This is a genomic window from Bariatricus massiliensis, from assembly GCF_900086725.1.
GTDB lineage: Bacteria > Bacillota > Clostridia > Lachnospirales > Lachnospiraceae > Allocoprococcus > Allocoprococcus massiliensis.
On record NZ_LT574836.1, the window covers coordinates 501,048 to 616,390 of the forward strand.

The 115,343-nt window shown below is 47.1% G+C and carries 94 protein-coding genes, 1 tRNA gene and 1 pseudogene (2 of these 96 cut by a window edge); 85 read left to right on the forward strand and 11 right to left on the reverse strand.

The features are described 5' to 3' along the window. The 8 genes from BN6465_RS04010 to BN6465_RS04045 form a co-directional block, all read left to right on the forward strand. Window positions 1–512, forward strand: the end of a protein-coding gene (locus BN6465_RS04010) for an oxidoreductase (protein ID WP_066731912.1). 1,543 nt of this gene lie to the left of the window's left edge; 512 of the gene's 2,055 nt are visible here — the last part of the coding sequence; its start codon lies beyond the left edge, outside the window; its stop codon occupies window positions 510–512. Window positions 513–536: 24 nt separating this feature from the next. After that, window positions 537–1,823, forward strand: a complete 1,287-nt coding sequence (locus tag BN6465_RS04015) for an aconitase X (RefSeq protein WP_066731913.1) — start codon at window positions 537–539, stop codon at window positions 1,821–1,823. Continuing rightward, window positions 1,823–2,269, forward strand: a complete 447-nt coding sequence (locus BN6465_RS04020; RefSeq protein WP_066731915.1) for an aconitase X swivel domain-containing protein — start codon at window positions 1,823–1,825, stop codon at window positions 2,267–2,269. The genes BN6465_RS04015 and BN6465_RS04020 overlap by 1 nt, the downstream gene beginning before the upstream one ends. 143 nt (window positions 2,270–2,412) lie before the next feature. Continuing rightward, window positions 2,413–3,081, forward strand: coding sequence for a response regulator transcription factor (locus tag BN6465_RS04025; RefSeq protein WP_066731917.1), 669 nt, complete (start codon window positions 2,413–2,415; stop codon window positions 3,079–3,081). After that, window positions 3,069–4,013 carry a sensor histidine kinase gene (locus BN6465_RS04030; RefSeq protein ID WP_066731919.1) on the forward strand — a complete coding sequence of 315 codons (945 nt, stop codon included), beginning with the start codon at window positions 3,069–3,071 and terminating at the stop codon, window positions 4,011–4,013. The genes BN6465_RS04025 and BN6465_RS04030 overlap by 13 nt, the downstream gene beginning before the upstream one ends. After that, window positions 4,014–4,709, forward strand: coding sequence for an ABC transporter ATP-binding protein (locus BN6465_RS04035; protein ID WP_066731921.1), 696 nt, complete (start codon window positions 4,014–4,016; stop codon window positions 4,707–4,709). Beyond that, window positions 4,696–7,182, forward strand: a complete 2,487-nt coding sequence (locus tag BN6465_RS04040; RefSeq protein ID WP_066731923.1) for an ABC transporter permease — start codon at window positions 4,696–4,698, stop codon at window positions 7,180–7,182. The genes BN6465_RS04035 and BN6465_RS04040 overlap by 14 nt, the downstream gene beginning before the upstream one ends. A 106-nt stretch (window positions 7,183–7,288) precedes the next feature. Further along, window positions 7,289–19,024 carry a SpaA isopeptide-forming pilin-related protein gene (locus tag BN6465_RS04045; protein ID WP_066731924.1) on the forward strand — a complete coding sequence of 3,912 codons (11,736 nt, stop codon included), beginning with the start codon at window positions 7,289–7,291 and terminating at the stop codon, window positions 19,022–19,024. A gap of 54 nt (window positions 19,025–19,078) precedes the next feature. Here the strand turns inward: BN6465_RS04045 and rbr are convergent, their stop codons facing one another. Next, window positions 19,079–19,684 carry a rubrerythrin gene (gene rbr, locus BN6465_RS04050; protein ID WP_066731925.1) on the reverse strand — a complete coding sequence of 202 codons (606 nt, stop codon included), beginning with the start codon at window positions 19,682–19,684 and terminating at the stop codon, window positions 19,079–19,081. 127 nt (window positions 19,685–19,811) lie between these two features. On the opposite strand from rbr, the gene BN6465_RS04055 reads away from it, so the two are divergent. The 13 genes from BN6465_RS04055 (at window position 19,812) to BN6465_RS04115 (ending at window position 31,319) form a co-directional block, all read left to right on the forward strand. Beyond that, entirely contained in the window at window positions 19,812–20,753 is a 942-nt protein-coding gene (locus BN6465_RS04055) for a tRNA dihydrouridine synthase (RefSeq protein WP_066731926.1), read from the forward strand. Between the two features lie 11 nt (window positions 20,754–20,764). Beyond that, window positions 20,765–21,400, forward strand: a complete 636-nt coding sequence (locus BN6465_RS04060) for a lysoplasmalogenase (RefSeq protein ID WP_066731927.1) — start codon at window positions 20,765–20,767, stop codon at window positions 21,398–21,400. 179 nt (window positions 21,401–21,579) lie between these two features. Next, window positions 21,580–22,095: a CarD family transcriptional regulator gene (locus BN6465_RS04065; protein WP_066732770.1), complete on the forward strand. Its 516-nt coding sequence runs from the start codon at window positions 21,580–21,582 to the stop codon at window positions 22,093–22,095. Between the two features lie 136 nt (window positions 22,096–22,231). Beyond that, on the forward strand, window positions 22,232–23,926 hold the full coding sequence (locus BN6465_RS04070) for a GGDEF domain-containing protein (protein WP_066731928.1): 1,695 nt from the start codon (window positions 22,232–22,234) through the stop codon (window positions 23,924–23,926). 10 nt (window positions 23,927–23,936) lie between these two features. Beyond that, window positions 23,937–24,668 (forward strand): amino acid kinase family protein, encoded by a 732-nt coding sequence (locus BN6465_RS04075; protein WP_066731929.1) that lies wholly within the window; start codon window positions 23,937–23,939, stop codon window positions 24,666–24,668. A gap of 37 nt (window positions 24,669–24,705) precedes the next feature. After that, complete coding sequence (locus BN6465_RS04080; RefSeq protein ID WP_066732772.1) at window positions 24,706–25,632, forward strand: DMT family transporter; 927 nt, start codon at window positions 24,706–24,708, stop codon at window positions 25,630–25,632. Window positions 25,633–25,703: 71 nt separating this feature from the next. Continuing rightward, complete coding sequence (gene pyrH, locus BN6465_RS04085) at window positions 25,704–26,399, forward strand: UMP kinase (protein ID WP_066731930.1); 696 nt, start codon at window positions 25,704–25,706, stop codon at window positions 26,397–26,399. Between the two features lie 33 nt (window positions 26,400–26,432). Beyond that, window positions 26,433–26,984 (forward strand): ribosome recycling factor, encoded by a 552-nt coding sequence (gene frr / locus BN6465_RS04090; RefSeq protein WP_066731931.1) that lies wholly within the window; start codon window positions 26,433–26,435, stop codon window positions 26,982–26,984. An 84-nt stretch (window positions 26,985–27,068) separates the two neighbouring features. Then, entirely contained in the window at window positions 27,069–27,776 is a 708-nt protein-coding gene (locus BN6465_RS04095; RefSeq protein WP_066731932.1) for an isoprenyl transferase, read from the forward strand. 3 nt (window positions 27,777–27,779) lie between these two features. Then, on the forward strand, window positions 27,780–28,577 hold the full coding sequence (locus tag BN6465_RS04100; protein ID WP_066731934.1) for a phosphatidate cytidylyltransferase: 798 nt from the start codon (window positions 27,780–27,782) through the stop codon (window positions 28,575–28,577). Between the two features lie 12 nt (window positions 28,578–28,589). Continuing rightward, window positions 28,590–29,732 (forward strand): 1-deoxy-D-xylulose-5-phosphate reductoisomerase, encoded by a 1,143-nt coding sequence (dxr, locus tag BN6465_RS04105; RefSeq protein ID WP_066731935.1) that lies wholly within the window; start codon window positions 28,590–28,592, stop codon window positions 29,730–29,732. 3 nt (window positions 29,733–29,735) lie between these two features. Further along, window positions 29,736–30,764, forward strand: coding sequence for an RIP metalloprotease RseP (rseP, locus tag BN6465_RS04110; RefSeq protein WP_066731936.1), 1,029 nt, complete (start codon window positions 29,736–29,738; stop codon window positions 30,762–30,764). Window positions 30,765–30,815: 51 nt separating this feature from the next. Beyond that, window positions 30,816–31,319, forward strand: a complete 504-nt coding sequence (locus BN6465_RS04115) for a GreA/GreB family elongation factor (RefSeq protein ID WP_066731937.1) — start codon at window positions 30,816–30,818, stop codon at window positions 31,317–31,319. Here the strand turns inward: BN6465_RS04115 and BN6465_RS04120 are convergent. Further along, entirely contained in the window at window positions 31,316–32,023 is a 708-nt protein-coding gene (locus BN6465_RS04120; protein ID WP_456297797.1) for a TMEM164 family acyltransferase, read from the reverse strand. The genes BN6465_RS04115 and BN6465_RS04120 overlap by 4 nt on opposite strands. A gap of 146 nt (window positions 32,024–32,169) precedes the next feature. Here BN6465_RS04120 and BN6465_RS04125 point away from each other — a divergent pair, with 146 nt between their 5' ends. Further along, the gene (locus tag BN6465_RS04125) at window positions 32,170–33,114 is read left to right on the forward strand and encodes a ThiF family adenylyltransferase (RefSeq protein ID WP_066731939.1); all 945 of its coding nucleotides are present in this window, start codon (window positions 32,170–32,172) and stop codon (window positions 33,112–33,114) included. A gap of 14 nt (window positions 33,115–33,128) precedes the next feature. Here BN6465_RS04125 and BN6465_RS04130 read toward each other — a convergent pair whose 3' ends face one another. Next, window positions 33,129–33,965: a PocR ligand-binding domain-containing protein gene (locus tag BN6465_RS04130; protein WP_066731940.1), complete on the reverse strand. Its 837-nt coding sequence runs from the start codon at window positions 33,963–33,965 to the stop codon at window positions 33,129–33,131. Window positions 33,966–34,113: 148 nt separating this feature from the next. Between BN6465_RS04130 and BN6465_RS04135 the strand changes: the two genes are divergently transcribed. Genes BN6465_RS04135 through BN6465_RS04145 form a run of 3 tightly spaced genes read left to right on the forward strand, consistent with a single transcriptional unit; the run spans window position 34,114 to window position 37,899 of the window. After that, window positions 34,114–34,986, forward strand: coding sequence for a class II fructose-bisphosphate aldolase (locus tag BN6465_RS04135; RefSeq protein WP_066731941.1), 873 nt, complete (start codon window positions 34,114–34,116; stop codon window positions 34,984–34,986). 1 nt (window position 34,987) lies between these two features. After that, window positions 34,988–36,391, forward strand: coding sequence for an L-fucose/L-arabinose isomerase family protein (locus BN6465_RS04140; RefSeq protein WP_066731942.1), 1,404 nt, complete (start codon window positions 34,988–34,990; stop codon window positions 36,389–36,391). 20 nt (window positions 36,392–36,411) lie between these two features. Then, entirely contained in the window at window positions 36,412–37,899 is a 1,488-nt protein-coding gene (locus tag BN6465_RS04145; RefSeq protein WP_066731943.1) for an FGGY-family carbohydrate kinase, read from the forward strand. A gap of 79 nt (window positions 37,900–37,978) precedes the next feature. Here the strand turns inward: BN6465_RS04145 and BN6465_RS04150 are convergent, their stop codons facing one another. Next, window positions 37,979–38,539, reverse strand: coding sequence for a TetR/AcrR family transcriptional regulator (locus BN6465_RS04150; protein WP_066731945.1), 561 nt, complete (start codon window positions 38,537–38,539; stop codon window positions 37,979–37,981). A gap of 169 nt (window positions 38,540–38,708) precedes the next feature. On the opposite strand from BN6465_RS04150, the gene BN6465_RS04155 reads away from it, so the two are divergent. Genes BN6465_RS04155 through BN6465_RS04175 form a run of 5 tightly spaced genes read left to right on the forward strand, consistent with a single transcriptional unit; the run spans window position 38,709 to window position 45,433 of the window. Beyond that, on the forward strand, window positions 38,709–40,433 hold the full coding sequence (locus BN6465_RS04155; RefSeq protein WP_066731947.1) for an NAD(P)/FAD-dependent oxidoreductase: 1,725 nt from the start codon (window positions 38,709–38,711) through the stop codon (window positions 40,431–40,433). Beyond that, the gene (locus tag BN6465_RS04160) at window positions 40,433–41,713 is read left to right on the forward strand and encodes an NAD(P)/FAD-dependent oxidoreductase (RefSeq protein ID WP_066731948.1); all 1,281 of its coding nucleotides are present in this window, start codon (window positions 40,433–40,435) and stop codon (window positions 41,711–41,713) included. The genes BN6465_RS04155 and BN6465_RS04160 overlap by 1 nt, the downstream gene beginning before the upstream one ends. A gap of 1 nt (window position 41,714) precedes the next feature. Next, a complete protein-coding gene (locus tag BN6465_RS04165) occupies window positions 41,715–42,083 on the forward strand; it encodes a DUF1667 domain-containing protein (RefSeq protein ID WP_066731950.1) in 369 nt (122 codons plus the stop codon). Between the two features lie 22 nt (window positions 42,084–42,105). Continuing rightward, window positions 42,106–43,845 carry an FAD-binding oxidoreductase gene (locus tag BN6465_RS04170; protein WP_154670183.1) on the forward strand — a complete coding sequence of 580 codons (1,740 nt, stop codon included), beginning with the start codon at window positions 42,106–42,108 and terminating at the stop codon, window positions 43,843–43,845. 13 nt (window positions 43,846–43,858) lie between these two features. Beyond that, complete coding sequence (locus BN6465_RS04175) at window positions 43,859–45,433, forward strand: FGGY-family carbohydrate kinase (RefSeq protein WP_227183211.1); 1,575 nt, start codon at window positions 43,859–43,861, stop codon at window positions 45,431–45,433. A gap of 94 nt (window positions 45,434–45,527) precedes the next feature. On the opposite strand, the gene BN6465_RS04180 is transcribed toward BN6465_RS04175, so the two are convergent. Both BN6465_RS04180 and BN6465_RS04185 read right to left on the reverse strand, forming a co-directional pair. After that, window positions 45,528–46,325, reverse strand: a complete 798-nt coding sequence (locus tag BN6465_RS04180; RefSeq protein WP_066731957.1) for an ABC transporter permease — start codon at window positions 46,323–46,325, stop codon at window positions 45,528–45,530. Continuing rightward, on the reverse strand, window positions 46,318–47,085 hold the full coding sequence (locus BN6465_RS04185; RefSeq protein WP_066731958.1) for an ABC transporter ATP-binding protein: 768 nt from the start codon (window positions 47,083–47,085) through the stop codon (window positions 46,318–46,320). Before BN6465_RS04185 ends, BN6465_RS04180 begins: the two co-directional genes overlap by 8 nt. A 171-nt stretch (window positions 47,086–47,256) precedes the next feature. On the opposite strand from BN6465_RS04185, the gene BN6465_RS04190 reads away from it, so the two are divergent. The 7 genes from BN6465_RS04190 to BN6465_RS04220 all read left to right on the forward strand — a co-directional run bounded on the left by BN6465_RS04190 (window position 47,257) and on the right by BN6465_RS04220 (window position 56,580). After that, on the forward strand, window positions 47,257–47,916 hold the full coding sequence (locus tag BN6465_RS04190) for an epoxyqueuosine reductase QueH (protein WP_066731964.1): 660 nt from the start codon (window positions 47,257–47,259) through the stop codon (window positions 47,914–47,916). 67 nt (window positions 47,917–47,983) lie between these two features. Continuing rightward, complete coding sequence (gene argH, locus BN6465_RS04195) at window positions 47,984–49,363, forward strand: argininosuccinate lyase (protein ID WP_066731965.1); 1,380 nt, start codon at window positions 47,984–47,986, stop codon at window positions 49,361–49,363. Window positions 49,364–49,473: 110 nt separating this feature from the next. Next, the gene (gene asd / locus BN6465_RS04200) at window positions 49,474–50,559 is read left to right on the forward strand and encodes an aspartate-semialdehyde dehydrogenase (RefSeq protein WP_066732776.1); all 1,086 of its coding nucleotides are present in this window, start codon (window positions 49,474–49,476) and stop codon (window positions 50,557–50,559) included. Between the two features lie 180 nt (window positions 50,560–50,739). Continuing rightward, a complete protein-coding gene (ppk1, locus tag BN6465_RS04205; RefSeq protein WP_066731966.1) occupies window positions 50,740–52,845 on the forward strand; it encodes a polyphosphate kinase 1 in 2,106 nt (701 codons plus the stop codon). A gap of 150 nt (window positions 52,846–52,995) precedes the next feature. After that, window positions 52,996–55,041, forward strand: coding sequence for a DNA topoisomerase (locus tag BN6465_RS04210; RefSeq protein WP_066731967.1), 2,046 nt, complete (start codon window positions 52,996–52,998; stop codon window positions 55,039–55,041). Continuing rightward, entirely contained in the window at window positions 55,038–55,703 is a 666-nt protein-coding gene (locus tag BN6465_RS04215; protein ID WP_066731969.1) for an acyltransferase, read from the forward strand. Before BN6465_RS04210 ends, BN6465_RS04215 begins: the two co-directional genes overlap by 4 nt. Before the next feature lie 16 nt (window positions 55,704–55,719). Next, window positions 55,720–56,580 (forward strand): NAD(P)-dependent oxidoreductase, encoded by an 861-nt coding sequence (locus BN6465_RS04220; RefSeq protein ID WP_066731971.1) that lies wholly within the window; start codon window positions 55,720–55,722, stop codon window positions 56,578–56,580. 263 nt (window positions 56,581–56,843) lie between these two features. Here the strand turns inward: BN6465_RS04220 and BN6465_RS21555 are convergent. After that, window positions 56,844–57,000: pseudogene (locus BN6465_RS21555) on the reverse strand (type II toxin-antitoxin system Phd/YefM family antitoxin); the annotation flags it as partial. Between the two features lie 177 nt (window positions 57,001–57,177). On the opposite strand from BN6465_RS21555, the gene BN6465_RS04230 reads away from it, so the two are divergent. From BN6465_RS04230 to BN6465_RS04355, 26 genes are all read left to right on the forward strand, one after another. Further along, window positions 57,178–57,873: an ABC transporter ATP-binding protein gene (locus tag BN6465_RS04230; RefSeq protein ID WP_066731975.1), complete on the forward strand. Its 696-nt coding sequence runs from the start codon at window positions 57,178–57,180 to the stop codon at window positions 57,871–57,873. After that, a complete protein-coding gene (locus BN6465_RS04235; RefSeq protein WP_066731980.1) occupies window positions 57,873–59,429 on the forward strand; it encodes a putative ABC exporter domain-containing protein in 1,557 nt (518 codons plus the stop codon). The genes BN6465_RS04230 and BN6465_RS04235 overlap by 1 nt, the downstream gene beginning before the upstream one ends. Before the next feature lie 30 nt (window positions 59,430–59,459). Continuing rightward, on the forward strand, window positions 59,460–59,936 hold the full coding sequence (locus BN6465_RS04240; protein ID WP_066731982.1) for a methylglyoxal synthase: 477 nt from the start codon (window positions 59,460–59,462) through the stop codon (window positions 59,934–59,936). A 153-nt stretch (window positions 59,937–60,089) separates the two neighbouring features. Next, the gene (locus tag BN6465_RS04245) at window positions 60,090–61,619 is read left to right on the forward strand and encodes a sodium:solute symporter family transporter (RefSeq protein WP_066731984.1); all 1,530 of its coding nucleotides are present in this window, start codon (window positions 60,090–60,092) and stop codon (window positions 61,617–61,619) included. Window positions 61,620–61,905: 286 nt separating this feature from the next. Further along, the gene (gene recA / locus BN6465_RS04250; RefSeq protein WP_066731986.1) at window positions 61,906–62,976 is read left to right on the forward strand and encodes a recombinase RecA; all 1,071 of its coding nucleotides are present in this window, start codon (window positions 61,906–61,908) and stop codon (window positions 62,974–62,976) included. A 17-nt stretch (window positions 62,977–62,993) separates the two neighbouring features. Continuing rightward, a complete protein-coding gene (locus BN6465_RS04255; protein ID WP_066731988.1) occupies window positions 62,994–63,608 on the forward strand; it encodes a regulatory protein RecX in 615 nt (204 codons plus the stop codon). 72 nt (window positions 63,609–63,680) lie between these two features. After that, complete coding sequence (rny, locus tag BN6465_RS04260) at window positions 63,681–65,231, forward strand: ribonuclease Y (RefSeq protein WP_066731991.1); 1,551 nt, start codon at window positions 63,681–63,683, stop codon at window positions 65,229–65,231. 167 nt (window positions 65,232–65,398) lie between these two features. Beyond that, complete coding sequence (locus BN6465_RS04265) at window positions 65,399–66,112, forward strand: LytR/AlgR family response regulator transcription factor (protein ID WP_066731993.1); 714 nt, start codon at window positions 65,399–65,401, stop codon at window positions 66,110–66,112. Window positions 66,113–66,239: 127 nt separating this feature from the next. After that, a complete protein-coding gene (locus BN6465_RS04270; protein ID WP_066731995.1) occupies window positions 66,240–66,695 on the forward strand; it encodes an ATP-binding protein in 456 nt (151 codons plus the stop codon). 28 nt (window positions 66,696–66,723) lie between these two features. Further along, window positions 66,724–71,559, forward strand: a complete 4,836-nt coding sequence (locus BN6465_RS04275; RefSeq protein WP_066731996.1) for a prepilin-type N-terminal cleavage/methylation domain-containing protein — start codon at window positions 66,724–66,726, stop codon at window positions 71,557–71,559. A 12-nt stretch (window positions 71,560–71,571) separates the two neighbouring features. Next, window positions 71,572–72,150: a hypothetical protein gene (locus tag BN6465_RS04280; protein ID WP_066731998.1), complete on the forward strand. Its 579-nt coding sequence runs from the start codon at window positions 71,572–71,574 to the stop codon at window positions 72,148–72,150. Continuing rightward, window positions 72,150–72,512 carry a type IV pilus modification PilV family protein gene (locus BN6465_RS04285; protein ID WP_066732001.1) on the forward strand — a complete coding sequence of 121 codons (363 nt, stop codon included), beginning with the start codon at window positions 72,150–72,152 and terminating at the stop codon, window positions 72,510–72,512. The genes BN6465_RS04280 and BN6465_RS04285 overlap by 1 nt, the downstream gene beginning before the upstream one ends. 5 nt (window positions 72,513–72,517) lie before the next feature. Beyond that, a complete protein-coding gene (locus tag BN6465_RS04290) occupies window positions 72,518–73,072 on the forward strand; it encodes a PilW family protein (protein ID WP_227183272.1) in 555 nt (184 codons plus the stop codon). Between the two features lie 133 nt (window positions 73,073–73,205). Beyond that, window positions 73,206–73,637 (forward strand): type IV pilin protein, encoded by a 432-nt coding sequence (locus tag BN6465_RS04295; protein WP_066732005.1) that lies wholly within the window; start codon window positions 73,206–73,208, stop codon window positions 73,635–73,637. A gap of 42 nt (window positions 73,638–73,679) precedes the next feature. After that, window positions 73,680–74,111, forward strand: coding sequence for a hypothetical protein (locus BN6465_RS04300; protein ID WP_066732007.1), 432 nt, complete (start codon window positions 73,680–73,682; stop codon window positions 74,109–74,111). A gap of 125 nt (window positions 74,112–74,236) precedes the next feature. After that, on the forward strand, window positions 74,237–75,034 hold the full coding sequence (locus tag BN6465_RS04305; RefSeq protein WP_066732010.1) for a prepilin peptidase: 798 nt from the start codon (window positions 74,237–74,239) through the stop codon (window positions 75,032–75,034). Window positions 75,035–75,091: 57 nt separating this feature from the next. Further along, entirely contained in the window at window positions 75,092–76,174 is a 1,083-nt protein-coding gene (locus BN6465_RS04310) for a type II secretion system F family protein (protein ID WP_066732012.1), read from the forward strand. An 11-nt stretch (window positions 76,175–76,185) separates the two neighbouring features. Then, window positions 76,186–77,679 carry a type IV pilus biogenesis protein PilM gene (pilM, locus tag BN6465_RS04315; protein WP_066732014.1) on the forward strand — a complete coding sequence of 498 codons (1,494 nt, stop codon included), beginning with the start codon at window positions 76,186–76,188 and terminating at the stop codon, window positions 77,677–77,679. 12 nt (window positions 77,680–77,691) lie between these two features. Next, complete coding sequence (locus BN6465_RS04320) at window positions 77,692–78,390, forward strand: hypothetical protein (RefSeq protein ID WP_066732016.1); 699 nt, start codon at window positions 77,692–77,694, stop codon at window positions 78,388–78,390. A gap of 24 nt (window positions 78,391–78,414) precedes the next feature. Further along, window positions 78,415–80,097: a GspE/PulE family protein gene (locus tag BN6465_RS04325; protein WP_066732018.1), complete on the forward strand. Its 1,683-nt coding sequence runs from the start codon at window positions 78,415–78,417 to the stop codon at window positions 80,095–80,097. 31 nt (window positions 80,098–80,128) lie between these two features. Next, window positions 80,129–81,175: a type IV pilus twitching motility protein PilT gene (locus tag BN6465_RS04330; protein WP_066732024.1), complete on the forward strand. Its 1,047-nt coding sequence runs from the start codon at window positions 80,129–80,131 to the stop codon at window positions 81,173–81,175. A gap of 18 nt (window positions 81,176–81,193) precedes the next feature. Beyond that, entirely contained in the window at window positions 81,194–82,030 is an 837-nt protein-coding gene (locus BN6465_RS04335) for a type II secretion system protein (RefSeq protein ID WP_066732026.1), read from the forward strand. Between the two features lie 36 nt (window positions 82,031–82,066). Next, on the forward strand, window positions 82,067–82,606 hold the full coding sequence (locus BN6465_RS04340) for an NUDIX hydrolase (protein ID WP_066732028.1): 540 nt from the start codon (window positions 82,067–82,069) through the stop codon (window positions 82,604–82,606). Between the two features lie 111 nt (window positions 82,607–82,717). Further along, a complete protein-coding gene (locus tag BN6465_RS04345; protein ID WP_066732030.1) occupies window positions 82,718–83,260 on the forward strand; it encodes a hypothetical protein in 543 nt (180 codons plus the stop codon). A gap of 130 nt (window positions 83,261–83,390) precedes the next feature. Then, window positions 83,391–84,182, forward strand: coding sequence for an NYN domain-containing protein (locus BN6465_RS04350; RefSeq protein ID WP_066732033.1), 792 nt, complete (start codon window positions 83,391–83,393; stop codon window positions 84,180–84,182). Window positions 84,183–84,614: 432 nt separating this feature from the next. Beyond that, a complete protein-coding gene (locus BN6465_RS04355) occupies window positions 84,615–85,607 on the forward strand; it encodes a hypothetical protein (RefSeq protein ID WP_066732035.1) in 993 nt (330 codons plus the stop codon). Between the two features lie 110 nt (window positions 85,608–85,717). Here BN6465_RS04355 and BN6465_RS04360 read toward each other — a convergent pair whose 3' ends face one another. Then, entirely contained in the window at window positions 85,718–86,236 is a 519-nt protein-coding gene (locus BN6465_RS04360) for a GNAT family N-acetyltransferase (protein WP_066732036.1), read from the reverse strand. 134 nt (window positions 86,237–86,370) lie between these two features. Here BN6465_RS04360 and murI point away from each other — a divergent pair, with 134 nt between their 5' ends. After that, window positions 86,371–87,198 (forward strand): glutamate racemase, encoded by an 828-nt coding sequence (murI, locus tag BN6465_RS04365; RefSeq protein WP_066732038.1) that lies wholly within the window; start codon window positions 86,371–86,373, stop codon window positions 87,196–87,198. Between the two features lie 188 nt (window positions 87,199–87,386). Here the strand turns inward: murI and BN6465_RS04370 are convergent, their stop codons facing one another. Next, on the reverse strand, window positions 87,387–88,697 hold the full coding sequence (locus BN6465_RS04370; protein WP_066732040.1) for a polysaccharide biosynthesis protein: 1,311 nt from the start codon (window positions 88,695–88,697) through the stop codon (window positions 87,387–87,389). A 125-nt stretch (window positions 88,698–88,822) separates the two neighbouring features. On the opposite strand from BN6465_RS04370, the gene BN6465_RS04375 reads away from it, so the two are divergent. From BN6465_RS04375 to BN6465_RS04415, 9 genes are all read left to right on the forward strand, one after another. Then, complete coding sequence (locus tag BN6465_RS04375; protein WP_066732042.1) at window positions 88,823–89,266, forward strand: RrF2 family transcriptional regulator; 444 nt, start codon at window positions 88,823–88,825, stop codon at window positions 89,264–89,266. Continuing rightward, window positions 89,259–90,443: a cysteine desulfurase NifS gene (gene nifS / locus BN6465_RS04380; protein WP_066732044.1), complete on the forward strand. Its 1,185-nt coding sequence runs from the start codon at window positions 89,259–89,261 to the stop codon at window positions 90,441–90,443. Before BN6465_RS04375 ends, nifS begins: the two co-directional genes overlap by 8 nt. A gap of 29 nt (window positions 90,444–90,472) precedes the next feature. Then, window positions 90,473–90,916, forward strand: a complete 444-nt coding sequence (gene nifU / locus BN6465_RS04385) for a Fe-S cluster assembly scaffold protein NifU (protein ID WP_066732046.1) — start codon at window positions 90,473–90,475, stop codon at window positions 90,914–90,916. A gap of 18 nt (window positions 90,917–90,934) precedes the next feature. Next, complete coding sequence (gene mnmA, locus BN6465_RS04390) at window positions 90,935–92,011, forward strand: tRNA 2-thiouridine(34) synthase MnmA (RefSeq protein WP_066732048.1); 1,077 nt, start codon at window positions 90,935–90,937, stop codon at window positions 92,009–92,011. Window positions 92,012–92,021: 10 nt separating this feature from the next. Then, window positions 92,022–92,825 (forward strand): histidinol-phosphatase HisJ family protein, encoded by an 804-nt coding sequence (locus BN6465_RS04395; protein ID WP_066732050.1) that lies wholly within the window; start codon window positions 92,022–92,024, stop codon window positions 92,823–92,825. 119 nt (window positions 92,826–92,944) lie between these two features. Beyond that, complete coding sequence (gap, locus tag BN6465_RS04400) at window positions 92,945–93,958, forward strand: type I glyceraldehyde-3-phosphate dehydrogenase (protein WP_066732052.1); 1,014 nt, start codon at window positions 92,945–92,947, stop codon at window positions 93,956–93,958. An 86-nt stretch (window positions 93,959–94,044) separates the two neighbouring features. Beyond that, entirely contained in the window at window positions 94,045–95,238 is a 1,194-nt protein-coding gene (locus tag BN6465_RS04405; protein WP_066732054.1) for a phosphoglycerate kinase, read from the forward strand. Window positions 95,239–95,568: 330 nt separating this feature from the next. Then, window positions 95,569–96,318, forward strand: coding sequence for a triose-phosphate isomerase (gene tpiA / locus BN6465_RS04410; protein ID WP_066732061.1), 750 nt, complete (start codon window positions 95,569–95,571; stop codon window positions 96,316–96,318). Between the two features lie 95 nt (window positions 96,319–96,413). Continuing rightward, complete coding sequence (locus BN6465_RS04415; protein ID WP_066732063.1) at window positions 96,414–97,241, forward strand: Cof-type HAD-IIB family hydrolase; 828 nt, start codon at window positions 96,414–96,416, stop codon at window positions 97,239–97,241. An 84-nt stretch (window positions 97,242–97,325) separates the two neighbouring features. On the opposite strand, the gene BN6465_RS04420 is transcribed toward BN6465_RS04415, so the two are convergent. Further along, window positions 97,326–97,970 (reverse strand): flavin reductase, encoded by a 645-nt coding sequence (locus BN6465_RS04420; protein WP_066732065.1) that lies wholly within the window; start codon window positions 97,968–97,970, stop codon window positions 97,326–97,328. A gap of 224 nt (window positions 97,971–98,194) precedes the next feature. Between BN6465_RS04420 and gpmI the strand changes: the two genes are divergently transcribed. The 5 genes from gpmI (at window position 98,195) to BN6465_RS04445 (ending at window position 103,627) form a co-directional block, all read left to right on the forward strand. Then, on the forward strand, window positions 98,195–99,733 hold the full coding sequence (gene gpmI, locus BN6465_RS04425) for a 2,3-bisphosphoglycerate-independent phosphoglycerate mutase (RefSeq protein ID WP_066732067.1): 1,539 nt from the start codon (window positions 98,195–98,197) through the stop codon (window positions 99,731–99,733). Window positions 99,734–99,986: 253 nt separating this feature from the next. Continuing rightward, the gene (locus BN6465_RS04430; protein WP_066732069.1) at window positions 99,987–101,276 is read left to right on the forward strand and encodes an aminotransferase class I/II-fold pyridoxal phosphate-dependent enzyme; all 1,290 of its coding nucleotides are present in this window, start codon (window positions 99,987–99,989) and stop codon (window positions 101,274–101,276) included. A 233-nt stretch (window positions 101,277–101,509) separates the two neighbouring features. Continuing rightward, window positions 101,510–102,739 carry a cation:proton antiporter gene (locus tag BN6465_RS04435; RefSeq protein WP_066732071.1) on the forward strand — a complete coding sequence of 410 codons (1,230 nt, stop codon included), beginning with the start codon at window positions 101,510–101,512 and terminating at the stop codon, window positions 102,737–102,739. Further along, window positions 102,732–103,139 (forward strand): SRPBCC family protein, encoded by a 408-nt coding sequence (locus tag BN6465_RS04440; RefSeq protein WP_066732073.1) that lies wholly within the window; start codon window positions 102,732–102,734, stop codon window positions 103,137–103,139. The genes BN6465_RS04435 and BN6465_RS04440 overlap by 8 nt, the downstream gene beginning before the upstream one ends. 5 nt (window positions 103,140–103,144) lie before the next feature. Beyond that, the gene (locus BN6465_RS04445) at window positions 103,145–103,627 is read left to right on the forward strand and encodes a helix-turn-helix domain-containing protein (protein ID WP_066732075.1); all 483 of its coding nucleotides are present in this window, start codon (window positions 103,145–103,147) and stop codon (window positions 103,625–103,627) included. Window positions 103,628–103,682: 55 nt separating this feature from the next. On the opposite strand, the gene BN6465_RS04450 is transcribed toward BN6465_RS04445, so the two are convergent. Then, entirely contained in the window at window positions 103,683–107,960 is a 4,278-nt protein-coding gene (locus BN6465_RS04450) for a 2-hydroxyacyl-CoA dehydratase (protein WP_066732077.1), read from the reverse strand. A 272-nt stretch (window positions 107,961–108,232) separates the two neighbouring features. Here BN6465_RS04450 and BN6465_RS04455 point away from each other — a divergent pair, with 272 nt between their 5' ends. The 7 genes from BN6465_RS04455 to BN6465_RS04485 all read left to right on the forward strand — a co-directional run. After that, window positions 108,233–109,063, forward strand: a complete 831-nt coding sequence (locus BN6465_RS04455; RefSeq protein WP_066732078.1) for a hypothetical protein — start codon at window positions 108,233–108,235, stop codon at window positions 109,061–109,063. 31 nt (window positions 109,064–109,094) lie between these two features. Further along, window positions 109,095–110,531, forward strand: coding sequence for a pyruvate kinase (gene pyk / locus BN6465_RS04460; protein WP_066732080.1), 1,437 nt, complete (start codon window positions 109,095–109,097; stop codon window positions 110,529–110,531). A gap of 16 nt (window positions 110,532–110,547) precedes the next feature. Next, complete coding sequence (locus tag BN6465_RS04465; RefSeq protein ID WP_066732081.1) at window positions 110,548–111,840, forward strand: diaminopimelate decarboxylase; 1,293 nt, start codon at window positions 110,548–110,550, stop codon at window positions 111,838–111,840. Window positions 111,841–111,910: 70 nt separating this feature from the next. After that, window positions 111,911–111,993 (forward strand) — tRNA-Leu (locus BN6465_RS04470). Window positions 111,994–112,099: 106 nt separating this feature from the next. Beyond that, window positions 112,100–114,718 carry a DNA polymerase I gene (gene polA, locus BN6465_RS04475; protein ID WP_066732083.1) on the forward strand — a complete coding sequence of 873 codons (2,619 nt, stop codon included), beginning with the start codon at window positions 112,100–112,102 and terminating at the stop codon, window positions 114,716–114,718. A 1-nt stretch (window position 114,719) separates the two neighbouring features. Beyond that, window positions 114,720–115,337, forward strand: a complete 618-nt coding sequence (gene coaE, locus BN6465_RS04480) for a dephospho-CoA kinase (protein WP_308013027.1) — start codon at window positions 114,720–114,722, stop codon at window positions 115,335–115,337. Further along, window positions 115,334–115,343 carry the 5' portion of an MBL fold metallo-hydrolase gene (locus tag BN6465_RS04485; protein ID WP_066732087.1) on the forward strand. It continues 788 nt past the right edge of the window, so 10 of the gene's 798 nt are visible here — the first part of the coding sequence; it begins with the start codon at window positions 115,334–115,336; its stop codon lies off the right edge, out of view. The genes coaE and BN6465_RS04485 overlap by 4 nt, the downstream gene beginning before the upstream one ends.

Sequence of the window (115,343 nt, forward strand, 5' to 3'; positions counted from 1 at the left end):
CGATTATCGTTGCAACGGGAGCCGTCCCCAGAATCTTGAAAAAGGTACCGGGGCATGAGCGGATGATCGAGGCGTGTGAGTATTTGAACGGCGCTGAGGTGGGCGAGGTAGTCGCCGTCATCGGCGGAGGATTGACCGGGTGTGAGATTGCGTATGAATTGGCGCTGAAGGGGAAGAAGCCGGTCATCGTGGAGATGAAGGACGATTTAATCTCACAGAAGGGAGTGTGCCTTGCCAACAGCTCTTATCTGCGGGAATGGTTTGCCCTCCACCAAGTGCCGGTTTATCTGGAGACGACGCTGAAGGAAGTGAAGGAAGATGCCGTCATCTGCCGTGCGAAGGATGGAAAGGACGTGGAGATCGCATGCGATTCTGTCATCAGCTCTGCGGGTTATATTTCTGCTCCGTTGACAGAAATAGGAAGAAATGCATATCTGGTGGGCGACTGCCTTCAGGTAGGGAACCTGCGCTCCGTAATTTGGAGCGCCTATGAAGCAGCGATGAAGATTTGACCTTCGGAATTGAGGTGGAAGAAGATGAAATATAAGATGAAGCTGGACGCACAGCAGGAAGCCATTTTAAAGGGAGAAAAAGGCGATGTCATGGCAAAGGTGATGGAGACGATGGTTCGTTATGGCGAACTGTTCGGAGCCGATTCCATGGTTCCTATCACAAGCAGGTACAATCACCTTGTCACATCCTTTGGGCTGAAAGCACTGGGTCCGGTCTATGATTTGATGGAAAAACTGATTGATGCGGGATGCCTGTCGCAGCAGAAATTCACGGCAGACCCCCGTCCGCTGGACAAAAAGGTGCCCAGCTCCTTCATACAGAATATTGTGTTTCAACATTTTATGTACAGCAAACAGGAGTATTATGAGAATCAGTTACAGCAGCTGGGGCTGTTGGAGAAGGATGCGTTTACGTGCACCTGCTATATGGATGAGGTGGGAAATACGCCCCGGCAGGGGGAGGTTCTTTCTTGGTCGGAGTCTTCTGCGGTTGTGTATGCCAACTCCGTTCTTGGAGCCAGATGTAACCGTAATTCCGGAATCATTGATTTGATGGGGGCGGTGGTAGGATATGTGCCGTATTTTGGACTGCTGACGGACGAAGGGCGCAAGGCGGACTGGGTCGTGGAAATCAAGACAACGAAAAAGCCGGAAGCACAGCTTCTAGGTTCGGCCATAGGCATGAAAGTGATGGAAGATGTGCCTTATATTGTCGGTCTGGATAAGTGGCTCGGCACACTGGACGATGATGCCAAAACATATCTGAAAGATTTTGGCGCGGCGACGGCGTCCAATGGCGCGGTAGGCCTGTACCATGTGGAAGGAATCACGCCAGAGGCTGTTTCGCAGGGGCGGGCTCTGGTAAGAGAAGACGCTAAGGTGTATGTGGTGGACGATGCGGAGCTTAAGCGGATATACGACGGCTATCCGGTTATTTGGAAAAACAAGGACGCCCGTCCGAAGCTCTGCTTTATGGGATGCCCCCATATGAGCTTGAACCAGCTGGTGAGCTGGACCGAGAAGGTGGAGCAGTCCTTGAAGGAGGCGGGAAATGCCAAGGTGGTCATTCCTACCGTATTTACGGCCGCGCCGGCAGTTCTGAGGAAATTCAAAGAGACAGATTATGCCGGAAGATTGGAGAAAACCGGAATCATTGTCTCGGATATCTGTCCGCTGATGTATATGAACAATCCGCTGAGTACAAGTATGCCGGTCATTACATCGAGCAATAAGCTGCGCACCTATACAAGTGCTAGATATTATACGGACGATGAGATTCTGCAGCAGATTACAAAAGGAGGGAATGTGTGATGAAGAGTTTTCAAGGAAGAGTTGTCACTCCGGGAGAAATTACCGCTCAGGCACTGGTGTCCCACGGCGGTTTGAATACACTTGCCTCATTCCAAAAAGCGCTCCAGTTCGGGGACAAAAAGGCGACCTGCGGAGATCAGAATAACGCGGACTTGTACGGAAAACAGATGGCAGGAAAGGCACTCTGCCTGCCGAGGACCATAGGCTCGACGACGGGTGGTCTGGTACTGTATTGTGCCTGCTCCATGAAACGGCAGCCGGCTTGCATGCTGTTCTCGGAACCGATAGATTCTCTGGCCGCGGCGGGAGCGGTTCTGGCGGATGTCTGGCTTGAGGATGTGTCCATGCCGGTGATAGATTCGCTGGGGGAGGAATTTTTAGATTATGTCAAGGATGAGATGACCATTGTTATTAAAGAAAACGGCATGGTAGAAATCAGTGATTAATATAGATAAGGGAAGCGTCCTTGGCGCTTCCCTTATTTAATCTCATCCTGCTTTTCATTGTCACAATATCGTGATAATTCTGTAATTGTGGGATAAAATAGGATATAATTACAGGAAAGAGAAGACTTGATGTGAGGGAGATTATGCAGAAGATATTAGTAGTGGAAGATGACAGAGAGCTGAATCAAGGCATCTGTTACGCTTTGAGTAAGGAAGAATATACAACATTATCCGCAAATTCTATCAAGGAGGCAAGGGAGATTTTTGTGAAAGAAGATGTTGATTTGGTGCTTTTGGACGTGAATCTGCCGGATGGAGAAGGTTTTTCCTTTTGTGGATGGCTGAAACAGCAGAGAGAGGTTCCGGTCTTGTTTCTGACGGCAAGAGACTTGGAGGAAGACGCACTGAGGGGCTACGAGCTGGGAGCCGAGGATTATATAACAAAACCTTTTTCTATGAAAATCCTGAAGCAGAAAATCAAGGTAGTCCTTAAGCGTGGACAGAACGGGGCCAAACATATATTTGATGATGACTATTTGATAATTGACTTTGATGCGGCAAGAGTTGAGGTAGGAGGACAGGAGTGTGCGGTAACGCCTACAGAATTCAGGCTGCTTCGCCTATTCACGGAACATGCGGGGCAGCTTCTGACTTACTCCATTCTACTTGAGCGTATATGGGACAGCGGAGGGCAGTTTGTGGACAAGCATGCGCTGGCTGTCAATGTGAACCGGCTGCGGGGGAAAATCGAGGATGAGAACCATAAATATATTTCTAACGTATACGGGATGGGATACCAATGGCTGAAATAGTAATAGCGGCAGCGCTCCTTTTGGCGGCCGTGATTATAATGGGAATAATGATGTATATTTTAAAAAGAGATATTTATACATTTTCTGAGAGACTGGAGCGCTGCCTCGACGCAATCGTCTCAGACGAAAGTATCGAAGCTCTGGCAGATAGCGGAGGAGATACGCTGTGGAGTAAAACATACGATAAGCTGGCCCAGATATATACTGTATGGCGCCGCAGAAGCGAAGACAATCTTGAGGAAAAGAAAAAAATTAAAGCATTGATTTCTGATATCTCCCACCAGACGAAAACCCCAATTGCTAACATGAAGATTTATCTTGAGATAATGCAGGAGGAAGAGCCGATATCCGAGAAGGAGAAAGAATTTCTTTTAAGGATGGAGGAGCAGACCGACAAGCTAGATTTTCTCCTGCAGAGCATGGTGAAAATGTCACGTCTGGAGACGGGGATTATCGAAATCCACAAGCAATCCACCGGTTTGTATGAGACGATTGGACTTGCGATGGCAGCGGTAGTACCAAAGGCAGAAAAAAAGAATATTGATTTACATGTCCACTGTGATGAGAAGCTTCAAGTGAGCCATGACAGAAAATGGACAGAAGAGGCGATTTTTAATATTCTGGACAATGCAGTGAAATATACAGGGGAAGGCGGAAACGTCCATATATGTGTGTCCGTGCAGGACATATTTACAAAAATCAGCATCAAGGATACGGGAAAAGGTATTTTACCCGAGCGGCAGGCAGAAATATTTACCAGATTTTATAGGGAGCCGGAGGTGGCGGAGCAGGAAGGCATCGGTGTCGGCCTCTATCTGGCCAGAAAAATCGTAACCTTGCAGAATGGCTATATTGAGGTTCACTCTGTACCGGGAGCAGGCTCTGATTTTCAGATATATCTGCCGGGCGGCGGATTGACGGGGGAAGAATAAATGGAATCTATGATTGTTAGTACGGAGAGATTAAAGAAATACTACAGGCTGGGAGCCGGTACTGTGAAGGCGCTGGACGGAATCGACTTCTGTGTGAAGGAAGGCGAGTTCGTGGCTGTCACCGGAAAATCCGGAAGCGGAAAAACTACACTTTTACAGATGCTGGGAGGACTTGACCGTCCCACTTCAGGCACTGTGCATGTAGATGGAAAGAATCTGGCCGAGATGAGCAAAGACAGCCTGACCGTGTTCCGCAGAAGGAAGGTAGGGTTCATCTTTCAGAATTATAATCTGGTGCCTGACTTGACTGTCTATGAGAATGTTGTCTTCCCGATAGAATTGGATGGAGCATATATCGACAGGGACTATATTGAGCGCATTCTTTTCATGTTGAAACTTCAGAAAAAAACGGAGGCGCTTCCCCATATGATTTCCGGAGGTGAGCAGCAGAGGGCGGCCATTGCCAGAGCGCTCGCCACGAAGCCGTCCATTATACTTGCAGATGAGCCTACCGGTAATCTGGACACTGTGGCAAGCCACGATGTGCTGGGACTCTTAAAGATGGCCGCGGAAGAATTCCGGCAGACGATCGTACTGATAACCCACGATCAAGATATCGCGCAGATGGCAGACCGGATCGTGCGCATTGAAGATGGCAGAATCGTGAAGGGATGTGGAATGGATGCTGGCGAATAATAACCGTACCATCATTTCTCACATGGCTGTACGTGTGCTCAAGCGCAATAAACGGCGGTATGGATTCCTTGTCACCGCAGTCGTGCTGGCCACGTTTATGGTGTTTTCAACGCTGACTGTGGGGGAGACGTATTTCAAAATGGAATATATACAGAACCTCCGCAGCAGAGGCGCTGATTACGATGCGATGGTCGTGGGAGGAATCGGGGAAGAACAAAAAAGATTATGTCAGGAACAATTGGGCGTAGCAAATGCAGGGATGACGGCTTATTCAGGTTCTATCGCATCGGCCGGAAATAACATACCACTGCGGGCGGGGCTTGTATGGGGGGACGAAGATTACTGGGAGCAATTAAAAAAACCGGTGTTAAAAAAGCTGGAGGGAAGATATCCGCAGAAGGAAAATGAGATTATGGTAAATGCGGAAATCATGGAAAAAGCAGGGCTTGGAGACATAAAGACCGGGGACACGCTTACATTGACTTATGAAAAGCTTGAAGAACGAGTCACAAAAGAGTTTCAGGTTTCCGGCGTATTTTCTGAATATGGCAATGAGAAAATATTTTATGTGTCAAAGTCATTCTATGAACAGTCTGGATATAAGCTTGGCTATGACGGAATGCTCTATATAAAGTTTACACATCCTATTGTGCCGAAAGGAATGCAGGAGGAACTGGGGGAGAGCCTGCACCTCAATAAGCGTCAGGCTGTCATCATGACGGCGGAAACAGAAAAGACGGTGGGAATACTGGTGGGGCTGGCCAGTCTTGTGCTCTTCACCTGTCTGAGCGCGTGGCTGCTAATTTACAATATCCTCTACTTGTCGGTCTCTGGAAATATCCGTTATTATGGCTTGATGCAGACGCTCGGGATGACAGAGGGGCAGATACGTTTGTTTTGGAAGAAACAGATGTTCCGTTTAGGAAGTGTGGGAATTACGGGCGGAATCCTTTTAGGAGCGGGCGTTTCTTTCCTTTTGATTCCGGGTATTGTAAAAGGGCTGGGGATACAAGAAAAAAATGTAGAAGTTTCCTTTCAGCCTGCCGTGCTGGCACTGAGCGTTTTGCTGGCTGGGATTACGCTGTACTCTGGAAGCAGAAAGGCCGTGAAAGTGGCAGCATCGGCAGCACCTGTGGATGCATTGGGATATTACAATTATACTGGGAAGAAGCAGGGGGAAGGCAGGCACAAAAGCAAAAGCGGACGACTTTTGTGGAGGCTGGCATGGCGGCAGATGTGTCAGGATAAGAAAAAAGCGGCGGTTGTCACACTATCCCTTGCGGCAGGCCTGTCTGTCTTTCTCTGTATGACAGTACTGATCGAAAGCCATGGAGCCAGAACGATTATGCCCAATTATATGGACGCGGATATGGTGATACGCAACGATACACTGTATGCCGAAGATGAAGGCAGATGGACGCAGATTATGGACAGCGGCTTTATCAGTGATTTGGAGAGTGACGAAGGGATTGCTGGGGTGGATGTGCTTCTGGGAGCTAAGATGATTGTTCCGTGGGAGCCCGAATTTTCTGATATCTGGATGAGAGAATATTATGATATGTGGATTTACGCCAAGACTTATGAGGAGATTGTGGGCGATTATAAGCAGAATCCGGAACAGTTCTATTCTTTTGTCAAGGGGATTGATGAAGAAGAACTGGACTATATTAATTCTACGCTGGATACACCTGTCGAGAAAGAGCCGTTCTTGGAAGGGAAAAGCTGTATACTATACAGAAGTGGGCTGAGCCTAGGCATGGATACGTTTCAAGGGAAGCGTGTCACATATTATCTGGATGAGGAGAATGCCTTCCCCTATCAAATGGACATCGCAGGCCTGACCGATGATTCTTATTATGGAGGTGTTCAAGGCAAGGCTCCCGTAGTGATTGTGAGCAGTTCCTTTTTAAAACAAATTTCTGACAATCCATATATTCTGAAGGTGAATATCCATTATCAGGAGGGACAGGAAGCAGAGGCCGAGAAAAAGATTAAAGGGCTCATAGAAGAAAGCCCTTATGTAGATGAAATTTCTTATGATTCTAAAATTGAGGGAATAGAAAAGGCAGAAGAAGCGCAGGGGAACATAAGAATTGTAGGAATAGGAATTACGGTGATACTAGTCTGTATCGGGCTCATGAATTATGTTAATACTGTTTTGGCAAATATTCAGAACAGGCAGGCGTCATTCCGAATTATGGAGAGCGTGGGGATGACGGGAAGACAGCTCAAAGGCATGCTGATTCTTGAGGGGATTATGTTCGCGGCGGGAGCATTGCTGATAACGGCTACAGCGGGGGTAACAGTCACTTACTTTACTTATCAGTCGATGAATTATATGGACAATACCTTTCGGATTCCACTGCTTCCGGCCGCAGGGGCCGCGGCTGTGAGTCTGGCTCTATGCGTTGCGGTACCGCTTGTGTTCGAGAGCCTGCGGAAGAGAGTAGAAGACAAGCGTCAGTACCGGTAAAAAGCGTGCAGAATTGGGAAAAAGGGGAAATAGATTTCCTCCTCTTGGTAAAATGTGAAAGACAAGCAATGTCTAGACATTTTGCCAAGGGGAGGAAATTTTTATTATGAAGAAGTTAAAACGTATTTTGGCATTCATATTAGTTTTGGGAATGGTGATAAATAACGCGGCCTTTGTGCGGGCTGAAGAGACAGGAATAGAGGTAGACAACCGGTTGACGGAGACCGGCGAGGAGAAGAAAGAGGCACAGGGATCAGGGGGGCAGGAAGTGGGACAGACTGTAGAAAAGACGCCGGGAGAAGAGCAGGAGGACGAACCCTCCAATGAGGAAGCTACAGACCTGAAAATCGATGGGAGTCAGGAACCGGAATCTGAGAAAAGAACAGCTGTCGACTGGACCGGTAACCAAGAAGTGTTACAGCTTGATTGGAGCGATGTGAGTTTTCGGCAGGCAGGACAAGAGCCGGTAACTGTGAGCAAGGTGGACAACTGCTTGGATTTGTCGGCTATGAATCCAGATACATTGGAGGCACTGCAATTCACTGCAGGGTTTGCTTTTTTGCGGGATGGAATGGAGGGTGGCTTTCAGGAAGGAGACACTTTTCAATATACACTTCCCGGAGAATATATTATGTTAGAGGATATTCCACAGCCTGTGGATATGTATCTCAGTAATCAGTACGGGAGTCGAAATCAGGAGAGAATCGCAGTATACACAGTAACAGATAACATAGTGACCGTCACTATGACAGCGGAAGTAGCGCTTATGCCGGAGGGAAATCAGCAGGGAGCCATGCAGCTGAAGGCGAAGCTTAATATGGAGCATTTGGGCACAGGGACAACAACGGTAAAAGCGGTCTTACAAAATGACAGAGTGACCGAGATTGTACTGCCCGCAAAGGCGGCTGCTGTAGACGAGAATACAGAGTCGGTGGTTCTCGCAGAAGAGCCTAGTGTAAAGAATGCAAAGACTGGGGAAATCTGGGGTGACTACAAGGACGAAACAGTAAAAAAGGAATGGATTGATAACAACGCCACATACAGACCCAGCCTATTGAAGGATGAGCTGCTCGATATGGAATACAGTATGGACGGCGGCGCTAGCTGGCAGTCATGGTCAAAGGGAGCGCTTGGCATTGAGAAGCCCATGTCTGAGTGGGCGGATGAAGGGATTGCATCTGTAGAAGCGGGGGGTGTGGGATTTGAGACCTACCGAATCAACCTGCCTCATACAGATGGCACAAATGAAATCAGTTATAGATTTCAGGAAAATCAGGTCAAAGTCAAGGAAAAGGGGTATATTCCTTTTGGACAGGACGGTGTGTTTCAGAATATCATCACCACAAATCAGACCTTCCAGATTCTCCTGAATACAGGAGCTGTCACCAAGTCTATCCATGATTTCAAGGGAGAGATTAAGCTTTTTGGGAAAAACGCAGATGGAACGCCGTTCGTTAAGTCGCTGGCGGATTTGGGAGGGGACGTAACAATAGAGGAAAGCACTGGGAAAGCGACCATTCACAATCTCCCGAAGTTCACGGTTGAACAGGAGGAAATTGTCTGGAGCCTTGATATGACAGATGCCTCTGCACAGCCTGATACAGGCGATGTAGGCGACCGTTACACTGTTTCCTACGATAATGCTGCGTCCTCCAATTTTGGCACTGTCACAGATAAATGCCATGAAGGCGGCAGCCTGATTATTTCACTTACAGGAAAGACGAACTATCAGGCCACGAAGCATTGGCTGGACGACAAAACAGGAGAAAGGCCTGAAGCGGCGCTGTATTTGTGGAGGTATTCACAACGCGAAGGCTCGGATTACACAACGGCATCTATGGTAAAGAACCCGAATCCCGACAAGGCTGAAAATATTTGGTGGACGCTGGACAATACAATAGATGAGGAAACCGTAAAGACCGAAGCCAAGGACATAGCGCCGGAGGGATTGGACAAGTATGACCCGGAGGGGTATCGGTATGTTTATTTTACAAGAGAAGAGTTGGCCGGAAGCGGCTATACACAGCAATTTGGAGTTTACAATCCGGTGGACAAGGAGATAAAGGAAACTGAGGACATGCTTCCAGAAGGGATGGACGAACGTGTGCAGGGAGACACCTCTGTCTATAACAATGGACATATCAGTAATCTGCGGACGGACACATCAGTGGCTGCCGTGACAAAGCGGTGGGAGGCAGCGTCCTTCCAGTCACAGCTGGAGGATGTGGTTGTGACTTTTATGCTCCAGCAGCGTACAAAAGACAGTGCGGAATCCGGTTGGCAGGAAACCGGCGAGACAGCGGTCATGGATGGATTCTTTGCGGAAAAATTGACTCAGACTATAACAAAGGATATGCCGAAGTATGACCAGAGTGGTATGGAATTGGAGTATCGTTGGGTAGAAAGCAATGTGGAGCAGGGGGATTTTGATACCCAATTCACACCTAATGAAGACGGAACAGCAGACTTTGTTCTGAAACAGAAGGATGCCAGTGGAGAGGAACAGGAGGTCGCATACAAATCCCTCTTAGAGGCAGATGGAATCATTACGAATAAAATAGCAGATAAAACAGATTATCAGGTGGAGAAAATCTGGAATGATGCGGTAGACCACAGTAAGGATACGATTACGGTTGTGCTGTATCGTGACAACAAGAGATATGCCCAGTATGCGTTCGGAGCAGATGTAAAGTCTGCCGAGGTGGTGGGACAAACAGCGGAGGCGGTCAGTGACGGGGCGACGGGAGAAGTCGTAAGCTCTTGGAACATGCGGTTTGACAATCTGCCGAAGTATGACGACACAGGACATAAGTATACATACTATGCAGAAGAGGAGCCATTGTCAGGGTACCATGCATCCTACGAGTATGATATCGAGAACCGAAAAGCAAAGATTACAAATACACCGGGAACCGGCGGTAATGTTATCCGCGTCCGCAAAGATTGGATTGACGATGGCGATGACACACATCGTCCCCCGATTAAAGTAGAGGTCTATAATAAGTACGACCATTCACAAATATATGCCAAGGAAGTGTGGCTTAAAGAATCACACTATTGGTGGCAGGAGGTGGCCGTGCCCGAAGGCATAACTCTGGAAGACTGCGCCATAGAAGAGATATCCACGAATCAGATTCAGGTGGACGGTAATTTTGCGGACACAGAACACCATAAGTATCAAGTGCAGTACGGTATAGACGAAGAGCGGCAGATGCTGACAGTCACAAACCGTAGAATAGGATTGATTGATATAACGGTTCGTAAATACTGGGTGGATGATGATAACAAAAAGGGAGACCGGACATCGGACGCCGAACTGAAACTAAGCTGTAATGAGTATCCGGACGCAGTTTCAGACAGCATTGCCAATGGCACCATAACAGTTGGGGATGCGAAAGATTGGCCAATACAGGACAAGGACGGTAATCCTGTCGGGTCACGCCAGAGCGTCCGCACGGTTCATGACGCAGGTGCAGGATACAGTGAGTATTACTTTTTTAATCTTCCCAAATATGATGATACCGGAAAAGTGCTTCACTATTCTGTGGAAGAGGTGAACGGCAGTCAGAACGAATATACAGTCAATATTCAAGAAGTATCTTATCAGGTGGGGGCGCAGCATTCCAGTGATGAACAGGAGATAGAGATTACCAATAAAAAGTCAGCGTCTAAGCCGGTGAAGTTCTATAAGCTCTGGAAAGACCAGTATAGCTTTGAGAAAGGAACCCGACCGGATATTTATCTTGAATTATACAAGACTGTCGCAAATTCTGACGGGACAGAAGGGATTCAGCCTGTAGGAACATATATTGACAGAAAGTGGATTCGCGATTCGGAGAATGAAGATTATCTCTGGACTTGTGATTTTGGTGAACTGCCCAAGTACGATGAGAACGGCAGGGAAATATTCTATTATGCAAAAGAGCAGACAAAAGTAAACGCAGAGGCGTTTGATTATGTGACAGATATTGACGCTGTCTATGATGTGGCAGGTATTTACAAACAACAGTATGGAAACGCAGGAACAGAAAACCTCGTGGGGATGGCGGATGATACGAGTCAAGTGCTCAAAGAAAACGGAACCTTCGTGAACCGAGTAGGAAAAACTATCATTATTTCTGGTAAAAAGATTTGGAAAAATGTTCCGGCAGGATTTCCGGATGCGGATTTTCCTAAGCTGACAATCCATGTGGATCAAGTGCAGCCGGGCCGCAGCATTTCGCAGAGGGCATTCGGTTCATCAGCACTACCTTTACTGGAGGGATTTAGATTAGAAAAGCTGTTAGCCCAAAGCAAGACAACAGGGACAGAATTGGCAGAGACAGCGGAACTCACAAGAATTCCGGGCACTAATAATTTCACCTTCCAAATCTCTGCTGATAAGAATGGGAAACCGATTCCGAAGTACGATGACAATGGGGCTCTGTACCAATATGAAGTGAGAGAGACCGTGGAGGACGAAGCACATCTGGGTACTGTTTACGAGAGTCTGCCAGGGGAAGTCAACAACTATATCATTACCAATACTTATGAGACGAAAGACGCTAAAAATACCGGAGAGTTGAAAGCAGAAAAAAGCTGGTTCGGCATCAGCAGCACATCAGAATATCAGTATCCGGCAGTGGATTTCAAGCTGTACCGCCAGTATATGTCAAAGGACAGTACGAAAAACACGGATAAGATTTCAATTTTAGGAGTAGAGAAACGAGTGACGGCTCCGGAGCTGGTGGACGAAAAGCGTCTCGACAGTGGAAAGAAAAATACTGGGGAGGTGGAATTTGATACCGGAAAGCTGCGTATTTATGCACCCAACGGCAATCCATATTATTATTATGTAGAGGAAACCATTTTAAATGGTTACGAAACGAAGACAGGCGGCGTGCAGTCGCAAAAGTCTCAGTATCTGAGTCTGGAAGGGACGGCAAAGGGTTCTGCCGCATTCGAAAATAGTTACAAAGACCCACAGGAGAAGGTGGCAATTACAGGAACCAAAGAATGGAAGGATTACAGTAACGCTTTTGGGACTCGTCCGTCAGCGGCAGAATTTGCGAACGCATTACAGATGGAGCGGTATACGGATGCACAGAGCGGCAAAGGCGGCGCACCGGCAATAGAAAGTCAACCGGTACAGCTTCAGACGGATGACGCTTCCGCCCCATACTATTTTGCGTGGTCCGATACCGAAGGCGACAGCTGGAGCTACACCATCTCCAACTTAGACAGATACGCACCCAGCAGTATGCCGTGGAAATATCGTATTACCGAGACCGTTCCCCAAGGCTATGCGAATGAACATAATAAGATAAATTCCGCCAAGGGCAGTGTTGGGGCGGACGGAACTATCACAATGCCCACACTCACAAACACAAATTCAAAAACGGTGTCTCTGACAAAAAGCTGGCAGGATGACAACGCTTACGGACAGCGCCCGGTTTCCATCGACTTAGAATTATGGGTGAAGATAGGAGAAGGACAGTGGCAGACTGCCCAGAGCAGTTTCCAAGCATATAATGCTCCGGACGATGTGAAAAATCAGTATACCTACACGCTCACGGAGAAGGACAAGAAGAATAATACATGGAAGCACACCTTTTCTAATCTTCCGGCCTACGTAAGTCAAGGTGGACGAAATCTGGAATGCCAATATCAGGTGATTGAAGTGAAAGCCGGAGATTATACGGTGGATCAAACAAGCCCAGAGTTCGAAGTTACAGATTCAGGAGCGACATATCCGGCCGCAGGCCCTTATGTACCGTCCGGCGGGAATACGTCTGCCGGAACTACCATCAGTAACAAAATCAACGAAGATGCCACAGGGTATATCAAGCTCTCCAAGACATGGACGGACAGAGGGAATATCTATGATACCCGCCCGGCGGTTCCGGATACAAAGGATACATGGAAGACAGATTACGTGCTGTACAGAAAGGCGGGAACAGGCGCTTGGGAGCAGGTCAAGACGTCTGACGAGAACTATATCATTCTCCGAATCGAAGGAAAGTATGGAGAAGATGCAAAAGAACGGCAGTATGGGCCGTTCCAGAAAGTAGACGCAGAAGGCAATACATACAGCTATGCGGCGATAGAAGTCCCGGTGGCAGGCTATGGAAAGACAGAGACGATTGTTCCGGAAACGGACAGTCTGCCGAATATTGAAGAGGCTGTTACTGCGGGGAAAATAGAGATTCATACCGGAGAAGAGGTGACCTCCGATGCTAAAATCTCTACAACGACGACCGAAAATACCTTGGAACCCACAGTCGACATAACGGCTGTCAAAGAATGGCTGAAGGCGGACGGAACGCCCTACACCGCACTGGATGGCAAAGAAGTCACTGTGGAGTTGAAAAAGAAAACCGCAGAAGGTACGGAGTCCTTCCTGCATCCGCTGACGGTAACACTGGATGGTACGCCTGATGAAGCGACGGAAGGAAACCGTGAGACAGAGGCATGGACGGCCTTATTTGAAGGCGCGCCTCAATACAGGTATGCGGAGGACGGAAGCGAATCAGAGATTATATACACGGTAGAGGAAGTGACGGTAAGCGGAGAAGAAACGAAGCCTTCCGTAACCGAGGGATTCTGGAATACGGTGGGTGAGACGACAAGCGGGCCTGCGGTGACAGTTACGAACAGGCAGACGGAATTCGCTTTAGATAAAATCGATGCCGGCGGAGACAGCATTGACAGAGCAGTAACCCTTGGTATTTACAAGAATACCGTCACTCCCACCAACAAGGTGGCAGAGTGGAACCGCTCTGTAAACGACGGCACTGTAACAGAGTGTGTCGATAAGGTGAATGAATCATCCGTGGAAACTGTTGCAGAACGCCCCGGTCAGGCTAAAATTACCGGATTGGCGCAGGGAAGCTATATCCTGCATGAAGAGGCGGCACCGGCCGGTTACGAGATGGCGTCAGACATAGCTTTCACGCTGGGAAAAGACGGAAAGCTCACTGGGAATACAGGGATAAGCGATGACGGCCTGACTCTGGCCATGACCGATACCGCCATCTCCTTGAAGCTCAGAAAGCTAAATCAGGATGACACAGAGATTGACCAAGAAAAGCTGGGGTATGCAGAATTCGAAATCAAGGGAACGTTTGCAGACGGAAGCACGGAAAAGCAGGGAATCACGTCAGAGGGCCTGAATTCCTTGGACGGACTTTGGATTGCGGGAGAAACCTATACGTTCGCAGAGACCAAAGCACCGGCAGGGTATATACGGTCCGCTCAATCTGTGGAGCTTATATTTGATAAAGACGGTTCGCTCAAAAGCGTGTCAGGCGACGCAGGCGCAATCGACCAAGACGAGAAAGAAACGCTCCTCTTTAAAAATGAGCCGATTTCTATTTCGGTCAAGAAGACAGACATGAAAGATGTGCCTTTATCAGGCGCTGCATTTGCATTGACCGATTTGGGAGTCGACGGTAACGGCGAGGGAGCTGCCTTTACAGACGCAAAAGAAGTGACTACCAAAGCGGACGGCACCATAGCGCTGGAGGAAGCGGGCAGCTCTATGGTAATGTACGGACATTACTATGGGCTTGAAGAGACGAAAGCCCCTGACGGATATATTCTACCGGACAGCCACCCTGCGGTTATTTTTAAAGTGCTGGATTCCGGCAAGGTGCAGCTTGAGGAGACGGACACAATCGTAGGAAATAATCAATCAGAGATTATGGTTAAAAATATGCCGATTGGGATGACGCTTAACAAAACAGACGGCACCAGCAAGGAGCCGATTGACGGCGCTGAGTTTGTGATTACCAGAGACGACGGTCAGAGTAAAGCGGTGACGGTCTTGGATGAGGGGACTGTACGGATAGATAACACAAGTACGGACCGTTTTCTCGTGCAGGGACATAAATATACAGTGACAGAACAAAAAGCGCCGGAGGGCTATGAACTGCCGACAGATGCGGCTGCAGAATTTGTTGTGAACGAAAACGGAACCATCCAGTTGGACGGACAAGAGCTGGAGGAGCTTACGATTGAAAATGTCCGGAAATCAGGCAGCATTGCGATACGAAAGATTGACGGCGAGGAAGGCAATCCGCTGTCCGGGGCAGAATTTGCTTTGTATAAGAAAGCGGATATGAGTACGTCTGTCAAGGAGGCCGTCACTGACACAGAAGGAAAAGCGGTTCTGGGAGAACTGGAGTGGGATTCCTATGTGCTGAAAGAGACAAAAGCGCCGGAAGGTTATATTCTGGACAGCATACTCAGCACAGAGGGCATAGAATGTACGATTAAGTCCGACAGCCTGACCCCGGTCATTACATCGGCAGGCGCAGGGGAAGGTATAATAGAGAATATTAAGAATCGTTTTACCTTGACAAAGACGGATGAAGACGGAAATATGTTGGATGGCGCTGTGTTCACCTTGAAGGATATCACAAGTGACAAAGACATCAGTGAAAGCCTAAAGGATATGAAGAATACCATGACCTTGAGCGGTATTTTGATAGGCGGACATACCTACGAGCTTCAGGAGACGAAGGCTCCGGAGGGATACAAAAAGGCTGTGGAACCGGTGCAGTTTACCTTGGGGACGGACGGTCTTATAACCCAGGTAGGAAGCTGGACAGAGACCGGATATGCTGTGAGCGAAGACAAAAAAGGAATTACACTGACTGACGCGCCTACTGTATTTGTCTTGAAGAAGACGGCGGAAGACACAAAAGAACCGCAGGAGGGGGTAGTGTTTGAAATCACCCCAGAAAGCGGATGCAACTTTGCAGACAGCAGCACAGATTCTATTACCGCAACGACGGATGCGGATGGTCAAGTGATTGTGCGGGGCCAATTAGTGAACGGCATGTCCTACCATGTGGAAGAGACGCTTGCAAAAACGGGCTATACTTATGCAGAGAGCTTTATAATCACAGTGGACGATGCGGGGAATGTTAAGGCGGGTGATTCTATGATATCCGAGGACAGCCCTCATGCGGTTGTGGACAGTCCGATTGCGGTCGGGATACAAAAAGTAGATGACAGCAAAGAAGGAAGGCCGGTAAAAGGTATCCGGTTTATCCTTCAAGAAGAAGGACAACAAGCGGTGATACAGCTAATTTCCGATAAAAATGGCATGTTGCGAAGTGAGGAAGAACCTGCAACGCTGAGTCAGTATCTAAATGCAGGAAAGAACTATGTATTGACTGAAATTGTGGAAGCAGGGTCACCATATATTGAGCTTCCCGGAACTATCGGTTTCAAGGTGGAAAAGAACGGAATCATCACGCTTAGTGTGGAAGAAGCTGTAAGCAGGTTGGTGAAGCTAAGTGATGATAAAATGACATTGACTGTCACAAATAACCGGACTGAGCTTCAGATTCAAAAAACAGATTCCGGAAATAAGGGACTGGAAGGAGCAAAGCTTGGTGTTTATACAGAGACTAATGGAGTGCCGGACAGTTTGGTCAAGATAGACGGAAAGGAATTGAGCTGGACATCTGAAGGAGAGGAATACACAATCAAAGGACTGCCTACAGGCACTTATTGGCTCAAAGAGACTGGGGCTCCCGCCGGATATATTACCGCTGACCCAATTCGCTTCCGCATCGACAGCAAAGGTATCGTCGCAATTGTGAACGGAGAGGGAGCCGTAAGCGGTAATACCATAACCATGACAGATGAGCCGGTAATCGGACATGTCAGACTTATAAAGAACAGCGCCGCAGATAAAGAGACTCCAGTAGAAGGGGCCAGATTTGACTTGTATCAGCAGAAGAAGGAGACTCCTGCAAAGGATGACATTCTGGTTGCAAAAGCGATTACTACAGAGTCAGACGGCGAATGGACTTCCGAAGGCTCCGAGGCTGTGAGGGAGGATGATGCGTCGAAGAAGCTTGGAGACGGACTTTTGGCGGGTACTTATTATTTTAAAGAAACCTATGCGCCGGATGAATACCAGCTGGACAAAGAAACCGTGTACCCCTTTGAAATTAAGGGAGCGGGAGAAGAGGTCGTTGTGCAGCCTGATGTGACTGTGCGAAAGGCGGAAAATGTTCCTTACAGCAGGACGCTCACCATTGTCAAAAAGGATGAAGTGGACAAAAGAGTTCTTGCCGGCGCAGTATTTATCCTGATGCGGACGAAGGACGGAGCGGGCAATCCGGTGGAGGAAGACGGAATCGAACTGACAACCGATGAGAAGGGTGAGGCGATATTCGAGCTCCATAAAAAAGGAACATATCGTTTAAAAGAAATCACAGCGCCGGAGGGATATGAACTGGCCGAAGACAAAACGGTAACTGTTACAGATGAGTCGCCGGAGCATATTTTGTTTGAGGCAGGGGAGAGCGATAATGTGATTACAGACCAGCGCAAGCCGGGAACCGTCAAATTACTTAAAAAAGACGGAGCGGACGAGACAGCGCTGTCAGGAGTACAATTTACCCTTTATAAGGAAAATACAGAGGGGAATGTTTTTGATAGGCTGTGGGATTTTATTACCGGAAATCGATATCAATCTGTGGACAGTAAAAGCTGGACAGGTGAGGCTGTTGCAGACGGAGAACTGGTAATTGATAATCTGGAATGGGGAGCGTACTATATTAAAGAGACGAAAGCTGCGGATGGATATGTGCCGTCCGACACAGAATTTCATTTTGTGATTGGAAGATACAATAGTGATATTGTACTTGAAGTAGACAAGGGAACGATAGAAAACATACAGACGGAGATCACCTTTAAAAAGGAAGGGAAATATAATGAATTTTGTTCCGATACTAGATTTGAAGGCGCGCCGGATGCAAATGCACAACAAATCCTTCAAGGAGTAGAATTCACGGCATATTCTGATATAGACTGCCAACAGGCGGAACAGACAGCTTCCAGTAATGAGAAGGGCGAAGTGACATTCAAAAAGCTCTCCATAGGAACACACTACATAAAAGAAACCGGAGCGCTGGACGGATACAGACTGAATGAGACTGTTTACAGAGCTGTTTTAGATGAAAATGGACAGTTTACCGGCCTGACACTTACGGATGGCACAGAAGTGGAGAACAATACAATCGTAAATGATGTATATCGAACCAATATAACCTTTACGAAGGTAGACGAGAAAAATCCATCAAAAGTCATCCCGGGTTCCACATATGGCCTCTTTAAGAAATACTCTGATATTACTACAAAGACATTGGAAACAGAAAGGCTGGTCAAAATTGCAGAGGCGGTGACCGATGCGAAGGGAGTCCTTACCTTTGAAGGTGTTCTGATGGATACGGAATATATTGTCAGAGAACTAAAGGCGGCAGACGGCAGCTATTTATCTGAAAAGCCATTGAAGCTGAGTTTTTCAGTAAATGAAGCCGGTGAAATCGCAATGGAAATAATAGATGCAGGCGATGGAACGGCAGAGATACATTCCGAAACAGGTGCTATCATTTGGAAGGAGCCGCAGGTAGAAGTCAGATTCTCAAAAACGGATGAACAGGGTAATCTTTTAGGAGAAGCCGAACTTCACATTGAGGATGAAAACGGTAATACTGTGGAGGCATGGACATCGGTGGCCGGAGAGACCTATCAATCTTATGGAGTCTTGACAAGCGGGCACAAGTATAAACTAGTCGAGACAAAAGCCCCGGCCGGATATTTGATTGCAGAGCCGGTGTACTTCGAAGTAGAATCAGAGCCAGTGGCAGCAGGTCAGGATAAAGTGATTGAAGTTACTATGGTGGATAAAGCAGTGCCAAAGCAGGTGGCGAATAATCACTCATCAGCGGCCAGAACCGGGGACACAGCAAGGAGCACAGACTATATTTTGTGGATGACCACTGCGGCGGCTATAGCAGGATTGTTGTATGGGCGAAGAAGAAAAAATAGAATGAAGTAATGCAGCACGTGAAAAACAGGGAAGTCATTCCCTGTTTTTCATTCAAATTACCTTCTAATTCGTGCGGCAGGTATAAGGGGCAAGGTACAGTGGAATATAGTACCCACGGTCGTACCCGCATACCGGACAAGCTTCCGGTACGGAAGTACCTCTGTAAATGTTGCCGCATTCCAGACAGAGCCAGACAGATTCAGTTTCTGAAGCGTAGAGCCGGCCTTGTTCTAAGAGCTCCGCGATATGCTGGAAGCGTTCCCCGTGTGTTTTCTCTATAGCGGCAATCATATGGAAAGTTCCGGCGATCTTGTCAAAGCCCTCCTCCCTTGCCTTATCTTCAAAATTTTTGTACACATCATCGTGTTCCTCAAATTCGTTGTGCTCTGCAAAACGAAGCAAATCAGAGACTTTTTCCGAGATATCCACAGGATACCCTCCGTCGATGTGAATCGTTTCTCCGGCACATTCTTTTAGATGGTTATAAAAGATGGAAGCATGCTCTTTTTCCTGAGATGCAGTAAACAAAAAGATTTCAGAGACTGCGTAGAGTCCTTGCTTTTTGGCCTGCTCCGCAGCCATAGTATAGCGGTTCCGGGCCTGACTTTCTCCGGCAAATGCACGCATAAGATTTTCTTTCGTGACACTGTGTTTAAAATCAACTGACATAACAACTCTTCCTTTCCTGTTTTTATATATCATTGCCGAAAAATAGCATAAAAATACCGACGGATTTAAACTTAATATGCTTGACCAACCAAGGAAAAGTAGGTATCCTTAGTATTAGGAGGTATATATGAAATATTATTTAGCACCAATGGAAGGCATTACGGGCTATATATATCGTAATGTGTACCATACGTTTTTCAGGGCGGCCGATAAATATTTCACTCCATTTATTGCACCGAACCAGAAAGGAAAATTTAGTACTCGCGAAGAAAATGATATTCTGCCCAGTCATAACGAGGGGATGTATGTTGTCCCTCAGATTCTCACCAACCATGCGGACGATTTTGTGAGGACGGCTCAAAAGCTCAGTGAGTACGGCTATCAGGAGATAAATCTGAACCTTGGCTGCCCGTCACGTACAGTAGTGGCCAAGTACAGAGGTTCAGGATTTTTAGCAAAGCCGGATGATCTGGATCGTTTTTTGGAGGAGATTTTCCGCCGGCTTGATTTGAAGATTTCTATTAAAACCAGAATCGGCAAATTCGCCGAGGAAGAGTTCAGAGACCTTCTTTGCATTTATAACAGGTATCCGCTGGAGGAGTTGATTATTCATCCGAGATGTCAGAAGGAGTTCTATTCGAATACGCCGCATTGGGAGGTATTTGAGTATGCTGTTTCTGAGAGCAAGAATCCGCTTTGCTATAATGGAGACATTTTTACGGTGGAAGATTTTGAAAGATGGCGTCAGAGATTCCCGGACACGGATACGGTAATGCTGGGAAGAGGAGTCTTGAGAAATCCGGGCCTGATTGAGATGCTGGAAGGAGAGCGGACGCCGGAAAAGGCGCGGCTGAAGCAGTTTCATGACAGGTTATTCAAGGCGTATCAGCAGGCGATACCCGGCGAGCGCAATGTGCTTTTTAAGATGAAAGAATTGTGGGTGTACTTGGGACAGACGTTTCCCGGCAGTGAAAAGTGCATGAAGAAGATTAAAAAAGCACAAAGCTTTTATGCCTATGCGGAAGCGGTTGAGACGTTGTTCGAACAGCAGGAGGCTTGTGGAGAGTAGAAGGAAAAAATATGGGTGGACACATCATAGGCTATTGTGCCGCCGCACTTTGTATGGCGGTGTCCGGCACTATTTACGGGAGATGGAAAGGGAAAAAAGGCAACAAAGAACTGGTATTTAAGGCTTTGGCTACGAGTATGGCCGTAATACTGGCTCTGGAGGCAGCTTGGAACACGGACAGCCCGCATAGATGGCTGATTACTGCGGGACTTGTTTTGTGCATGGCGGCGGACGTACTTTTGGAACTGAAGTTTCTGTGTGGAGTCGTGGCCTTTGGCTGTGCACATATCTGCTTTCTTTGGGCGCTGCTCTGCTCATCTGAAATACGTCTGTACACGGTGGCGATGACGGCAGCTATGTATCTTATTTTTTTGGCGGCATTTGCAAAGTGCCTGCCCCAGCTGGGGGCGTTGAAAGTTCCGGCAGTAATCTATCCGGCATTGCTGTGTGGAATGGCGGCGCTTGCCGTCACATATGGCATCCAGAACCAGAGTTTCCATGCGGTTACGATGGCAGCAGGAGGAATCTGTTTTGTGGTTTCAGATTTCATTCTGGCCCGTCGATATCTGATGGAAAAAAAAGAGCGCTGGTATGGAATAGCGGTATTGGTTTTCTATTATTCGGCGGTGTATTTGATTGCCCTTTAGGTCCGGCAGTCAAAACGCACAGTAAATGTGCACAAATAGACAGACAATGGTAGTATGAAAAATGTACGAAAATGAAGGAAGAGGGAAAAAGCGTTAGCGGACCTCTTCCTTTTTTTGGTACAATATATTATAGATGGAAGCGGCAGACGGATTGGAACAAAGGGAAAGGAAGCGTGATTATGTTCGGTAAGGGAGAACTGGTTGTATATGGTAGAAATGGTATTTGTGAGATTGTGGATATTACTACAATGGAAATAGAAGGAGTACCTAAAGATAAACTGTATTATGTTCTGGTTCCCATGAAAGAAAAGGGGAGACGAATTTTCACTCCCGTGGAAAACAAGAAGATTATAATACGCAGGATACTGACGTGTGAGCAGGCGCTTGCGTTGATCGATGAGATTCCTGCAATAGAAGAATTGTGGATTTGCAATGACAAGTTAAGAGAAGCCACTTATAAAGAATGTATGGACAGCTGTGACTGCCGGGAATGGATTAAAATCATTAAGACAATGTATCTGAGAAATAAGGAAAGGGCTTCACAAGGGAAAAAAATTACTGTCACAGATGAAAAATATCTGCACTTTGCGGAGAACAGTCTATATTCTGAGCTTTCTCTGGCATTGCATATGAAAGAGGCAGAGATGGAAGATTACATTACAAAAAGAATAGATGAACTGCGGAGTCTTAATTGAGAACCGCGTTAATAAGAGTCCGGCCCGCCGGGCTCTTATTAAATTCATACATAAAATCGGCTTTTCCTGTGTAACTAACTATGCTATACTTGAGTAGAAAATGATTTGTAGTGGATGAAAAAAGGATAGGGATTATATGCAGGTCGGAAGAGGGACAAGAAAACAGAGGGCGGACGACGCCGGCAGACGATGGACAGTGCTGCTCAATTTGATATTAGCCGTAGGGTTCATTATGTTTTTGTGGATTGTGGTATCGACGTCGTGTGAGAATATGACGTTGAACAATGAACCGGTCTATCCCCTTACAGACGGATGGAGCGTCACATATGAAGGAAAGACAGAGGATGCCACGCTTCCAACGCATCAGGAGTCCCGAGCGGGAGAAAAGGTTGTGTTCACGAAAACCCTGCGGAAGGAGGACGGAAAAGGGAATTCCATTATGTTTCATTCCTATCACCAGTATGTGAAAATATATCTGGACGGGGAGGAGATTTTTTCCTACGGAGAAGGGCAGGTAAAGCCGTTCAAAATGTCCGTGGGAAGCCCTTGGATTCATGTCAGGCTTCCGGCGGACTGGGAAGGGAAGACGCTTCAGGTGGAGACGGTCAGCGTTTATGATGAGTATTCCGGGATGCAGGAGGAGATTTACTTCGGAACTAAGAATGCGCTCGTTTCTGTGATATATAGAAATGCAATGAAAACTATGATGTGGAATCTGCCGATTATTATCATGGGAATCTGTGTGATCGTAGGAAGCTTTATGTTCAGAGAAAAGAGGACGGTGAGGAGGCTTCGGTATCTGGGGCTGACCGCTTTAGTCATCAGCGGCTGGATTTGTCTGGAGTCTAAGGTGACGCAGGCTTTTACCGGCAACGTACTTGTAAGTATGAATCTCATATTTATTTTATTCGGCTTAATACCGGTGCTGTTCTCGCGGTTCCTGTTGACTTATGAGAGCTTTGAGAACAGCCGCTATATGAAATTCGCTTTCTATTATTCTTCGGCTAATTATGTGATGATACAAATCCTGCAGATATGCAGTGTCCGTGATTATATGGAGACAGTACCCGCAGTCCATGTGGCGATTATTATTACTATTTTAGGTATTGTATTTGTCTTTGCGGGCAAGAGGATCAAAAGAGAACGAATCAAAGATACCGCCCTTGTCACAGGCTGTCTTGTATTTGCAGTTTTTGCACTTTTGGATATTCTGCGGTTTTATATCTATACGCCTCTGGCCGACCCCATACTCTTTACCCGAATGGGCTTAATCTGCTTTCTGGGCGTTCTGGGATTTTCAGCGCTGAAAGAAGCTGCCGCTGAGAAGGAAGGCCAGATCGAGAAGGAGACGTGGAAACGTCTGGCGGTCACTGATACTTTGACGAATCTGCCTAATAGAATGTCCTTTGAAGAGCATATGCGGATATTCCGGGAAGAAAAACAAGATAAAACACCGATGATTATGGTGGCCGACTTAAACAATCTGAAGAAGATAAATGATATGTTCGGGCATACAAAAGGGGACCAAGCTATCATAAGAACGGCGGAGCTTTTGAAAAAGGCTTTTCACAGTGGCGCCGACTGTTTCCGGATAGGCGGAGATGAATTCTGCGTGATAGCGGAGGGAATCATCCCGGAGGAGTTCCGTCTTAGAAGCGAGGCGTTCACCAGACTGGTGGAGGAGGAAAATAAGAAGACGGAATATGATTTTTCAGTGGCCTATGGCTTTGTGGAGGCTGGAACCGAGGGAATCGACGAGGCATTCCGCCGAGCGGACCGGAAGATGTATGAGTGTAAACTTAAGATGAAAGAGACGATGAAGGAAGGATGAAAATATATCTATGGAGAAGAATCTGAAGAGTGTAGAGGAGAAGGCAGCCATATTAACTGACGCACTGCCTTATATCAGGGATTTTAATCATAAAATAGTGGTCATAGAGTATGGCTGCAGCGAATGGCTGAATGGAGTCGAAGAACAGAGATTGATGCAGGATATCGTTCTCCTGAAGAGTATAGGGATGCGTCCTATTGTAGTACACGATACAAGGATGGGGATGGACAAATTCCGGGAGAATAAAAGAGTTGCCAAGCTGCTTGAACTCTGCGGCGTTAAGGCAATCGGCATCTGTGGTGTAGATACGCAGACGCTCCATATGTCACTTGACAATGACTATATTCCGGTGATCGTGCCTAACGACATAGACAATGAGACAGAGTATATCAATCCCAAGGATACGGCGCTGGAGATTGCGGTGAAGATGGAAGCCGACAAATTAGTATATCTCTCCAAATATCCGGGTATCTATGTGGATGAATCTAGGGAAGAGGTCTTTTCCCGGTTGACAGTCGACGAGGTGGAAAAGCTGAAAAAAGCGCGCGGCTTTCCAGTGGAATTTGAGGAAATCGTGGAACATGGCATACAGGCGGTGGGTGAAGGCGTGAACCGGGTACATATTCTGGACGGACGGATACGCCATGTATTATTGATTGAATTTTTTAGTGTGGTGGGAGCCGGAACTATTATCATAGAAGATGAAGACAAGCTGTACGCACATGAATTGAAAAAGAGATAAGGAATTACTAGAGTGAGGGAATGACATGAGAAAGAGAATGAGTGTAAAAAGCAGTGTTATGCTGATACTGACAGCATTTATATGGGGAGTTGCCTTTGTGGCGCAGAGCGTGGGGATGGACTATATCGGTCCGTTTACCTTTACCTGTATCCGCTCTCTGCTGGGAGGCGTTGTATTGATACCGTGCATATGGTTTCTGGACAAGATGAACGGAGGGGGAGGCGGAAAAGATGAAAAGACACCTATGTCCCCGTCAGAGAAGAAGGTGCTGTTCACCGGGGGCGTCCTGTGCGGACTGGCTTTGTGCGCAGCTTCCAATCTGCAGCAAATCGGGGTACAGTATACAACGGTGGGAAAGGCAGGGTTTATTACGGCCCTCTACATTGTGCTGGTTCCAATCATAGGAATCTTTTTAAAGAAGCGTGCGGGGATTAAGATTTGGATAAGCGTGGCTGTCGCTGTGACCGGACTTTACTTGTTATGTATCACAGAAAAGTTCACCATAGGAAAAGGTGATTTTTTCGTTTTGATTTGTGCGGTGGTATTTAGTGTACACATTCTGCTGATCGACTATTTCTCGCCGAAAGTGGACGGGGTACGCATGTCCTGCATTCAGTTTTTTGTGACGGCGGTTCTGTCGGCAGTGCCTATGTTTTTGTACGAAAAGCCGCAGTTCTCAGCGATTTTGGCGGCAGCAGTACCTCTTCTTTATGCGGGTGTCTTGTCAAGCGGTATGGCTTATACGCTCCAGATATTGGCGCAGAAGGATGCGGACCCGACGATCGCGTCACTGATTCTCAGTCTGGAATCCGTGTTCTCGGTGCTTGCCGGCTGGGTGGTGCTGGGACAGGTGTTAAATGCCAAAGAGCTTGCCGGCTGTGCGCTGATGTTTGCGGCCATCATTTTGGCGCAGCTTCCGCAAAAGAAAGCGGATACTTTTTCATGCCCGAAACTTCCATTTTAAAAAGAACTATGATATACTTCTATTTAGGTATGCGAAAGTATCCTAATATAGGTAAAACAGGAGCAGGACATATGAAAAGAGTACTTTTAAAGTTAAGTGGAGAAGCACTGGCAGGCGATAAAAAGACAGGTTTTGATGAGGCGACATGTATTGGCGTTGCGCGGCAGGTGAAGGAAATTGCCGACGCTGGCATGCAGGTGGCCGTAGTGACAGGCGGAGGGAATTTCTGGAGAGGAAGAAGCAGCGAGACGATTGACCGGACGAAGGCAGATCAGATCGGGATGCTGGCCACGGTCATGAACTGTATTTATGTGTCTGAGATTTTCCGTCATGTAGGGATGGAGACAGAGGTATTTACCCCGTTTGTCTGTGGCGCGTTTACCAGCCTTTTTTCAAAGGACGCGGCAGTAGAGGCACTGGAAAAAGGGAAGGTTATCTTTTTTGCCGGAGGAACCGGACATCCTTATTTCTCGACTGACACCGGAGCGGTTCTCCGGGCGATAGAGATAGAGGCTGACGCGATGCTGCTGGCGAAGGCAATCGACGGTATCTATGACAGCGATCCGAAGGTGAATCCGCAGGCGAAGAAATATGACGAGATATCGATTCAGGAGATTATTGACAAGAAGCTGATGGCGGTGGATCTCACAGCGTCTATTATGTGTCTGGAGAACAAGATGCCGATGCTTGTGTTCGGATTGAATGAAGAAAATAGTATTGTAGAGACAATGAGCGGAAACTTTACAGGAACAAAGGTCACTGTATAGTGGAAGTCTCAGCAAATAGAGGAGGAAAAAAGTATGAATGAAAGATTGAATGTATATGAGGAGAAGATGCAGAAGACCATCAAAAATCTAGACGGAGAGCTGGCGTCTATCCGTGCCGGACGTGCTAACCCGAATATCCTGAATAAACTGACTGTTGATTATTACGGGACACCTACACCGATTCAGCAGGTGGCGAACATTTCTGTACCGGAGGCGCGTATGATTCAGATTCAGCCTTGGGAGAAAAAGATCATCCGTGATATCGAGAAGGCCATACAGATGTCCGATATCGGAATTAACCCGACCAACGACGGGACAATGATTCGTCTTGTATTTCCGGAGCTTACGGAGGAGCGAAGGAAAGAATTGGTTAAGGATGTAAAGAAGAAGGGGGAAGCTGCTAAGGTAGCTGTCCGCAATATCCGCCGAGACGGCAACGATGCGCTGAAAAAGCTGAAGGGCTCAGAGATATCGGAAGATGATATCAAAGATATGGAAGAGGATCTGCAGAAACTGACTGACAAATACATCAAAGAAGTGGATAAATCCGTAGAAGGAAAATCAAAAGAAGTACTTACTGTATAGTGAGATATAGTGGAGGGGCGGCGAAGTTTCTGACGCCCCCCTTTCGCGTTTCTAATACTTGTAAGTTTTAGAGAGGGAATTACTATGAATGTACCGCAGCATATAGCGATTATTTTGGATGGGAACGGACGCTGGGCTAAAGCAAAGGGGATGCCCAGAAATTATGGCCATGCGCAGGGCAGTAAAAATGTAGAAAAAATTTGTGAGACGGCCTACAAGATGGGGGTCAAATATTTGACAGTCTATGCTTTTTCCACAGAAAATTGGAACCGGCCCCAGAATGAGGTGGATGCTTTGATGGGGCTTCTTAGAAACTATATGAAGACCTGCCTTAAGACAGCGGAGAAGAACCGCATGAAGGTAAGGGTGATTGGGGATAAGACGGGACTTGATGAAGATATAAGAACGAGAATTGAGGAACTTGAGGAAGCGTCCAAGAATAATGACGGTCTTAATTTTCAGATTGCTATCAACTATGGAAGCCGGGATGAGATGATAAGAGCCATGAAAAAGATGGTCAGAGACTGCGAGGCAGGCCTTTTGAGGGAAGAGGATGTCACGGAAGAACGGTTTGAGGCTTATCTGGATACGTGTGGAATCCCGGATCCGGATTTGCTCATCCGCACGAGCGGTGAACAGCGGATATCTAATTATCTTCTCTGGCAGCTTGCTTATACAGAATTCTATTTTACTGATGTTCTGTGGCCTGATTTTTCAAAAAAGGAATTAGAAAAGGCTATTGAGCAATATAATAGCAGAGACAGACGTTACGGAAAGATAAAGGAGGACTAGAACATGTTTAAAACAAGACTTTTGAGCGGAATTCTGCTGGTCATCATTGCATTTGCCACCATTTTCTTTGGCGGGGACGTCCTCTTTGCCACACTGATTATTATCAGCTTAATCGGTATGAGCGAACTTTATAAGGTCATGAAAGTGGAGAAGAAGCTGCCGGGATTTGCCGGTTATCTTGCATGTATCATATACTATTTTCTGCTCCGTTTTCAGAGAAAAGACGATATAATGATGCTGGCCATCTTATTCCTTGTGGTTCTCATGGCTGTTTACGTCTTCTCTTTTCCGGCCTTTAAGTCCGAACAGATAGTCACCGTATTTTTTGGATTTTTTTATGTGGCGGTCATGCTGTCGTATATTTACCAGACTAGGCTTCTTGAGGACGGACTGTTCTTGGTAGGGCTGGTATTCCTCTGCTCTTGGGGATGCGATACTTGCGCCTACTGTGTAGGAGTCCTGTTCGGGAAGCACAAGATGGCGCCGAAGCTGAGTCCGAAGAAATCCATCGAAGGAGGAATAGGAGGACTTGCGGGTGCAGCTCTTTTGGGGGCGCTCTACGCTTTGGCTATCAATAAATGGGGAAATGCAAGTGCCGAGCCTGCATATTATGCGTTGATTTGCTTCGTGGGCGGCATGATTTCCATGGTTGGCGACCTTGCGGCGTCAGCGATCAAGCGCAATCATGAGATAAAGGATTATGGCAAGTTGATACCGGGGCATGGCGGGATATTGGACCGCTTTGACAGTGTAATCTTTACAGCGCCGGTCATCTACTTCTTGGCGGTAGGACTGTTGTAATTGGGAGGAATTATGAAGAAAATAGCAATACTTGGCTCCACGGGCTCCATCGGGACACAGACGCTGGAAGTGGTGCGCGAGAATAAGGATATTAAAGTTACCGGGCTTGCGGCGGGCAGTAATATTGAGCTGCTGGAAGCACAGATTCGGGAGTTTAAGCCTGCGGTCGTGGCTGTATGGTCAGAAGAAAAGGCTGGCGAACTCCGCACCAGAGTCCGCGATACAGATGTCTTGGTGGTAACCGGAATGGACGGACTGATGGAAGTGGCTGTCATGGAGGAATCGGAGATTCTGGTCACTGCCATCGTGGGGATGATAGGAATCCGCCCCACCATTGCAGCTATTGAGGCGGGCAAGGATATCGCGCTGGCGAATAAGGAAACACTGGTGACAGCCGGTCATCTTATCATGCCGCTGGCTAAGAAGCATAATGTGAAGATACTGCCGGTGGACAGTGAGCACAGCGCCATTTTCCAGTCGCTGCAGGGAAGCGGGGAGCGAGAGGTTCACAAAATCCTGCTCACGGCTTCCGGAGGGCCGTTCAGAGGAAGAACGCAGGAGCAGCTTTTGAATGTACGTGTGGAAGACGCGCTGAAGCATCCGAACTGGGCTATGGGAAGGAAGATTACGATTGATTCTTCCACCATGGTAAATAAAGGGTTGGAAGTGATGGAAGCAAAATGGCTTTTTGGGGTAGAAATCGACGATGTGCAGGTGGTGGTACAGCCTCAGAGTGTGATTCACTCAATGGTAGAGTTCGTGGACGGGGCTGTGATTGCCCAGCTTGGAACGCCGGACATGAAACTGCCTATCCAATATGCACTCTATTATCCGGAACGGAGATATCTTCCGGGCGAGAGGCTTGATTTCTGGTCCATCGGGCATCTGGACTTCGAAAAGCCGGATATGGATACATTCTATGGACTTCAACTTGCTTATGAGGCGGGCAGGACGGGCGGCACACAGCCCACTGTTTATAATGCGGCCAATGAGCTGGCAGTAAGCCAGTTCTTGAATAAAGAGATACACTATCTGGAAATCATAGAGATTATAGAAGACTGTATGAAGGCTCATAGACCAATCATGAACCCGACTGTAGAACAGATTCTTGACACAGAAGCAGAGACTTATGAACGAATAAAAAGCAGGAGGTAGTAAATGGGAATCGTACTGGCGATTTTAATATTTAGTTTCATCATATTTTTTCACGAGCTGGGACATTTCTTTCTGGCGAGGAAAAATGGGATTGATGTTGATGAATTTTGGATAGGAATGGGACCGACTATTGTGCATAAGAAGATTGGCAATACCGATTACTGCCTAAAGCTTCTCCCGCTTGGCGGGGCATGCATGATGGGGGAGGACGAGGTGGATGATCTGTCGGCTGGAAGCTTTAACAGTAAATCCCCATGGCGAAGAATATCCGTTATTTTGGCCGGGCCAGTATTCAATTTTATTCTGGCTTTTATATGCTCCATGATATTTATAGGAATTGTGGGAGTGGATAAGGCAGATTTAAGCGGTGTAACTCCAAACAGCCCGGCGGCGGAGGCCGGACTGCAGGAGGGTGACAAAATTGTGAAAATCAACTCCAAGTCTGTCAAGCTGTTCCGCGAAATCACTATGTACAATCAATTTCATCAAGGGGAGACGGTAGAAGTCACGTACGAGAGAGACGGCAGCCAAAACACAGTTAAGTTGACACCGAAGGCCGATGAAAATGGATTTTATAAGTGGGGTGTGACATCTACCGGTTATGAAAAAGGAAATTTGCTTGAGACCATAGCTTACGGAGGGTATGAGGTCAAATACTGGATAGATCTGACCGTAGAAAGTCTGGGACAGCTCATAACCGGAAGGATAGGACTCGATCAGTTGTCCGGTCCGGTGGGCGTGGTCGACGCCGTCGATACGACCTATAAGCAAAGCCGGGAGGGCGGGGCGTTAGTCGTATTTATCAATATGCTCCGCATGGCGATTCTTTTGTCCGCCAACCTCGGTGTCATGAACCTTCTTCCCATACCGGCATTGGACGGGGGAAGACTGGTATTTCTAGTATTGGAACTTATAAGAGGCAAACGTGTTCCGCCGGAAAAAGAAGGGTATGTCCATTTTGCGGGCATGATACTCCTTCTGGGGCTAATGGTGTTTGTCATGTACAATGATATCGTAAGAGTATTTTTTTAGTATGAGGCGGGCAGCAATGCCCGCTTTCCTAGACATGAAGGAGAGGATTATATGCGGGAGCAACTGACAGAAAGTGATATCAGGAAGATAAAGGAAGAAATTGAACACCGCAGGCTGGTAGTCCGGAAGGAGGCCATTGAGGCGGTAAAAGAAGCAAGGGCCCACGGCGACTTGAGCGAAAATTTTGAGTACCACGCGGCCAAGAAGGATAAGAATAAAAATGAGAGCCGCATCCGTTATCTGGAAAGAATGTTAAAGACAGCGGTGGTCGTGTCTGACAAATCCGAGGATGGCGTGGCGGGGCTCAATAATCGGATTACTGTATATTTTCCGGAGGATGACATGGAAGAGACGTACAAGCTGGTGACATCCATCAGAGGGAATTCACTTGGAGGCTATATCAGTACGGAATCGCCTCTTGGTAAGGCCGTATTCGGCCACAGGGAAGGGGAGACCGTACATGTGAAAGTCAGCGAAGACTATAGTTATCCGGTAGTGATACGGAGCATTGAAAATACCAATGATGATGAGACGGACAGAATACGCGGATTCTAATGGCGGGCCATTCTTTTGCCCAGTGTCCGCCAGAAAGCGAAGAGCAGGGCGCTGCCGAGTATGGTGGCCAGAATGTAGGCGGCAATTCCTGCAGCATTACCGATGCGGTGGGCGATATTCTCAAAAAAGACTTGCTCCATCGGATAGGCTGGATTGATGTAGAACATATTAATGTTTCTGAAAGGCGTCACTACAAGATTGATGGCGGTAGCCGTCAGGCAAAAGAAACCGTATAGAAGTACTGTATAAAAAAATCTGAGCCATGGCAGGCGGGGGCCGCGGGAATCCTTTGCAGGCAGATGCAGGCAGAGTAAGGCGGAGCAGATACCGATGGCAATCAAGAGTATATGCCATACATAGGAATGGACTGTCAGCAAGAGAAGTGGATAGCGCATTCCGCTTGTGTCAAAGAAGACGGCAATGCCCCCAAGGAGGCTGAAAGTCATGAGGAAAGTCAGTATGGTATCCTTTGCGGTATTTGACTTTAGAAAAGGGAGTGCGGTCAACAGATACATTGGCAGGCTGCAGAGCTGGAAAGGAAAATGCCACCAGTCATAAACTCCAGCGTTCACAGAAAAGGTCAAGAGTAATTGTTTGCCGATTTCGCTGGCACACAATATAAGACCCAGCATAAAGAAAAATTTCTCATACTTTTTCATTTCCATCTCCTCCTTTTCTCTAAAAAGTGCTATACTGAAAATAATATGATGTCAGGGTCAAAGAGTGTTTTGACCCCAGCATCAATAATATATTCCTGCGGTGGTTACGCTCATTATAGACTGTGGTATAAGGAAAATCAAGGCGGGTTCATTGCGTTCTAAAAAATAAAAGTTACAGGGAGGAATCGGGTATGTTGAATGGGAAAGTAATTTCATTGAGAATATTTGAGAAGAAGGGTTCCACGGGGCGGCGGATGCCGGCCATCCGATTTGCCGACCATGCAGGAATTATCGGAGACGTGCATTATGGAGAGAGAGAGATGCAGGTCAGTATCATGACCAGAGCCACCGAGAACTGGATGCAGGATAAAAAGGGACTATGTTTCCGCAGATTTAAAGCGAATATTGTTTTGGACGGTATAGAGGAAGAATGTCTGGAAGAAGGCAATTTCATTAAAATTGGGGACAGTGTTTTGGAAATCACCGGCTACGAGCAACGCTGTTTTTCAGAGTGCGAGCGTTTTGTAAAGCATATGGAATGCCGTCTGATGAAGGGCTGCTGCTACGCCAAGGTGGTAAAGGACGGGAAAATCCGCAGGGGAGATATGGCGGAAGTGATCGAGGCCAGAGAACAGGCTGATAGTGAAGAACGAAGGATGCTGAGGGAAGCGTCAGCGCTTATCATCGGGGCCGGAAGTATCGGATGTTCCGCGGCCCGCACTTTAGCAGAGTCGGGAGTGGGAGCAATCGGTATCGTGGACAGCGGCATCGTGACAGACACGGACGTCACCGGAATCGGCTTGTTTCAACAGGAGGATATTGGGAAAAATAAAGCAGAATGCCTGTCGGCCCGTCTTATGAGTGAATATACGAACTGTTATGCAGAACCGTGGATTGAGAGCATCACGGAGGATAATGGAGAGCGGCTGATACCTGGATATGGCATTGTCCTCCTTACAGCGAATATGTCGGAGACGAAAGAGGTAGTAAGAAAGATTGCGTACAGGCATCAGGTTCCGCTTGTGGACGATAAAAAAGTCGCGGAATTGATTGGTGCGGCGGAAGCCCAGTATGCGGTAGAATGTCTCTGTGCCCAGACGGAAGGAGAGACAGAGGGGGAAGCGGCTCCAGCGTAAAAATACACCGGAATCTATTGAGATAGATTCCGGTATTTTTTTGCGGGGATACCCGTCTCTTTTTTGAAGACTCTACAGAAATAGTTATAGTCGGAGAAACCACATTCCCCGGCTACTTCAGTAATGGGAACCGTAGTCTCTGACAACAGGCGTTTTGCATGTTCGATGCGCAGAGAATGGACGTATTCAGCAATTCCACACCCCAGATAGGTATTGCACACTTGGTAGAGCTTGCTTTTGCTGATCCCGAATTCATGAGTAATGCGCTCTACACTCAAATCTTCATTAAGATGAGCCGTGAGGAAGGCGCTCATATTGCGGATGAAATTATTCCGCCGCAGAGAAATGGTGTTTTTGAAAATGACATAAAAGGTACAAGCTTCCATAATTTTTGCGGCGGCCGCAATCTGGTCGCTGCTTTTTTGCGGAATCCCGGCGATATATTCGTCTATCTGCGTGGGCGGCATACCGGCGCCACAGAGGGCGGAGGACACTGCCTCGGCAAGCTGAGCTTCCGTGGAATCGTCGGATATCTGCCCGAACATCAGATAACCTATGACCGTATGATTGTAGAGCAGGGGAGCAGACGCTTCTACCAGTCCTGCGTGGCAGTGATAGATGATGAGACTGTTTTTTGCCTTGCAGGCCTCGAAGGACTGCTCATCGCTGAAGCGGCATAATTTTCGAGTCTGGGGATGTGCCTTCATATATTTACAGAAAGTACAATCGCTGGGCGGATAGGCAAGTAGCTCCCGGTAATCGGAATCAAACAATACAATACGGATGCCGGTAAGTATATAGAAATCCCTCATAAGCTTTTCCAGCTCAATCCGGTCAAATTCAAGATTCATAGTATCATCTCCTTTTAACCAGAATAGCATAAAAGTGTAAAAAAGAAAATATTTGTGGAAGTATTTACAGTTTTGCAAACGTTTTTCTCTATCATCTTTATAAAATATAGAGTAGATTAAGAGTAGTATATGATGAAGGAGGGTAATCATGTTAGTGAATTTGAAAGAAATCATGAAGTTAGCTGAAGAACATTCCTATGCGGTGGGCTCCTTTAATACGCCTAATTTTGAGAGTCTGGAGGCGGTAATCGGTGCGGCCGAGGAGTTAGGGCTGCCGGTCATCATCCAGTTCGCCCAGTGCCATGAACATATCACACCGCTTTCCGTTATCGGGCCTATTATGGTGGCGGCGGCAGAAGCGGCGGCTATTCCGGTCTGTGTACATCTGGATCATGGCGAGAGCTTAGAATATTTGCAGAAGGCGCTGGACTTAGGGTTTACCTCTATTATGTATGACGGCTCGGTACTTCCCTATGAAGAAAATCTGCAGAATACAAAGAAAGCGGCGGCCATGGCGGCAAAAACAGGGGCCGGGGTGGAAGCGGAGCTTGGCTCCATGGGAAGGAGAGAGTCCGGTCAGAGTGGTGCAGAGCCTATATCAGACGACACGAAAATTTATACAGACCCAATGCAGGCAGGACGATTTGTAGAAGATTCAGGCATCGATGCGCTGGCCTGTTCTTTTGGGACGACCCATGGCATTTATCTCAGCGAGCCTAAGCTGGACTTTGAAGTGGTGAGGCAGGTGCGCGAGGCGACAGGAGGAATTCCGGTCGTAATGCACGGCGGCTCCGGGGTGACGGAGGAGGATTTCCACAGAGCCATAGAAAAGGGCGTGCGCAAGGTGAATTATTTTACGTATATGGACAAAGCGGGTGGAGCGGCGGCAGCACAATGTCTGGCCGATGCGCAGGAAAAGGAAAAGCCGTTCTTTTTTACGGATGCAGCCATGGCGGCGAGAAAAGCCATGAAGGAAAATGTAAAAGAAGCGATGAAAATGTTCGCGGATGGGAGGGAATAAGATGAATAGAAAGATGACATTTGCACTTTGTTTTTGTAATCGTGGGTTTATGCCGGGAGAATTGATATATGGAGCAAGAGAAGATATGATTCGCGCGGTCACCGAGGCGGGATACGACTACATAGCGATGGACGTGGAGGCGACTAGGTACGGCGGCGTGGAGACCCGGGCCGAGGGCAGGCTCTATGCCCGCTGGCTGAAGGAACATGAGGGTGAGTATGACGGCGTGATATTCTCAATGCCCATTTTTGCGGACGAGAACGGAGCCATAACGGCGCTTCAGGATGCGGGGGTCCCTATTTTGATGCAGGCATATCCCGACGAAATCGGCAAGATGGACTTCGCACACCGAAGAGATGCTTTCTGCGGGAAGTTTTCCGTGACGGATGTATTTACCCAGTACGAGGTGCCCTTTACCGTGCTGAAACCCCATGTGGTTCATCCGCTGTCCGATGATTTCCAGAGTAATCTGAAGGATTTTGCGGCTATTTGCAGAGTCGTGAACGGGATGAAACGGTTTACGGTAGGCTGTATCGGGGCAAGAACCACCGCCTTTAAGACGACGAGATTCGATGAAATCACTTTACAGAAGTATGGAATCACGGTGGAATCTTTCGACTTGTCAGAATTGGTCTACAAGGTAGGACTGCTGGACGATGAGGATGAGAATGTGCAGAGGAAAATTGAGCGGCTGCAAGCTTATACGGATTGTTCCCTTGTACCGGAGAGCAATATGCTGACTCTGGCAAAAATCTCTGTCGTCATTGATGAATATATTGAAGAATATCAACTGGACGCCCTGACGCTCCGCTGTTGGAATGAGATGGAGACTATTCTGCGTGTCTGCCCTTGTGTTCTCCTAAGTGAACTGAATGACAGAGGTATCGCTGCCTCCTGTGAAATCGATATGTGTTCGGCGCTCACTATGCGGGCGATGTCACTGGCGAGTCAAGAGCCGGCGGCTGTGCTGGACTGGAATAATAATTACGGCGAGCAAGAAGACAAAGTCATTCTGTTCCACTGCGGTCCGGTGGCACAGTCACTTATGACGGCAAAGGGGACGGTCACGGAGCACAAGATGTTCGCAAAAGGGGATCCCGGCAGCGGCTGGGGAAGTAACGAAGGCCGAATCAAGGCATTTCCGGCTACTATCTCTAATTGCCAGACGAAGGATGGAAAATTGCTAGTCTATGCAAGTGAGGCGAGATTTACAGACGATGTGATTGAAGACAGTTATTTTGGCTGTGCCGGAGTGGCAGAGATTCCGGATTTGGAAAACAAGCTGCTCCGACTTGCCCGCGGAGGATTCAAGCACCATACTTCAGTGGGAGTAGGGCATATGAAAGAGATACTAAAAGAAGCATTTACCACTTATCTGCACTATGAATGGGTGGATATTGACTGAGCAGGCAGAAGGAGGACACTATGAAAATAGCAGGGCTTGATATAGGAACCACCGGATGCAAGATTACAGTGTTCGAAGGAGGGGAAAAGCTTGACCGTGCATATAAGGAGTATCCAGTCATCCACCAGACCGGGCAGCATGAAATCGATGCATCTGCGGTACTGGACAGTGTGTTCGCGGTTATCAGGGAGGTGTCCGAAAGGCATGGTGATATCGAGGCTGTCGGGGTCACCAGTTTCGGGGAGACTTTCGTTCTGGCGGACGGGGAGGGCAGACCGCTTCATACGGCCATGCTCTACACCGATTCCCGGGGAAGTGAACAATGCCGGGAGCTCACGAAAAAGTTAGGGGCGATGCATCTGGCGGAGACGGCGGGGGTAAAGCCTCATGAGATGTACAGTATCCCGAAAATCATGTGGATGAAGGAGCAGAGGCCGGAGCTGTATCAAAAAGCAAAACATATTTTCCTGATGGAAGATTTGATTGTGTTCGCCCTCACCGGCACGGCCCAGATTGATTATTCGCTGGCGGCCAGAACGATGGGGTTCGACATTCATAAGCTTCGCTGGAGTCAGGAAATCTTTGAGGCTGCCGGAATCGATATGGGGCTCATGTCGAGTCCGGTGCCCACCGGAACTTGTGCAGGCACGCTGACAAAAGCGGCGGCGGAGAAGACCGGGCTGCCGGAGCGCACCATGGTCGTTTCCATAAGCCACGATCAGATTGCGGCGGCCGTGGGGGCAGGGGTGTTCTCTTCGGAGATTGCGGTGGATGGCGCCGGAACCGTAGAATGTATCACCCCGATCTATGACGAGATTCCTGACATGGAGGTGATGGCCAGAGGGAACTATGCGGTGGTTCCATATGTAATACCGGGCAAATACGTCTGTTATGCATTTTCTTATACCGGCGGCGCCTTAATCCAGTGGTGCGTGGACACCATAGCGAAAAAGGAGAAGGAGCAGGCTGCGGAACAAGGAATCTCTGTCCACGAATTGCTGGAGAAGAATTCACAAAGCCCCACAGGACTGCTGGTGCTGCCACATTTCGCCGGGGCGGCCACGCCGTATATGGACGGAGGCTCCAGAGGAGCCGTTCTGGGGCTTACGGCGGAGACCGGGACAGCCGATATCTATAGAGGCTGTATGGAAGGTGTTGTGTACGAGATGATGCTGAATCTGGAATATCTGAAAGATTCCGGTATTCACTTTCACATGCTTCACGCCACCGGGGGAGGCGCACGCTCCGCAGAGTGGATGCAGATGAAGGCAGATATACTGGGAACTGCCGTGACCGCGCTGGACGTGGCCGATGCGGGAACGGTGGGAAGCGCCATGCTTACAGGAACTGCAGTGGGCTGCTTTCGAAATCTGGAGGAGGCCGCCGCATGCATGGTACATAAGCGGAAGGTCTATGAGCCGAGAAAAGAAATGCATGAGAAATATATGGAAATCTTCCAGCGGTATAAACAGGTCTATGGAGCGGTCAGGCCGTTAATGGGAGATTAGAGGGGGAAAAGGAAAAAGCCAGAAGGGGAATCATATCAATATCATGATTTCCGTTTCTGGCTTTTGATTTTCAATAGTATCAAATTCCACGTTTGATAAATTCCTCGCTCTGCCGGATAAATTCCCCCGTGTCGAGCTGGGGGTTGCCTAATGTCTGATGAATGAACAGGCCGTCGGAGAGGAGAAGCAGCAGCCATGCACAGTAGTCAGGAGGGAAGCGGTCGGTTCGCTCTCCGATTTTTTCCGCGATCAAAGCCGAGAACTGAGCGTATCTGTTCAAAAGCTTTTCCCGTATCTTTTCATTGCCAAGCATAGCGTCGTAGAACAGGTGGAGCCTCATTCCGGCGGTGGAGACATCCCGCTCCAGCACATATTTCACCAGACGGTGAATGGAGGTATCTTTGGAGGCGTCCTCAGTCCATGCCAGCAGATCTTGATACTGCTGTTCCAGATATTTGTCCGTAATATCGAACAGAATATCATTTTTCGTCTTATAATGATAATATAATGTACCCTTTGAAATCCCGGCGTACTGTGCAATCTCCGACAGAGATATATCGGAGAGTTTTTTTGTTTTTAGAAGTTCTTCTGTGGATTCTATAATCAAATCTTTTACGTTGTCTTTTCTAGGAGCAGCCATTTCCTATCCTCCATTTGTTATTCATAATTAGTGTACCGCCAATAAGTTATATTGTCAATTTCTGATTTTTTGAGAAAGATAAGCGATTTGATTGACAATTAAAAAATGCTTTGATACTATAAAAACATAGAGTCGGTCGTATGGACGACTATCGGAAAGAAGTGGTGAAATGGACAGAAAAACTTTAGAAAGGAAATTGAACAGGAAGCTTGAGAAGCACTACGGAAGCGCTGTGCAGGCCCGTGTAGAAAAAGAATGTATCCGCATGACTGGGACGCTTGACGATTGGGGAGATATTGTGTCTGCCTGTGCAATGTGCGCGAAAAAGGGAGCACGGCTGCATGTGGTGAACGATATCCTTTTGGAAGGGGCGGAGATTCCGAAGATGCGTCTGCCGCAGGTTCAGGACGAGACATTGGAAGGGGAAAAACCGGATGTACTTATTATCGGCGGCGGTATCTCTGGGGCGAGCATAGCGAGAGAGCTTTCTAAGTGGAAGCTTGACATCCTGCTGGTGGAGAAGGAAGCGGATCTGGCCGTGCAGGCATCCGGCAGAAATGACGGGGAGGTACACCCGGGGGTAGATTTGAATAAAGGCACATTAAAACAGCATTATGTACTGTTGGGGAACCGGATGTTTGGGAAGGTGTGCAGAGAGCTTCAAGTGCCCTTCCAGAGATGCGGGCAATATGTAGGATTTACAAAAAGGTGGATGTATCCGCTTGTGTGGGCTTATGTCTGGCACAGAAAGCACATATGCAAGGTAAAGGACACGGTAATTTTAAGCAGTAAGGAACTTAAGAAAAAGGAAAAGAACCTAAATCCGGATATCCGCTTTGCCATGTATAATCCCAGCGCGGGAAGTGTCTGCCCTTATGGCCTTACCATTGCCTATGGAGAAAATGCAGTACGGAATGGAGCCAAGGTCAGCCTGAATACAGCGGTGCTTGAGATGGAAAGTGCCAACGGAAGAATTAAGAGTGTGCTGACAAACAGGGGACGTATTTACCCACGGCTCGTCGTGAATGCGGCGGGGGTATTTGCGGAGGATGTGGCGGAGATGGCGGGAGACCGTTTTTACTCTATACATCCAAGAAAGGGGACTAATTCTATTCTGGATAAAAAAGCGGGCATGCTGGTCAAGGGAATTGCTTCTATTAAAACGATTCAGAAGAATACGGGGCACACAAAGGGCGGCGGAATCGTACATACGGTTCATGACAACCTGCTCGTAGGGCCGGACGCGATAGAAACTTATGAAAAAGAAAATTTTGCCACTGCGCAAAAGAGTGTGGATGCCGTGTTCGCGAAACAAAAGATGACGGCTGAAAGGCTGTCGGAGCGGGATATTATTACTTATTTTACCGGTGTGCGTCCGGCTACTTTCGAGGAAGATTTTGTCATAGAAAGAGGGCGGAAGGTGAAGAATCTCATTCATTGTGCCGGGATTCAGTCACCGGGGCTTACCACTGCTCCTGCGGTTGCCCTCGATATAGAAAAAATGGCTGTGGAGTATCTGAAAAAAGAAATGCCGGTCGTGCGTAATGAGAAATTCCAGCCGGTGCGCAAAGCTATTCCGGTTCTCCGCGCCATGCCAAAGGAAAAGCGGGACGCCATGATCAAGCAGAATCCAGATTACGGCGTGATTGTCTGCCGCTGTGAGGAAATCAGCAAGGGGGAGATTCTGGACGCCTTGAAGTCTCCCATAGCAGTGCCTACTGTGGATGGAGTCAAGAAGAGGTTACGGCCCGGAATGGGACGTTGTCAGGGAGGTTTTTGTATGCCCCTTGTCATAAATATTATCAGTGATTATCTGAACATTCCACCGGAGGATGTGAGAAAAGGCGGAAGCGAATCGGTCATCACTTACGGAAAGACAAAGGAGGCGAAGTGATGCAGAATCAGTATGAGGTTGTCGTGATAGGCGGAGGCCCTGCCGGGCTTGCGGCGGCGATTCAGGCAGATAAGGAAGGAGCCAAGGTCCTCCTTATCGAGAGGGAGGCCAGACTGGGGGGAATCTTGAAGCAATGCATCCATGATGGGTTCGGACTCATACGGTTCGGTGAAAAGCTTTCCGGGCCGGAATACGTGGAGCGGTATGTGGAAGAGCTCAAGGACAGGCAGATCGCATGTAAAGTTTTGACGTTTGTAACGGAAATCACCAAAGAGAAAGAAGGATTTCTTCTAACTGCCGTGAATAGAGAGGGCGTCAGTGAGTTCGGGGCCAGAACCATTGTGCTGGCTACCGGATGCAGAGAACGGACGGCAAAGCAGGTATCGATACATGGAACAAGGCCTGCAGGGGTATTTACGGCAGGGGCGGCACAGCACCTCGTAAATCTATCCGGTTTGATGCCGGCCAGACGCTGCGTAATCTTAGGGAGCGGCGATATCGGTTTGATAATGGCAAGAAGGCTTACGCTGGAGAGCGCAGAAGTCCTTGGAGTCTATGAAGTAAAGCCGGAGCCGTCCGGCCTTACAAGAAATATCGTACAATGTCTGGAAGACTATCAGATTCCACTTCATTTGTCCTGCACGGTGACGAGAGTGTTCGGCGAGGAGCGTCTCACCGGGGTCGAAGTGATGCGGGTAGATGAAGCGATGCGGCCGATTCCGGGGACGGAAGAACGGATAGACTGCGATGCGTTAATCCTTTCTGTGGGACTGATACCTGAGAATGAGATGGCAGAATCTATAGGAGTGACACTGTACCCGGGGACAAAGGGGCCGGTATGCGATGAAAATTTCATGACAGACGTAGACGGTGTGTTCAGCTGTGGGAATGCGCTCCATGTCAATGACTTGGTAGATTATGTTTCAGAGAGCGGCGAACTTGCCGGGCGCGCGGCGGCGCGTTATACGGCGGGGGAGCAGCCTGAGAAGGTGGAGATAAGGCCCGACGCATCCTTGCAGTACGCCGTGCCCCAGATGATTACGGTGCAGGCAGCAGGAGGAGAAGGAGAGAGCCGGGAGGTCGTACTGTTTTTCCGAAGCAGAGAAACGGTGCGGGATGCAGACTTTGTCATAGAGCTGGACGGAAAGACTGTATTTTCCAAGCATTACGGAGTCTTGCGCCCACCGGAAATGGAGCGGGTGCTTGTGAAACTTGGCGGTCTTGACATCAAGAGCGATTCGAAAATTTCCGTATCGATCAAGAAAAGGGAGGCGCGGTGAGATGAAAGAACTGACTTGCATTGTATGTCCCAACGGATGCACGCTTCAGGTAGAAAAAAATGGAGAAGAATGGAAAGTGACGGGCGGACGGTGCAGACGGGGAGAGGCATTTGCGATTGCGGAGATGACCAATCCCGTTCGAACAATCTGTACAACGGTGGCCACTTCCTTCAAGGATGTGCCCGTGCTTCCGGTACGTGTCTCCGGGGATATTCCGAAGAAGCGTATTTTTGATGTGATGGAGGAAATCAATAAAGTGAAAGTGACGGAACGGCTTGGAAGAGGGGCCGTCGTGATAGAGAATGTGCTCGGACTTGGTGTCGATGTGATTGTGACAAGCGGCATATTGGCGGAGCAGGGCCAGATATAGTAGAGAAAAGGAGAGGATGAACATGAGTAAGCCATATAAAGAGTTTGAACCAAAATGGGTGAAGGAGGCGGCGCCGAAGGACAGTTACCGCTCTATTTTCCGCTGGGGAGACCCGGATTTCGTGAAATACCCGAAGGAATCTCTCTACAAAATGATGAAAGAGGAATTTAATATGACAGATGAGGATTTCCGGCAGTATGACGGGGATATCGGGATGGATAAGGTGGAGCTTAACGCGCCCTGCAATCTGGCGGAGGAACATCTGGAGGCATTCCGCAAAATCGTGGGGGAAAAATATGTGACTACGGACGATTATCCCCGCCTTGCGGTGGCCTACGGAAAAACAGGTTATGACGCACTTCGCCTGCGGGCGAAGAGGGTGGACTGCCTGCCGGATGTAGTCATCTATCCGGGCACGACGAAAGAGGTGGAGGAGATTGTGGCCTATGTGAGTGAACACAAGATTCCACTTTATGTATATGGAGGAGGGAGCAGCGTTACCCGTGGAGTAGAGCCCACGAAAGGCGGCGTTTCTCTGGATATGCGCAAACGTTTCCAGAAGGTGGTTTCTTTCAATGAGACGGACCAGACGATTACTGTGCAGAGTGGAATGTCGGGGCCAAGACTTGAAAAAGCGCTGAATCATGCGCCGGAGCTTTTCGGGGCGAAGAGACGTTATACGTGCGGCCATTTCCCACAGTCTTTTGAGTACAGCAGTGTGGGAGGCTGGGTCGTGACAAGAGGAGCGGGGCAGAACAGTACTTATTACGGATGTATCACGGACATCGTTATGGGGCAGAAATATGCCACGCCAATCGGAAATATACAGACGAGCTGCTATCCGAGGGAGGCGACCGGGCCGAACTTGAACCAGCTCATGATGGGCGGGGAAGGCGCGTTTGGTGTTTTGACGGAGGTGACTTTAAAAGTATTCCGCTACATGCCTGAGAATAGGGAGCGCTTCTCCTATATTTTCAAGAGCTGGAAGGCGGCAAGAGAGGCAGCGCGGGAAATGATGCAGTGCGAAGCCGGATTTTCTTCGGTATTCCGCCTGTCAGACCCGGAGGAGACGAATCTGATGCTGCGCCTCTACAACGTGGATGAGACCCCTCTTTGGAATCTGTTGCCCATGCGTGGATACGAGGATATGAAACGCTGCCTTTTCCTCGGGTTTACCGACGGGGAAAAAGGGTTTTCTAAGAACGTGGCAGACAATATCAAAAAGATTGCCAAAAAGTACGGAGGGATGAGCCTGACTTCCTTTGTCACAAAGAGCTGGGAGAAGGGAAGGTTCAATGACCCCTATCTTCGGGATACGCTGCTGGATTTTGGCATCATGACGGATACACTGGAATGTACGGTAAACTGGTCCAATATGGCGAAGGTGCACAGGGAAGTGCGGAAGGTATGCCATGCGCTTCCGAACACGATTGTCACCACGCATATGTCCCATTGTTATCCGCAGGGAGCTAATCTGTATTTTATCTTCATCACGAGGATGAATGATGCGGAGAAATTTAAAGAATACCACAGTACTATATTGGATGCTATCCAAAAATCAGGAGCGGCCATGAGCCACCATCACGGAATCGGCAAGATGTTCGCGCCTTGGCTGGAAGGACAGCTTGGAAGAAAGGAATACGGAGTATTTAAGGCATTGAAGGAATACTTTGATCCGGATAATATCATGAATCCGGGCGGCACGCTGGGCCTTGATTTGAAGGAAGAAGAAAAACGGTTCCTGCGGGAGGATATTCAGTAGGAGAAGGGAGGCAGTGGTGAAGGAAGAGCGTATTGTACTTACTTTTGATGTGGGGACGCAAAGCTCCCGTGCGATGCTGGTTACCCAGAGCGGGGATATTCTTGGAAAAGCCCAGAAAAAGCATGAGCCTCCATATTATTCTGTAGAGCCGGGGTTCGCGGAACAGAAGGCAGATTTTTATTATGAACATATTTGTCAGGCTTCTTTGGAATTGAAAAAAATCTGTGCGGATAAATGGGATAAGATTGAGGCTGTCACACTCACGACCATACGAGATACGACAGTCTGTGTGGATGAAAAGGGAACGCCCCTGCGTCCGGCTGTCTTATGGCTGGATAAACGCAGGGCGGAGGGCAGGCCTGCCATGTCCCAGATTACAAGGCTGATGTTCAAAGCGGTGGGTATGGAAGAAACGGCAAATCTACAGTATCAGAAATCTCATTGTAATTGGATCATGCAGAATGAGCCGGAAATCTGGAAGAACTGTTATAAGTTCCTGTTCCTCAGCGGGTATCTTACCTTTAAACTGACCGGCCATATGAAAGACGCGGCGGCCTGCCTTGTGGGACATCTTCCTATCGATGCCCAGAGCCGGGGATGGCAGAAGAAAGGCGCTTTGACACGGCCCGTATTTGACGTGGAGGCAGAAAAGCTGTGTGAGGTGGCAGAGAGCGGGGAGATACTGGGAAAAATTACGGCACAGGCAGCGGAGGACACAGGGCTGCCGGAGGGGCTTCCTCTTATAGCCTCCGGTTCCGATAAGGCCTGCGAGATATTGGGGCTGGGCTGTGATGAAAAGGAGAAGGCGGCCGTCGGTTTCGGGACTACGGCAACGATTACCTTTACTATGAACCGCTATCTGGAGCCGGAGCGTTTTATCCCACCCTATATCTCTATTATTCCCGGATGCTTTAGTCCTGAGATCGAAATCTTCCGGGGCTATTGGCTGATTTCCTGGTTCAAGAAGGAATTTGCGGAAAAGGAAGTAAAACAGGCGAAGGAGCTCGGCGTTTCTGCGGAGGAGCTTTTGAATGAACGTCTGAAAGAAATTCCCGCGGGGTGCGAGGGCCTGTTGTTCCAGCCCTACTTTACTCCGAATGTGACGATGCCTTCTGCGAGAGGGGCAATGATAGGGTTTTCGGACCAGCATACAAGAATCCATATTTACAGAGCGATTATTGAGGGGATTAATTTTGCGCTGCTGGACGGGATGCGTTTGATGGAGAAACGCTCCGGACATAAGTTTAAGGAAATTTATGTCGGGGGAGGCGGCTCCAGAAGCAGTGAAATATGCCAGATTACGGCTGATATGTTCGGGCTTCCGGTCATCAGGACGCAAACTTATGAAGTGGCCGGAATCGGAAGCGCTATGACGGCGTTTGTAGGGCTTGGAGTATTTGCGGATTATGAAGAGGCTGTGGGGAGCATGGTAAAAAGAAAGGACGTCTTCCAGCCAAACGAGGGACAGCACCAGATATATGAAGAGCTGTATCAAGAGGTGTTTAAGAATATTTATGGAAGGCTTGCACCTCTTTATGAAAAGTTGAATGGGATATACAAAAAGAAGACAGAAATAGAAAGTATGTAGAGCAGTTGCGGGGGACCGCAGCTGCTTTTGTGTATGGAAGCAATCATCCTATACACAGATATATTTAATCATCTGCACCGTGCGTACAATAAAATCATACCCGTTTTTGATAAATCCGTTCAATGACGTTTATCAGCGAATACAACCCCATTGCTATGATGCAGAGGATGCAGATGGACATCAGAAGCCAGTCAAGTTTGAATACTTGGCTGCCGTATATTATCATGTAGCCCAGACCTTCCCGCCCGCCGATGAATTCACCGATGACGACGCCTACCAGACATAGGCCGATATTGACTTTCATTGTACTGATAATAGAGGGAATACTGCTCGGTATGACTACTTTGGTGAGGGCGTGGAAGCGGTTGCCGTGGAGCGTATAAATCAAGGTGATTTTTTCCGGGTCCACCGTGGTGAAGCTGGAGTACAGGTTCAAAATACTGCCGAAGATGGCGACAGACATACCGGCCACGATGATGGTCGTTTTATTTGCCCCGAGCCATACGATAAGGAGTGGCGCCAGCGCGGACTTCGGAAGACTGTTGAGGACCACCAGATAAGGGTCCATAATCTCCGAGAGACGTTCCGAGAACCAGAGAAGCACTGCCGCCAGAATGCTGAATACGATGACAAGGATAAAACTGACTAATGTCTCATACAGTGTAACGCCTACATGCAGGAAAATACTTTTATCCAGAACCATTCCCCAGAAACAAAGGGCTATCCGGGAAGGGCTGCTGAAGATAAAAGAATCAATCATTCCCACATTGGCTGCGAATTCCCACAAAAATAAAAAACTAAGGAGAATAGCGATACGTGAAACCCGCACAATCCTTTTATGCCTTCGATGCTGGTTTAAGTAATGCTGCTGGCCTTGTGAAAGTTCATTCATTTGGATTCAACTCCTTCCAGATTAAATTGAAATAGGTCTTAAATTCCGGGGCATTTCTCCGTTTCAGAGGAGAAGTCTCTTTAGAATCAAAGGTGACATCTACTGTCTGGCAGATAGTAGCCGGCCGGTCACTGAGTACAATGATTCTGTCGGCAAGGCTGATGGCCTCGGAGAGGTCGTGAGTAACCAGAATCGCGGTTTTCTTTTCCTTGCGGATAATCTGACCGATATCGTCGCCCACATTCAAGCGGGTCTGATAATCGAGTGCGGAGAAGGGTTCATCCAAAAGTAAAATATCCGGCTCCAGCACCAGAGTACGGATGAGCGCCGCTCTCTGCCGCATGCCGCCGGAAAGCTCGGATGGCTTGGCGTTTGCGAATTGATCTAAACCATAGATGTCTAAAAGTTCCCGTGCCTTGGCTTTCGCTTTGGCAGTCATCATGTGCTGAATCTCCAGACCCAGCAGAACGTTGTGGTAGACCGTGCGCCATTCCAGAAGCTCATCTTTCTGGAGCATGTAACCGATGTTTGTGGCGCTGTCCCGCAAGTATTTTCCATTTAGTTTAATCAGTCCTTTTTCCGGCTCCAGAAGTCCGGCAATCAGATGCAGCAGAGTGGATTTTCCGCAGCCGGAGGGACCGACGATGGCGATGAACTCCCCTTCTTTAATTCCGAAGGAAATGTGTTCCAGAGCTTTTGTCTCACCTTCCATGTTATGGTAGGCGTAGTTGATGTCTTTGAGTTCCAATATATAGTCCATAGCAATCCTCCAGTTACGCATGATATGGGAAAAGGTTATACATCATTTTATGAAGGGAAGGGGCAAAGCGTGCCTGCATTATTTTTCAAAAAGCAGTTAATAATGGCTGTAAAGTATGATATTATAATGGAAAAGTAAAACCGGTTCTACAGTAGAAAAAGAGGGACGAAGATGAACAAACGAAATTACCAGCGTGAGCTGGAACATATCATAGAGAAGCTTAGGCGTGAGGACAGAGTCCCAAGACTTCTGCTCCACAGCTGCTGCGCTCCCTGCAGCAGTTATGTTCTGGAGTATTTATCGGAATATTTTGAGATTACGGTATTTTATTATAATCCTAATATTTACCCGGAAGCAGAGTATGAAAAGCGTGTGGAAGAGCAGCGGAAGCTGACGGAAACGCTTCCGGCAAAGTATCCGATCACCTTTTTGCAGGGGAGTTATGATAAGGAAAGATTTTATGAAGTCGCAAAGGGATATGAAAAAGAGAGAGAAGGCGGCGAGCGGTGTTTCCGGTGTTATGAGTTGAGGCTCCGGGAGGCGGCCGAGGCTGCGAGGGAAGGTGGGTTCGACTATTTCACTACAACTTTAAGTATCAGCCCGCTTAAGAATGCTGAAAAGCTTAATCTGATCGGCGAGAAGCTGGGGGAAGAGTGGGGAGTACCTTACCTGCCTTCCGACTTCAAGAAGAAAAACGGGTACAAGCGCTCCACGGAGTTGTCGAAGGAATATGGACTGTACCGTCAGGATTACTGCGGCTGTGTCTATTCTCGCCAAGAGCGTCTGGCTGGGAAGGAATCTGTGGGAGAACAGGGAAAAATATCGAGGTAGAACTTTACACAGAAGGACAGTCTGTGGTACACTAAAGCACGAAAACATACAGAAAAGAGGAACGGCTATGGCACAATTATGGGGTGGAAGATTTACGAAAGAAACCGATAAATTAGTATATAATTTTAATGCGTCAATTTCCTTTGACCAGCGCTTTTACGCGCAGGATATCAAGGGGAGCATCGCCCATGTCATGATGCTCTGCAAACAGGGTATCCTGACAGAGGAAGAGAAAAAAGAAATTATCGCAGGGCTGGAAGGGATTTTATCCGATGTAGAAAGCGGTAAGCTGGAGATTACAGACGAATACGAGGATATCCACAGCTTTGTGGAAGCGAATCTGATTGAAAGGATTGGGGATACCGGGAAAAAACTGCATACGGGAAGGAGCCGCAACGATCAGGTAGCCTTAGACATGAAGCTGTACATCCGCAGTGAAGTCCGCTCTCTGGAAGGGCTGGTCGTTGACCTGCTCCGGGAACTCCTCACAATTATGAAGGGGCATGTAGACACAATCATGCCTGGATTTACCCATCTGCAGAAAGCCCAGCCGATTACGCTGGCTCACCATATGGGAGCTTATTTTGAGATGTTCAAGAGAGACCATCAGCGGCTTAAGGACATTTATAAACGGATGAATACCTGTCCTCTAGGAAGCGGTGCGCTGGCTGGAACTACTTATCCTTTGGACAGGGCTTATACGGCAGAGCTTTTAGGATTTGACGGGCCGACGCTGAATAGTATGGATTCTGTGTCGGACAGAGATTACCTTATTGAGCTTCTCAGCGCAATGTCGACTATTATGATGCACCTGAGTCGCTTTTCGGAGGAAGTGATTATCTGGAATTCCAATGAATACCGTTTCGTGGAGATCGACGACAGCTACAGCACCGGAAGCAGCATTATGCCTCAGAAGAAGAATCCGGATATCGCGGAACTGGTAAGGGGCAAGACGGGACGTGTATACGGGGCTCTCATGTCCCTTCTCACAACCATGAAAGGTATCCCGCTTGCATATAATAAAGATATGCAGGAGGATAAAGAGCTTGTATTCGATGCTCTGGACACTACGAAAGGGTGTCTGGCCCTGTTTACCGGCATGATGGCTACGATGAAATTTCAGACAGCCAACATGCGTGCCAGTTCAGAGCATGGATTTACCAATGCAACGGATGCGGCAGATTATCTGGTAAATCACGGCGTGCCATTCCGGGATGCACACGGAATCGTGGGACGTCTGGTTCTGTACTGTATCGAAAAAGGAATTGCGCTGGATGACATGAGCATGGAAGAGTACAAGGCTATTTCTCCGGTGTTCGAGGAAGATATCTATGACGCGATCAGTATGGAGACCTGCGTGGAGAAGAGGAACACGCTGGGAGCGCCGGGACCGGAGGCTATGAAGCAGGTGATTGATATCTATGCAAAATATCTGGAGGAATGTTAGGGATTTGGATATTTGGTCTTGCAATTTTTATATAAATGGGATATTATATTCAGAACACGCACAAATGTATTTGTGACAGGGACAGTGACATGGAAGAGAGGATGAAGAAAATGGAGCAGAAATTAAAAGTCGGTATTCTTGGGGCAACAGGTATGGTAGGACAGCGTTTTATCGCACTTCTGGAAAATCATCCGTGGTTTGAGGTGGTGACGGTGGCGGCAAGTTCCCGCTCAGCCGGTAAGACATATGAGGATGCGGTAGGCGCACGGTGGAAGATGGACACTCCGATGCCGGAAGCCGTGAAGAAGCTTGTGATACATAATGTAAATGAAGTGGAGGAAGTGGCAAAGACGGTAGACTTTGTGTTCAGCGCCGTTGACATGACGAAGGAAGAAATCCGCGCCATAGAGGATGCCTATGCAAAAACAGAGACGCCGGTTGTATCTAATAACAGCGCACACCGCTGGACGCCGGATGTACCTATGGTCATTCCGGAGATTAACCCGGAGCATTTTGAAGTCATCGAAGCGCAGAAAAAGCGTTTAGGTACGACAAGGGGGTTTGTGGCTGTTAAGCCTAACTGCTCCATTCAGAGCTATGCCCCGTGTCTTGCCGCTTGGCGTGAGTTTGGGCCGAAGGAACTGGTCGTGACGACGTATCAGGCAATCTCAGGGGCAGGAAAGACATTTAAAGAATGGCCGGAGATGGTGCAGAATATTATTCCTTACATCGGCGGAGAAGAAGAGAAGAGCGAGCAGGAGCCGCTTCGTGTATTGGGAAGAGTGGAGGACGGTCAGATCGTGAAGGCAGAGCTTCCGAAGATTACCTGCCAGTGCGTGCGCGTGCCAGTCTTGAACGGGCATACGGCGGCGGTATTTATTAACTTTGAGAAAAAGCCTACAAAGGAACAATTGATTGAGAAGCTTGTGAATTATAAAGGGGTGCCGCAGGAGGAGAATCTGCCCAGCGCGCCCAAGCAGTTCATCCAATATCTGGAGGATGACAATCGGCCGCAGGTGGCTTTGGATGTGGATTATGAAAATGGGATGGGCGTCTCTGTGGGCCGTCTCAGAGAAGACACAATCTATGATTACAAGTTCATTGGACTTTCACACAATACGGTCAGAGGAGCCGCGGGCGGAGCGGTTCTCTGTGCGGAGACACTGGCAGCGAAGGGCTTTATTCAAACAAAATAGTAGTTTATGTCCCCCTCTCCTGAATTTTAAGGATAGGGGGACTTTTTTGTCTTTATGGAATATTACATGAAATTAACACAAATTTTACCGCCATAAACAGATTATATGGTATAATTTTGTATATAAATGGATATCCGCTTTGACGGAACTGAGTTTAGAGAGAAAGTTGAGGGAGAGAAGATGAACGATGAGATGTTAAAATACACCCAGAACAGGGAGCTTTCCTGGCTAAAATTTAATCAGCGTGTTCTGGAAGAAGCGCAGGATTCCACGGTCCCGCTTCTGGAGCGGATGAAATTCGTGTCGATTTTTACGAGTAATCTGGATGAATTTTTCATGATACGTGTCGGTAGTTTATACGATATGTGCCTCACGGATAATACTGCGATTGACAGCCGTTCCGGCATGACGCCGGAGAAGCAGCTGGACGCGATCTATACAGCGGTGACTCCGCTGTACAAGGAGCGTGACAAGACATATTCTGAGATTAAGAAGCAGCTCAGCCCATACGGAGTCTGTGGATTGTCCATGAAGGAGCTGGAGGCGCAGGAAAAGAAATATGTAAAAAAGTATTTTAAAGATCAGATGCTTCCGATTCTGTCTCCCCAGATTGTGGACGCGAATCACCCGTTCCCGCATCTTTTGAATAAAGAGATTTATGTCATTGCCAATTTGAAGCAGGACAATAAGGCGATGCTGGGAATCGTGCCGGTTCCTCAGTTTGTCTCTGATATTCTCTATCTGCCGGGACATGATATACGCTATATTCGAATGGAAAAGGTGATTATGGAGTATCTTGACCTTGTGTTTGACAAATATGAGGTGTCCGACAAGAACTATATTTGTGTGACGAGGAACGCAGATGTATCTCCGGACGACGAGGCGCTGGAAATTAATGATGATTTCCGCTATCTGATGCGCCAGACTTTGCATAAGCGCAGGAGGATGGCCGTTGTGCGCATGGAGACTGCTGAACCGCTCAGCAAAGAGACGGAGAAGTTTTTCTGTGACAAGTTCAAGATTTCTGCAAATCAGATTTACCGCACGAAGATGCCGATGAAACTGGATTTCATTTTCTCTATCATGGATAAAGTCCCGACATCGATGAAACGTTCTCTTACGGATGAAGCATTCACCCCTCAAGTATCCCGTTACCTGACAGAGGGGAGTGTCATGAAGCAGGTGAAAAAGCGGGATGTGCTGCTGTCTTATCCGTATGAAAGCATGGAGCCATTTTTAAGGCTCATTAAAGAGGCTGCCTATGATCCGACTGTCCTGACAATCAAGATTACAATCTATCGTCTGGCGAAAAAGGCAAGGCTCGTGGAGTACCTCTGTGCCGCCGCGGAGAATGGCAAGGAAGTTACGGTATTGATAGAGCTGCGTGCGCGCTTTGACGAGCAGAGCAATATTGACTGGTCGGAACGCTTGGAGGAAGCCGGCTGCCGGGTCATTTATGGGTTCGAAGGTTATAAAGTGCATTCGAAAATTTGTCTAATCACATGCCGTAATAAGAACGACATCCAGTATATTACACAGGTGGGAACGGGAAATTACAATGAAAAAACGGCCACAATGTACACGGATGTTTCGCTGATCACCGCGGACAGAGGGATTGGGGAGGACGCCACAGTCTTTTTCAAGAATATGTCCATCGGTAATTTAAACGGAAGCTATGAGCATTTGATTGTGTCGCCCACCAGCCTGAAGCAGAAAGTACTTCTCCTCATGGACGGAGAGATTCGCAAAGGAACAAATGGGAGGATCATTATGAAAATGAATTCCGTGACCGATGTAGACTTTATCCAGAAGGTGGCAGAAGCATCACAGGCCGGTGTAAAGATTGATTTGATTGTGCGCGGGATATGCTGTATACTGCCCGGCGTACCTGAATATACAGAGAATGTGAGGGTGACTAGTATTGTGGGCCGCTATCTCGAGCACCCGAGAATTTTCAGTTTTGGCAGCGGGCCTGAGCAGAAGATATATATAGGCTCTGCAGATATGATGACGCGGAATACAGAAAAACGGGTGGAAGTAGCCTGCCCGGTATATGACGATAGGATTAAGGCACAGCTCACACGGATGCTGCAAGTAATGCTGGCAGACAATGTCAAAGCAAGGATACTCCAAAGTGATGGAAATTATAAGAAAAAAGAGCAGGGAAACACAAAAGTATGCGCTCAAGAATATTTTATGAAAGAAGCGATGGCTGTAAAACATCCAAAAGTAGAGGAAAAGCTAAGCTTTGGACAAAAACTGAGAAAACTGCTGTTTAAGAAATAATTGCAGTGGGGACAGGTCCCGATGAGTTGGGGACTGTCCCTTTTGCCGTTGGGGACTGTCCCCTTTGACCCTTTGGGTTCCTTTTTGAAAAAAATTGTGATATCATAAGAAAATGAAGCCAAAATCAGGACAGGAGTATTGTGACAATATATGGGTAAATCAGTATACATAGCAGAGAAGCCAAGTGTAGCGCAGGAGTTTGCCAAGGCACTGCATCTGAGTTCAAGGAGAAAAGACGGTTATCTGGAATCTGAGGAGGCTATCGTAACATGGTGTGTTGGACATCTGGTGACGATGAGCTATCCGGAAGTTTACGATGAAAAGTATAAGCGCTGGAGCCTGCAGACGCTTCCTTTTATACCGAAGGAATTCAAGTATGAGGTGATACCGGCCGTAAAAAAGCAGTTCGAGATCGTGAAGGGGATTCTGAACCGCAAGGACGTAGAGCGTATTTATGTCTGCACTGACTCCGGGAGAGAGGGGGAGTATATCTACCGGCTTGTAGAACAGATGGCCCAAGTGGAGGGCAAAGACAGACGGCGTGTATGGATTGACTCTCAGACCGAGGAGGAGATTCTGAGAGGCATCAGGGAAGCGAAGGATTTGAGTGAATACGATAATCTTTCTGCCTCCGCCTATCTCAGGGCAAAGGAAGACTACTTGATGGGAATCAACTTTTCCAGACTTTTGACATTAAAATATGGAAACAGCATTTCCAATTATTTAAGCACGAAGTATACGGTCATCTCAGTAGGGCGGGTCATGACTTGTGTCATGGGCATGGTAGTCCGCAGGGAAAGAGAAATCCGCGAGTTCGTAAAAACTCCGTTTTACCGTGTACTGCAGAGTGTCAGTGCCGAAGGACATACCTTTGAAGGCGAGTGGAGGGCGGTCAAGGGCTCGAAATACTTTGAGTCATTGCTTTTATATAAAGAAAATGGATTTAAGGAGAAGCCGGAAGCGGAAAAGCTGATTGCTTATCTGAAGGAAGGGCAGGAAGAGCCTCTCACCTGCCGGATTTTAGCGATAGAAAAGAAAAAAGAAAAGAAGAACCCGCCCCTTCTGTTCAATCTGGCGGAGCTGCAAAATGAATGTTCTAAGCGTTTTAAAATCAGTCCGGATGAGACGCTGCGGATTGTGCAGGAATTATATGAGAAAAAGCTGGTCACCTATCCAAGAACGGATGCCCGTGTGCTGTCGACCGCAGTCGCGAAGGAAATCACAAAGAACTTGAACGGGTTGATGAAATATCAAGATGCGGAGCCATTTTTAAAGGACATCCTTTCCTTTAAAAGCTTTAAGGGACTGGAAAAGACACGCTACGTTAATGATAAGCAGATAACGGACCATTACGCGATCATACCTACCGGACAGGGTCTTTCCGAGCTGAGCCGGGCCACCCACACGGCAAAGCAGGTCTACGATGTGATTGTACGGCGTTTCTTGAGCATTTTTTATCCGCCTGCGGTCTATCAAAAGGTAGCCATCACAACACAGATGAAGGAAGAACAGTTTTTTTCAAGCTTCCGGGTGCTGGCGGAGGAGGGCTATCTTAAGGTGGCAGGGGTGCCGGGGAAAAGCAAGACAGCCACAGAGTCCGCATCAACGGAGGGAGACGCCGAGGACAAGGAGGCAGATGCCGGATTCTTTGAAAGCATTAAGAAGCTGAAAAAGGGAGATGTTCTTACGGTCACTGGGCTGGATATCAAGGAAGGGGAGACTTCGCCGCCCAAACGGTACAACTCGGGTTCTATGATTCTGGCCATGGAAAATGCGGGACAGCTTATCGAAGATGAAGAGCTCCGCGCACAGATCAAAGGCAGCGGCATCGGTACCAGCGCCACAAGGGCGGAGATATTGAAAAAGCTTTTCAATATCAAATACTTATCGCTCAATAAAAAGACGCAGATCATTACCCCCACTCTTTTAGGAGAAATGATATACGATGTGGTGGAGCATTCCATCAAATCCCTACTCAATCCAGAGCTTACGGCCAGCTGGGAGAAGGGGCTCAACTATGTGGCCGACGGGGAAATTACCTCGGATGAGTATATGACGAAGCTCAATCACTTTATTGTAAGCAGAACAAGCGGGGTTCTGGGACTCAACAACCAATATCGATTAAAAGACTGCTATGACAAAGCGGCAGTGTTTTATAAAAACGACAAAAAGAAAGAGAAAGGGAAAACATCATGAAAGAAATGACAGTTAAGGAAATGTACACACTTGAGGAGACAATTGCAAAAGATATATTTAAAGATGTCACTTATCCGTGGGAAGTACTTCCGAAGATCGGCAGCTTTATTCTGGAACTTGGAGCAACCCTCTCTGAAGATGAATATGAAAAAAAGGGTGAAAATGTCTGGATTGCAAAGTCAGCTAAAGTAGCGCCCACCGCATATATCAATGGCCCGGCCATCATCGGTAAGGAAGCCGAGGTCCGCCATTGTGCATTCATCCGTGGAAACGCAATTGTCGGAGAAGGCGCAGTGGTAGGAAACTCCACGGAACTTAAAAATGTAATTCTTTTCAATAAAGTTCAAGTACCGCACTATAACTATGTAGGAGATTCCATTCTGGGATTCAAGTCCCACATGGGGGCAGGTTCCATCACATCCAATGTGAAATCTGACAAAAAGCTTGTTGTGGTGAAGACGCCGGAGGGCGGAATTGAGACAGGAATGAAAAAATTCGGGGCAATGCTCGGAGACAATGTGGAGGTCGGATGCGGAACTGTCCTGAATCCAGGCAGTGTAGTGGGCAGTGACACAAACATCTATCCCCTTTCTATGGTCAGAGGGTATGTGCCCGCGGGGAGCATCTACAAAAAACAAGGTGAAGTAGTGGAAAAACAATAAAAGAGAGGCAGGTAATATGAAGAAAATAGGATTTATAGGCGTGGGAATCATGGGAAAATCCATGGTCCGCAACTTGATGAAAGCCGGATATGAGCTGCACATTTATGCCAGAACAAAAAGCAAGGTCACGGACGTAATCGAGGAGGGGGCAGTGTTCCACGAGAGCATTGCAGACTGTGTAAAAGGCTGCGAGGCTGTGATTACAATTGTGGGCTTTCCGAAAGACGTGGAAGAGGTGTATTTTGAGGAAGGCGGTATCTTAGCACATGCGGAGAAGGGGGCATATCTGATCGATATGACTACCACCAGCCCGCAGCTTGCGGAAAAGATATACAAGGAAGGGAAAGAAAAAGGATTTCACGTGCTGGACGCGCCTGTGACCGGAGGAGATACCGGCGCAAAAGCAGGTACGCTCTCTATTCTTGTGGGCGGGGAACGTGAAGATTACGAGTCATGTCATAGTCTGTTTGAGGCAATGGGGACGAACATCAATTATCAGGGCAAGGCCGGCTGTGGCCAGCACGCAAAACTGGCAAATCAGATTATGATTGCAGGCACACTGAGCGGCGTATGTGAGGCTCTCACCTACGCGAAGGCAAAGGGACTCGATTTGGAGACGCTCCTGAAATCTGTCGCTACCGGGGCGGCGGGAAGTAAACAGCTCGATACTTTCGGCCCAAAGATTATAGAGGAAAATTATGAGCCGGGATTCTTTATGAAACATTTTATCAAGGACATGAAGCTGGCCCTGATTGAAGCAAATATGAGCGATATCAGCTTAGAGGTGCTGAGCCTCGTACTCTCCAACTATGAACAACTGGAAGCGGAAGGTTTTGGAAATCTAGGGACACAGGCATTAATGAAATATTACGGATAAGGATTTGGCAGAACGAAGAAGAGAGGGGAATTGTTCCCCTCTCTAAATGCGAAATGAGTTAGAGCTTGGCGGAAGTGGCAGGACGGCGTGGTCCAGCATGGAGTGCTTACCCAGATTCTCCTCTTCCTCCTCCCTCTGAAGTTCAGGGTTGACAGGAGCTGCTTGATTCTTATTCTTTTTTTTGCCTTTAAAGAGACTGTTCTTGGAAACTTCCGCAGAGCCATTGGGAGGAGCTTCGACAGAATCCGTTGACACTTCCTTCGCCCCATTGTCTGTCAACTTAGAATACTGCTCCAGACTCAGCAGTACCATGGAACCATAGCCGTTTTTAGTCAAGAAAACGGGCTCACCGGATTCCGCAATTTTTTCAACCTCAGGAAATTTATTCCTCAAATCAGATACAGGCCTAATATGCATCATAAAAACACCTCCATAAACTATCATTATTTTATCTTAATTATATCATAGAAGAATGATTATGTGAAGAAAAATTAAAAAATAGAATGCATCCATTTGGAGAAATCCTTGACATTGTATTAAAATAATAATACAATATAACAAAAGTGAAATGTGAAAGAAATAACAGGAGGGTAATTTATGCTTGAAATACAGAATCTGACGAAAGTTTATGGAAAGGTCAAGGCAGTCGATAATGTGAGTTTTTTAGTGCCGGGAGGTCAGGTCGGTATCTTGCTTGGGCCAAACGGAGCAGGAAAGTCGACAATCATAAAAAGCATAGCGGGGCTTCTGCGTCATGACGGGCAGGTGAGAATCTGCGGCCTGCCGGGAAGGTCAATGGAGGCAAAGAAGATATTTGCCTATGTTCCTGAGATTCCGGCTATGTTCGAAGCACTGACGGTGCGGGAACATGTGGAGTACATAAGGAAAGCGTACAATAGCCAAGTCAGCGATGACGAGATAGAATTTATCCTCAAGAGATTTGAGCTTTGGGATAAGCAGGACAAGCTGGGCAATGAACTTTCAAAGGGAATGATGCAGAAAGTCAGCATCTGCTGTGCGCTGGCAATCAAGCCAAAAGTGATTATGCTAGATGAGCCGATGGTGGGGCTGGATCCACAGGCCATCAAGGAACTCAAGGAAGTGATTACGGAATTAAAGGGGTTTGGGGTAACCGTTCTTATCAGTACACATATGCTGGAAATGGTTGAAGGATTGTGGGACATTATGTTTGTCATGCAAAAAGGACATATCATCGGTTCATACCGAAAGGAAGATGTCGGCAACAAGGAGCTGGAAGACTTATTCTTTGAGATGACGGGTGGTGGTAAATAATGAAGACACTTTTTTATGTAACATACAGAGGATTTATCAATCGTCTGAAAAAGGCCTTGAAGCGTCCGGTCACCTATTTGTTCATTGCGGTGGCCGTCGCTTATGTTGCACTTCTGGCCGTTGGGCTGTTTAATATAGTAAAAAACACCCACTTCAATAATGTGAAGGCTCTTGTAATCGTAATTACGGTGCTTTTGTTTTTTGCACTTCCCAGCAGCTACTTGATGTATGCCAGAAGAAAAGGGATTATCTTCAAACCAAGCCATGCCCATTTTATATTCAATGCGCCCATATCTCCAAAGCAGGTATTAATTTATGGAGCTTTAAAGAATATTCTTATGGATGCGGTTTTTGGGGTTTTGATTCTGCTGGGAGGGATTCTGCTTTTTGATGTTCCGCTCTGGAAGATGATTCTTGTATTTTTGTTCTGGGTGTTCATGACGAGTTTACAGGAAGGCGGAATCGTTATTCTTCTTTATGGGAATGAGAAAGTATCGGTGGAAAAGATGGGAAAAGCCAGCAAGATTATGCTTGGCGTTCTAGCTGTGCTCGGTATTTTCCTATTCTGGTATATTAAGACCTATGGATTTTCCTTGGCAAGCGTTGGCGCGCTGATTGATTATCCGGGACTGCAGATGCTGCCCTTGGTAGGCTGGAATGTAGCGGTGTTCCGGCTGATTCTTCTCGGCCCTACAACATTGAATGTAATCTGCAGCATCCTGTATGTTGTTTCTACTGCGGCAATCTTAGCCGCGGCTTGGAAGCTTCCATGCTATGGAGGATATTACGAAGAAGCGGCTAAATTTGCCGACGACTATCAGGCAATGAAGAACAGAAATAAAAAGGGCGAGACGGGGAATGGCAAGGAGAAATACCGCCGTATTAAAGGCGGCGTCAAAGGATGCGGGGCAAAGGCTATTTTTTACCGCCAGCTGCTGGAATATAAAAAGGCACGTTTCTTCATATTTGGAAGCATGAATTTGGTCTGCTTCTTCATTGCTTTTGTTATGGCCTGGACTTACGACGGGGCAAGCAAGTATGCGGGGATGTTTTTGTTGGGCATTCTGGCGTATGTCATATTCTGTACGAGCGGATATGTGGGTAAATGGGAGAAGGAGCTTCAGAACCCTTATCTCTACCTGATACCGGAAAAACCGATAAAGAAGCTCTGGTACGCCACACAGATGGAGCATATAAAATCCTTTATCGACGGCTCTATTATGTGCGTCGGCATCGGGGTGGCATGGCATCTGCCGGTGTGGCAGATAGTGACATCAATTCTTTTGTATGTTCTATTTCAGGCAATCAAGATGTATATGCGTATATTTGCCCTCTACATTCTGGGAGACAATTTTGGACTGCAGGTGAGAAAGCTGTTCCAGATGCTGATACAGTCGAGCCTTATGGGAGTGGGGATTGCGCTGGCGGTTGTGGTCGGCATGGTCATAAATATGAATTTGGTGTTTCCTATTCTGCTGATTTATAGTATCATAATAACTGTAACAGTAATGTTTCTGGCATCTTACAGATTTGAAGTGCTGGAGCAGATCGAGTAGTAGAAGTGGATAAAGAAGGGAGCATAGAGCATGCTGAATGACAATTATATATCGTTTGAGATAGGAAAGGCGAAACATATAGCGCTGGTAGCACATGACGGTAAGAAAAAAGAGATGGTTGACTGGTGTGACAAAAATAAAGATGTGTTGAAGAGCCATTTTCTCTGTGGAACCGGGACAACTGCCAGATTGATTTCCGAGAGAACCGGCCTTCCGGTGAAGGGATATAACAGTGGGCCTCTGGGCGGCGACCAGCAGATAGGAGCCAAGATCGTGGAAGGCCAGATCGATTTTATGGTGTTTTTGTGGGATCCGCTGGAAGCACAGCCCCATGACCCTGACGTGAAAGCTCTTTTGCGTATAGCGGTCGTGTATGACATACCGATTGCCAATAATTTGGCTACGGCGGACTTTATGCTGCATTCTAAATATATGAATACGGTCTACAGCAGGCAGGTTGAGAATTTTAACAAGACAATCGAAGAGCGTGTAGAAAAGATGAAATAATGCGAACCCTTCCCTTTGTGGGGAGGGTATCTTTTTGCTGTGAAAGGGATTGACATCATCTATACCCTGTGATATGATAAGCAAGATTGATTTAACACATTAAAGCGCAACGGTTTAAAGCGTAAGCGCAAAAACAAGACGGAGGGTATTGAGATGACAGTGAAAATCATACTGCTGATTGTATTTTTTGCAGTGATGGCGGGGGTAGGAATTTACGCTAGAAAAAGTACAAAGAGTGTGGACGGGTTTGTGCTGGGAGGACACGCCGCAGGGCCATGGCTTACCGCATTCGCATATGGAACGTCCTATTTTTCTGCAGTAGTATTTGTAGGATATGCAGGGCAGTTCGGATGGAAGTACGGGATTGCATCTACTTGGATAGGGATTGGAAATGCAGTGATCGGAAGTCTGCTGGCATGGGTGGTCTTGGGAAGGCGGACGAGAGTTATGAGCCACCACCTGAAGTCAAAGACTATGCCGGACTTTTTCGGTGAAAGATTTCAGAGCAAAAGCTTGAAGATAGTAGCCTCTATCATTGTGTTCGTGTTTCTAGTACCATACACTGCGTCTGTGTATAACGGTCTGTCCAGACTATTTGGAATGGCTTTCGACATTCCGTATACATATTGTGTCATTGCGATGGCTGCTTTTACCGGAATTTATGTAATTCTTGGCGGATATATGGCAACGGCTATCAATGACTTTATTCAAGGTATTATTATGCTTTTTGGCATTACCGCCGTGATTGCGGCTGTGCTCAGCGGTCAGGGAGGATTTATGGAAGCGGTACGGAAGATGGCGGAAATCCCCAGCGATGTGGCTGTGACTCAAGGGCAGCCGGGAGCCTTTGTATCTTTCTTTGGCCCAGATCCTCTGAATCTTTTGGGCGTGGTAATCCTGACGTCTCTTGGGACGTGGGGGCTTCCACAGATGGTGCACAAGTTCTATGCGATCAAAGATGAGAAGTCCATCAATACGGGGACGGTCATATCCACAATATTTGCAGTTGTCATTTCCGGAGGCTGCTACTTTTTAGGGGGATTCGGGCGGCTGTTTGACAATCCGTCTATTTATAACCCGGATACGGGAGTTCCCGTGTTCGACAGTATTGTGCCTTACATGCTGTCCACCCTGCCGGATATCCTTATAGGCATTGTGGTGGTTCTTGTACTTTCAGCGTCAATGTCTACACTTTCTTCGCTTGTTCTCACCTCAAGCTCGACATTGACACTTGACTGCATCAAGGGAAATATAGTCAAGAAGATGAGTGAGAAGAAGCAAGTGTTTGTTATGCAGCTTTTAATCGTATTTTTTATCGTAGTGTCGGTTGTACTTGCATTGAATCCACCCACATTTATTGCCCAGCTCATGGGAATATCGTGGGGAGCGCTGGCCGGAGCGTTTCTGGCTCCGTTTTTGTATGGATTGTACTGGAAAGGCGTGACCAGAGCGGCAGTCTGGGCCAGTTTTGCGGCGGGTGTGGGAATCACCCTCTCCAATATGTATCTGAAATACATTGAATCGCCTATCAATGCGGGGGCGGCCGCCATGATTGCGGGACTTTTGATTGTGCCGGTGGTGAGCCTTATCACGCCGAAGCTGGAGAAGGAAAAAGTAGAAGATATATTCAGCTGTTATGAAGAAAAAGTCACAATCACTGTAAAGCGTTCTCTGGAAGCGTAAAAGAGTTGTATTAAGACGATATCTATGCTATGATTTTTGTGAGGTAATACTGCCTCACAGGAGTCATAGCATTCTTTTTTGCCGGTTCGGTTTCCGGCAAAAAGCAAATCAAAGGAACATCCGCGCCAAAACCCATATCCCACAAAAAGCAGTATAGAATATATGTTTGGAAAAATAATATTTTCCGGTTGACAAACAAGAACGTATGTACTAATATAAAGGTATGCAAACGTTCGTTCGTGTGCGGTATATGGGTAAGATAATAGGGAACAAGGAGAAATAAAAGATGGCAAATGTAAATGATGATAAGAAAAAGGCGCTCGACGCGGCAATCGCAAAGTTGGAGAAGGATTTTGGAAAAGGAACAGTTATGAAGCTGGGCGACCCGGCGGCTCAGGTCCAAGTGGAGACGGTGCCGACAGGTGCGTTGAGTCTGGATCTGGCTCTGGGGATGGGCGGTGTGCCGAAGGGACGTGTAGTTGAGATATACGGTCCGGAGTCCAGCGGTAAGACGACCGTAGCATTACATATGGTGGCTGAAGTGCAGAAACGAGGCGGCATCGCCGGGTTTATCGACGCAGAGCATGCGCTGGATCCTGCCTATGCCAAGAATATAGGTGTCGATATTGATGAATTATATATTTCACAGCCGGACAGTGGAGATCAAGCGCTGGAGATTACGGAAACGATGGTCCGTTCGGGGGCCATTGATATTATCGTAGTTGACTCTGTCGCCGCACTGGTGCCGAGGCAGGAGATTGAGGGGGACATGGGAGACAGCCATGTAGGGCTTCAAGCCAGACTGATGTCTCAGGCTTTGCGTAAGCTCACACCGGTAATCAGTAAGTCTAACTGTGTGGTTATCTTTATCAACCAGCTCCGTGAAAAGGTAGGAGTCATGTTCGGCAATCCTGAGACTACGACAGGAGGACGCGCCCTTAAGTTCTATGCGTCTGTCCGCATGGATGTAAGAAGAATCGAGACGCTGAAGCAGGGCGGTGAGATGGTCGGCAACCGTACCCGTATCAAGATTGTAAAGAATAAGATTGCGCCCCCGTTCAAAGAAGCTGAGTTCGATATTATGTTCGGTAAGGGCATCTCGAAGGAAGGAGATATTCTTGATTTGGCGGCAAGCATTGATATCGTGAACAAGAGCGGCGCCTGGTACGCGTATAACGGGGATAAGATAGGACAAGGGCGGGAGAACGCAAAAGTATTCCTTGCCACACACCCGGAAGTAATGGACGAGATAGAGGCCAGAGTGAGGGCGCATTATGGTTTTGACGGTGCAGGACAGGAAGAGGAGCCGGCTGAAGACAAGAAGTCACCGGTTAAAAAGACAGTCAAAGAAGACTGATAGGCGGGATAAGGAATATGATCGTTACTAAGATAGAGCCTGTGACAAAAGCAAAATTTAAAGTGTATGTGGAAGAACAGTTCGCCTTTGTGTTGTACAAGGGCGAACTGTCCCGTTTTCATCTGCAGGAAGGCGGGAGTCTGTCGGAAGAACTTTATACTAAGATAAAGACGGAAATTGTACTTAAAAGAGCCAAGATGCGTGCCATGCATCTCCTGAATGATATGGATAGGACGGAAGGGCAGCTCCGCCAGAAGCTCAGACAGAACGGCTATCCGGAAGACATTGTCGGGCAGGCGCTTGATTATGTCAAGTCCTTTGGCTATATCAACGATGAAAATTATATTCGAAGATTTGTTGAAAGCCGAATGGACAAGAAGAGCAGAAAAGAGATTTATGCGCTTCTTTGTCAGAAGGGGCTGAAGGGCAGTGACGTGGACAGCATTATGGAGGAGGCCTATGCAGGCCATACTGAGGAGGATGCTATCCGTGACATTATTCGCAAAAAGCGTTGGAATCTGGAGGCCGCGGATGAGAAGGAGAAACAGAAGATATATGCATTTTTGATGCGTAAGGGATTCCGCTACGAGGATATCCGTCAAGTAATACAAGTTTCCGTAGGGAATGCTTGACATAATTGTGAAAACAGTATAGAATTTAAGTGTTGTATTTGTACAATGAAAATTAAATAAGGAGGTGCTCCTGTGCCGATAAGTATAATTATTGCTGTGGTTGTCACACTGGTGATAGCGGTTTCTATTACTTATTTTGCAACGGTGTCCAAGCTGAAGAATGACGCAAATTCTAAAATTGGAAACGCTGATGCGAAAGCAAGAGAAATAATAGATGATGCATTAAAGACGGCGGAAACGAAGAAGAAGGAAGCTCTCTTGGAAGTAAAGGAAGAGTCTATCAGGACGAAGAACGAGCTCGAGAAGGAAACAAAAGAACGAAGAGCAGAGTTACAGCGTTATGAGAAGCGTGTCCTATCCAAGGAAGAGACCCTAGAGAAGCGTTCCGAAGCGATTGAGCAGAGAGAAGCTGCATTCACCGCAAAAGAAGATGCAATCAGACAGCGGGAAGCAAAAGTTGAAGAACTTAGCAAACAACGAGTACAGGAACTAGAACGAATCTCAGGACTTACCTCCGAACAAGCAAAAGATTATTTGTTGAAAACTGTTGAAGATGATGTAAAGCATGATACTGCGAGACTGGTGAAAGAACTGGAGAACCAGGCCAAGGAAGACGCTGATAAGAAGGCAAAGGAATATGTTGTCACAGCGATTCAGAGGTGTGCGGCGGATCATGTTGCTGAGACTACGATTTCAGTAGTACAGCTTCCTAGCGATGAGATGAAGGGGAGAATTATCGGAAGAGAAGGGCGGAACATCCGTACCTTGGAGACTCTTACCGGTGTGGAACTGATTATCGACGATACGCCGGAAGCAGTAGTATTGTCTGGATTTGATCCTATTCGCCGTGAAGTGGCCAGAATTGCGCTGGAACGCTTGATTGTGGACGGACGTATACATCCGGCTAGAATTGAAGAAATGGTAGAAAAGGCTCAGAAAGAAGTAGAATCAATGATACGTGAAGAAGGAGAGGCTGCAGCTCTAGAAGTAGGGGTACATGGTATCCATCCGGAACTGATTCGTCTGTTGGGACGTATGAAGTTTAGGACAAGTTATGGGCAGAATGCTTTGAAGCATTCTATTGAAGTAGCCCAGCTCTCAGGACTCCTTGCGGGAGAGATCGGACTGGATGTCCGCATCGCTAAGAGGGCAGGACTTTTACATGACATTGGCAAATCTATCGATCATGATGTAGAGGGCTCACATATTCAGATCGGTGTTGATTTGTGCAGAAAGTACAAAGAATCACCGACTATTATTAATGCAGTGGAATCCCATCATGGGGATGTAGAACCAGAGACTCTCATTGCGTGCGTTGTGCAGGCGGCAGATACGATTTCTGCGGCAAGGCCGGGTGCAAGAAGAGAGACACTTGAAACATATACAAACAGATTAAAACAGTTAGAAGATATCACGAACCAGTTCAAAGGCGTTGATAAATCTTTTGCAATTCAAGCGGGTAGAGAGATTCGCGTAATGGTAGTTCCAGAACAAGTATCTGATGATGATATGGTATTGCTGGCAAGGGATATTTCCAAGCAGATTGAGTACGAATTGGAATATCCGGGACAGATTAAGGTGAATGTAATCCGGGAATCGAGAGTTACAGATTACGCAAAATAATCAGAATACAGCAGCCATTCTTGAGGGAAAACTCAAGGATGGCTGTTTTTTATGTTTTATTGACAAATTTTACAAATAAAATACTATTCTTTAGCTTGTTTAATATTAGAATTTTAAGTATAATAGTAACATATTGAATCTACGTTAAGATGAGAGGGGCAGTCGGTATGCTGAGAGCAGCTATATGCCAGAAAAATAAAGAAAAAAGGGAATACATATTATCAGCGATTCAGGCATTGGACTTTGATATAGATGTACAAGAATTCCGAAATATTTATGATTTTAAAGATATTTTTGACGCGCAGAACACAGCCTTCGACATCATTGTGCTGGATACGTCCATCCAGCAGGAGGGGGACGGGCTTACCCTTGCTGGTCATATCCGCAAGTTGAACGGGAAGGTCATGATTTTATTCGTGACTGAAAGTGAGCAGTACTATGCACAGGCGTTCAAGGTGTTTGCAACCGGTTACTTGTTATATCCTTTTGATGTAAAAGAGATAGAGAACTGTATTGCGTTTTATAATCAGAAGACGAAGACTGAACGCAGGGCGTCGTGGATGGTGAAAGGCAAGGGCGGCAACTGGTGCCGGATTTTCTGCCGGAATATTCTCTTTGTGGAGAGCGACAACAGGCAGGTGATTCTTCACCTTGATGACGGCACTATTGTTGAGAGCTATGCCAAGCTTAGTCAGGCGGAGCAGGAACTTCCAGATAAAGGGTTTCTCAGATGCCATCAGAGCTATATTGTGAACCTCTATTATGTGGATGAGATTAAGAATGGCAAGTTTTGGATTCAAGGGAAGGAGATTCCCATATCAAGAAAATATCAAAAGCTGGCTAAGGAAGGATATTATGATTATATGTTCTCTAAGTTGTAAACGAGCGTAATGCTCAGTTGTTTAAAATCTTCATAAAAGGAGTCAAATTCTACCCGGTACAGTTTTTTTATGAAAACATCTGTATAATGCATGTATGATAATTGGTGAGACTGGAGGGAAAAGGAATATGACTGCGGGACAGCTTAAGGATACGGCAAAAGAGTATATTGACCGTCGGGAGAAGACACGTTATTATACTGCTGAAGAATCCGTGAATAAATTGTTGAACGATTATGCGGAGAAAGCAGAGATGCAGCATGTGTGGATTTCTATTGACGGCGCGGGATTTCGCGAGAATATGCTCGGCAGAGAGTTCTGCCGGCTGTTGGAGCTTGCATTCTCTCAGGCACTGGAGACTTGTGTGGCCACGACTCCTCCTAAAAAGCGATATTTGAAAATCAGAAGTATGGACGCACAGAACAAAGTGTTCATAAAAATTCTCTATTCCTGTGAAGCTCCGGTGATGGCTGGGTTTGACAAGCGTTATCACAGTATGCAGGACATTGTAGAGCGGGTCGACGGCTATATGCGGATTCAGTTTACAGAGGATGAGAATGTATTGAAGATAGCAATACCTATGTAAATAGAACGGAATATGACAGGTGATTGATATGGCTTTGCGTAGAAATAAAATAGGAAAAAAAGGCTATACACTGGTGGAGGCAATGGTTGTACTGGTTATTATCGGAATCATTGCCTCCATTGCGATTGGCGGGCTGACAATGTACCAGCGGTATGCAGCTTTCAAGAAGAATAATGAATATGCACAGACCCTTTTCTCGGCCGCACAGGCGGCGCTCAGCCATGCTAAGGCCAGCGGGCAGCTGGAAGAGCTTGGGGAGGAGCTGAAAAGCGGAGAAGCTTTAAGCGGCGAATTAAAAAAGGGCATGATTATAAACGGAACAAATTTTGATAAACGGGCGGCAGATGGCGGTCTGTATTTTTTATGTTATAAAAAGAGTGGTGAAATTGCCGGAGGAGCACACAAAATCTTGTATGATATGTTGGAGCCGTACGTCTATGACGATACCATTTTGAATGCATCGTACTGTATCGAATTTGACGCGGTGGACGGCACCGTGCTCGGGGTTCTCTACAGCGACAGGGCCAAAGGATTTTCCTATGACGGAGGGAGTACGACGGAGGCGAAAGGGACAGTCCATATTGCGGACAGGGATAAAGAAGCGAGAAAAAAGATTCTGCTCGGATATTATGGAGTAGAAAGTCTGTCGGCAAGAGCGCCCCAGAAGTCGGATAAAGCATTTATCAAAGAGATAAAACTGGTGAATGATGAGACACTTTATGCAGAGTGGACGGTGGACGCTGAGAAGTCTAATGTGACTGCGGATGCGATGCAGTTTGAATTCCAGCTGTGTAGAACGGACGCGGAAGGCAAAGAAGAGGTAATCGCAGAATTTACTGTGAATGACAGCGCCAAGGATGAGAATAAGCTCCAAAAAGAGAACGGAAGCGGCTATGTGAAATGTGATGTGTGGTTTTATGATCAGGAGGGGAAGAAAGCGGATGCCCCGATAACATATCAGTTCCCGGCCTATATTGATGAAGAACAGAAAATGGTTCTGGCACTGGATGCGGTGGATACGGCTGCAGAAGAGATTCTGAGGGCAAATCCCACGGAAGGCATATTGAAGGAGGAAGATTCCGAATTATTCAAGAATACATACAGTATACGGAGATTCACCGATAAGCCTGAGAATGTGTGCGTCAAGATTCAGGCATATGCTACGGGAGTCTATGAGACATCTGCCAGTGCATGGACGTTGTCCAATGAGGAAAATGCCTATTTTGCGAAGGCTGAGGATTCGGATTTTGATATTACGAACGCAAGGCATTTGTTTAACGTACGGTTTACCGAGCGCGGGCAGGAAATGAAAAGTGAAGGCGCGGCCAACTATACATATAAGCAGAAGAGCGACATCAGCTGGGGTGGAGAAGACGGCATCGTGGGGCATGGAAATGTCTACACGGAGATGGAAAAGAGACGATACAATGAAGAAAATAAGACTGCCTTTCCGACCATAACTGTACTTGCGGACGGAAACGCCTACCAAGGTGGAAATAAAACCTTGAGGAATCTATACATGACAGATACCGACGGACCTTTGGGACTCTTTGGAATCAACCGGGGCAGCATCAGCAGCCTGACTATGGAGCAATGTGTGATTATCAGTGAGACCGCCAGTTATGTGGGCTCCTTCTGTGGAGTCAATGCCGGAAAACTGAACAACCTCACAACCGGGAAAAACACGTCTGTGACAGGTGGAAATTATGTGGGCGGAATTGTTGGAGCCGATGGATACAGCTATATCGGAGCAGACGGTATGCGGGAGGCCGGAAAGCAGAGAGAATATAAAAACCTCTATAATGCTGCCAGTGTTACGGGAAGACAAGTGGCGGATGCCAATGCACATGACAGCAGCGCACTGAGCCAGCCTAATAAAGAGCTTGCACTTGCAGGAAATTTCGTGGGCGGGATTGTAAGCTATGTAAAAGGGACTTATGTCTCAGGAGGAACGGAAGTCAACGGAATATCCACGGATTCTTGGACAAATGCCGGCGATGTGACTTCAGAGTACAGCGGTAATAAAGGGAAAAGCTTTGTCGGCGGCCTCACCGGCTACGCTGAGGATGTACAATTCTATGACTGCCATGTAAGTGACAGCCACATATCGGGAGCAGGATATAATGATGAGAATGGAAATACGTCGGCCTATGTTGGCGGATTGATCGGTTATCTCACCCGGGGGCAGATCGTTAAAAGTTTCTTAGAAGGTAAAGGGAGTGTTACTGTAAATTGGGGGAATGTAGGGGGTATCGTCGGAAAAAATGATACCGGAGGTTTTGTCGGAAATTGCAAGACAGATATAGAATGGAAGATTATTTCTAAAAACTATCTTAATAATACTGGGTGCGGCGGCATTATCGGCTTCAATGCTTCTGCGGAAGCGATAATAAGTAACAACAATTTTGCCGCCGTCTCAAAGGACAATGCGTCGGGGAAAGATGTTGTGTCCACGGGAGGAATCATAGGGAGGCAGGAAAGCAAAGAGCTTTTCTCAATTTATGGCTGTGTCAATGAGGGGGATGTAAGCGCATTTACATCTCCGGGCGGAATTGTAGGCAGGATTAAGGGGGCAGGAGGAGAGATAAGCTCTTGTGAGAACTGGGCCTCGATATATACAGGAAAAGCCGACGGCTCAAGCAGAGAAGGCGCCGGAGGTATTGTGGCAAATATATATAGTATTGATTCAGGACAGACGGTGAAGATAGCGGACTGTACGAATCGTGGACTGATACAGGGGCAATACGGGGGGAACGGCGGAATCGTGGCTTCCATAACGGGAGCAGGAGCAACCCAGTATAAGCAAATTGTAATTACGAACTGTGTCAACATTGGTAAATGTGAATCAATCAAGGACACAAAAAATAACGCAGGAATTTTAGCCTTCTCTGATGTGGACAGAGAAATACTGATCACGAACTGTAAAAATTATGGTACTGGTAACGGAGACATTTGCGGGATTGCAGCAAACGTGAAGGCATCGACAAAGCTGCAGGGGAACTTCGGTGTGGCGTCGTGCGGCGTCCCTGTTGTACCTTACAACAGTCCGGCCAGTGTGACGGACGATAATTACTATTTTAGCAACCTTATCAAGAAGAAGGAAAGCATCGTCCAGACTGTTGACTATAAGGGAATCAATATAAGTACAGAAGGAAAACCGGCTCAAGTCCAGAGTGGCAACCCAATATCTAATCTTGTGGACGGAAGCCTGAACACCAGATGTTCTTATGAAATAAAGGACAGCAAGACCGAGAGCGCCATCATGATGGTATTCCAGCAGCCTCAGGAGCTGAAAACATTGGATATATACTGGTATGACCAGCAGGACAACGGAAGCAATGGTTTGCCGAGGGAATACAGCTATACACTGTCCTATTTAGAGTCGGGAAATGAAAAATTAGAGGATGCCAAAGCACTGTTTACGGAGGAGGGTACAGAAGACGGAACTCCTAAGGTATTCAGAGGTATCGGATATAAAAACACTTATATTAAATATGCGGACACGGTGGATTTGACAGACAGTCTTGTAGGCAATGAAAAGGTGCACGGTATTGTCATCACGGTTAAAGAGCATTCTCATACAAATCGTTTTGTGTCGCTGTTTGAAATCGCGGTGAATGATGACCACGATTTGGGTCTCACATATGAGGCGGAAGAGAATCTTGATACCAAGGGTACCCCGCTCGGGGTGACGGAAAACGGAGTGCCTTTCCATGCAATGAATAAGGCCAAGGGAAAAGTTGTTAAAAATATGCTCATGAATCCATTGGAAATCAAGACGGCATGTGAGGCGGAAGTATGTGAAAATGCGTATTTGACCTTGAATGAGCAGCTCAATGTCGAGAATGGTACTCTGACTGACGCGGAAATCGGAATGGTTTCAGGGAACGGGAAATCGCTTCTGGATTCGGCGCTGGAAACTATCAGCAGCTGGGGCGAGAAATTACTGGACTTTATCAGCCCCGGAACAGAAGAAGAGACGGAATCCATAGTTTCAGAAGAGGGGCAGGGTGCAGGCAGCTCTGAGCTGGGAGAAGAAGCGCCTTCAGCGACAGGCGGCGCTACGGAAGGAGAGGGGCAGGAAGAGACGGCCTTGCCGGAACCGGAAAAGAAAGAACCTCTCCGGCTTACTGAGACAGTACTGACGGATTCAGGCATTCCTCAGACAGCGGTATCGTGGGAGGAAGAAGAGTATGTGAAAATGTACGATATCCTGCTGCGGGGTAATCAGGATGATGCTTATCATTATACACTGACGAAGAATCCTCCGGAGGCAGAATATCCTTATCAGATTATGCATGAAACAGATAAAGTAGATACAGAGGGCAATATCGTCTGGGAGGAAATTCCGGCAAGAAAGGATGATACATATCCACATACAGAAAAACTGTCCGGCGGTACAACAGTGACCACATATTATTATCCGCTGGGATATAGCCGTACAATCGACGGAATCAAGACCGAAGAGCAGACTGTCACGCGGATGGTTCCGGCAGAGACCGGTGAGGAAGGCGTGGCTCAGGAGGAGCCTCAGATGATTGAGGAGACGACTACAGAGCTTGTGGAAGTACCCTGTCAGACGTTGAGCGTGGCCTATCTTGAATGCACGGTATATACAAAGCCGGATGGCAGTGTTAGCAGAAGATTACATCTTGTATTCCCTGATATAGAGACGGCGGAAGGTATTCAGGCGGTCTGTGGCACCGAAAGCGCATATCGCTTTACTTATGACATGATTATCACAAACCAAGTGTCTGATGAGATGCTGTACGAGGCGCCGGCGCCCATTCATTGGTGGAGAGAACTGGACTTATCGGGAAATTGGATTACCAAAGTGCGGGAGGCAGGAAAAGAAAACGAGTAGGAGGATTGGGCTATGTGTCATTTGCACAATAAAATAAAAGACCGTAAAAATGGCAGTGCCTTGATAGGCGTGCTTTGTGTCATGTGCATATTTGCTGCACTGGCCCTTTCCATGCTCTTTGCGGCCTATCAGGTGCTCCACCACTCTCAGCAGATTATGACGAAGGAGCAGTGTCATGTGCTGGCTGATACATTCAGCAGGGAAGTGAGCGGGGAGATAACAAACGCAAAGGATGATACGGACGGCCTGAGAGGATATATAAAGACATCCATGGAGGCAGGCGGCTGGACTTATTTTGATGATGAGGAGGCAGGCCATGCTAAAAAGGATGTGATGAAGCTGATTGAGACTCAGATGAACGATTCTCAGTTGGAAAAGAAAAGCGGGACTCTTGAGATTGGACTATACTGGAAAAGGGTAGGCGGTTCAGAAGCATATGAAAATCGGGTTCTTGTGGCAGAGGTCACGGCAAAGCTGAGAGGAGAGCAATACCAGATAGTCAATGAATACCGTCTGAAGCCAGATAGTGCCTCGGAAGGCGCACAGTGGGTATGGTATGCAGACAGCGCCAGAGTAGGAGGTGGAAGCTGATGAGAAAAGGAGGAAAGCTTCTCGACAATAAGGGGATGACATTGGTGGAAGTAATGACTGCCTTTGTGATACTGCTCATGGGAATGTCGGCCTTGATTCATGCAACCACATTGTCACTTAAACTGATTAATAAGTCAAAGGAAGTGCAGATAGAAGCAGACGAGGCGGTCAAAGATTATTATAAAAACCATACAAGTGATGGTGCTAAAGCCGAGGAGGATGTGACCATCAAGTTAATCCCTAAAGACGGACAGGACGCAGGTGAGATGGAATTAAAGCTCTATACCTATGAATCCCCTTCCACAGCCGAACTGGAGGGCGGCCGTTATCTATATTACTTCCAATCGGGAGGTGATGACTAGTGCCGATGTGCAGGAGAATAAAAAAGACGTGGACGCAGACAAAAGGTACCACCTTAGTGGAGCTTATGGTGGCTTTTGTACTGACTGCTATTCTCATGACTGCAGCCATTGCAGTGATTTCCCCGGCGGTGCGCGTGTTTAACCGCGTAGTGGGGACGAGCAGGGCACAGAGCGTCACTGATATCATTTTGGAAGAGGTATCTCAAGAATTAGAATCGGCAGAGCGAATCATGACAATCGGCAGTTCCCACATCGATTATGCGGACAAAAATGGACAGGGCGTCAGTATGATGCTGGGAGCAGAAGGGGCCGTGGACGACGGTCAGGATTTGAGTGGAATGCTGGTACTATATTATGGGGGCGATGATATTCAATGGTATCTGCCTGAAAAGACTTATATGGGATTTAAAATGACAGAGTTGACATTCCAGCAGATAGACGATAAGAACTTGATAGAAGTGACCGTTAAAATCAAGAATAACAGAAGTGGGATTTCTTATGAGCGGACGAAAATAGTGCAGTGCTATAAAGTCGGAAACGGGGGGATTCCAATCGATTGACGGGTAATTGAAAGTGTCGCAGTTTCATCAGAAAAATGTACAAATTCAACATGGTTATTGAAAATCTATAGAAAGTATCATTATAATGAATCATCAAAACAAATACTGTTTAAAAGAAAGGGAGTTTATTATCATGATTCAGAGATTAAAGAAAGCAAAAGAAAACAAAAAAGGGTTTACTCTGGTAGAATTGATTGTTGTATTGGTTATTTTGGCAATCCTGATTGCTTTGTTGGTACCGGCACTTACGGGGTATATTAACAAGGCTAATGAGAAGAAAGTAGGGACTGAGGCAAGAAATGCGTTGATGGCAGCGCAGACACTTGCATCTGAAAAATATGCAGAAAAATCAACAAGTGCAGGATATACACCTACATTTGCAGAAAATGGAGATATAAAATTATCAGCAGTGCAGACATTAGCTGAGACACCAGTAGCACCTACTTCTGTCACATGTAATGCACAAGGGCAAGTAACAGTATTAGTATATACCAACAAGGGATATACGGCAACGTATACTAAAGCTAATGATACGCAATGGGCTATTACAACGGCTACGAATTAAGTAAAAATAATTAATTATTCTATATGATGATTGGGGAGTCAGGTGGAACAGCAAAAAGACAGCATATGGCAAAAAATCAGAATACATAAGACAAAGTTCCTAATCATTATTCTAGTGATAATGGTCATGGCAGCGGCGGTATATGTCCCAAACTTGATTGCGCGGGGTGCGGCCCGGCGGGTTCTGACTCATGCCAAGAGTGTGCGGCTTGCGACACAGATTACCTACTATGATTATTACGCATCCGGCGAGGAGTTTTTTGAAACCGACAGGATTGGAATCAAGCCGGACGGTGAAAAAGAGATTCTGGAGCTGGCGCAGTGCGGGGGAAAGATTTATCGAGTAGAATTTGACGAAAAAAGCTTCCGTGTCAGCAGGTTGATTTATCTCGAGGGAGACTACATCGTAGACTTCCGGGATATAGAAGATAATCCTCAGTGGAACGTGTATCGGCTCGATAAGTTGATTTCATAGGCTGATACAATCAGAATAAGATTTTAACTCTTGAACAAGAGGGAATGGAGGGTGTACCTCGAAGTCTCAGGACTTTCAGGGCACCCTCTTTTGTAAGAAATAATCAGGAAAGAAATGGTTCGATTATGGCAGGAAGTTTGTTGACAGCAATCATATATTTTTTTATATTTATATTAGGCGCTTCTATATTTTCATTTGTCAATGTCCTTATCTATCGAGTGCCGAGAAAGATGCCTTTCGGAAATGAGAGGAGTATCTGTCCGTCATGCGGTAATACTTTGAAGGGCTATGATATGATTCCGGTACTGAGTTGGTTAATATTAGGTGGAAAATGTAGATTCTGCAGGGAAAGGATATCTGTCCGTTATCCGCTTGTGGAGTTGCTGGGCGGGAGCCTTGCGGTTTTTGCTTTGTTTTGGTTTGGAAAGGAAGAGGATGTCACTCTATTTTTGTTGGGGAGAACGGCCCTCGTGGTCGTGCTTTTGGGAATCCTGACAGCGGTGGCATTCGTTGATATAGAATTCATGGAAATACCCAATGGTTTTGTGATGGCAGTTGCGGTTTGTGCGGTGATTGCCTGTTTTCTGTTTCCTGAGATAGGATTCACAGAACGTCTTATAGGTATAGCGGCAGTCAGTGTACCGCTTCTTCTGATGGCGCTTGCGATACCCGGGGCATTTGGAGGCGGAGACATCAAGCTGATGGCGGCGGCGGGGGCGTTTCTCGGATGGAAACAGGTCATTGTTGCCATATTGATTGCCATTCTGACAGGCGGTTTTTATGGGATGTATCTGCTGGCCGCTAAGAAAAAGGACAGGAAAGAGCATTTTGCCTTCGGCCCTTTTTTGTGTGTCGGCATAGCAGTTTCAGTATTTGCCGGTTCACAGCTTATGGAATGGTATTTGAGCCTTCTAGCTGTTTGACAAGAAGCATTCGTGCAGTAGATAAAGTATCCGGTTGAAAAAGGAGGATTTGGATAGATGGCAGAGGAAAAGGGAACGGTCAAGAAGTTTTCCGGTAAACTAAAAACGCCGGTGGTGGCGGATTTTTGCAGACAGTTAGGAACACTTCTTCAGGCAGGGGTGTCGTTGGCACGGGCCATGAATATCATATCGGAAGAACATGGACTGAAACCAGAGCTGAGGGAACTGTATCTGGATATTCAGGCCACTATCCGGCAGGGAGTTCCTCTTTCTGAGGCTCTCGAGAGGCAGGAGGGTGTGTTCCCCGTACTCCTCATCAACATGATTCGTTCAGGAGAGGCAAATGGAACCATGGATCAAACCGCCCTTCGTATGGCGGATTATTATGAAAAGCAGCACAAATTAAATGGGAAAGTTAAGAGCGCCATGATATATCCCAAGGTGCTGACTACGCTGCTTGTGTTTGTTGTCATCTTTATTATGGTCTATCTCGTCCCCCAGTTTCAGGAAATATTTGACGAGATGGAGTCACTGCCCATACCTACGGTGATTTTGCTTGGAATCAGCGACGCGTTCAAGAATTACTGGGCCGCAATTCTTGTGGCAGTATTGATTGCATGGCTGGTGCTGCATTTCGTAACACAGCTATCTGTCATCCGATATGGACTCGACAAGATGAAATTAAAGATTCCTTATATCGGAGGGCTGCTCAGAAAAATATATACCGCAAGGTTCGCGCGGACGCTGTGTTCTCTCTACAGCAGTGGTATTCCTATTGTTCTTGCACTGCAGACGAGCAGTAATACAATTGGAAATGCATACATAGAAGAACAGTTCGGCGATATTATAGCCCGGGTAAGGTCTGGTGAATCCTTATCACAGGCATTGCTTCAGGTGGACGGTTTCCAGAAGAAACTCGCATCCAGTATTATGGTTGGGGAAGAGACTGGTAATCTGGATGATATGCTCAATTCCATCGCGGACAATCTGGACTATGAAGCAGAGCGGGCGCTGGAACGTCTGGTAGCGCTTCTTGAGCCGGCGCTCATTATTGTGATGGCTGTCATCATCGCGTTTGTTGTCATTGCGGTCATTTTGCCTATCTATCAGTCATATGCGACTATAGAGCAGGGATATTAGGAGGAGGAAACATGGCAGTTAGTGTTTATTTATCAAATAATACCGTGCAGATTGTCTGCGGGGATGCGAGAAAAAAGCAGATTCGGGTGGAGAAGATTTATTCACTCACGATTCCAGAAGGAAGTCTGTTGAACGGTGTAATTACCTCCGAAATGAATCTAAAACATGATTTGAAACAAATCTGGGAAACGTATCAGCTTCCAAGTAAAGGAGTACGCCTTGTCTTGGACAGCAGCCAGATTATGTTGAAAACGGTACAGACTCCAAAAGCCAACGCGAAAAAAATTCTGGCATCCGTAGCACAAGAGTTTGCAGATACTATTAACATAGACCAGTATGTGTTCGACGGTAAGATTCTGCGGGAGGAAGCAGGACAGAAAAAGGTCGAAGTTCTGGCCGCGGCGGCAGAGCAGGAATACCTTGCGGATTTTGTGAGAATGTTTCAGGATATAGGTGTAACGCTGGAAGGGATTGATGTTGCTGTCAACGCCCAGATGAAAGTGCTGGGAAGGATACCGGAGCTGAAAAAGGAGACGATGATTACCTCGCACCTTGACGGGAACAACCTTGTCAGCACATTGATCGTAGACGGCAATTATAAATATTTTAACCGTACCCGGCTGTTCAGTGAGCATGGTACCGAAGGATTTGCCGCGGAGGTGGCGAGGACCGTCAGCTCTATCATGCAGTTTTATTCTTCACAAAAATATGAAAAGCCGTTGGAACAAGTATATATGGGAGGCTATTCGGCGCAGGACTATGAGCTGTGCCGTGAGGCCATAGAACGTCTGGGCATGCGGGCGCAGATTCCAGAAAATTCGGATGCATTTGCCATGCCGGAGACAGGGCAGACGGTAGTTGAAAGTGACTTGAAGGGCGAACCGGTACGGACTTGTGACTATATCTATGCAATCGGCGCGCTGATTCAGGATAAGGGAGATATCGATTTTTATGAGCGGTATAGAAAGGGCCAGAAGCGTACGGCGAAAAGTGGGCTCGGCGCAGGGAAACTTATACCAATAATCGTGACGTTCGGTGTCTGTGCCGTGGCTTCTGCCGTGCTTTTGGCAATGAATATGATAACGCAGAGAAAGATCGACAAAGCTGAGGAATATATAGAGAACCCAGCAAACCAATTGTCCTATATGGATGCGCTGGATAAGCAGGCGGAGGCCAGCAGGCTGCAGAGCATGGTGCGTGAGGGCGAGGGAATCTGGGAGATTATACATTCTTATCCAATGCCCAACAGTAAGGTAGAGCAGGAAATTGTACAGTGTGCGGGAGATGAAGTTTCCATAACTGTCAATTCTTACGATGCCAAGACCGGTGTGTATGAATTTACTGCGCAGTCTTCCAATGTAACCATAATCAACGAATTTATCACGAGACTCAGAGAAAGCGCCGTATTTGCCAATCTGGAATATTCCGGATACAGCATGGAGGAAAAGACGGGGAACTATCTGATTATGGTAAATGGATTTTTGAATGAGAATGCAGGGAAATAGGGGGATGCGGAAATGAAATTAACAGAAAAAGATAAAAAGTTATTGTATCTGCTTTGCATCCTGATTATAGTGGCTATCTTTGGGTTCTTTATTATAAAGCCCCAGATAGATAAAAAGAGTAAACTGGAAGACACGTTGTCTGAGGCGGAGGGCAAGAAGAACTCTATGGAGGTCATGATTGCCACGGCTCCCTCCAGTGAGACGATTATCGAAGAATCGACGGAGTCCTACAATAAGCTGGTGGAGGACTTTTACCCACTTATGAATTCCAATCAGATGGAGTCTGTGATTACAGAGATGGTGCTGGACAGCCATCTGACCTCTCTGGAGCTGGATGTGTCCAGCAGACCTGAGCCGTCTGAAATGGAAGCATATTTTGCGTCTGTGAAAGGGCAGCAGGCCCAGCCCACAGAGGAGGAAAAGGCAGACAGTCAGGAACAATCTGACAATCCATCCTCAGAATCGGGAGAGGGTGGGAGCACAGTGACGGCCAGCGCCGTCTACACGTTTAAGGTATCGGTCACGGCTACCGGAGCGGAGGCCGATATGAAAGGACTGATAGATAAAATCTGTGCAGATTGTCCGGCCATACGAATTACCGGATATGAGTTAAATACGAAGACAGGAATCAGCGCCAGCAATGAAGTGAAGAGCGTCACTTCCTTGAAGCTGGATATGGAAGTATACATGGCCCCAAAGCAGGCTGAATAAAAAAGCAGGAAAGCAGGAAGAAATATGAAGAGTATTCGAATTGGCGATGTGCTGGAACAGCAGGGATATGTCACCCGCGAACAGCTTGATCAGGCTGTGGAATATCAGAAAGAACACCGGGATAAAAGATTCGGGGAAATATTGATTGAGCTGGGATATATAAAAGAATCCCAGATGCTGGAAGCTCTGGCGGCCCGTATGCAGATAGACGTGGTAAATATTTCCGATTTATCGGTGGACACACAGGCGGTGGCAAAGATTCCCAGACAGCTTGCGGAAAAATATCATATTCTTGCTTATGAAATCAAAGAGCAGAGTCTTGCAGTGATCGTAAATGATCCGTTGAATCTTTATGCGTTGGAGGATGTAAGGCAGCTGACCGGAATGCAGCTGGAAGTTCATCTGGCAGAGCTCATGCCGCTGAAACGCGCGCTGGAATATTTTTATGCGGAGGTATCCGCAAAGCAGGCTGCCAGTCAGGCCAATGAGAGTATGGAGCAGGCGGAGGAGGAGCTGGCGTTCATCGATGAGATAGACGAGGAGAGCAACAGTGATGTCCCGGTAATCAAGCTTTTGAACAGCCTAATCATGCGGGCCTACAACACCAATGCCAGTGATATTCATATAGAGCCGTTTGAATTCAAAACGGTCGTCCGCATGAGAATCGACGGTACATTGGTGGAGTATGTGACGCTGAAGCGGTCTCTCCATGCTCCGCTTATCGCCCGTATTAAGATTGTAGGCAATATGGATATTGCAGAGAAACGTATCCCTCAGGACGGACATTTCAAGATGAAGGTGGATGGAGACGATGTAAATATGCGTGTCTCGGTCATCCCCACGGTTTTCGGCGAGAAGGCGGTCATCCGTCTCCTCAGCAACCGGGCGCCCATTGACCACAAAGGGACATTCGGTATGACGGAGGAAAATTATAAAAAGTTCGCGCCTCTTTTGAAGTCGCCCAATGGAATTATATACATGACAGGGCCTACTGGTTCTGGAAAAACAACAACACTCTATATGATACTGGAGTCTCTTGCGAGAGGATATGTAAATATTTCAACGATTGAAGACCCGGTTGAAAAAAATCTGCCAAAGATAAATCAGATGCAGGTGAATAATCAGGCCGGGCTGAGTTTTGAAGCAGGGCTTCGGGCTCTGCTCAGACAGGATCCTGATATTATCATGGTAGGAGAGACAAGAGATAATGAGACGGCCTCTATTTCAGTGCGTGCGGCCATTACCGGACATCTGGTGCTGTCAACTCTGCATACGAACAATGCGGTCTCATCCATTGTCCGCCTTATAGACATGGGATTGGAGCCATATCTGGTAGCCAATTCACTGGTTGGGCTTGTGGCACAGCGTCTGATGAGAAAAGTTTGTCCGGAGTGTGCCGAGACAGTTGAGACAAGCGAATTGGAGCGGGAAATCCTCGGTGAGGAAGTCCGTTTCATTAAAAAGGCGAAAGGATGCCCTAAATGTACAAACACAGGATATCAGGGCCGTGTTGCCATCCATGAACTGGCCGTGATTGACAGGACTATGCGCGCCATGATTTCCGAAGGAAGGACTGCGGAGGAAATACAGGAGTATGCTATGAAAGAGCAGGGGATGGAGACTTTGAGACAGAGCGCCGCCAGACTTGTCACAGAGGGGGTTACGACAATGGATGAGCTGTGGAAAGTTACATATTATGACTCATAAATAGACAGATTATGAAATTGGGAGGAAGAGAATGGAGATAGATAAAATTATACTAAAAGCAAGGGAAATGGGAGTTTCCGATATTCATATTTCCGAGGGCCTGCCCATGACATTCCGTATTTGTGGAAAGCTGACCCAGAGCCCGCTTCAGATGTCGGGCGGTGAGACGAGGGCAACCATACTTTCCATGCTGCGTAAGAAGCAGGAAGAACGTCTGAACAGCGGGGAAGATATCGATTTCGCGATCCAGACGTCAGACGGGAACCGTCAGCGTGTCAATGTATTCTGTCAGCAGGGGAAGGCGGCAGCTACAATCCGTCTCCTCGATAATAAGATATCTACGCTGGAGGAGCTTCATTTGCCGCATGTGCTGGAGGAATTGGCGGGACGCCCAAGAGGCCTGATTCTTGTGACAGGCCCGACAGGAAGCGGAAAATCTACTACCTTGGCAGCGATGATTGATTATGTGAACCGCACAAGGGCGGAGCATATTATAACGATTGAAGATCCGATAGAGTATGTATATCAACAAAAACGCTCTATTATTCATCAGCGGGAAGTGGGCGCAGACACAAAGAGCTTTGCTTCCGCACTGCGCAGTGCCCTCCGTGAAGACCCGGATGTAATATTGGTGGGAGAGATGCGTGACTATGAAACCATATCTGCGGCTGTGACAGCGGCTGAGACCGGTCATCTGGTACTGTCCACCCTCCATACGACCGGCGCGGCCCAGACCATCGACCGTATTATAGACGCTTGTCCTGCAAACAGCCAGAATCAGATACGGACACAGCTTGCCGGTATATTGAACGGTGTAATCACTCAGACTCTGATTCCGACACGGGACGGGGGCGCGCGGGTTCCGGCAACGGAGATTTTGATAGGAACAGATGCCACTTTGAATCTGATACGGGAAAACAAGTGCCATCAGATGAACACTATTATGCAGTCCGGCGCTGGAAGCGGTATGCATACTCTGAATCACGATTTAGCCAGACTTGTGCGGACAGGCATGATAGCGCAGGAGGACGCAGCTAAGTACAGCAACGATAGAAATGATTTAAAACAGTATCTGTAAAATATAGAGGGGACTGTCATGAGAGAACGTTTGAGGAAGCTGAAAGAGAATAAAGGTGGTTTCACGCTGGTGGAGCTGATAGTTGTGCTGGTCATTCTCGCCATTCTTGCAGGAATGCTGATACCTTCTCTGACCGGATATATCGATAAGGCCCATGAAAAGACCGCTCTTCTGGAATGCCGGCAGGCGGTGCTTGCGGCACAGGTCAAAGCCTCAGAGGAATACGGGAAAGGCAATACTACTGTGGTTTTTGATTTGACGGAAATCAAAGAGCTGTCTGAAGTGCCGGGGATCGTAAATACAGTTACAGCAGTGGACGGTAAAGTTACTTATCTTAAATATACTTCTAAACGAGGGATTGTTGTAATATATGAGAATGGAGAGTATCGGATAGAAGGGAAGACCGAGGGAGGTGGCGAGTCTGGAGATGGCACAGGCGGAGGAGAAGCCGGTACACCGGATGTGGGGCCGGGGACGGGAGAGACTCCGGAGAAGCCCGGACAGAGTACCGGATTGGAGTATCAGGTCGGCGACGTAACTTTCGAAGCCGTCGGAGATATTGATGAAATGCTTAAAAATGGCGGAGGGAACGGAGTCACAGTACCAAGAGGTATTTACAAATCTGGAGGAGAAATATATTATGTACATTCAGGAATGTGGTATAATGGTGGAAATCTATCAGGGCATGCGTATAAGCTGAACACGGAGGAAGTTAGACCATATATAGGCCAATCGTCAATTCAATTAGGAGAGGTATACAGCAAAGAAGGAAAATATTATCTGGCAGTCGATGCGGCGGCAAGAGCTACGCAGCCACCCGCATGGTGCTGGGAAGAAATTCATCCGAAGCAATAACAATGTTCTGAAAAAAGGAGTTAAAAAGAGAGTAAGATGGAAAAAGATATAAAGCGTGTAAAACGTGAATTAGTGCAGCGGGGCACCATTGTAGATATGTACCGCGACCATATGGAATTTTCAAATGGGAATAAAGAGGAATGGGACTATATCCATCACCGTGGGGCGGCGGCAGTCGTTCCGGTTGCGGAAGACGGTAAAATCATCATGGTGCGCCAATACCGCAACGCTCTCGAGCGGTTCACACTCGAGATACCGGCTGGCGCGCTGGACGAACCGGAGGAGCCGGGGAAAGAATGCTCCGCAAGGGAACTGGAGGAGGAGACGGGGTACCGATCTGAGGAGTTAGAGTGGCTGATTACACTTCGGACAACGGTGGCATTCTGCAATGAACGGATTGAGGTGTATGTGGCTAAGAACTTGATTTCCACAAAGCAGCACTTGGATGACAATGAGTTCGTCAATGTTGAGAAGTTTACGATAGAAGAATTGAAACAGAAGATTTTTACGGGAGAGATCGAAGATTCTAAAACAGTCGCCGCTTTGCTGGCCTATGACGCAAAGTACAACAGGTAAAACATGAGAAATCCGTAGACATCAGGGTCAAAGAGTGTTTTACCCCCAACATCAGAATATTAAATAAAACCCGGCATATAATGAAGTATCTGGCGGACAGGAGGATTAACTGTGAGGATACATCAAAGAAAGAATTACTTTGTCATTCTTTATATGCTGGGTTTTTTGTGCGGCATATTATATGCCAATTTTATAGCCCGAAACTATATCACTATGACAGGAATTTTCCATGAATATTTTTTGAACCAGTATACCCAGACGAAGATAGTGATTGAAGATTACTTTTTGTATCTTCTTCAATGGCGGGTGCTTCCCTTTGTGGCAGTCGCGCTGCTGGGGTGTACGAGACTGCGCAAAGCCGCAGCGGTAGCCTGCCTGCTCTGGACAGGCTTTTCGGGAGGTGTTCTGGCTGTGGGGGCGGTACTCCGCATGGGGGCAAAGGGGATGCTCCTCTGTCTGGCGGGAATATTCCCACAGCTGATTTTTTACATCATGTCATACGCTATGCTTTTATGGTATCTGTACAAATACCCGGAGTCACGGTGGAACAGTACAAAGACAGTCTTTGTGATTTTGATGATGGGTGCGGGAATTATAACAGAAATGTACTTAAATCCGGGAATCGTAAGGTGGTTCATGGATGTGGTGATGTAAGTATAGTATGGAGGCTTGTCGAAAATGAGAGGAACTTCTGTTTTCTTTTTATTGGAAATTGTAGTAGGATACGGTATAATGAAAATGTGTGATTATTAAGGTACGGAAATGAGAGAATTGGAGGAACAAAATGGAAAGTGATTTGAGATTCGCGATTTTAATAGATGCGGACAATATATCGGACAGATATATTAAGATTATTTTAGACGAGACTGCCAACAATGGAGTGGCAACTTATAAGCGGATTTATGGGGATTGGACAAGTCCTCAGCTGGCCTCTTGGAAACAAGTGCTGCTGGAAAATTCAATTATACCGATGCAGCAATACAGCTATACGACCGGAAAGAATTCTACAGACTCCGCTATGATAATAGATGCCATGGACATTATGTATTCTGGCACAGTGGATGGATATTGTATTGTATCTTCGGACAGCGATTTCACAAGATTGGCGGCACGTCTCAGAGAATCAGGGATGCAGGTGATAGGGATGGGGGAGAGCAAGACACCCAAACCTTTTATCTCAGCATGCAATCAGTTTAAGTATCTTGATCTTCTTTACTCTAACCAGCAGGAGGAAGAAAAAGAGGAGGCGGCAGAACGCCATACAGAGACAGAGGAGAAGACTTTGGATAATCTCCATGCCAGACATAAAAATGAAGGCCTAAAAGAAAAAGATTTGAAACGCATACGACATACGATCAATGCGATTATCAATAAATTTTCAGATGAAGACGGGTGGCTGTTTTCAGGAAAGCTCGGTGACCAGTTGTCGAAGCGTCTGCCCGATTTTGACGTCAGAAACTACGGATTCTCTAAGCTTACACCCTTTGTAAAGTCCTTGGGAGACTATGAGATTGGAAAAATGTCCAACGGAAGCGGACAGAAACAGATTTATATACGGTTGAAGTCTAAGAAGTAGGGAGTGTGCCGAGTTCCGGAAGAACCGCCAATATCCCAAAGTGTCCATGAATGGTATAGAATAGGCATAAAATTCGTGTCCGCCGGGAGCAATTTCGGCGGACACGCCCATCTTATACCTAAATTATTATATGTGGCCACCGAGACTTACCATTTCACCGTTGGATAATCAGTATTTCAGTTGCAAGGCTCTAGTGTTTTATGCTATTATAATTTTATTCTTTAGCGGAAGGCATTCCATGCCTGTTCAGCCGTTAAATTAACATTTCGACGCTCCGTATTCGGAGCAGTTACCGTGGTTGTGAGAAATAACGTTAAAGTGTGCGCCCGTTAAGAGGTGTACTTAAAACATTGCGTGAGAAAAATTGAATATTGCTGTAATTGACTTGTACGAGAAAACGATATTTTGTATAATTTAAGAAAGGAACAACATATGAAGAAAGAGATTTTTAGAGAAATGTCAGATGATTCTCTGAAGATTCAATATGATGCGCAATGTAAACGAGTGCTGGGGAATAAGATTATCCTCGCATGGATTATGAAATATACTATGAAGGAGTTCGCACTTTTTTCTGTGGATGAGATCGTGGAGTGTATTGAAGGAGAACCGGAGATTGGTACGGTCGGGATGAATCCCGGTGAAACAAACCGCAAGACCCCGGCGAACGAGAAGGTAACAGGACTTGCGCAGGAGGATAAGATTCCCAACGAGGGAAGCGTTACCTATGATATTCGTTTCTTTGCCTGTTATCCGAAAGGGAAAGAGAAAATCAAGGTTATCATTAACGTTGAAGCACAGACAAGATTCCGGCCCGGATACAGTCTGGTGACGAGGGGAATCTACTACGGGGCAAGAATGCTCTCCGCGCAGCAGGGAAGAGAATTTGTGGCGCCGGATTATGATAGTATCAAGAAGGTGTGCTCGGTCTGGATTTGTATGGCTGCCCCGGACTACATCGGCAATGCGGTTGCCAAATACAGCATGGAAAAGAAGGATATTGTCCCCGGAATGCCAGATATTCCAAAGGAGTATGATAAAATTTCGGTAGTAATGGTGTGCCTGAACAGTAAAGAATGGATAGACGGTGCGAAGAGACAGAATAGGCTGACAGAATTGCTAAATGTGCTGCTCTCACCGGAAATAAGCGGAGAGGCAAAAGTCAGGATTTTGCAGGATGATTTTGAGATAGTGATGGAGTATGGTCTGGAGAAGGAGATGAGACTCATGTGTAATTTGAGCGAGTATGTAGAAGAGAAGGGAATTGAGAAAGGAATTGAGCGGGGAATCGAGGCGCTGATTCTGGATAATCTGGAAGAAAGGAAGAACAAGGAACAGATAATCGCTAAGCTGATGAAGCGGCTTTCCCTGTCCAGACAAGACGCTGAGCAGTATTTTGAGAGGTACGCAGGCGTTCTCTCTCCTTAGTGATGCCTGCGCGCATATGCTAAGATTTAAGTCCAGAAGCTAGTGTATAAGAGGATGTGCCACGCTTCCGCCGCGTGGCGCATCCTCTGTCTAAGTTTCATGATTCCAGTCTACATTTCTTCTAACATAAGCCCCATAACATACAAGTCATAATATTTTCCGTCCAGTAATGTAGTATTGGGGAGACGGCCTTCAATCTGGAAGCCGAATTTCTGGTACAATTTTACAGCGAGTTCGTTGTCGCATCTTGTGTCGAGCTGGATTCTTGTCGTAATTCCGTTTCCGCGGCACCACTCAATCAGGCGGCGGATAATCTCGCTGCCGATGCCTTGGCCTTGATGGGCATTTTCTACCACAATTCCCAATTCTCCACAGTGGCGGCTCTTGATTTTCCAGCTGGAGCTTATAGTACCGATTCCGATGATTCTGTTGTCATCAAGAGCGAGGAGCATATAATTGTTGGGGGATTTGGCCGTATCTTTGATAGATGCTCTGGAGCCTTCCACATCCAGTGGATACTCGTCTTTTTCGAAGCTTAAATATGTAGTTTCCCCGCCTACACGGTTATAAAAAGCTACGATTTCCTCTGCGTCATCCACTGTTGGTTCTCTGTAAACGATATTTCCCATTTGTAAAACCTCCTTTTCTTGTCAGTATAGCACATAAAGCCCGGAATTGAAAACGGTAACTGAAATATACTTGAAATGTAGAGGGAGAGCGGGTACAATAAAAACTACAGAAATGAAAAAGGAGAATCCATACTGTGAGTATAAAATGTAATAAAAATGCGCCGATTGGTGTGTTTGATTCAGGGGTAGGCGGTCTGACGGTCGCAAGGGAGATTATGCGCCAGCTGCCGAAGGAGCATATCGTTTATTTTGGCGATACGGCCAGAGTGCCGTACGGAAGTAAATCGCAGAACAATATTATTCGTTTTTCCAGACAGATTATCCGTTTTCTCCGTACACAATCGGTGAAGGCTATTGTCATTGCGTGCAACACAGCCAGCGCGCTGGCTTTGGACGTAGTCCGGCAGGAGACGGAGATACCGGTGATTGGGGTAGTAATACCGGGGGCGAGAGCCGCCGTGCAGGCCACAGAGAGTAAGAAGATTGGAGTAATCGGAACAGAAGCCACTATCCGCAGTGAGATGTATACGAAGATTATGAAGGAGATGGATCCTGAGGTATCCGTGATCGGCAAAGCATGCCCGCTGTTTGTTCCGCTTGTGGAAGAGGGTTTTTCTAAGCATAATGTAACGGGCGAGATTATTGATTATTATCTAGAATCTATGAAGGAGTCTGATATTGACACAATGATATTAGGCTGCACTCATTATCCCCTGCTGCGGACACGTGTGAGGGAATATATGGGAGAACAGGTACATATTGTGAACCCGGCCTATGAGACGGCGATGGATTTGAAAAAAATCTTGGAAGACAATGACATGGCCAATGAAACTTTAGAAGAGGAGCATGCGACATATTCGTTTTACGTCAGTGATGCTGCTGACAAATTCAAGCAGTTCGCGAATTCTATCCTTCCTTATGATATTGAGACAACGAAGCAGATTAATATTGAAGAATATTAAAGCTGCTTTATGATGGGAAAGGGGGTGCCGGCAAGGCACTCCCTTTTTGTACAATAGGATAGTTCGAAGAACTATCCTATTGTACAAAAAACGCTCCGCTTGGGATGCGCATGACGCTTAGGAGGAAGATGTCACTAAAGTGACAGCGCGTCAGCGCTAGAGTCTGACTTGTCAGACTCTTTTTTAAGTTATTTTTTAAGATATCTGGCGAGGACAGCCATTGCCCACACAGTCACTACCAGCTGGCTTGCCAGCATTCCCCACAGGTAGCCCAGAATACCAAACATGGGTATCAGGAAGAATACGCTTCCTATGCGCACCAGAAGCCCAAACGTATTGATGAAGAAGGAGGTTGTAGTCTTGCCCAGACCGTTGATGATGCTGGTCAGCGTAGTGTTCGTGTAAAGGAACGGGCAGATGAACGACATGGTAAGAATGAACTTCCCTGCTTCGGGGCTGTGAAAGATAACGGTTCCAATCCAATTTCCTAATATAAAGAAACCTAGCATACAGAAGATGCCTAAAGTGAAGCAGGATATAATTACCTTCTGAACTAATTTTTTTAATTCGCCCCTGTCTGCGGTAGCCTGAATTTCTGCTACGGTCGGAAGAAGCATAGTAGATACGGAATTGGTTATGGCCGAGGGAAACATAATACATGGCAGGGCCATACCGGTCAGCACACCGTATATACTTAGTGATTCTGACAATGTATGCCCGTGGGACTGCAGGCGCAGAGGGATGGACACGGCTTCTACACTCTGAAGAACGTTGAGCAACACCCGGTTTGCCGTCAAAGGAACCGACAGGCGGAGCAGCTCTCCGGCAGGCCGGAAGTATTCCATAAATCTGCCCCGGTGTTCTGCGATAGTCCGCTTCAACATCCATGCACTGTATGCGGCGGCCGCAACTTCCCCGCACACAAGGCCGAAGACAGCAATGGTAATATGTACTTCAGAAGAATAGTGCAGGCCAATCTTATAAAAGAACCATACAGAAAATATGCGGACGAACTGCTCAAGAAGCTGGGATATGGCAGGTACCTTGGTCTGCTTTTTCCCGAAATAATAGCCACATATGCAGCTGTGTACCGCTGCAAAAGGAAACGACCAGGACATGGCCACAAGAAGGTCGGCACACCTTTTGTCACTCAGGAGTTCAGAGGCAATCCATCTGGCATTGTGCTGTAAGAACAAAGTGGCGGCTGCGGATAGAATAACGGTCAAAAAGAGCGATACACGCAGTGTCAGGACAGCCTCCCGTTCTTGGTGAAGAGAAATACGGCTGGCTACGATTCTTGACAGGGCAACTTGGATGCCGGCGGCGGTAAAGGAAAAGCACAGAGCGTATACCGGGAATATAAGCTGATATAGGCCGACGCCCTCCGCATGAAAAGTCCGGCTTAGAAAAATCCGGTAAAAAAATCCCATGAGCCGGGTAGCGATTCCGGTTGCTGTTAAAATAAAAGTACCCCTTAAAAGAGCTTGTTTACGCGACATAGAAACTCCTTATTTAAGCTTGTTATAACATATTCTATAAATAGCCTTGACAGAACAAATATAGGATGTTATTCTCTAATTGGATTAAATCCTAGTAAATAACTAGGAATAAGGAAGGTGAAGATTTGAAGATTTCTACGAAGGGACGATATGGACTGCGGGCATTTATAGATTTGGCTATATACAGTGAAGAAGCGCCAGTCTCGATCAACAGTATTTCTGCGAGACAGGATATATCGGAGCGGTATCTGGAGCAGCTGATGGCGAAGCTTAAGAAAGCCGGGCTGGTGAAAAGTATCCGCGGCGCTGGCGGCGGCTATATACTTGCCAGAAAGGCGGAGGAGATATCTGCAGGTGAGGTACTCCGGGCGCTGGAAGGCAGTCTGGAACCTGTAGTGTGTGCTGCCTTCCACCCGGAGGAGGAGTGCTCGGTGAAGGAGAGCTGTGTCACGAAGTATGTCTGGCAGAAGCTCAACGAGAGCATGACACAGGCGGTGGACGAGATTAAAATCAGTACGCTGGTAGAAAAGAGCAGGTCTGCCGGCAAAGGAGGAAAAGACAATGAGTAAATTGATATATTTAGATAATGCGGCCACGACAAAGACCGCGCCCGAAGTTTTAGAGGCAATGATTCCATACTTTACGGAATATTATGGGAATCCATCCAGTGTTTATAGTTTTGCCGCACAGAATAAAGACGTGATTACAACACAGAGAGAAATCATCGCGGATACGCTGGGAGCACAGCCCAATGAGATTTATTTTACCGCAGGCGGCTCTGAGGCCGATAACTGGGCTTTGAAAGCGGCGGCGGAAGCCTACGAGGGGAAAGGGAAACATATTATCACGACTAAAATCGAGCACCATGCGATTCTTCATACGGCAGAGTACCTCAAGACAAGAGGGTTTGAGATAACATATCTGGATGTGGATGAAGACGGACTTGTAAATCTTGAGGAATTGGAACGTGCCATTCGTCCAGATACTATTCTGATTTCTGTCATGTTCGCCAACAATGAAATCGGAACCATAGAGCCAATCAAGGAGATTGGAGAGATTGCCAAAGAACATGATATTTTGTTCCATACAGATGCGGTGCAGGCATTTGGACAGATTCCGATTCAAGTTGATGAATATCACATCGACATGCTTAGCGCAAGCGCACACAAGCTGAACGGGCCGAAGGGAATTGGATTTTTATATATCCGAAAGGGCGTCAAAATACGCTCCTTCATACACGGCGGCGCGCAGGAGAGAAAGCGGCGGGCGGGTACTGAGAATGTGCCGGGCATCGTAGGGCTGGGGGCTGCAGTAAAGCGTGCGGCCGCTACAATGAATGCGCGTGCCATAAAAGAGACAGAGCTCAGAGATTATCTCATCAAGAGAGTCCTTGAGGAAATCCCTTACACAAGACTGAACGGGCATGCGGTAAAGAGGCTTCCCAACAATGCTAATTTCAGCTTCCGGTTCATAGAAGGAGAATCCCTGCTCATCCGTCTTGATATGGCGGGGATATGCGGTTCCAGCGGTTCAGCGTGCACATCAGGTTCCTTGGACCCGTCCCACGTGCTTCTGGCTATAGGCCTGCCCCATGAAATCGCGCACGGTTCATTGCGGCTGACTTTAAATGAAGAAAACACAAAAGAAGAGATGGATTATGTTGTGGAGCAGTTGAAAGAAATTGTACAAAATCTGCGCAATATGTCACCGCTCTATGAAGATTTTATGCGTAAAGAGAAAAAATAAATTCCATTGATAATAGGAGGAAAAATATAATGTATACAGAAAAAGTAATGGATCACTTTGAACATCCGAGAAATATGGGAGAAATCGAAAACGCCAGCGGCGTTGGCACGGTAGGAAACGCAAAGTGCGGCGATATCATGAGAATCTATCTTGACATCGACGACAGCGGAATCATCAACGACGTGAAATTTAAGACCTTCGGATGTGGAGCGGCTGTGGCTACTAGCAGTATGGCCACGGAGCTGGTGAAAGGAAAGCACATCAATGAGGCTATGAAGATTACAAATAAAGCTGTGATGGAAGCGCTTGACGGGCTGCCTCCGGTGAAGGTACACTGTTCTCTGCTGGCAGAGGAGGCTATTCACGCCGCGCTTTGGGACTACGCCCAGAAAAATGGTATTGAGATAGAGGGACTTGAAAAACCGAAATCTGATATCCATGAAGGGGAAGAGGACGAGGAAGAAGAATACTAATTTATTACGGAGAAACTTATGGAGAAAAAAAGAGTGGTAGTAGGTATGTCCGGGGGAGTCGACTCCTCGGTGGCGGCATATTTGCTGAAAGAACAGGGGTATGATGTTATCGGAGTGACGATGCAGATATGGCAGGATGAGCCGCAGATGGTTCTGGAAGAAAACGGAGGATGCTGCGGTTTGAGCGCGGTAGATGACGCCAGAAGAGTGGCGGCCCAATTGGATATCCCTTATTATGTGATGAACTTTAAGAAAGAATTCAAAGAAAACGTGATTGACTACTTTGTTCAGGAATATGTAAACGGCCGGACTCCGAATCCGTGCATTGCCTGCAACCGCTATGTAAAATGGGAATCGCTGCTGAAGCGCAGTATGGAGATTGGGGCGGACTATATTGCCACCGGCCACTACGCACAGGTGGAAAAGCTGAGTAACGGCAGATATGCTATCCGCCATTCGGCGACGAAGATGAAAGACCAGACCTATGCCTTATACAATCTGACGCAGGAGCAGCTTGCCCGGACGCTGATGCCGGTAGGAGCATACTCAAAGGATGAGATTCGTGGGATTGCGGAGAAGATTCATCTGCAGGTGGCGGGAAAGCCCGACAGTCAAGATATTTGCTTTGTGCCGGACGGAGATTATGCGGCATTCATAGAAAAAGAATTCGGCGGTGAAATTAAACCCGGTAATTTTGTCACTTCCGACGGAGTTGTACTGGGGCAGCACAAAGGAATCACTCATTACACGGTGGGCCAGCGGAAGGGACTAGGATTGGCTCTTGGGCATCCGGCTTTTGTGCTGGAGATCCGCCCCGGCACCAATGAGGTAGTAATCGGCACTAATGAGGAATCCATGACGCATGAAGTACGTGCCAATCAGTTGAATTTTATGGCTCAGGAATCCATCGATACGGAACAGCGGGTTTTTGCAAAGATACGCTATAACCATAGAGGAGCCTGGTGCACAGTGAAGCGCACCGGGGAAGATGAGATACTTTGTGTATTTGATGAAGCACAGAGGGCGGTGACGCCCGGACAAGCTCTGGTACTCTATGACGGAGATTACGTGCTCGGAGGCGGTACGATTAAATAGGAGGAAAACGATGCGGGCAGACTATCATATGCATACCTTTTTTTCAAAGGATTCCAATGCTTCACCGGAATCTATGGCCGAAGGGGCCATCGCGAAGGGGCTTGAGACAATATGCTTTACGGATCACGAAGATAAGGACTATAAGATAGACGGAGAAGAATCCGTTGTGGACACAGAAAAGTATTTTAAGGTGATGGAAGAGCTGCGGGGAAAATACGAAGGCAGGCTTGACATTAAGATAGGAATAGAACTGGGGCTGCAGCCCCATCTGGGTGGGTTCTTCACCCGGTATACAAAGGAATATCCTTTTGATTTTGTCATTGGCTCCGTCCACGTGGTGGGCGGGAAGGACCCCTACTATCCGGATTTTTTTGCAGAAATCAGCGACGAGGAGGGCTACCGGATGACCTTGGAGGAAACACTTCGGGATATCCAAGTGTTTCATGACTTTGACGTGCTGGGCCATATTGACTATGTGGTACGCTACGGAAAAGAGAAAGAACGCGCATATTCCTATAAGCAGTTCGCACCTGTGATTGATGAGATTCTTCGTTTTTTGATTGAGCACGGAAAGGGGATAGAGCTGAATATGGCCGGCTTTAAGTACGGCCTGCCCTTTGCCCATCCGCATCCCGAGGTCTTAAAGCGTTACAGAGAGCTTGGAGGCGAGATCATCACGGTGGGGGCGGACGCCCACAGACCGGAACATATAGCTTATGATTTCCAGCGGGTTCATGCAATTTTAGAAGGCTGCGGCTTCAAATATTATACGGAATTTGCGGACAGAAAGCCGATTTTTAAGAAGATTCCGTGATAATTGATAGCACGTCCTTATAAAAATGCAAAAGACACTTGAATTTTTGTTTTGAATTTAGTACAATAAAACATGGTTGATGAAACTTTAACAATGAAAAACTTTAGGAGGACTAAATCATGGCAGTAAAAGTAGCAATCAATGGATTTGGACGTATCGGACGTCTTGCATTCAGACAAATGTTCGGAGCAGAGGGATATGAGGTAGTAGCAATCAACGACTTGACTTCCCCGAAAATGTTAGCTCACTTATTAAAATATGACTCAACACAGGGAAAATACGTATTAGCTGATAAAGTAACAGCTGGCGAAGACTCTATCACAGTAGACGGAAAAGAAATCAAAATCTACGCAAAAGCTGACGCAGCTGAACTTCCTTGGGGAGAGATTGGTGTAGATGTAGTTCTGGAGTGTACAGGCTTCTACACATCCAAAGATAAAGCTTCCGCTCATCTGAAAGCGGGCGCTAAGAAAGTTGTTATTTCCGCACCGGCTGGAAATGACCTTCCGACTATCGTATACAATGTAAACCATGACCAGCTCACAAAAGATGATCATATCATCTCTGCTGCTTCTTGTACAACAAACTGTCTTGCACCTATGGCAAAAGCTCTGAACGATTTGGCACCGATCAAATCCGGTATCATGTGCACAATCCACGCTTACACAGGCGATCAGATGACACTTGACGGACCGCAGAGAAAGGGTGATTTGAGAAGATCCCGTGCAGCAGCAGTTAATATCGTGCCGAACAGCACAGGTGCAGCAAAAGCTATCGGTTTAGTTATCCCTGAATTAAATGGTAAATTAATCGGATCTGCTCAGCGTGTTCCTACACCGACAGGTTCTACAACAATCCTTACAGCAGTAGTTGACGGAACTGTAACTGTTGATGAAATCAATGCAGCTATGAAGGCAGCATCTGATGAATCATTCGGATACAACACAGATGAAATCGTATCCAGCGATATCGTTGGAATGAACTATGGTTCATTGTTCGATGCTACTCAGACAATGGCTATGCCGTTAGACAACGGAACTACAGAAGTTCAGGTTGTTTCTTGGTATGACAATGAGAATTCTTACACAAGCCAGATGGTAAGAACAATCAAACATTTCGGAACATTGCTGTAAACCGAAAAGACTCACTTAGGGTCCGGTCTTATTTGGGCCGGGCCTTTTCTGTACTAAAAATAATCAAATGTAGGAGGCGTGATTTTATGCTTAATAAAAAATCAGTAGATGACATTAACGTAAAAGGCCAGAAGGTTCTTGTAAGATGTGACTTTAATGTGCCGTTGATCGATGGAAAGATTACAGATGAGAATCGTCTTGTGGCGGCTCTTCCCACCATCAAAAAATTAATTGCAGATGGGGGAAAGGTAATTCTCTGTTCACATCTGGGCAAGCCGAAGGGAGAACCGAAGCCGGAATTGTCCTTGGCACCGGTAGCCGCTAGATTATCCGAGCTTTTAGGTCAGGAAGTGAAGTTCGCTGCAGACCCAGAGGTGGTAGGGCCGAACGCTAAGGCGGCTGTGGAAGCGATGAACGACGGTGACGTTATCCTTCTTGAAAACACACGTTACAGAGTTGAGGAGACAAAGAACGGAGAAGCTTTCTCCAAAGAACTTGCATCTTTATGTGATGTTTTTGTAAATGACGCATTTGGTACCGCTCACAGAGCGCACTGCTCTAACGTGGGAGTTACGCAGTATGTGGATACGGCCGTAGTTGGTTACTTAATGCAGAAAGAAATCGACTTCCTCGGCAATGCGGTGAACAATCCGGCAAGACCGTTTGTAGCAATTTTGGGCGGGGCAAAGGTTTCCAGCAAGATTTCTGTAATCGAGAACCTGCTTGATAAAGTGGATACTTTGATTATCGGCGGCGGTATGTCCTATACATTCAGCAAGGCACAGGGCGGAAGTGTCGGCAAATCCTTACTGGAAGAAGATTACTGCGAGTATGCATTGAATATGATTAAGAAGGCCGAAGAAAAGGGCGTTAAGTTACTTCTTCCGGTTGATAACGTAATTGCAGACGATTTCTCAAACGATGCTAATACAAAAGTTGTCGGACGTGGCGAGATTCCGGATGATTGGGAAGGCCTTGACATCGGACCGGAGACTGCAAAATTGTACGCAGAGGCCGTAAAAGAAGCTAAAACAGTAGTTTGGAACGGACCGATGGGCGCATTCGAGATGCCGAAATTCGCAGCAGGAACAGAAGCAGTTGCCAAAGCCCTGGCTGAGACAGACGCTGTCACAATCATCGGAGGCGGCGATTCAGCAGCAGCCGTAAACCAGCTCGGATACGGCGATAAGATGACCCACATCTCCACAGGAGGAGGAGCATCCCTAGAATTCCTCGAAGGCAAAGAACTACCCGGCGTAGCCGCCGCTAATGATAAGTAGAAAGCTTGGCGAGGTCTTTTCGAGCCTAGCGTCTACTTAGTTCACCGCACTTGGTGAACTCGAGCGACAGGCGAGAGTGAGCCTAGTAAGGTGAACATCCCCCTGCTTGGCGAGGTTCTTTCGAGCCTAGCGTCTACTTAGTTCACCGCACTTGGTGAACTCGAGCGACAGGCGAGAGTGAGCCTAGTAAGGTGAACATCCCCGTGCTTGGCGAGGTCCTTTCGAGCCTAGCGTTTACTTAGTTCACCGCACTTGGTGAACTCGAGCGGCAGGCGAGAGTGATTCTAGTAAGGTGAACATACCCGTACAATAAAAAAGGAGAACAATAAAATGGCAAGAAGAAAAATTATTGCAGGCAACTGGAAGATGAATATGACTCCGACAGAGGCTGTTGAATTAGTGAATACATTAAAACCACTCGTAGCGACAGAGGACGCAGACGTTGTGTTCTGTGTGCCGGCTATCGATATCATTCCTGTTATGGAAGCTGCTAAGGGAAGCAACATCGAGGTGGGCGCTGAGAATATGTACTATGAAGAGAAGGGCGCATACACAGGAGAGATTTCTCCGGCAATGCTTACAGATGTAGGTGTTAAATACGTTGTCCTTGGACATTCTGAGAGAAGAGAATACTTCGCAGAGACGAATGAGACCGTGAATAAGAAGATGCTCAAAGCTTTTGAACATGGTATCACTCCGATTATGTGCTGTGGAGAGTCTCTGGAGCAGAGAGAACAGGGCGTGACGATGGATTTTATCCGTCAGCAGGTTAAGGTTGGATTCCAGAATGTGACAGCGGAGCAGGCGAAGACTGCAGTTATCGCATATGAGCCGATTTGGGCAATCGGAACCGGAAAGACAGCTACAACAGAACAGGCACAGGAAGTCTGCAAAGATATCCGTGCATGTATTGCAGAGATTTACGACGAGGCGACAGCCGAAGCAATCCGTATCCAGTACGGCGGTTCTGTCAATGCGGCTACAGCTCCTGAGTTATTTGCACAGCCAGACATCGATGGCGGTCTTGTAGGTGGAGCGGCATTAAAGCCAGATTTCGGTAAAATCGTCAATTATAAATAAGCCGATAACAATATGATATACATGATGATTTCCAAAGTGGGGATGAGCAGAAATGTTCATCCCTTCTTTACAGGAGGAGGCAAAGGGAGGGCGGAATGCCGATAAAACTGATTATAACGGATCTGGATGGAACTTTACTGGGGGAAGACCACCAGACGATTTCAGAGAGAAATAAAACAGCTTTAGAGAAAGCGGCCCAGAGGGGAATAACCATCGCGTTGGGGAGCGGCAGGACTTACGGTGTGCTGAAAAACGTATTGAGGCAGACAGATGCCATAGATTATGTGATGATGTCCAACGGCGCAGCGCTTATGAATAACCGTACGGGAGAGCAGACGCAGGTGGGGGAGATTCCGTACACCTTGTGGAAGCCTCTTTATGATCTGCTGAAACAGTACAGGGCAGTATTCGAAGTGTATTACGAAGGATATTCTTATATTGAGAAGGAGGCAAGGGAAAGATTCGTCAATGAATGGATTCCCCAGTCCTTCTTGGAGGAACTGACAGAGAACATGATTGTTGTAGATTCACTGCCTGAATTTCTCGAGGGGAAACCGTTGGAGAAGTTCGATGTCATACAGACGCCGGAGGAGAGTATTGAAGGCCTGACACGGGAACTGTCGTGCAGGACGGAATTTGCCGTTACCTCATCCCTGCCCGGTAATATGGAGATTAACTTGAAAGGTGTCGACAAGGGAGAGGGAACCAGAGGGCTTTGCCGGCTGCTAGGCATAAGCACAAGTGAGGTGATGGCCTTTGGAGATGCCAACAATGATCTTGCGATGATGCGCACCGCAGGTTACTCCTATGCTATGGAGAATGCTACAGAGGAAATTAAAGAAGCGGCCAGATACAGGACAGCCAGTAATGTAGATGACGGTGTGGCGGCCGCCATTGAGAAACTGCTCCACGAGGAGCTATGAAGCAGAGGGCTGCCTATTTAAAAGGAGCCCTCTGGAGACCGTGTTCATACACAGGCATGTGGCAGAACTATGCATATGCTACTATTAAACTTCTACACGCTTGAACTTGTCGGCGCCTTGTTTGCATACCGGGCAGATAAAATCTGCGGGGAGTGGATCGCCTTCAAAGACATAGCCGCATACCTGACAGACATAAGACACTTTTGTGGTAGATTGTGATACCTCTTCATCCGGAAGATAAGTAGGTGCGTTTTTCGGGCTTTTCCCCTTTACTACTTTGTGATAATAAGCGTATGTCATCTCCGGCGCGGCGCCTTCGTATGTCTCGGCGGCTATGACTTCCCCAAGGAAGACGGTGTGGGTAGCGGTTTCCATTTTATCGATGACTTTGCATACGACATAACCACAAGTGTTTTTTACAACAGGCACACCTTCCACCATCTCGTAGTCTACACTGTCAAATTTATTCACATCTTTTCCGGATTGGAACCCAAATGTTCCAATCAAGTCTGCCGGAGATTCCTCTGAGAGGATGGAGAAAGAAAAACGCCCGGTTTTTTCGATACATGAATTTGTATAGTTATCATGATTGATGCTGACTGCTATTGTAGCAGGGGACGAAGTAATCTGCATGATGCTGTTGGCGATACATCCGGTAGGCCGATCTTGATCCATCGTTCCCACAATATAAACTCCGTAGGACATGTTTCTGAAAATATTTGTATTCATGTGTATCCTCCTTAAAATATAAATTAGTAATGATTACTGTTATTATATCATATTGGCAATGTTTGTCAATTAGTTTATGCAATTATTTAAGAAACATTCTTAATAACCAATATTTTAGTCCTTAGGCTGGTAAATATTTCACAATCTATTGCATATACTTTCAAAATCATGTAAAATACAAAGTTGGAACGAGTGAAACCAAAATTGCGAAGGAGTGTACAAAGATGAGTAAAAAACCAACGGTTTTAATGATTTTAGATGGATACGGTTTAAATGACAAGACAACCGGCAATGCGGTGGCAGAGGCCAACACACCGGTTATGGATAAATTGATGGCAGAATGTCCCTTTGTAAAAGGAAATGCAAGCGGAATGGCTGTCGGGCTGCCAGAAGGACAGATGGGGAATTCAGAGGTCGGCCATTTGAATATGGGTGCGGGAAGAATTGTATATCAGGATTTGACAAAGATTACGAAGTCTATATCTGACGGAGACTTTTTCGAGAACCCTGCACTTATCGAAGCATGCAGAAATGCAAAGGATAATGGCACGGCGCTCCACATGTTCGGACTGGTATCTGACGGCGGTGTCCACAGCCATAATACACATATATATGGACTTCTGGAACTGGCAAAGCGTCAGGGACTGTCAAAGGTATATGTACACTGCTTCCTTGATGGGCGTGATACACCGCCTGCATCCGGGAAGGACTACGTGCAGGAGCTTACGGAAAAGATGGCAGAGCTTGGTATCGGGGAAGTGGCCACGGTGATGGGCCGTTACTACGCAATGGACCGTGACAACCGCTGGGAGCGTGTTGAAAAGGCATATAATGCGATGGTAAGGGGAGAAGGCGTGGAGGCTTCCGATGCGGTTCAGGCAGTACAGCAGTCCTATGACAAGGAAGAGACAGATGAATTTGTAATGCCAACTGTTGTGATGAAAGATGGAAAGCCTACGGCGACTATCAAAGACGGAGACTCTATCATATTCTTTAACTTCCGCCCGGACCGCGCGAGGGAAATCACCAGAACCTTCTGCGATGATGAGTTTGCTGGATTTGACAGAGGGGAAAGAGTAAAGACTACTTATGTATGCTTTACAGAATATGACGTGACTATCGGAAACAAATTGGTGGCCTTTGTGAAGGATGAAATCACCAACACATTTGGCGAATTCCTTGCGGCTAATGGCTTAAAACAGGCCAGAATAGCGGAGACAGAGAAATACGCCCATGTCACATTTTTCTTCAATGGAGGAGTGGAAGAACCAAATGAGGGGGAGGACCGGATTCTCGTCAAATCTCCAAAGGTCGCCACTTATGATTTGAAGCCTGAGATGAGCGCGTATGAAGTGTGTGATAAATTGGTAGAGGCTGTCAAGTCAGGAAAATATGATGTTATTATTATTAATTTTGCCAACCCGGATATGGTAGGCCATACAGGCGTTGAGAATGCCGCTGTCCAAGCCATTGAGGCCGTGGATGCCTGCGTAGGGCGTACCGTGGACGCAGTGAAAGAAGTGGACGGGCAGATGTTTATCTGCGCGGATCACGGTAATGCGGAACAATTGATTGACGATGTGACAGGAGAACCTTTTACCGCTCATACGACGAATCCGGTGCCGTTTATCCTTGTGAACGCAGACCCGGCTTATAAACTGCGGGAAGGAGGCTGTCTGGCAGATATTGCGCCTACGTTGATAGAATTGATGGGAATGAAACAGCCGGAGGAGATGACAGGCAAGTCTCTGCTTACAAAATAGCCGCTCAGATGAAGGTAAAACGGAAAAGATATATAATCGGGGATATACGCGCATGTGTATATCCCTTTTTTAATAACATAGGAAACTTTGTTCTAAAAAAACAAAAATGAATAAATTAGGATAATAAATTTCATATTTGCAGTGAAAAACTACATAAAATGGCAAAAATATAACTGAAAATGCAAGAATCTATTGACGAAATGTCATTATTTCGTTATACTAACATACAGTGAAATTAACGGGAGGTTGCAAAATGACTGCATATAAAGATTTGACCAAAGAAGAATTGCTGGATTTAAAGAATGGACTTACAAAAGAATTTGAAGAGGTGAAAGGGAAGGGACTTAAACTGGATATGTCAAGAGGCAAGCCTTCCAAAGCACAGCTGGACTTGTCCATGGGGATGATGGATGTATTGAACAGTGGAACTCCGCTTATCGGCGAGGATGGCACAGACTGCCGTAACTACGGCGTGCTGGATGGTATTAAGGAAGCAAAACAGCTTATGGCTGATATGATGGAAGTATCTGTGGATCATGTTATTGTTTGTGGGAATGCCAGTTTGAATATTATGTATGACGCGGTGTCACGTGCTATGACACACGGCATCTTGGGAAGTACGCCTTGGGCGAAGCTTGATAAGGTAAAGTTTCTCTGTCCGGTACCGGGATATGACAGGCATTTTGCTATCACGGAACATTTTGGGATAGAGATGATTAATATTCCGATGACGCCGCAAGGCCCCGATATGGATATGGTAGAGCAGTATGTGAATCATGACGAGTCTGTCAAGGGAATCTGGTGTGTACCCAAGTATTCCAATCCGCAGGGAATTACTTACTCAGAGGAAACAGTTCAGAGATTTGCCGGATTGACTCCCGCAGCCGGGGACTTCCGCATATTCTGGGATAATGCATATGGCATTCATGACCTCTATGAGGAAGAACAGGATTGTCTGCTGGAAATTTTGGCAGAGTGCGAAAAGCAAGGCCATCCCGATATGGTTTATAAATTCAGCTCTACATCCAAAATTACCTTTGCCGGCTCAGGTATCTCAGCTATAGCCGCTTCCGAGAAGAATCTCAAGGAAATCCGGAAATCCATGTCAATACAGACAATCGGACATGATAAGGTGAATCAGCTTCGCCATGTAAGGTTTTTTAAAGATATAGACGGCATGAAAGCGCATATGAAGAAACATGCGGACATTATGCGGCCGAAATTCGAGACGGTAGTTCAAGTTTTAGAGGAGGAGCTGGGAGGTTTGGCCATAGGCTCATGGATTGTGCCGAAGGGCGGATATTTCATCTCATTTGACGCATTGGAAGGCTGTGCGAAGGCGATTGTAGCCAAAGCAAAAGAGGCGGGTCTGGTGATGACCGGAGCGGGAGCTACCTTCCCTTATGGAAAGGATCCAAAAGACAGCAATATCCGTATTGCGCCGTCCTTCCCGACACCGGAAGAGCTTATGACGGCTGCAAAGGTTTTTGTACTGAGCGTGAAACTGGTAAGCATCGATAAGCTGCTGGAACAGGCCGGATAAATGAATAGATAATAATACGATTTTAAAGAAATCCGGGATATCGCCCGGGTTTCTTTTTTCAACATGTGCAGAGTGTACAATTCCCTCTGGAGTGAGGGATATAGGGAGCTAAAGTGGACTTGTCCACTTTATTTCCGCAAGGGTAGATTATTTGACGACAAAGTGGTACAATGAGCGCATAGAAGTGAAGGTTCCGTTATAGCATGCTGCCCGGAAACGTTGGAGGTGATTGCATGGCGTTTTTTCAGAAGGTAGAGGAAAACGGGACAGCAGGAGTACTTTTGGCATTATGTGTTATAATGATAGCTGGCTTTTTGTTTACCAGAGTTACGAATTTATTCCGGCTTCCTAAAGTTACGGGGTACATTATTGTCGGGATTCTTATCGGCCCCAATATGATTGGCCTAATATCGTCTCAGTTTGTTGGACATATGGACTTCGTGAGCGATATCGCCTTGGCTTGTATTGCGTTTGGAGTGGGGAAATACTTTAAGCTGGAGCAATTGCGCAAGACAGGGAAAGAGATACTGATCATAACCGTTATGGAGTCTCTTGTTGCCGGGGTTTTCGTGACTATAGCCAGTCTGTGCCTGTTCCGGGTTCCGTTGGATTTTGCCCTTTTACTGGGCGCTGTGGCGACAGCCACCGCGCCGGCTAGCACGATTATGACAATCAAGCAATATCATGCGAAGGGGAAGTTCGTCCGGATTCTGCTGCAGGTAGTGGCGCTTGACGACGCAGTATGCCTGATTGCTTTCAGCCTTGCGTCGGCCGTCGTGAAAGCTGATTTTAAGGGGAGTATATCCTTTCAAGAGGTGGTACGTCCGCTGGCCTATAATGTAGTGGCCATAGGAGCAGGGATTCTCTGTGCGGTAGCGCTGAGTAAAGTAATCACACCAGCCAGAAGTAAGGACAGCCGGTTGATTCTATTGCTGGCAGGGCTCTTAGGGATTTCGGGAATGTGTGCTTTAGCAGGGATATCCTCACTATTGTCCTGTATGGTTTTTGGGGCGGTTTATGTGAACTTGACGAAAGATAAGAAAATATTCCGTCAACTGGACAATTTCACCCCTCCAGTCATGGCGTTATTTTTTATAGAATCAGGGATGAAGCTGTCGGTGTCTTCACTGAAAACGGCGGGAATCATAGGAATTGTATACTTTATTGTGAGGATTGCGGGTAAATATTCTGGTGCATGGATAGCTTGCCGTATGACACATATGGAGCCGTATGTCTATAAGTATTTGGGATTGGGGCTGATTCCACAGGCGGGCGTGGCTATAGGTCTGGCCGCTCTGGGGCAGCGCATTTTACCTCCGGATATAGGGATGAAACTTTTGACTATTATCTTGGCATCGTCTGTTTTATATGAGATGATAGGGCCCGGATGTGCAAAATACGCGATGCTTCAGTCGATGAAAGCAGAAAAAATGGAGAAGGAAATAGGAGGCAGGCATGCATAGATCAGTGATTAAGGCTACATTTAAGACAGACATACAGACACTGTGGGATACGGTGACCGACAATACGGACTGGAGCTGGAGGAAAGATTTATCAAAAATAGAGATAGAAGATGATACGCATTTTACAGAATACACTACAGGTGGGTATCCTACGCATTTTACCATAACCGTCAAGGAACCTCTAAAAAAATATGCGTTTAAGATGAAGAATGCACATACGGAGGGAACTTGGCTTGGACTCTTTGAAGAGCTGCCCGGAGGAGGGATACAGATAGAGTTTACTGAGGAAATCGATTTGGGAAATCCTATAAAGGATTTGCTTTGCCGTATATTAAAGCCATATAAAAAGATGCAGGAACAATATGTTTATAATCTGAAGAGTAGATTAGGGGAGATGTAATAATCATGAAGTTTGGAGAAAAATTAAAGGCGCTGAGGGAGCGGGAAGAGATTACGCAAGAGCAGCTGGCCGAAGAGCTGGGCCTGAAAGCGGATGAGATTATGGATTTAGAAAATGACAGAAAGCTGCCTGATATATCTACCGTGCTGGATATCAGTAGAAAATTCGGAATCACTACCGATTATTTACTCCGGGATGAAATCTCATACGGGAAACAGGAGATGAAGGCCGACGAGATAAGTAGTGAGAGAGCAGGAAAACGGCTGCTTGCTTTGATTATGGGGATATTGTCCTTGATTATCCTTGCGTTTACACCCATGTTCGCACAATCGATACAGATGAAAGAACTTTCCACGTTAGGGGAGGCATTGTACAGCTGGAAATCTTATATATTAAGAGCTCCCCTCATCTATATTTTTCTTCTGGCGGCAGTCGGGCTTGTGTCTTCCATCTATCTTTATGCTACGAACCGTAAGAATAAGCAGTGAGGAAAAAATAAACCCGAAAGATGCGTTCATGTGCGTATCTTTCGGGTTTATTAAATTATGCCTCTAACGTTTCTTGAGTGGGCTGCTGTGCCTCCAGCTTTTTATGGGCGGTGGAGAGCATCAGCTTGATACGGTTCAACTGGTTTACTTCACTGGCGCCAGGGTCGTAGTCGATTGCCACTACGTTGGAGTCCGGGTGACGGCGGCGCAGTTCCTTGATTACTCCTTTTCCTACCACGTGATTCGGCAGGCAGGCGAAGGGCTGGGTGCAGACGATATTAGGCGCTCCCGTATGTATCAGCTCCAGCATCTCCCCGGTCAAGAACCAGCCTTCACCGGTCTGATTGCCCACAGAGACGATTTCGCCTGCCATCTCGGCAAGTTCCTGTATCTGGGACGGAGGGGTGAAACGTGTACTTGCTTTAAAGGCATTTACGGCTGGCTTCCGGAACCATTCCAAGGCCTTGATTCCCAGATTGGCTTTGAATGCGGAAGACTTTTTCGTACCCAAGTGTTCGGCCTTGAAGTTACTGTTATAGAAAGAGTAGAGGAAGAAATCGAGCAAATCAGGTACTACCGCCTCGGCTCCTTCCTGCTCCAGCAGATCAACCAGATAGTTGTTGGCAGCGGGAAGAAATTTGACAAGGATTTCTCCGACCACGCCGACTCTGGGCTTTTGTACATCCAAAAGCGGAAGTGTGTCGAAATCTGCTATAATGGCACGGCAGAGGCGTGTGAATTCCCTCCGGCTTTGGTATTTTTTTGTAATAAATTTGATTGCTTCTTTTTCCCATTTTTTGTGCATTTCGTTTGCTGAGCCGGGGACAGCTTCATAGGGGCGCACCCGGTAAAGGCACCGCATAAACACATCTCCGAGGACAAGACTGTAAATGCCTTTTATAACTAAAGGCAATGTGATTTTGAAGCCCGGGTTGCTCTCAAGTCCACTTAAGTTCAGGGAAATGACGGGTATGTTCGGATAACCTGCACGCTTCAATGCCCTGCGGATAAAACCGATATAATTGGAAGCACGGCATCCGCCTCCGGTCTGGCTGATAATGACGGCAATCTTATCGGTATCATATTTTCCTGAGAGAATCGCTTCCATTATCTGCCCCACTACGATGAGGGAGGGATAGCATGCGTCGTTATTTACATATTTAAGTCCCACATTTACCGCATTCTTGTTATCATTTTTTAACACCTCAATGTTGTAGCCTGCTTCGTGGAAAGCGGGTTCCACAAGATTGAAGTGGATAGGTGACATCTGTGGGCAGAGTATCGTGTGTGTCTTGCGCATTTCTTTCGTAAAGGGAATCTTCACGATAGAAGCGGGCTTTACTTCACGCTTCATCTGCTTTTGCTCCCGGACCCGGATAGCCGCAATTAAGGAACGGATTCGTATTCTGGCAGCGCCTAAATTATTGACCTCATCAATTTTGAGGGAAGTATAAATTTTCCCCGAATGAGTGAGAATATCGGCGACAGCGTCCGTGGTTACGGCGTCAAGGCCGCAGCCGAAGGAGTTGAGCTGAATCAAGTCCAAATCATCCCGCGTCTTTACATAATTAGCCGCAGCATAGAGCCGGGAGTGATACATCCACTGGTCCATGACGATCAGCGGCCGTTCCACCGGATTAAGGTGGGAGATAGAATCCTCTGTGAGGACGGCGATTCCATATGCGGTAATCAGCTCCGGAATGCCATGGTTCACTTCCGGGTCATAGTGGTAAGGGCGCCCTGCGAGGACAATGCCCCGTATTCCGGTCTTTTCCATATAAGCAATGGTTTCTTCCCCTTTTTTGCAGATATCTTCCCGGCATTTACCCAGCTCTTCCCAGGCTTTGTGGGCGGCAGACCTTATTTCCTGTGTATCGATAGAGAACTTATCTGCAAGTGCCCGCACGAGTCCTTCTGTCAGAGTCTCCTCGTTGGTCATTGCAAGGAACGGATTCATGAAGTCTACCACGCCGTCGGCGATGGCATCCATATTATTCTTAATGTTTTCTGCATAAGAGGTCACGATAGGGCAGTTATAATGGTTGTTGGCGTCAGGAAACTCGTTCCGCTCGAATGGAATGCATGGGTAGAAAATATGGTCTACGCCTTCGTTGATCAGCCATTGTACATGTCCGTGGGCCAGCTTGGCCGGATAACACTCAGATTCGCTGGGAATAGACTCAATTCCCATCTCATAAATCTTGTGGGAGGAGGCCGGAGAGAGCACCACTTGAAATCCCAGTTCATGGAACAGCGTGAACCAGTAGGGATAGTTTTCGTACATATTAAGGACACGCGGGATTCCGATGCTGCCCCGCTTTGCATCCTCCTCAGTGAGAGGAGTATAGCCAAAATAGCGCTCGTTCTTGTAGGCGAAGAGATTCGGGATGTCGCTGTTGGTTCTTTCTTTGCCAAGTCCCCGCTCACAGCGGTTGCCGGAGATGAAACGCCGTCCGCCGCTGAATTTGTTGATAGTAAGGCGGCAGTTGTTGGTACAGCCTTTACACTTGGACATGGTGGTAGTATATTCCAGCTCATTGATTTCATCGATTGACAGCATGGTGGTATTCTTACATTCTTTGAATGCGTACCGTTCTCTGGCGATAAGGGCAGCGCCGAAGGCACCCATAATACCGGCGATATCTGGGCGGATGGCTTTACATCCGGCAATCATTTCGAAACTTCTGAGCACGGCATCGTTATAGAAGGTACCGCCCTGTACGACAATGCGCTGGCCCAGCTCGGAGGCATCGGACACTTTAATTACCTTGAATAGTGCATTTTTGATGACTGAGTAGGCCAGACCGGCGGAAATATCAGCCACCTCGGCCCCTTCCTTCTGTGCCTGCTTTACTTTTGAGTTCATGAATACCGTACAGCGTGTGCCTAAGTCGATCGGATGCTTGGCATAGAGTGCTTCATGGGCAAAATCTTCCACACTGTAATTTAAAGATTTGGCAAATGTCTCGATGAAAGAGCCACAGCCGGAAGAGCAGGCTTCGTTGAGCTGTACACTGTCGACTGTCTGGTTTTTGATTTTAATGCACTTCATGTCCTGACCGCCGATATCCAGTATACAGTCCACATCAGGCTCAAAGAAAGAGGCGGCATAGTAATGAGACACAGTCTCTACTTCGCCTTCGTCCAACAACAGCGCGGCCTTAATCAGGGCTTCACCGTATCCGGTGGAGCAGGAGTGTACGATATGTACGCCTTCAGGCAGTTTGCTGTAGATATCCTTGATGGCGGTGAGCGTCGTCCCCAGAGGGTCTCCGTCATTGCCGTGGTAGAAGGAATACAAGAGGTTTCCGTCCTCGCCCACCAGTGCGGCTTTGGTCGTAGTAGAGCCTGCGTCGATACCGAGGTAAGCATTTCCACGGTAGGAGGCAAGGTCAGCAACCGGCACCTGATGTCTGGCATGCCGTGTTTTGAACTCTTGATAGTCGGCATCGCTGACAAAGAGCGGCTCCATACGCTCTACTTCGAATTCCATCTGAATATGGGAGGCAAGCTTTTTCTGCAGATCGCCCAGCGTGGTGAAAGTATCCTTTTTTGAATTGAGGGCAGAACCGACTGCGGCAAATAAGTGTGAATATTTGGGCGCTATGGTGTGCTCATCGTCCAATTTCAATGTGCGGATAAACGCCTCCCGCAGCTCAGAGAGGAAATGAAGGGGGCCTCCGAGAAAAGCGACATGCCCGCGAATAGGCTTGCCGCACGCGAGTCCGCTGATGGTCTGATTGACAACCGCTTGGAAGATAGAGGCCGCAAGGTCCTCCTTGGTTGCTCCGTCGTTGATAAGAGGCTGAATATCAGATTTTGCGAATACACCGCAGCGCGCGGCTATTGTATAAAGAGCTTTATAATTTTTGGCGTACTCGTTCAGTCCGGTGGCATCTGTCTGAAGAAGGGACGCCATCTGGTCGATAAAAGAACCGGTACCTCCGGCACAGATTCCGTTCATACGCTGCTCTACATTTCCATTTTCAAAATAAATAATCTTCGCGTCCTCGCCGCCAAGCTCGATCGCCACATCTGTCTGCGGGGCATAGTCTTGCAGCGCGGTGGAGACTGCGATTACTTCTTGTACAAAGGGGACGCCAAGATGCTTGGCAAGTGTCAGTCCGCCGGAACCGGTAATCATAGGCGAGACCCGCACGGGGCCAAGTTTATAGATTGCGCGGCCGAGCAGGTCGGACAAGGTTTCCTGAATATTGGCAAAGTGACGCTCATAATCAGAGAACAGTACGTCGTTATTGCTGTTCAACACGGCAATCTTTACGGTAGTCGAACCGATATCGATTCCCAATGTATGTAATTCTGTCTGGCTCATATTGTTTACTCCTTACTCTCTCGTAAAATTATATGTATTACTACTTATTAAATGTTGTTTTGCTTAATCACAATATTCTTCATTATACGACAGAATGGCTGAAAATACAAACACTAGTTATTGGAAGCGGCGTAGAAAAAAGCTGCTCCTGAACTGGAAATCCTGTTGAATTTGTTAAAACATAGTAAACTTAGGGTATGGAATTGACAAAGTATAGTCCAAAGGATACAATAGCAACAGTGAGAAAATCTTAAAATAGGAGTATATTTTATATGAATTGGATGAACAAGATGGAGCGCAAATTCGGCAGATATGCGATTCATAATCTGACCGTTGTGCTTCTGGTGTGTTATGTGGTCGGGTTTATAGTTAGTTTTACGATACCGGAACTTCTATACTATTTTACCTTAGAGCCCGGATTGATTCTTAGGGGGCAGGTCTGGCGGCTCATCAGCTGGATTATTGTTCCACCCAGCGGAAATATTATTGCCATTATTTTTATACTGCTTCTGTACAGTTCTCTTGGACGGACTTTGGAGAGTGTGTGGGGAGCCTTCCGCTATAATATTTATATTTTTTCCGGATTTCTTTTTACGATAATCGGAGCCTTTATTTCGTACTTTATAAGCGGCGGGCTGATTGGGTTTGGCGGCAGTTTTAGTACGTACTATATCAATATGTCCATATTCTTGGCCTGCGCGTCGATTATGCCGAATATGGAGCTGCTGCTCTATGGCATCCTGCCGGTGAAGTTTAAATGGCTGGCATATTTGAACGCGGCCATGCTGGCGGTAAATTTCTTCCAAGGAGGCTTGATCACGAAGATTGCGATCGGCGCATCTCTGCTGAACTTTGTCATTTTCTTCTTGAATAATAAAAATATGCAGCCCTACAAACCGAAACAGGTAGCCAGAAGAAAAAAATTCAAACAGGAAATGCAGCGCCCAGTCAACCACTATGAGGGAGGCGCTAAGCATAAATGTGCGGTCTGCGGCAGGACGGAGCTGGACAATCCGAATCTGGAGTTCCGCTATTGCTCAAAGTGTAACGGAAACTATGAATATTGTCAGGATCATCTGTTCACGCATGAACATGTGAAATAGAACTATCCAGTAAGGCTTGAGGAGGAATAACATGAAGAAAACAAAGATTGTCTGTACTATGGGACCGAACACCAGTGACAGGGAGTTGATGCGCAAATTGATTCGAAACGGGATGGATGTGGCCCGGTTCAATTTTTCGCACGGTGACCATGAAGAACATAAATCAAGAATGGATATGGTAAAGCAGCTCCGGGAGGAGGAGCACACGAACACAGCGATTCTTCTCGATACAAAGGGGCCCGAGATACGCACGGGCGTTCTGAAGGGTGGAAAAAAGGTCGTTCTGGAGACGGGGGCAGAGTTTCTTCTGTCCACTAAAGCTATAGAGGGCGATGAAAAGAAGGTATCTATCACTTACGAAGGACTTGTGAATGATGTGGACAGGGGGAGCCGTATCCTGATTGATGACGGTCTCATTGAACTGAAAGTGACGGGCAAGACGGAGACGGACATTATCTGTAAGGTAGTGAACGGAGGCGAACTGGGTGAACGCAAGGGAGTCAATGTTCCGAACGTTCCTGTGAGACTGCCGGCCATCACAGATAAGGACAAAGAAGATCTACGGTTTGGCGTGGAACAGGATATTGATTTTATCGCCGCGTCTTTTGTGCGCAACGCAGAGTGCATTTTGGAAATCAGAGCTTTTTTGAAAGAGCTTGGAGCGCCATATATACCAATCATCGCAAAGATCGAGAATGCGGAAGGGATTCAGAACATTGATGAGATTATCCGCGCGGCGGACGGAATCATGGTCGCCCGTGGAGACTTAGGGGTTGAGATACCTGCCGAGGAGGTTCCTTATCTGCAGAAGATGATGATTCAAAAATGTAATAATAATTTCAAGACGGTCATCACCGCGACTCAGATGCTGGATTCTATGATACGCAACCCAAGGCCGACCAGAGCAGAGGTGACGGATGTGGCCAATGCGGTATACGACGGGACAGACGCCGTGATGCTTTCTGGTGAGACGGCGGCAGGAAAGTACCCTCTGGAGGCCTTGCAGATGATGGTACACATTGTGGAAAATACAGAGCAGCATCTGGATTATGACCGGATACTGGATGAGGCGGGAGAACACTTGAAATCCGGTGTTTCCAGCGCCATAGGATATTCGTCTGTTCTGGCGGCGGCTAACTTGAAGGCGAAATGCATCATCACGCCGTCTGTGTCGGGGGCTACGGCCAGAGTAGTGTCCAATTTGAAGCCGCGTCAGGTGATTTTGGGAATAACACCGAACGAGAGAACGCTGCGGAGAATGTCTATCTACTGGGGAGTGAGACCGCTCAAATCCATGGAATTTGATACGACAGAAGATATCAGCGCAGGCGCTATAGAATTGGCAAGAGTCAAACAATTTATAGAGTCAGGCGATGTGGTCGTGCTGACGGCCGGCATTCCGTCCCCTAGTGTGAAGACGGAGCGGAGCGGTGTGAGCAATATGATGCAGATTATGACAATCGAGTAAGATGAGGAGAGACGGCATGAAGAAAGAACCATTTGTAAACAAAGAGCAATTGGAAAAAATAACAAAAGAATACCCAACTCCCTTTCATCTTTACGATGAAAAAGGAATTCGGGACAATGTAAAGGCATTGAAGGAAGCGTTTTCGTGGAATAAGGGATATAAAGAATACTTTGCGGTGAAGGCAACTCCGAATCCTTATCTGATTCAGATTTTGCGTGAGTACGGCTGTGGGTGTGACTGTTCCTCCTACACAGAGCTTTTGCTGTCACAGTCTATCGGGGCGGTAGGGGAGGATATTATGTTCTCCTCCAACGACACGCCGGCAGAAGAGTTCGCGCTGGCCGATAAGCTGGGGGCAATCATTAATCTGGATGATATCACCCATATTGATTTTTTGGAGGAGACAATCGGGCGGATTCCGAAGACAATCAGCTGCCGCTACAATCCGGGCGGCTTGTTCAAAATCTCCAACGATATTATGGATAATCCGGGGGACGCCAAGTATGGTCTTACGACAGAGCAGATGTTCGAGGCCTTCCGGATACTGAAAGAAAAAGGGGCGGAAGAATTCGGCATGCATGCGTTCCTTGCGAGCAATACCGTGACAAATGATTATTATCCGACTCTGGCGAAGCTGCTGTTTGAGACTGCGGTGAAGCTCCAGAGAGAGACGGGAGCCCATATTAAGTTCATCAATCTTTCTGGCGGCATCGGTATTCCGTACAGGCCTGATCAGACACCGAACGATATCAAAGCAATCGGAGAAGGTGTGCGCAAGGTCTATGAAGAAGTTCTTGTTCCGGCCGGAATGGGGGATGTTGCCCTCTATACAGAGCTGGGAAGATTCATGATGGGGCCTTATGGCTGTGTTGTCACTCGTGCAATTCATGAAAAGCATACCCATAAAGAGTATGTCGGGGTGGACGCCTGTGCGGCCAATCTCATGCGGCCCGCAATGTATGGAGCATACCATCATATCACGGTTGCCGGTAAAGAAGATGCTCCGTGCGACCATATGTATGATATTACCGGTTCTCTCTGTGAGAATAATGACAAATTTGCTATCGACAGAATGATGCCGGAGATAGAGCTGGGAGATTTGCTGGTCATTCATGATACCGGCGCCCACGGCTTTTCTATGGGATATAATTACAACGGAAGACTGCGTTCTGCTGAGATTCTCCTGTGTGAAGACGGCAGTACACAGCTTATCCGCCGGGCCGAGACGCCGGAAGATTATTTCGCCACGTTTGATTCATTCCCGATTTATGAGACTTTGAAAAAAAATATAGAAGATGCAAAAAAATAGTGTAAAAAAATAGAAAAAACGCTTGCGAACCGAAGAAGATTATGGTATTATTAATCTCGGTTCGTGACATGCCGGCGTGTCGGAATGGCAGACGAGGCAGACTCAAAATCTGTTGTGGGCAACCACGTATGGGTTCAAGTCCCATCGCCGGCAGTGAAAAGCTCTTCAGTAAGTACTGGAGAGCTTTTTCTTTTTCACTTTTAAAATCGGGCACTTTGGTGTATAGTATTATAGAAAGAAAGTAGAAAGGCGAAATAAGATGAGTAAAATCGTATTGATAGACGGACACAGCATTCTGAACCGGGCATTTTATGGACTGCCGGATTTGACGAATGCGGAGGGATTGCACACGAATGCCATTTATGGCTTTTTAAATATTATGTTCAAGATTTTGGAGGAAGAGAAGCCGGATTACTTGACGGTGGCGTTCGACGTACACGCGCCTACCTTCCGCCATGAAATGTTTGCAGATTATAAGGGAACGAGAAAGCCGATGGCGGACGAGCTGCGGCAGCAGGTTCCTGTGATGAAGGACGTGCTTCACGCCATGGGCGTGCGGACGGTGGAAAAGGAAGGGTTGGAAGCGGATGACATTCTGGGTACCATATCCTGTCGCTGTGAGAAGGAAGGCATGGAAGTCGTGGTCATTTCCGGGGACAGGGACTTGCTTCAGCTTGCCACGGAACATGTGAAGATCCGCATCCCCAAGACGAAAAAAGGTGGGACCGAGGTGGAGGATTACTATGCTTCGGACGTAAAGGAGCGGTATCTCGTCACGCCGAAAGAATTTATTGATGTAAAGGCGTTGATGGGAGACGCCTCGGACAATATTCCAGGTGTGCCTAATATCGGGGAAAAGACAGCGACAAAGATTATCGCGGAATATGGCTCCATTGAAAATGCTTATGAGCATGCATCCGAGCTGAAGCCGCCGAGAGCGGCGAAAAATATTGTGGAGTATTGGGAGCAGGCAAAACTTAGTAAGGAGCTGGCAGCTATCAATATAGACGCCCCTGTGGACTACAATCTTGCGGAGGCAGAGCTCACGGACCTCTATACGGAAGCGGCCTATGAATATTTTCAGAGGCTGCAGTTCAAAAATCTTTTATCCAGATTCGATGTACAGGCAAAAAGCAATTCTGTGGAAGACGCATTTCGAATCATCACAGATAAAGAAGAGGCCAGACGAATCGTGGACAAGGCAAAGACGGCAGAGACGGCAGGTCTTGTGCTATATAAGAATTTGAAAAATGTACTTCCTCTTTTTGCGTCGGGGGCTGGGTTCGGCGGAATTGGGATTGCCTTTGGAAAAGAAGATATCTACTGTATTCCGGCAGGGGAAGGAATAGAAGAAAGCTGGCTGTTGGAACAGGCGAGAGAGATTGCCAACAATGTGGCCCGCTTTGTGATGTTTGATTTGAAGTCGGCCCTCCCTTACATTCCAATCAGGCCGGAGAGGGAGGAGCATTGCTTTGACGCGACGGTGGCTGCCTATCTTTTGAACCCGCTGAAGAACGATTATACTTTCGAGGATGTGGCCAGAGAGCAGCTCAATCTAATGATAGACCCTAAGGCGGATACAGAGGCCAAGGTATGCTATGAAGCCTATACGGCCTATGCGGCATCAGAGCCGCTCTGGGAAAAACTTACAGAGACCCAAATGGACCGTCTGTTCAAGCAGATAGAGATGCCCCTTGTGTTTACCCTTTTCGACATGGAGCAGAACGGGGTGATGATCGAGTCGGAAGCGCTTCGCTTTTATGGGAATCAGCTCGGCAGTAAAATAGTAGAGCTTGAAAAAGAAATCTATGAGATGGCGGGGGAAGAATTCAATATCAACTCTCCCAAGCAGCTGGGCGTAGTGTTGTTCGAGCACATGCAGCTTCCCAACGGGAAAAAGACAAAGACGGGCTATTCCACAGCGGCAGATGTTCTGGATAAGCTGGCGCCGGACTATCCGGTAGTGTCTAAGATTCTTGAATACCGCCAGCTTACGAAGCTCAAATCCACCTACGCCGACGGACTTGCGGCCTATATCGGGGAAGATGGAAGGATTCACGGAAAATTCAATCAGACGATCACGGCTACGGGACGTATCAGCAGCACGGAGCCTAATCTTCAGAATATTCCTATCCGCATGGAGCTGGGAAGGTTGATAAGAAAAGTATTTATACCGGAGGATGGGTACGTATTTGTGGACGCCGATTATTCTCAGATTGAGTTGAGAGTACTGGCCCACTGCTCCGGAGATAAAGAATTGATTCAGGCATACCGGGAGGCGAAGGACATTCACAGAATCACCGCTTCGCAAGTTTTCCATACGCCTTTTGATGAGGTGACGGATCTGCAGAGGCGCAACGCCAAAGCGGTCAATTTTGGTATCGTGTACGGTATCAGCTCCTTTGGGTTAAGCCAAGATTTAAGTATCACCAGAAAAGAAGCGTCTCAGTATATTGAGCGGTATTTTGAAACTTACCCGGGCATCAAAGAGTTTCTTGACGATACAGTGGCCCATGCCAAGGAGATGGGGTATGTGGTGACGCTGTTTGGACGGCGGAGACCGGTTCCGGAGCTTAAGAGCAGCAACTTTATGCAGCGGTCTTTTGGGGAGCGGGTCGCTATGAATTCGCCGATTCAAGGTACGGCGGCAGATATTATGAAAATGGCTATGATTCGTGTCGATAAGGAGCTGAAGAACCGTAAGATGAAGTCACGTCTCGTTCTTCAGGTCCATGATGAGCTTTTGATTGAGGCATGGAAAGAGGAACTGCCGCAGGTGGAGGAATTGCTGAGAGAATGTATGGAACAGGCGGCGGAGCTTGATGTGCCGCTTATTATAGATATGCATACGGGTGAGAACTGGTATGAGGCAAAATAACATGAAGATGAAAAAAATAGGAATTACCGGAGGGGTAGGCTCAGGGAAGAGCCGCGTGCTGGAGTTCCTTGAAGAAGAATGCGGGGCGCATGTCTGTCAGGCCGATATCCTTGCACATCAGGTGCAGCGGCCGGGCAGCGAGTGTTATCAGAAGATGACGGAATACTTCGGGGAAGAGATAGTAGGGCCGGAGGGGTTCATCGACCGCGATACGCTTGGAAGCATTGTCTTTTCTGACCGTATAAAGCTGCAAAAGCTGAACGCTATGGTCCACCCGGCCGTTAACAATGAAATATTGCGTCTGATGAAGGAAGAGGAGAGGAAGGGAACCCGGCTTTTTGTGCTGGAGGCAGCCTTGCTCACGGAAAAACAATACCGCGATATGCTGGACGAGATCTGGTATATTTACACACGGGCGGAAGTGAGAAGACGCAGGCTCAAGGAGTCCAGAGGATATACCGATGAAAAGATAGAGTCTATTTTTGCGTCTCAGGTATCTGAGAATGTGTATAGAGAAAAATGTGACCGTGTGATAGACAACAGCGGCCTTTTTAGTGTGACTGAAGCGGCCATTAAAAAAGCATTACAGGAAGAAAGCGACAGGAGAGTAGATTCATGAGATTGT

Coding starts and splice junctions, on each gene's coding strand:
- BN6465_RS04030 (WP_066731919.1), top strand. CDS start 3,069: ATGGCTGAAATAGTAATAGCGGCAGCGCTCCTTTTGGCGGCCGTGATT.
- BN6465_RS04220 (WP_066731971.1), top strand. CDS start 55,720: ATGAAGAAAATAGGATTTATAGGCGTGGGAATCATGGGAAAATCCATG.
- BN6465_RS04325 (WP_066732018.1), top strand. CDS start 78,415: ATGAAGAGTATTCGAATTGGCGATGTGCTGGAACAGCAGGGATATGTC.
- BN6465_RS04265 (WP_066731993.1), top strand. CDS start 65,399: ATGCTGAGAGCAGCTATATGCCAGAAAAATAAAGAAAAAAGGGAATAC.
- BN6465_RS04310 (WP_066732012.1), top strand. CDS start 75,092: ATGGCAGAGGAAAAGGGAACGGTCAAGAAGTTTTCCGGTAAACTAAAA.
- BN6465_RS04150 (WP_066731945.1), bottom strand. CDS start 38,539: ATGGCTGCTCCTAGAAAAGACAACGTAAAAGATTTGATTATAGAATCC.
- BN6465_RS04280 (WP_066731998.1), top strand. CDS start 71,572: ATGTGTCATTTGCACAATAAAATAAAAGACCGTAAAAATGGCAGTGCC.
- BN6465_RS04190 (WP_066731964.1), top strand. CDS start 47,257: ATGAACAAACGAAATTACCAGCGTGAGCTGGAACATATCATAGAGAAG.
- BN6465_RS04420 (WP_066732065.1), bottom strand. CDS start 97,970: ATGAATACAAATATTTTCAGAAACATGTCCTACGGAGTTTATATTGTG.
- BN6465_RS04330 (WP_066732024.1), top strand. CDS start 80,129: ATGGAGATAGATAAAATTATACTAAAAGCAAGGGAAATGGGAGTTTCC.
- rbr (WP_066731925.1), bottom strand. CDS start 19,684: ATGTCAGTTGATTTTAAACACAGTGTCACGAAAGAAAATCTTATGCGT.
- asd (WP_066732776.1), top strand. CDS start 49,474: ATGGAGCAGAAATTAAAAGTCGGTATTCTTGGGGCAACAGGTATGGTA.
- nifU (WP_066732046.1), top strand. CDS start 90,473: ATGTATACAGAAAAAGTAATGGATCACTTTGAACATCCGAGAAATATG.
- tpiA (WP_066732061.1), top strand. CDS start 95,569: ATGGCAAGAAGAAAAATTATTGCAGGCAACTGGAAGATGAATATGACT.
- BN6465_RS04350 (WP_066732033.1), top strand. CDS start 83,391: ATGGAAAGTGATTTGAGATTCGCGATTTTAATAGATGCGGACAATATA.
- BN6465_RS04305 (WP_066732010.1), top strand. CDS start 74,237: ATGGCAGGAAGTTTGTTGACAGCAATCATATATTTTTTTATATTTATA.
- BN6465_RS04295 (WP_066732005.1), top strand. CDS start 73,206: ATGATTCAGAGATTAAAGAAAGCAAAAGAAAACAAAAAAGGGTTTACT.
- BN6465_RS04215 (WP_066731969.1), top strand. CDS start 55,038: ATGAAAGAAATGACAGTTAAGGAAATGTACACACTTGAGGAGACAATT.
- BN6465_RS04045 (WP_066731924.1), top strand. CDS start 7,289: ATGAAGAAGTTAAAACGTATTTTGGCATTCATATTAGTTTTGGGAATG.
- BN6465_RS04445 (WP_066732075.1), top strand. CDS start 103,145: ATGAAGTTTGGAGAAAAATTAAAGGCGCTGAGGGAGCGGGAAGAGATT.
- BN6465_RS04080 (WP_066732772.1), top strand. CDS start 24,706: ATGAGTGTAAAAAGCAGTGTTATGCTGATACTGACAGCATTTATATGG.
- BN6465_RS04465 (WP_066732081.1), top strand. CDS start 110,548: ATGAAGAAAGAACCATTTGTAAACAAAGAGCAATTGGAAAAAATAACA.
- recA (WP_066731986.1), top strand. CDS start 61,906: ATGGCAAATGTAAATGATGATAAGAAAAAGGCGCTCGACGCGGCAATC.
- BN6465_RS04140 (WP_066731942.1), top strand. CDS start 34,988: ATGAATAGAAAGATGACATTTGCACTTTGTTTTTGTAATCGTGGGTTT.
- BN6465_RS04065 (WP_066732770.1), top strand. CDS start 21,580: ATGTTCGGTAAGGGAGAACTGGTTGTATATGGTAGAAATGGTATTTGT.
- BN6465_RS04070 (WP_066731928.1), top strand. CDS start 22,232: ATGCAGGTCGGAAGAGGGACAAGAAAACAGAGGGCGGACGACGCCGGC.
- BN6465_RS04430 (WP_066732069.1), top strand. CDS start 99,987: ATGACTGCATATAAAGATTTGACCAAAGAAGAATTGCTGGATTTAAAG.
- BN6465_RS04450 (WP_066732077.1), bottom strand. CDS start 107,960: ATGAGCCAGACAGAATTACATACATTGGGAATCGATATCGGTTCGACT.
- pyk (WP_066732080.1), top strand. CDS start 109,095: ATGAAGAAAACAAAGATTGTCTGTACTATGGGACCGAACACCAGTGAC.
- BN6465_RS04455 (WP_066732078.1), top strand. CDS start 108,233: ATGAATTGGATGAACAAGATGGAGCGCAAATTCGGCAGATATGCGATT.
- ppk1 (WP_066731966.1), top strand. CDS start 50,740: ATGAACGATGAGATGTTAAAATACACCCAGAACAGGGAGCTTTCCTGG.
- coaE (WP_308013027.1), top strand. CDS start 114,720: ATGAAGATGAAAAAAATAGGAATTACCGGAGGGGTAGGCTCAGGGAAG.
- BN6465_RS04270 (WP_066731995.1), top strand. CDS start 66,240: ATGACTGCGGGACAGCTTAAGGATACGGCAAAAGAGTATATTGACCGT.
- BN6465_RS04240 (WP_066731982.1), top strand. CDS start 59,460: ATGCTGAATGACAATTATATATCGTTTGAGATAGGAAAGGCGAAACAT.
- BN6465_RS04415 (WP_066732063.1), top strand. CDS start 96,414: ATGCCGATAAAACTGATTATAACGGATCTGGATGGAACTTTACTGGGG.
- BN6465_RS04360 (WP_066732036.1), bottom strand. CDS start 86,236: ATGGGAAATATCGTTTACAGAGAACCAACAGTGGATGACGCAGAGGAA.
- gpmI (WP_066732067.1), top strand. CDS start 98,195: ATGAGTAAAAAACCAACGGTTTTAATGATTTTAGATGGATACGGTTTA.
- pilM (WP_066732014.1), top strand. CDS start 76,186: ATGGCAGTTAGTGTTTATTTATCAAATAATACCGTGCAGATTGTCTGC.
- nifS (WP_066732044.1), top strand. CDS start 89,259: ATGAGTAAATTGATATATTTAGATAATGCGGCCACGACAAAGACCGCG.
- BN6465_RS04125 (WP_066731939.1), top strand. CDS start 32,170: ATGTTGAATGGGAAAGTAATTTCATTGAGAATATTTGAGAAGAAGGGT.
- BN6465_RS04395 (WP_066732050.1), top strand. CDS start 92,022: ATGCGGGCAGACTATCATATGCATACCTTTTTTTCAAAGGATTCCAAT.
- BN6465_RS04100 (WP_066731934.1), top strand. CDS start 27,780: ATGTTTAAAACAAGACTTTTGAGCGGAATTCTGCTGGTCATCATTGCA.
- BN6465_RS04035 (WP_066731921.1), top strand. CDS start 4,014: ATGGAATCTATGATTGTTAGTACGGAGAGATTAAAGAAATACTACAGG.
- BN6465_RS04275 (WP_066731996.1), top strand. CDS start 66,724: ATGGCTTTGCGTAGAAATAAAATAGGAAAAAAAGGCTATACACTGGTG.
- BN6465_RS04060 (WP_066731927.1), top strand. CDS start 20,765: ATGGGTGGACACATCATAGGCTATTGTGCCGCCGCACTTTGTATGGCG.
- BN6465_RS04255 (WP_066731988.1), top strand. CDS start 62,994: ATGATCGTTACTAAGATAGAGCCTGTGACAAAAGCAAAATTTAAAGTG.
- BN6465_RS04075 (WP_066731929.1), top strand. CDS start 23,937: ATGGAGAAGAATCTGAAGAGTGTAGAGGAGAAGGCAGCCATATTAACT.
- BN6465_RS04040 (WP_066731923.1), top strand. CDS start 4,696: ATGCTGGCGAATAATAACCGTACCATCATTTCTCACATGGCTGTACGT.
- dxr (WP_066731935.1), top strand. CDS start 28,590: ATGAAGAAAATAGCAATACTTGGCTCCACGGGCTCCATCGGGACACAG.
- BN6465_RS04285 (WP_066732001.1), top strand. CDS start 72,150: ATGAGAAAAGGAGGAAAGCTTCTCGACAATAAGGGGATGACATTGGTG.
- BN6465_RS04025 (WP_066731917.1), top strand. CDS start 2,413: ATGCAGAAGATATTAGTAGTGGAAGATGACAGAGAGCTGAATCAAGGC.
- BN6465_RS04335 (WP_066732026.1), top strand. CDS start 81,194: ATGAGAGAACGTTTGAGGAAGCTGAAAGAGAATAAAGGTGGTTTCACG.
- BN6465_RS04320 (WP_066732016.1), top strand. CDS start 77,692: ATGAAATTAACAGAAAAAGATAAAAAGTTATTGTATCTGCTTTGCATC.
- argH (WP_066731965.1), top strand. CDS start 47,984: ATGGCACAATTATGGGGTGGAAGATTTACGAAAGAAACCGATAAATTA.
- BN6465_RS04095 (WP_066731932.1), top strand. CDS start 27,069: ATGAATGTACCGCAGCATATAGCGATTATTTTGGATGGGAACGGACGC.
- frr (WP_066731931.1), top strand. CDS start 26,433: ATGAATGAAAGATTGAATGTATATGAGGAGAAGATGCAGAAGACCATC.
- BN6465_RS04440 (WP_066732073.1), top strand. CDS start 102,732: ATGCATAGATCAGTGATTAAGGCTACATTTAAGACAGACATACAGACA.
- BN6465_RS04230 (WP_066731975.1), top strand. CDS start 57,178: ATGCTTGAAATACAGAATCTGACGAAAGTTTATGGAAAGGTCAAGGCA.
- BN6465_RS04015 (WP_066731913.1), top strand. CDS start 537: ATGAAATATAAGATGAAGCTGGACGCACAGCAGGAAGCCATTTTAAAG.
- BN6465_RS04165 (WP_066731950.1), top strand. CDS start 41,715: ATGAAAGAACTGACTTGCATTGTATGTCCCAACGGATGCACGCTTCAG.
- BN6465_RS04355 (WP_066732035.1), top strand. CDS start 84,615: ATGAAGAAAGAGATTTTTAGAGAAATGTCAGATGATTCTCTGAAGATT.
- BN6465_RS04290 (WP_227183272.1), top strand. CDS start 72,518: ATGTGCAGGAGAATAAAAAAGACGTGGACGCAGACAAAAGGTACCACC.
- BN6465_RS04435 (WP_066732071.1), top strand. CDS start 101,510: ATGGCGTTTTTTCAGAAGGTAGAGGAAAACGGGACAGCAGGAGTACTT.
- BN6465_RS04370 (WP_066732040.1), bottom strand. CDS start 88,697: ATGTCGCGTAAACAAGCTCTTTTAAGGGGTACTTTTATTTTAACAGCA.
- BN6465_RS04180 (WP_066731957.1), bottom strand. CDS start 46,325: ATGAATGAACTTTCACAAGGCCAGCAGCATTACTTAAACCAGCATCGA.
- BN6465_RS04340 (WP_066732028.1), top strand. CDS start 82,067: ATGGAAAAAGATATAAAGCGTGTAAAACGTGAATTAGTGCAGCGGGGC.
- polA (WP_066732083.1), top strand. CDS start 112,100: ATGAGTAAAATCGTATTGATAGACGGACACAGCATTCTGAACCGGGCA.
- BN6465_RS04155 (WP_066731947.1), top strand. CDS start 38,709: ATGGACAGAAAAACTTTAGAAAGGAAATTGAACAGGAAGCTTGAGAAG.
- rseP (WP_066731936.1), top strand. CDS start 29,736: ATGGGAATCGTACTGGCGATTTTAATATTTAGTTTCATCATATTTTTT.
- BN6465_RS04145 (WP_066731943.1), top strand. CDS start 36,412: ATGAAAATAGCAGGGCTTGATATAGGAACCACCGGATGCAAGATTACA.
- gap (WP_066732052.1), top strand. CDS start 92,945: ATGGCAGTAAAAGTAGCAATCAATGGATTTGGACGTATCGGACGTCTT.
- mnmA (WP_066732048.1), top strand. CDS start 90,935: ATGGAGAAAAAAAGAGTGGTAGTAGGTATGTCCGGGGGAGTCGACTCC.
- BN6465_RS04160 (WP_066731948.1), top strand. CDS start 40,433: ATGCAGAATCAGTATGAGGTTGTCGTGATAGGCGGAGGCCCTGCCGGG.
- BN6465_RS04130 (WP_066731940.1), bottom strand. CDS start 33,965: ATGAATCTTGAATTTGACCGGATTGAGCTGGAAAAGCTTATGAGGGAT.
- BN6465_RS04405 (WP_066732054.1), top strand. CDS start 94,045: ATGCTTAATAAAAAATCAGTAGATGACATTAACGTAAAAGGCCAGAAG.
- BN6465_RS04135 (WP_066731941.1), top strand. CDS start 34,114: ATGTTAGTGAATTTGAAAGAAATCATGAAGTTAGCTGAAGAACATTCC.
- BN6465_RS04235 (WP_066731980.1), top strand. CDS start 57,873: ATGAAGACACTTTTTTATGTAACATACAGAGGATTTATCAATCGTCTG.
- BN6465_RS04115 (WP_066731937.1), top strand. CDS start 30,816: ATGCGGGAGCAACTGACAGAAAGTGATATCAGGAAGATAAAGGAAGAA.
- pyrH (WP_066731930.1), top strand. CDS start 25,704: ATGAAAAGAGTACTTTTAAAGTTAAGTGGAGAAGCACTGGCAGGCGAT.
- BN6465_RS04170 (WP_154670183.1), top strand. CDS start 42,106: ATGAGTAAGCCATATAAAGAGTTTGAACCAAAATGGGTGAAGGAGGCG.
- BN6465_RS04245 (WP_066731984.1), top strand. CDS start 60,090: ATGACAGTGAAAATCATACTGCTGATTGTATTTTTTGCAGTGATGGCG.
- BN6465_RS04185 (WP_066731958.1), bottom strand. CDS start 47,085: ATGGACTATATATTGGAACTCAAAGACATCAACTACGCCTACCATAAC.
- BN6465_RS04020 (WP_066731915.1), top strand. CDS start 1,823: ATGAAGAGTTTTCAAGGAAGAGTTGTCACTCCGGGAGAAATTACCGCT.
- BN6465_RS04210 (WP_066731967.1), top strand. CDS start 52,996: ATGGGTAAATCAGTATACATAGCAGAGAAGCCAAGTGTAGCGCAGGAG.
- BN6465_RS04055 (WP_066731926.1), top strand. CDS start 19,812: ATGAAATATTATTTAGCACCAATGGAAGGCATTACGGGCTATATATAT.